General features: G+C 45.3%; 93 protein-coding genes, 1 pseudogene and 1 riboswitch (2 of these 95 cut by a window edge). Of the genes and pseudogenes, 62 read left to right on the forward strand and 32 right to left on the reverse strand.

The annotated features are described in order from the left end of the window. Together MKX35_RS29295 and MKX35_RS29300 are read left to right on the forward strand one after the other, a co-directional pair. Nucleotides 1-15, forward strand: a pseudogene (locus tag MKX35_RS29295) (MFS transporter); its annotated part reaches 285 nt to the left of the window's first position; the annotation flags it as partial. 547 nt (nucleotides 16-562) lie between these two features. Further along, nucleotides 563-1,744 carry a sensor histidine kinase gene (locus MKX35_RS29300; RefSeq protein WP_076298177.1) on the forward strand — a complete coding sequence of 394 codons (1,182 nt, stop codon included), beginning with the start codon at nucleotides 563-565 and terminating at the stop codon, nucleotides 1,742-1,744. 203 nt (nucleotides 1,745-1,947) lie between these two features. Here the strand turns inward: MKX35_RS29300 and MKX35_RS29305 are convergent, their stop codons facing one another. Then, nucleotides 1,948-3,879 carry an ATP-dependent DNA helicase gene (locus MKX35_RS29305; protein WP_256716198.1) on the reverse strand — a complete coding sequence of 644 codons (1,932 nt, stop codon included), beginning with the start codon at nucleotides 3,877-3,879 and terminating at the stop codon, nucleotides 1,948-1,950. A gap of 334 nt (nucleotides 3,880-4,213) precedes the next feature. Between MKX35_RS29305 and MKX35_RS29310 the strand changes: the two genes are divergently transcribed. After that, on the forward strand, nucleotides 4,214-4,660 hold the full coding sequence (locus tag MKX35_RS29310) for a V4R domain-containing protein (RefSeq protein WP_076298175.1): 447 nt from the start codon (nucleotides 4,214-4,216) through the stop codon (nucleotides 4,658-4,660). A 117-nt stretch (nucleotides 4,661-4,777) separates the two neighbouring features. Here the strand turns inward: MKX35_RS29310 and MKX35_RS29315 are convergent, their stop codons facing one another. Then, a complete protein-coding gene (locus MKX35_RS29315) occupies nucleotides 4,778-7,432 on the reverse strand; it encodes a cation-translocating P-type ATPase (RefSeq protein ID WP_076298174.1) in 2,655 nt (884 codons plus the stop codon). A 556-nt stretch (nucleotides 7,433-7,988) separates the two neighbouring features. On the opposite strand from MKX35_RS29315, the gene MKX35_RS29320 reads away from it, so the two are divergent. Then, nucleotides 7,989-12,434, forward strand: a complete 4,446-nt coding sequence (locus tag MKX35_RS29320) for an endo-1,4-beta-xylanase (RefSeq protein ID WP_076298173.1) — start codon at nucleotides 7,989-7,991, stop codon at nucleotides 12,432-12,434. A gap of 715 nt (nucleotides 12,435-13,149) precedes the next feature. Here the strand turns inward: MKX35_RS29320 and MKX35_RS29325 are convergent. The 3 genes from MKX35_RS29325 to MKX35_RS29335 form a co-directional block, all read right to left on the reverse strand. After that, a complete protein-coding gene (locus MKX35_RS29325) occupies nucleotides 13,150-15,519 on the reverse strand; it encodes an MMPL family transporter (RefSeq protein ID WP_076298172.1) in 2,370 nt (789 codons plus the stop codon). 28 nt (nucleotides 15,520-15,547) lie between these two features. Beyond that, nucleotides 15,548-16,165, reverse strand: a complete 618-nt coding sequence (locus MKX35_RS29330) for a TetR/AcrR family transcriptional regulator (protein WP_076298171.1) — start codon at nucleotides 16,163-16,165, stop codon at nucleotides 15,548-15,550. A gap of 257 nt (nucleotides 16,166-16,422) precedes the next feature. Next, on the reverse strand, nucleotides 16,423-17,865 hold the full coding sequence (locus MKX35_RS29335; RefSeq protein ID WP_256716212.1) for a DHA2 family efflux MFS transporter permease subunit: 1,443 nt from the start codon (nucleotides 17,863-17,865) through the stop codon (nucleotides 16,423-16,425). A gap of 294 nt (nucleotides 17,866-18,159) precedes the next feature. Here MKX35_RS29335 and MKX35_RS29340 point away from each other — a divergent pair, with 294 nt between their 5' ends. Continuing rightward, entirely contained in the window at nucleotides 18,160-18,741 is a 582-nt protein-coding gene (locus MKX35_RS29340) for a TetR/AcrR family transcriptional regulator (RefSeq protein ID WP_042185894.1), read from the forward strand. A 70-nt stretch (nucleotides 18,742-18,811) separates the two neighbouring features. Here MKX35_RS29340 and MKX35_RS29345 read toward each other — a convergent pair whose 3' ends face one another. The 3 genes from MKX35_RS29345 to MKX35_RS29355 are packed head-to-tail and all read right to left on the reverse strand — an operon-like array spanning nucleotide 18,812 to nucleotide 21,836. After that, nucleotides 18,812-20,077 carry an ABC transporter substrate-binding protein gene (locus MKX35_RS29345; RefSeq protein ID WP_076298169.1) on the reverse strand — a complete coding sequence of 422 codons (1,266 nt, stop codon included), beginning with the start codon at nucleotides 20,075-20,077 and terminating at the stop codon, nucleotides 18,812-18,814. Between the two features lie 38 nt (nucleotides 20,078-20,115). Continuing rightward, nucleotides 20,116-20,955, reverse strand: coding sequence for a carbohydrate ABC transporter permease (locus MKX35_RS29350; RefSeq protein WP_076298168.1), 840 nt, complete (start codon nucleotides 20,953-20,955; stop codon nucleotides 20,116-20,118). Continuing rightward, on the reverse strand, nucleotides 20,955-21,836 hold the full coding sequence (locus MKX35_RS29355; RefSeq protein ID WP_042185900.1) for a carbohydrate ABC transporter permease: 882 nt from the start codon (nucleotides 21,834-21,836) through the stop codon (nucleotides 20,955-20,957). The genes MKX35_RS29350 and MKX35_RS29355 overlap by 1 nt, the downstream gene beginning before the upstream one ends. Before the next feature lie 175 nt (nucleotides 21,837-22,011). Between MKX35_RS29355 and MKX35_RS29360 the strand changes: the two genes are divergently transcribed. Both MKX35_RS29360 and MKX35_RS29365 read left to right on the forward strand, forming a co-directional pair. Then, nucleotides 22,012-22,476, forward strand: a complete 465-nt coding sequence (locus MKX35_RS29360; RefSeq protein ID WP_076284345.1) for a VOC family protein — start codon at nucleotides 22,012-22,014, stop codon at nucleotides 22,474-22,476. Between the two features lie 2 nt (nucleotides 22,477-22,478). Further along, nucleotides 22,479-23,177 carry an SDR family oxidoreductase gene (locus MKX35_RS29365; RefSeq protein WP_076284344.1) on the forward strand — a complete coding sequence of 233 codons (699 nt, stop codon included), beginning with the start codon at nucleotides 22,479-22,481 and terminating at the stop codon, nucleotides 23,175-23,177. 192 nt (nucleotides 23,178-23,369) lie between these two features. On the opposite strand, the gene MKX35_RS29370 is transcribed toward MKX35_RS29365, so the two are convergent. The 4 genes from MKX35_RS29370 to MKX35_RS29385 all read right to left on the reverse strand — a co-directional run bounded on the left by MKX35_RS29370 (nucleotide 23,370) and on the right by MKX35_RS29385 (nucleotide 28,162). Next, the gene (locus MKX35_RS29370; protein ID WP_042185906.1) at nucleotides 23,370-24,377 is read right to left on the reverse strand and encodes a FecCD family ABC transporter permease; all 1,008 of its coding nucleotides are present in this window, start codon (nucleotides 24,375-24,377) and stop codon (nucleotides 23,370-23,372) included. Next, the gene (locus tag MKX35_RS29375; RefSeq protein WP_076284343.1) at nucleotides 24,374-25,381 is read right to left on the reverse strand and encodes a FecCD family ABC transporter permease; all 1,008 of its coding nucleotides are present in this window, start codon (nucleotides 25,379-25,381) and stop codon (nucleotides 24,374-24,376) included. The genes MKX35_RS29370 and MKX35_RS29375 overlap by 4 nt, the downstream gene beginning before the upstream one ends. Nucleotides 25,382-25,386: 5 nt before the next feature. Next, a complete protein-coding gene (locus MKX35_RS29380; RefSeq protein ID WP_076298167.1) occupies nucleotides 25,387-26,334 on the reverse strand; it encodes an iron-hydroxamate ABC transporter substrate-binding protein in 948 nt (315 codons plus the stop codon). Between the two features lie 175 nt (nucleotides 26,335-26,509). After that, a complete protein-coding gene (locus tag MKX35_RS29385) occupies nucleotides 26,510-28,162 on the reverse strand; it encodes a helix-turn-helix domain-containing protein (protein WP_076298166.1) in 1,653 nt (550 codons plus the stop codon). A gap of 227 nt (nucleotides 28,163-28,389) precedes the next feature. Between MKX35_RS29385 and MKX35_RS29390 the strand changes: the two genes are divergently transcribed. Continuing rightward, the gene (locus MKX35_RS29390) at nucleotides 28,390-29,223 is read left to right on the forward strand and encodes a metallophosphoesterase family protein (protein WP_076298165.1); all 834 of its coding nucleotides are present in this window, start codon (nucleotides 28,390-28,392) and stop codon (nucleotides 29,221-29,223) included. Nucleotides 29,224-29,412: 189 nt separating this feature from the next. Continuing rightward, entirely contained in the window at nucleotides 29,413-30,573 is a 1,161-nt protein-coding gene (locus MKX35_RS29395; protein WP_076298164.1) for a serine hydrolase domain-containing protein, read from the forward strand. Between the two features lie 35 nt (nucleotides 30,574-30,608). Here the strand turns inward: MKX35_RS29395 and MKX35_RS29400 are convergent, their stop codons facing one another. Then, nucleotides 30,609-31,886, reverse strand: a complete 1,278-nt coding sequence (locus tag MKX35_RS29400; RefSeq protein WP_076298163.1) for an AraC family transcriptional regulator — start codon at nucleotides 31,884-31,886, stop codon at nucleotides 30,609-30,611. Nucleotides 31,887-31,997: 111 nt separating this feature from the next. Between MKX35_RS29400 and MKX35_RS29405 the strand changes: the two genes are divergently transcribed. After that, on the forward strand, nucleotides 31,998-34,262 hold the full coding sequence (locus MKX35_RS29405; RefSeq protein ID WP_076298162.1) for a beta-glucosidase family protein: 2,265 nt from the start codon (nucleotides 31,998-32,000) through the stop codon (nucleotides 34,260-34,262). A gap of 181 nt (nucleotides 34,263-34,443) precedes the next feature. Here the strand turns inward: MKX35_RS29405 and MKX35_RS29410 are convergent, their stop codons facing one another. Both MKX35_RS29410 and MKX35_RS29415 read right to left on the reverse strand, forming a co-directional pair. After that, complete coding sequence (locus MKX35_RS29410; RefSeq protein ID WP_076298161.1) at nucleotides 34,444-35,652, reverse strand: MFS transporter; 1,209 nt, start codon at nucleotides 35,650-35,652, stop codon at nucleotides 34,444-34,446. A 118-nt stretch (nucleotides 35,653-35,770) separates the two neighbouring features. After that, nucleotides 35,771-36,949, reverse strand: a complete 1,179-nt coding sequence (locus MKX35_RS29415) for a serine hydrolase domain-containing protein (RefSeq protein ID WP_076284336.1) — start codon at nucleotides 36,947-36,949, stop codon at nucleotides 35,771-35,773. A 169-nt stretch (nucleotides 36,950-37,118) separates the two neighbouring features. Here MKX35_RS29415 and MKX35_RS29420 point away from each other — a divergent pair, with 169 nt between their 5' ends. Further along, nucleotides 37,119-37,577 (forward strand): Lrp/AsnC family transcriptional regulator, encoded by a 459-nt coding sequence (locus tag MKX35_RS29420; protein ID WP_076298160.1) that lies wholly within the window; start codon nucleotides 37,119-37,121, stop codon nucleotides 37,575-37,577. A 158-nt stretch (nucleotides 37,578-37,735) separates the two neighbouring features. Here the strand turns inward: MKX35_RS29420 and MKX35_RS29425 are convergent, their stop codons facing one another. The 6 genes from MKX35_RS29425 to MKX35_RS29450 form a co-directional block, all read right to left on the reverse strand. Next, nucleotides 37,736-38,662: a sensor histidine kinase gene (locus MKX35_RS29425; RefSeq protein WP_256716197.1), complete on the reverse strand. Its 927-nt coding sequence runs from the start codon at nucleotides 38,660-38,662 to the stop codon at nucleotides 37,736-37,738. A 20-nt stretch (nucleotides 38,663-38,682) separates the two neighbouring features. Next, nucleotides 38,683-39,444, reverse strand: a complete 762-nt coding sequence (locus MKX35_RS29430; protein ID WP_076298159.1) for an ABC transporter permease — start codon at nucleotides 39,442-39,444, stop codon at nucleotides 38,683-38,685. Continuing rightward, nucleotides 39,437-40,360 carry an ABC transporter ATP-binding protein gene (locus MKX35_RS29435; protein WP_036675740.1) on the reverse strand — a complete coding sequence of 308 codons (924 nt, stop codon included), beginning with the start codon at nucleotides 40,358-40,360 and terminating at the stop codon, nucleotides 39,437-39,439. The genes MKX35_RS29430 and MKX35_RS29435 overlap by 8 nt, the downstream gene beginning before the upstream one ends. A gap of 82 nt (nucleotides 40,361-40,442) precedes the next feature. After that, nucleotides 40,443-41,135 carry a response regulator transcription factor gene (locus MKX35_RS29440; RefSeq protein WP_076298158.1) on the reverse strand — a complete coding sequence of 231 codons (693 nt, stop codon included), beginning with the start codon at nucleotides 41,133-41,135 and terminating at the stop codon, nucleotides 40,443-40,445. Nucleotides 41,136-41,344: 209 nt separating this feature from the next. Continuing rightward, nucleotides 41,345-43,915, reverse strand: coding sequence for an FAD-dependent oxidoreductase (locus tag MKX35_RS29445; protein WP_076298157.1), 2,571 nt, complete (start codon nucleotides 43,913-43,915; stop codon nucleotides 41,345-41,347). Between the two features lie 6 nt (nucleotides 43,916-43,921). Next, a complete protein-coding gene (locus tag MKX35_RS29450) occupies nucleotides 43,922-44,206 on the reverse strand; it encodes an ArsR/SmtB family transcription factor (RefSeq protein ID WP_042185935.1) in 285 nt (94 codons plus the stop codon). A gap of 102 nt (nucleotides 44,207-44,308) precedes the next feature. On the opposite strand from MKX35_RS29450, the gene MKX35_RS29455 reads away from it, so the two are divergent. From MKX35_RS29455 to MKX35_RS29480, 6 genes are all read left to right on the forward strand, one after another. Continuing rightward, the gene (locus MKX35_RS29455) at nucleotides 44,309-44,629 is read left to right on the forward strand and encodes a rhodanese-like domain-containing protein (protein ID WP_076298156.1); all 321 of its coding nucleotides are present in this window, start codon (nucleotides 44,309-44,311) and stop codon (nucleotides 44,627-44,629) included. Between the two features lie 9 nt (nucleotides 44,630-44,638). Continuing rightward, nucleotides 44,639-45,052, forward strand: coding sequence for a rhodanese-like domain-containing protein (locus MKX35_RS29460; protein WP_179086632.1), 414 nt, complete (start codon nucleotides 44,639-44,641; stop codon nucleotides 45,050-45,052). Beyond that, nucleotides 45,052-45,414, forward strand: coding sequence for a rhodanese-like domain-containing protein (locus tag MKX35_RS29465; protein ID WP_076298154.1), 363 nt, complete (start codon nucleotides 45,052-45,054; stop codon nucleotides 45,412-45,414). Before MKX35_RS29460 ends, MKX35_RS29465 begins: the two co-directional genes overlap by 1 nt. Before the next feature lie 261 nt (nucleotides 45,415-45,675). Further along, complete coding sequence (locus MKX35_RS29470; protein WP_076298153.1) at nucleotides 45,676-46,353, forward strand: hypothetical protein; 678 nt, start codon at nucleotides 45,676-45,678, stop codon at nucleotides 46,351-46,353. A 470-nt stretch (nucleotides 46,354-46,823) separates the two neighbouring features. Then, entirely contained in the window at nucleotides 46,824-49,655 is a 2,832-nt protein-coding gene (locus tag MKX35_RS29475) for a glycoside hydrolase family 3 protein (RefSeq protein WP_076298152.1), read from the forward strand. Nucleotides 49,656-49,692: 37 nt separating this feature from the next. Then, nucleotides 49,693-50,106 carry an HIT family protein gene (locus MKX35_RS29480; RefSeq protein ID WP_076298151.1) on the forward strand — a complete coding sequence of 138 codons (414 nt, stop codon included), beginning with the start codon at nucleotides 49,693-49,695 and terminating at the stop codon, nucleotides 50,104-50,106. A gap of 69 nt (nucleotides 50,107-50,175) precedes the next feature. Here the strand turns inward: MKX35_RS29480 and MKX35_RS29485 are convergent, their stop codons facing one another. Continuing rightward, nucleotides 50,176-50,511, reverse strand: coding sequence for a hypothetical protein (locus MKX35_RS29485; RefSeq protein WP_076298150.1), 336 nt, complete (start codon nucleotides 50,509-50,511; stop codon nucleotides 50,176-50,178). A gap of 273 nt (nucleotides 50,512-50,784) precedes the next feature. Between MKX35_RS29485 and MKX35_RS29490 the strand changes: the two genes are divergently transcribed. The 4 genes from MKX35_RS29490 (at nucleotide 50,785) to MKX35_RS29505 (ending at nucleotide 56,904) form a co-directional block, all read left to right on the forward strand. Next, a complete protein-coding gene (locus MKX35_RS29490; protein WP_076298149.1) occupies nucleotides 50,785-54,894 on the forward strand; it encodes an S-layer homology domain-containing protein in 4,110 nt (1,369 codons plus the stop codon). Between the two features lie 121 nt (nucleotides 54,895-55,015). After that, nucleotides 55,016-55,124: riboswitch (guanidine-I (ykkC/yxkD leader) on the forward strand. Nucleotides 55,125-55,210: 86 nt separating this feature from the next. Further along, nucleotides 55,211-55,555 carry a DMT family transporter gene (locus tag MKX35_RS29495; RefSeq protein WP_042125357.1) on the forward strand — a complete coding sequence of 115 codons (345 nt, stop codon included), beginning with the start codon at nucleotides 55,211-55,213 and terminating at the stop codon, nucleotides 55,553-55,555. Next, complete coding sequence (locus tag MKX35_RS29500; protein ID WP_042125359.1) at nucleotides 55,556-55,870, forward strand: DMT family transporter; 315 nt, start codon at nucleotides 55,556-55,558, stop codon at nucleotides 55,868-55,870. Nucleotides 55,871-56,004: 134 nt separating this feature from the next. Then, nucleotides 56,005-56,904 (forward strand): aldo/keto reductase, encoded by a 900-nt coding sequence (locus MKX35_RS29505; protein ID WP_076298148.1) that lies wholly within the window; start codon nucleotides 56,005-56,007, stop codon nucleotides 56,902-56,904. 79 nt (nucleotides 56,905-56,983) lie between these two features. Here the strand turns inward: MKX35_RS29505 and MKX35_RS29510 are convergent, their stop codons facing one another. Continuing rightward, nucleotides 56,984-58,057: a M42 family metallopeptidase gene (locus tag MKX35_RS29510; RefSeq protein WP_076284321.1), complete on the reverse strand. Its 1,074-nt coding sequence runs from the start codon at nucleotides 58,055-58,057 to the stop codon at nucleotides 56,984-56,986. 548 nt (nucleotides 58,058-58,605) lie between these two features. On the opposite strand from MKX35_RS29510, the gene spoVAC reads away from it, so the two are divergent. From spoVAC to MKX35_RS29585, 15 genes are all read left to right on the forward strand, one after another. Further along, nucleotides 58,606-59,109 carry a stage V sporulation protein AC gene (gene spoVAC / locus MKX35_RS29515; protein WP_076284320.1) on the forward strand — a complete coding sequence of 168 codons (504 nt, stop codon included), beginning with the start codon at nucleotides 58,606-58,608 and terminating at the stop codon, nucleotides 59,107-59,109. Next, nucleotides 59,106-60,137 carry a stage V sporulation protein AD gene (spoVAD, locus tag MKX35_RS29520; protein ID WP_076284319.1) on the forward strand — a complete coding sequence of 344 codons (1,032 nt, stop codon included), beginning with the start codon at nucleotides 59,106-59,108 and terminating at the stop codon, nucleotides 60,135-60,137. The genes spoVAC and spoVAD overlap by 4 nt, the downstream gene beginning before the upstream one ends. 2 nt (nucleotides 60,138-60,139) lie before the next feature. After that, nucleotides 60,140-60,490, forward strand: coding sequence for a stage V sporulation protein AE (spoVAE, locus tag MKX35_RS29525; RefSeq protein ID WP_036675923.1), 351 nt, complete (start codon nucleotides 60,140-60,142; stop codon nucleotides 60,488-60,490). Nucleotides 60,491-60,681: 191 nt separating this feature from the next. After that, a complete protein-coding gene (locus MKX35_RS29530) occupies nucleotides 60,682-61,638 on the forward strand; it encodes an AAA family ATPase (RefSeq protein WP_076284318.1) in 957 nt (318 codons plus the stop codon). A 1-nt stretch (nucleotide 61,639) separates the two neighbouring features. Next, on the forward strand, nucleotides 61,640-62,884 hold the full coding sequence (locus MKX35_RS29535) for a DUF58 domain-containing protein (RefSeq protein ID WP_076298147.1): 1,245 nt from the start codon (nucleotides 61,640-61,642) through the stop codon (nucleotides 62,882-62,884). A gap of 1 nt (nucleotide 62,885) precedes the next feature. Then, the gene (locus MKX35_RS29540) at nucleotides 62,886-65,123 is read left to right on the forward strand and encodes a DUF4129 domain-containing transglutaminase family protein (RefSeq protein ID WP_076298146.1); all 2,238 of its coding nucleotides are present in this window, start codon (nucleotides 62,886-62,888) and stop codon (nucleotides 65,121-65,123) included. 88 nt (nucleotides 65,124-65,211) lie between these two features. Then, nucleotides 65,212-65,733 carry a YqeG family HAD IIIA-type phosphatase gene (locus MKX35_RS29545; RefSeq protein WP_042193454.1) on the forward strand — a complete coding sequence of 174 codons (522 nt, stop codon included), beginning with the start codon at nucleotides 65,212-65,214 and terminating at the stop codon, nucleotides 65,731-65,733. Between the two features lie 2 nt (nucleotides 65,734-65,735). After that, nucleotides 65,736-66,863: a ribosome biogenesis GTPase YqeH gene (gene yqeH / locus MKX35_RS29550; protein ID WP_042185965.1), complete on the forward strand. Its 1,128-nt coding sequence runs from the start codon at nucleotides 65,736-65,738 to the stop codon at nucleotides 66,861-66,863. Between the two features lie 16 nt (nucleotides 66,864-66,879). Further along, nucleotides 66,880-67,755, forward strand: a complete 876-nt coding sequence (aroE, locus tag MKX35_RS29555) for a shikimate dehydrogenase (protein ID WP_256716196.1) — start codon at nucleotides 66,880-66,882, stop codon at nucleotides 67,753-67,755. Between the two features lie 57 nt (nucleotides 67,756-67,812). Beyond that, a complete protein-coding gene (gene yhbY / locus MKX35_RS29560) occupies nucleotides 67,813-68,106 on the forward strand; it encodes a ribosome assembly RNA-binding protein YhbY (protein WP_076284314.1) in 294 nt (97 codons plus the stop codon). Nucleotides 68,107-68,140: 34 nt separating this feature from the next. Further along, nucleotides 68,141-68,743 (forward strand): nicotinate-nucleotide adenylyltransferase, encoded by a 603-nt coding sequence (locus MKX35_RS29565; protein WP_076298145.1) that lies wholly within the window; start codon nucleotides 68,141-68,143, stop codon nucleotides 68,741-68,743. Next, a complete protein-coding gene (yqeK, locus tag MKX35_RS29570) occupies nucleotides 68,715-69,293 on the forward strand; it encodes a bis(5'-nucleosyl)-tetraphosphatase (symmetrical) YqeK (RefSeq protein ID WP_042185970.1) in 579 nt (192 codons plus the stop codon). Before MKX35_RS29565 ends, yqeK begins: the two co-directional genes overlap by 29 nt. Beyond that, entirely contained in the window at nucleotides 69,290-69,637 is a 348-nt protein-coding gene (gene rsfS / locus MKX35_RS29575; protein ID WP_042185972.1) for a ribosome silencing factor, read from the forward strand. The genes yqeK and rsfS overlap by 4 nt, the downstream gene beginning before the upstream one ends. Then, entirely contained in the window at nucleotides 69,634-70,554 is a 921-nt protein-coding gene (locus MKX35_RS29580) for a CvfB family protein (RefSeq protein ID WP_042185974.1), read from the forward strand. Before rsfS ends, MKX35_RS29580 begins: the two co-directional genes overlap by 4 nt. A gap of 100 nt (nucleotides 70,555-70,654) precedes the next feature. Further along, nucleotides 70,655-71,425 (forward strand): class I SAM-dependent DNA methyltransferase, encoded by a 771-nt coding sequence (locus MKX35_RS29585; RefSeq protein WP_042185976.1) that lies wholly within the window; start codon nucleotides 70,655-70,657, stop codon nucleotides 71,423-71,425. Between the two features lie 263 nt (nucleotides 71,426-71,688). On the opposite strand, the gene MKX35_RS29590 is transcribed toward MKX35_RS29585, so the two are convergent. Further along, a complete protein-coding gene (locus MKX35_RS29590; protein ID WP_036675694.1) occupies nucleotides 71,689-71,847 on the reverse strand; it encodes a hypothetical protein in 159 nt (52 codons plus the stop codon). Nucleotides 71,848-71,977: 130 nt separating this feature from the next. After that, nucleotides 71,978-72,934: an ArsR/SmtB family transcription factor gene (locus MKX35_RS29595; RefSeq protein WP_042131966.1), complete on the reverse strand. Its 957-nt coding sequence runs from the start codon at nucleotides 72,932-72,934 to the stop codon at nucleotides 71,978-71,980. A gap of 326 nt (nucleotides 72,935-73,260) precedes the next feature. Here MKX35_RS29595 and MKX35_RS29600 point away from each other — a divergent pair, with 326 nt between their 5' ends. Together MKX35_RS29600 and MKX35_RS29605 are read left to right on the forward strand one after the other, a co-directional pair. Beyond that, nucleotides 73,261-74,526: a glycoside hydrolase family 27 protein gene (locus tag MKX35_RS29600; RefSeq protein ID WP_371916454.1), complete on the forward strand. Its 1,266-nt coding sequence runs from the start codon at nucleotides 73,261-73,263 to the stop codon at nucleotides 74,524-74,526. Nucleotides 74,527-74,538: 12 nt separating this feature from the next. After that, complete coding sequence (locus MKX35_RS29605) at nucleotides 74,539-75,498, forward strand: glycoside hydrolase family 43 protein (RefSeq protein ID WP_076298144.1); 960 nt, start codon at nucleotides 74,539-74,541, stop codon at nucleotides 75,496-75,498. A gap of 92 nt (nucleotides 75,499-75,590) precedes the next feature. On the opposite strand, the gene MKX35_RS29610 is transcribed toward MKX35_RS29605, so the two are convergent. Continuing rightward, the gene (locus tag MKX35_RS29610; protein ID WP_042185981.1) at nucleotides 75,591-76,118 is read right to left on the reverse strand and encodes a hypothetical protein; all 528 of its coding nucleotides are present in this window, start codon (nucleotides 76,116-76,118) and stop codon (nucleotides 75,591-75,593) included. 235 nt (nucleotides 76,119-76,353) lie between these two features. On the opposite strand from MKX35_RS29610, the gene MKX35_RS29615 reads away from it, so the two are divergent. Next, on the forward strand, nucleotides 76,354-79,023 hold the full coding sequence (locus MKX35_RS29615) for a YhgE/Pip domain-containing protein (RefSeq protein WP_076298143.1): 2,670 nt from the start codon (nucleotides 76,354-76,356) through the stop codon (nucleotides 79,021-79,023). A 58-nt stretch (nucleotides 79,024-79,081) separates the two neighbouring features. Here the strand turns inward: MKX35_RS29615 and MKX35_RS29620 are convergent, their stop codons facing one another. Beyond that, nucleotides 79,082-80,056 carry an aldo/keto reductase family protein gene (locus MKX35_RS29620; protein WP_076298142.1) on the reverse strand — a complete coding sequence of 325 codons (975 nt, stop codon included), beginning with the start codon at nucleotides 80,054-80,056 and terminating at the stop codon, nucleotides 79,082-79,084. Nucleotides 80,057-80,165: 109 nt separating this feature from the next. Here MKX35_RS29620 and MKX35_RS29625 point away from each other — a divergent pair, with 109 nt between their 5' ends. Next, a complete protein-coding gene (locus MKX35_RS29625; RefSeq protein ID WP_076298141.1) occupies nucleotides 80,166-80,834 on the forward strand; it encodes an SGNH/GDSL hydrolase family protein in 669 nt (222 codons plus the stop codon). 43 nt (nucleotides 80,835-80,877) lie between these two features. Here the strand turns inward: MKX35_RS29625 and MKX35_RS29630 are convergent, their stop codons facing one another. Then, nucleotides 80,878-81,648, reverse strand: coding sequence for a DeoR/GlpR family DNA-binding transcription regulator (locus tag MKX35_RS29630; RefSeq protein WP_042193458.1), 771 nt, complete (start codon nucleotides 81,646-81,648; stop codon nucleotides 80,878-80,880). A gap of 238 nt (nucleotides 81,649-81,886) precedes the next feature. Here MKX35_RS29630 and MKX35_RS29635 point away from each other — a divergent pair, with 238 nt between their 5' ends. Genes MKX35_RS29635 through fucU form a run of 4 tightly spaced genes read left to right on the forward strand, consistent with a single transcriptional unit; the run spans nucleotide 81,887 to nucleotide 86,239 of the window. Continuing rightward, the gene (locus MKX35_RS29635) at nucleotides 81,887-83,653 is read left to right on the forward strand and encodes an L-fucose isomerase (RefSeq protein ID WP_076298140.1); all 1,767 of its coding nucleotides are present in this window, start codon (nucleotides 81,887-81,889) and stop codon (nucleotides 83,651-83,653) included. A gap of 30 nt (nucleotides 83,654-83,683) precedes the next feature. Then, on the forward strand, nucleotides 83,684-85,129 hold the full coding sequence (locus MKX35_RS29640) for a rhamnulokinase (protein ID WP_076298139.1): 1,446 nt from the start codon (nucleotides 83,684-83,686) through the stop codon (nucleotides 85,127-85,129). A gap of 18 nt (nucleotides 85,130-85,147) precedes the next feature. Continuing rightward, nucleotides 85,148-85,798, forward strand: coding sequence for a class II aldolase/adducin family protein (locus tag MKX35_RS29645; RefSeq protein ID WP_076298138.1), 651 nt, complete (start codon nucleotides 85,148-85,150; stop codon nucleotides 85,796-85,798). A gap of 12 nt (nucleotides 85,799-85,810) precedes the next feature. Beyond that, the gene (gene fucU, locus MKX35_RS29650) at nucleotides 85,811-86,239 is read left to right on the forward strand and encodes an L-fucose mutarotase (RefSeq protein WP_076284304.1); all 429 of its coding nucleotides are present in this window, start codon (nucleotides 85,811-85,813) and stop codon (nucleotides 86,237-86,239) included. 3 nt (nucleotides 86,240-86,242) lie between these two features. On the opposite strand, the gene MKX35_RS29655 is transcribed toward fucU, so the two are convergent. Beyond that, the gene (locus MKX35_RS29655) at nucleotides 86,243-87,070 is read right to left on the reverse strand and encodes a helix-turn-helix transcriptional regulator (RefSeq protein WP_076298137.1); all 828 of its coding nucleotides are present in this window, start codon (nucleotides 87,068-87,070) and stop codon (nucleotides 86,243-86,245) included. A gap of 146 nt (nucleotides 87,071-87,216) precedes the next feature. Here MKX35_RS29655 and MKX35_RS29660 point away from each other — a divergent pair, with 146 nt between their 5' ends. Continuing rightward, nucleotides 87,217-88,503 carry a Gfo/Idh/MocA family protein gene (locus tag MKX35_RS29660; RefSeq protein ID WP_076298136.1) on the forward strand — a complete coding sequence of 429 codons (1,287 nt, stop codon included), beginning with the start codon at nucleotides 87,217-87,219 and terminating at the stop codon, nucleotides 88,501-88,503. A 319-nt stretch (nucleotides 88,504-88,822) separates the two neighbouring features. Then, a protein-coding gene (locus MKX35_RS29665; RefSeq protein WP_143759361.1) for an IS3 family transposase occupies nucleotides 88,823-90,381 on the forward strand; the annotation gives its coding sequence in 2 pieces (ribosomal slippage) (nucleotides 88,823-89,456 and nucleotides 89,456-90,381; 1,560 coding nt in all). Between the two features lie 96 nt (nucleotides 90,382-90,477). On the opposite strand, the gene MKX35_RS29670 is transcribed toward MKX35_RS29665, so the two are convergent. Beyond that, a complete protein-coding gene (locus MKX35_RS29670; RefSeq protein ID WP_076300070.1) occupies nucleotides 90,478-91,740 on the reverse strand; it encodes a TraB/GumN family protein in 1,263 nt (420 codons plus the stop codon). A gap of 208 nt (nucleotides 91,741-91,948) precedes the next feature. Here MKX35_RS29670 and MKX35_RS29675 point away from each other — a divergent pair, with 208 nt between their 5' ends. The 16 genes from MKX35_RS29675 to MKX35_RS29750 all read left to right on the forward strand — a co-directional run bounded on the left by MKX35_RS29675 (nucleotide 91,949) and on the right by MKX35_RS29750 (nucleotide 112,909). Then, nucleotides 91,949-93,070 (forward strand): glycoside hydrolase family 88 protein, encoded by a 1,122-nt coding sequence (locus tag MKX35_RS29675; protein ID WP_076300069.1) that lies wholly within the window; start codon nucleotides 91,949-91,951, stop codon nucleotides 93,068-93,070. After that, a complete protein-coding gene (locus MKX35_RS29680) occupies nucleotides 93,060-95,222 on the forward strand; it encodes an alginate lyase family protein (RefSeq protein WP_076300068.1) in 2,163 nt (720 codons plus the stop codon). The genes MKX35_RS29675 and MKX35_RS29680 overlap by 11 nt, the downstream gene beginning before the upstream one ends. A 67-nt stretch (nucleotides 95,223-95,289) precedes the next feature. Further along, complete coding sequence (locus MKX35_RS29685; protein WP_042186009.1) at nucleotides 95,290-97,011, forward strand: sensor histidine kinase; 1,722 nt, start codon at nucleotides 95,290-95,292, stop codon at nucleotides 97,009-97,011. Further along, on the forward strand, nucleotides 97,011-98,594 hold the full coding sequence (locus MKX35_RS29690; protein ID WP_042186011.1) for a response regulator transcription factor: 1,584 nt from the start codon (nucleotides 97,011-97,013) through the stop codon (nucleotides 98,592-98,594). The genes MKX35_RS29685 and MKX35_RS29690 overlap by 1 nt, the downstream gene beginning before the upstream one ends. Nucleotides 98,595-98,764: 170 nt before the next feature. Then, the gene (locus MKX35_RS29695) at nucleotides 98,765-99,694 is read left to right on the forward strand and encodes a carbohydrate ABC transporter permease (RefSeq protein ID WP_042125419.1); all 930 of its coding nucleotides are present in this window, start codon (nucleotides 98,765-98,767) and stop codon (nucleotides 99,692-99,694) included. Nucleotides 99,695-99,709: 15 nt separating this feature from the next. After that, complete coding sequence (locus MKX35_RS29700) at nucleotides 99,710-100,546, forward strand: carbohydrate ABC transporter permease (protein ID WP_042186014.1); 837 nt, start codon at nucleotides 99,710-99,712, stop codon at nucleotides 100,544-100,546. Between the two features lie 141 nt (nucleotides 100,547-100,687). Beyond that, complete coding sequence (locus tag MKX35_RS29705) at nucleotides 100,688-102,085, forward strand: ABC transporter substrate-binding protein (protein WP_076300067.1); 1,398 nt, start codon at nucleotides 100,688-100,690, stop codon at nucleotides 102,083-102,085. Nucleotides 102,086-102,202: 117 nt separating this feature from the next. Next, nucleotides 102,203-103,480 (forward strand): alpha-L-fucosidase, encoded by a 1,278-nt coding sequence (locus tag MKX35_RS29710; protein WP_256716351.1) that lies wholly within the window; start codon nucleotides 102,203-102,205, stop codon nucleotides 103,478-103,480. A 25-nt stretch (nucleotides 103,481-103,505) separates the two neighbouring features. Continuing rightward, entirely contained in the window at nucleotides 103,506-105,338 is a 1,833-nt protein-coding gene (locus MKX35_RS29715) for a glycoside hydrolase family 35 protein (protein ID WP_076300066.1), read from the forward strand. A gap of 253 nt (nucleotides 105,339-105,591) precedes the next feature. Next, a complete protein-coding gene (gene lspA / locus MKX35_RS29720) occupies nucleotides 105,592-106,035 on the forward strand; it encodes a signal peptidase II (RefSeq protein WP_256716350.1) in 444 nt (147 codons plus the stop codon). A gap of 108 nt (nucleotides 106,036-106,143) precedes the next feature. Then, nucleotides 106,144-107,499 carry an erythromycin esterase family protein gene (locus MKX35_RS29725; protein WP_076300064.1) on the forward strand — a complete coding sequence of 452 codons (1,356 nt, stop codon included), beginning with the start codon at nucleotides 106,144-106,146 and terminating at the stop codon, nucleotides 107,497-107,499. A 138-nt stretch (nucleotides 107,500-107,637) separates the two neighbouring features. Then, nucleotides 107,638-108,324 (forward strand): response regulator transcription factor, encoded by a 687-nt coding sequence (locus tag MKX35_RS29730; protein ID WP_076284294.1) that lies wholly within the window; start codon nucleotides 107,638-107,640, stop codon nucleotides 108,322-108,324. After that, a complete protein-coding gene (locus MKX35_RS29735) occupies nucleotides 108,291-109,772 on the forward strand; it encodes a sensor histidine kinase (RefSeq protein ID WP_341044524.1) in 1,482 nt (493 codons plus the stop codon). Before MKX35_RS29730 ends, MKX35_RS29735 begins: the two co-directional genes overlap by 34 nt. 525 nt (nucleotides 109,773-110,297) lie before the next feature. Then, nucleotides 110,298-111,005, forward strand: coding sequence for a DUF421 domain-containing protein (locus MKX35_RS29740; protein ID WP_076300062.1), 708 nt, complete (start codon nucleotides 110,298-110,300; stop codon nucleotides 111,003-111,005). A 107-nt stretch (nucleotides 111,006-111,112) separates the two neighbouring features. Beyond that, entirely contained in the window at nucleotides 111,113-112,609 is a 1,497-nt protein-coding gene (locus MKX35_RS29745; protein ID WP_076300061.1) for an alpha-N-arabinofuranosidase, read from the forward strand. A gap of 12 nt (nucleotides 112,610-112,621) precedes the next feature. Beyond that, nucleotides 112,622-112,909, forward strand: a complete 288-nt coding sequence (locus MKX35_RS29750; protein ID WP_042186032.1) for a hypothetical protein — start codon at nucleotides 112,622-112,624, stop codon at nucleotides 112,907-112,909. 44 nt (nucleotides 112,910-112,953) lie between these two features. On the opposite strand, the gene MKX35_RS29755 is transcribed toward MKX35_RS29750, so the two are convergent. Next, complete coding sequence (locus MKX35_RS29755) at nucleotides 112,954-113,868, reverse strand: ArsR/SmtB family transcription factor (protein ID WP_042186033.1); 915 nt, start codon at nucleotides 113,866-113,868, stop codon at nucleotides 112,954-112,956. A 172-nt stretch (nucleotides 113,869-114,040) separates the two neighbouring features. After that, a protein-coding gene (locus tag MKX35_RS29760; protein WP_076300060.1) for a LamG-like jellyroll fold domain-containing protein crosses the window boundary here: on the reverse strand, nucleotides 114,041-115,343 show its end. Its footprint extends 3,446 nt past the window's final position; 1,303 of the gene's 4,749 nt are visible here — the last part of the coding sequence; the start codon falls outside the window, past its right edge — the gene reads right to left on this strand; it ends in the stop codon at nucleotides 114,041-114,043.

Consider the following 115,343-nt stretch of genomic DNA (forward strand, 5'->3'; position numbering starts at 1 on the left):
ATAGTATTTGCCCTACTAACATTGATGTTTTTGAGTACAGAGACGATTAATAGATTGCTGATAAAACCCACGCAAGGGAGGGGATAAAGAGATGGTTTATATCATTTTATGCGCAATCATCTGGGTAGGAGTGTATTTGAATCTAGCCGCATCGAAGGAATCGATGGATGTGAAGCCTATTCGTTCCGTGAATGATCTGTTTGAATAATCAAGGAGCAACGTAAAAAGCATTTGATCCTAGATCAAATGCTTTTTTGATAGTACAAAGACATTATCGTTTCAATTGCATAGTTATACTAGAATGAGGAAGGTTAGCCTTTTGAAGGTAAGTAGGGGCTAACAAGCTCCCCTTGGTTATATAGATTTATCATACAAGTAATCAACACCCCAAATCATTCCGTTACAGGCGGAATAGCTTGGGGTGTTTCATTTTTTATAGCGCTTATAATTATTAATTAAGTAAAACTATTGGTTTTGTGAAATATAGTGACTTACTGTTACTTTTGAAGCAGGAAAATATACATATATATTGAATACAAAACAACAAAGAGGGAGGATGAAAATGTCATACAGAGCAAATGCATTACGTTCGTCATTAACCCTAGCTGTTCCAATTATTTTAGATAGGCATTATCATTCTATAACTATGAAAAATATCGAATCCGCCTGGTTTATAGAGACGCATAAGGAATTGTTAGATTCAACATTCAGCACGATATTAATGAGTATGATAGAGGCACTGTTCTTGGATTCCTTTGGTTACGACCAATACCTAAACCTACTAGAAAAAGAGGGGGTGGAGCGAGGGATTTATACTGCAGAAATATTCGGTGATCATTTTGATATCTTACTTGAAATGAGCAAGGATTTAAACTTAATCGCTCAGAATATGATGTTTAAGATCATTGAAGAGATGGAAGATGATTCTACGACTCGATTGTTTTTTTATAATCGTTTAATGGAAAGCAACTGGACCGGTTTTACGGGCTTTGCAAAGGGGTATTTATCTAATAAAAATCAACAGATTGACAATTTGCATGAACAAAAAATTGCTGTTATGGGACAAATGGCAGCTGGTATGGCACATGAAATACGGAATCCGCTTGCTTCGATTAAAGGATTTGCCCAGCTTGTAAATAACAGGCTATATGAACCGGTGATCAAGGCGGATGAATTGCGTGCGTATCTGGATATAACCATCAAAGAGATTGATGCTCTGAACGGATTAGTAACGGACTTCCTAGTACTGGCTCGAAAAGGAGATAGTTCGAAAAATACCGGCGTAGTATATAACGTTATCGAGGTTATACATAGAGTTAATAACATCGTGAATCAACTCATACTTAGTGATGATATTATTCTTTCCGTGGAGTATTCTCTAGAGAAAGTAATGACGTATGGAAACGCCTCTCAACTAGAACAGGTAATCCTTAACATTTTAAAAAATAGTATCGATTCATTCACAGCGTTTAGAGGCAGAATAGACATTACAGTTAGCACCGCTAATGAGACTAACGAAATTATCCTTATTTTTAAAGACAATGGAGAAGGAATTCCACTGGATAAACTAAATCGAATATTTGATCCCTTCTTTACAACCAAGCAAAAAGGGACAGGAATTGGATTATCAATTTGTAAACAATTAATAGAAATGTATGGGGGACAAATTAAGGTGGATTCAGAAGTTCAGGTAGGTACTAGCGTGATGGTTATTTTGCCTTGGGTAAATGATTATCACATTTGAGGCTACGAACAATTTGAATGATTGAATGAAGGATGATAAATGGATCATCAGCTTCGGAGAGCTGATACAGCAAAAATAAACAAGCCTGGCACAGAAGCTCTTCAGGCTTGTTTGTTTTTTTTCATGCTGAAAAGGATCATCCAAACGATACACAGTATCGCTATTCAAAAATACGCGTTCCTTAGAGGACGGTACAGCCTATTCTACTTAACGCTAAGTTGTATCTCTTTTTCTTTTACAAACTTCTCCAGCACTCTAAAATCCTCGGTAACCTTTTTAAATGGTAAAGATTCCAGCGCCTTATCCCGGTAATCCTTTTTCGCAGCAGCAGACAGACGGGAATCAAGTATGCTGAGTACACCAAGGTCAGTCTCACTACGGATCAGTCGCCCGGTTCCTTGTCTTAACCGAAGCAGCATGTCCGGTACAAAAACGTCATTTAAGGGATCCTTCGTCAAAGATGCTTTATATTCATAGACAGGATCGGAAGGAACAGGGAAGGGCAGACGGAAAATAATTAACTGAGACAAATCAGAACCTTCGATGTTCACGCCTTCCCAGAATACACCGGTACTAAGAAGGACGCCTTTACTGCCACGGAATTCAGCGATCACCCCGTCCTGAGACGATCCTTCTCTTTGAACATGCACCGCCCATGCTAGCTTCTCGGATTTTAACTTATTATGAATGTACTTCATATCTTCCTTCGCTGAAAAAAGAACCAATGTCCGTCCGTCCGTTAAATTACAGAGCCTCAGCATTTCCTTGTATGCCGCTTCAAGATAACCTACCTTGTTCTGATGGTTGTAGTAAGGGATGTCCTTAGCAATATACAGCATGGTGTGGTTGTCATAATCAAACGGCGAAGCCTGGCGCTCCATATAATCTCCCTTGTAACCGAGCGACTGCGTCAGATATGCATATTGTTCCTCTAGTGTTTCTCCGGTTTGGCACATGGTTGCTGACGTTAAAATAACAGATGTTTTCCCGTTAAATAAGCTATATCTTAGGAACTGGCTTATGCCTTTAGGACAGATACTAATAGTGGCCTCACGCTGGGTATTGCTTCCCCAAATCAGGTAGTTATCCTGGACTCCGGCGAGTACATCAAAGAGATCTATAAGTCCGTTCATGGCTTCAAAAAGATTATCGATCTCTCGCTCATGCTTGGAAGTTAAGACGGATAAGCTGAGATTAAACTCTTTCAAAACCTGAGCCCCCCGCTTTAACGGAATCCCTGTGATCTCCGACACTTTTATCCGGTCATTATCCTGCTTGGCTGTTTGCAGCAAATCCGTTTCTACCTGTTTGAAAATATGACCCATGCATCTTTTCAAAAATTTAAATTGCGGCAAAAGGCCGTTATCTGCGGATTGCTTGAAGAGAATCTGTAAGGTGTCATCCAGAATACGGCAGGTTCCCCGGTATGTAAACTCGAGCGTTCTAGCATCTCTAACCTTTGCTTCCAGATTATGAGCTTCATCAATTACGATCAGAGCTGGCCGTTCAGTGATTAATCCCTTCGTTCCTTCTTTTTTCTTGATCAAATCACGGATGAGCAGGTCCTGGTTGACGATAATAAAATCCATGTCGCTGGCGTCGGCGTTAATCTTCGCTCTCATCTCGTAAAATGAACATGTGCTTTTATAATGGCATCGTTCAAATTTACAATCATTCACACAAACATTAGACCATACTGCATCACTAACCCCGCCCTTAATGTCTGCTCTCTCATCAATGTCATAATTCACAATACGCTGGGCAAGTGTAGATAGAGGAGAGCTTGAATCATCAGGTTGTAACAGGTCTGCTGCCCTGTATCGGCAAGCATATTGCCCCATGCCTTTTCCGACTACGGAGCGAACCGATGTAAATCCGAGCCGGCTTCCGATGAATCTCAGATCTTTATGGATCTGTTCTGAAAGTTGTATGGAGGATGTTGCAATAATGATCGGTTGTCTTGAGACTTGGTTAATGAGCAGGCTGGGTATGAGGTATGCAAAGGACTTACCGATGCCGACTCCAGCTTCAATCATTGCGTTTCTACCATTAATATAAGCATCAGCGATATCCAGAGACATATCTTGCTGGCCGATCCGCTCTTTAAGTCCAATCCTGGGAAATCTATCATACATCCGAAAGATGGCATTGACTAAAGAGGGTTCGATGTCCTTTTTTAGCTCCTGCTTCTGTAATTTATATAGATCACTTAACCAGCTAATAACGACCGCCTCTTTTCAAAATCAATTTTCTTCCAGTCCCAGTTTTTTGGGTGAGGTTGTAATTATCATAGATGAAGCGCTAACAGTCAAGTGTCAGAATATAAAATAATGATTTTTAACCCTTGTTCTTCCAATCATTAGGGATAGGAAGTGCGTAGGATCACAAAGCATTTATTGGATACGTTTATACTCAATATATTAATTAAATTTGAAATATAAATTACATAAGAATTTGGAGGCTACGGGCATGGATCATTTTACTTTTACAGATATGAAAAAAATAAAGAGAGAAAATTTGGGTGATGCTGTACCCTTAGAGCTTTTCAGAACGATTAGACTTATTGGATTATACCAAGCGTTACCCATGAATGGTAAGGGCACAACGTTGACGATAGGAAGAAAAATTGGGGAAGAGTTTGGTGTTACCTCCGTTAATGAACTATTCGGGTTATTCGAACGAATGAAGATAGGGATCCCTATAATAACCCATGAAGATGACAAGGGAATGTCAATTGCAGTACACGATTGTTTCTGCGAAGGGTTACCTATTATGGAAGGGAAAATGGTATGTGACCTAGAGGGGGCCATTATCGAAGGAGCACTTAGCAAAATACGTGGGAAACGAGTTTCCGTCCGGGAAGTGAAATGTAATGTTCATGGGGATGAATGTTGTGAATACATAGTCAAATATTAAAGTTTACGTGATATTTTGATCATAATACGGATGTTTGAATCAGATCTGAAAATGACAGAAGAACAGCGATTCTCCATCCTTGGAGAATCGCTGTTTTGATTTTTTGTTCAATTGTGATTAAGAAACTGATTTAGGAGTAAACGCTCTACGAATAACCTTCGTCAATTCCATTAGGATGACGGCGCCGAGTGCCAGACCGCTTGCAATCAGCCAATCGGACATTCCGAATGAAGCTGGAATCGAGAAGATTTCTCTAACCCCTGGCAGAACCGCAATCCCGTAAAAGGCAAAGCAGACCAAAACGGCTCCGATGACGTATTTGTTGCTGAAAAACCCAGCTTCAATAGCTGTTTGACTGTTCGAGCGAGCGGCAAAGGTCTGAAGTGTACGAGACAGGATCAGGGTTGTAAATGCCATAGCCACGCCCATATCAGGGGAATGCTGGAGTCCGATATACAGGGATATAATTACGGCTATACCTATAAGTAGACCACGGGTAATAATAGCCTGCATCATTCCTCCGGCAAATATACCTTCCTTCAGTTCTCTTGGATTTCTGTTCATCACGTTAGGTTCAGGTTTCTCCATACCAAGGGCAATGGCGGGCAGTGAATCATTCGCCAGATTGATAAATAGAAGCTGAATCGCTGTGAAGGGATTAATCCAGTCGAAGATCAGGGCAAACAGAATGGCGATAATCGCACCCAGGTTGCCTGAAAATAAATAGGCAATCGCTTTTTTGATATTGTCGAATACCGTTCTGCCTACAGACACAGCATTCACAATGGATACAAAATTATCATCAGTCAAAATCATGGCAGCCGCATCTTTAGCAACATCGGTTCCACTGCCCATAGCAACACCGATATCTGCTTGCTTCAAGGCAGGCGCGTCATTTACACCATCACCGGTCATAGCAGTGATTTTGCCTTTTCGCTGCCACGCCCGGACAATTCTGATCTTATTCTCCGGAGAGACTCGTGCGTACACACCAATCTGCTCAAGCTTATTATCCAGTTCTTCATCGGACATGGCATCAAGCTCTTGACCGGTTACGGCAATTTCTTTTTCGGTCATAAGGCCGATATCGCGTCCGATCGCTTGTGCGGTTGTCTTATGATCACCAGTAATCATGATAGTCCGAATTCCAGCCTTCTTGGATTCTGCGATCGCGCCATAGACAGCTTCCCGAGGGGGATCAATCATAGCTGTCAAGCCTACGAGCACCAGATTTTGTTCATCCTCAAGACCCACTTCAGTGACCGTATTTGGTACAGTTTTGTAAGCATAGGCAAGTACACGTAGTGCTCTGCTGGAGAATTCCTCATTGGCTTCAATGAAACGATCAAGAACTTCCGGTGTCATCGGCACTTCTTGTCCACTTAGTAGTACATGCGTACAAAGACTAAAGAGTACATCTGGTCCGCCTTTAGTGATCATTGCTTTTTGTCCGTTAAAAGTGTGTAAGGTCGTCATTAGCTTGCGATCAGAGTCAAAAGGAAGTTCGGCTTCACGAGGGAAATTGTCGCGTATTTCCTTGTAATCTTTATTCATGCTGTTACTGAAGGCAATAAGTGCCACCTCAGTTGGATCGCCTAGTTCTTTACCATCTTCATTAATGTTAGAGTCGTTACAAAGCACGGCAATGTGTAGGAGGCGCCGGGCTTCCTCAGACCATTCTTCGGGCTCTTGATTGAATTGATCACGTTCACCTTCCGGTAAAAAGTAATCTACAACCGTCATTTTATTTTGGGTCAGAGTACCGGTTTTGTCCGTACAGATGACACTGGTTGATCCAAGTGCTTCGACGGCTGGCAGCTTACGAATAATCGCATGTTGCTTAGCCATTTTATTCGTACCTACGGATAAGACAATCGTTACAATCGAGGATAGAGCTTCAGGAATAGCGGCGACTGCCACAGCGACTGCAAACATTAGGGCATTCAGAATGGCTTCCGTGGTATCCACTGTATCATTCGACAGCCAAACACGTCCGGCTTGGATGGCAAAGATCAAAACGGACAGCACGATAATCGCTACACCCAACTGCTTGCTAAAGGTTTCGAGCTTACGCTGTAGTGGCGTCTGCTTGGCTTCGGCGCTCTCAATGAGTTCAGCGATTTTGCCGATTTCGGTTGTCAGTGCAGTTCCTGTTACTACAAGAGTTCCACGGCCATATACAACCAAAGAACCGCTAAACGCCATATTACGACGGTCCCCGAGTGGAGATTCCTTTGCGATGGTATCCGTATGCTTCTCTACAGCTTCGGATTCTCCGGTCAGCATGCCTTCATTGATCTTCAAGCTTCCCGATTCTATGATACGGCCGTCGGCAGGTACAAAATCTCCAGCCTCCAGTAATACGATATCACCGCGAACAAGCTCTCTGGCAGGGACGGTTTTTAAGGCTCCATCCCGCAACACTTTAGCCTCGGGTGCCGACATCTGCTGCAGGGCATCAAGTGAACTCTCCGCTTTACGAGTTTGGATGACACTTATAACTGCATTGAGAATCAACACGAGGAAAATGATAAGCGACTCCATAACTTGACCCATAACAATCTGGACAATGGCCGCAATAAGCAGTACGACCACCATAGGGTCCTTGAAATTTTCAAGAAAAAGCTTCCAGAGGGGATCTTTTTTCTTTCCTTTTAATTCATTGTAACCATCACGTTCCAGTCGTTTGTCGACTTCTGCCGACGTAAGCCCGTTAGTTGTACTCTGCACTTCCTGTAAACTGTCTGTTACATTCTTGCGGTAATACTCCACTAATGATAGCTCCTCTCCGCTGTGCTGTGTCTTTTTTTAGGTCTCATAAGCTTCGATTTACTGCATAAGTGCACATAACTGCGTGTTCTACACAAGTATGGTATATCAGTTCGTCAAATCAGTAGACTTCAGGACCTATCTTCAAACTTACGATTCAACTTGGCGCAAGTTTCAAAATATGGAGCTTAGTATGCGCATATCTAAAAAAAGATCATTCGTAATCGTCCATATTGTGAAAACTTTTTAATGAATAGTATTGGATTACCTATGAAGAAGTCTTAATACGTGGGAAGACATAGGGAATTCCTGGATCTTTCGTGTGTTTTCCTATGATTATGGGGGGTAACACCTTTAGTATTAGTATAGTTGTGGATTGTGTCGGAGTTGTAAAATGGTGTAAGCACATATGTAAGCGGTTACAAATGGGGGTGGATCTTTAAGAAAAAATCTGGCTATGTCTAAGTTACCAATGCTGTTATCTCATTTTAAAGGGCTGGTTCTAGAAAATTTAGGTGAGTACCTAATTTCCAAAATCACTGGAGGAGGAATGCAACAAATGAGTAGAATGTTTAAACAAGTCATCTCGATCTTACTCGCAGCTGCTTTGCTTATTCCGTCTAGCTGGCTGGCTCCGATTACGGAAGCTGCAGCACCCGATGCGACAGTACCATCAGACTCAGTAATGGTATATCACGAAACCTTTGCGAATGGCAAAGGCATCGCAGGCCAATCGGGCAGTGCTAGTCTTACTCCTGTCACCGATAAAGCATTTGCTGGCAATGCTGACGGAGCGGCTTTATATGTAAGCAACAGAACAAATAACTATGACGCGGTTGATTTCAAATTTAGTGACATGGGCCTAGAAAACGGTAAAACCTACATGGTGACCGCATCCGTTTATGTTGACGCTGATGTGACTGTACCTAGCGGCGCACAAGCTTATCTCCAAACCATAAACAGTTATAGTCTTTTGGCAAGTGTAAATTATGAAGCAGGTAAAGCGATCACCTTGACTAAAGAATTCACTGTGGATACGAGTAAAGATACGACGCTACGTATTCTGTCGGACGAGATTGGTAAAACCGTTCCGTTTTACATTGGGGACGTCCTCATCACGGCAAAAAAAGCGGTAACAGAAACGGATAAAGAAATTTACCACGAATCTTTTGTGAGTGGCAAGGGTTTAGCTACACAATCAGGTAGTGCTAATCTAACAGCTGTCACCGGTAAGGTTTTTGCTGGTAATGCTGATGGTGCCGCTTTATATGTTAGCGATAGAACAAATGACTGGGACGCGGCTGATTTTACTTTTAGCGACATAGGCCTGAAAAATGGTAAAACCTACACGGTGACCGCAACAGTGTACGTTGATCCTGATGTGACTGTACCTAGCGGTGCACAAGCTTATATACAAGCGATAGGCAGTTATGCCCTTTTGGCAAGTGGGGATTATGAAGCTGGCAAAGGGATCGCTTTGACGAAAGAATTCATCGTAGATACGAGTAAAGATACGAAACTTCGCGTCCAATCGAACGCGATAGGGAAAATAGTTCCGTTCTATATCGGCGATGTGTTGGTTACAGAAAAGGTGACAGCAGAGCCGACACCAATACCAACACCAGAACCACCTAGAGATCCAGCGTTGCCTTTTACCACGGTTACTTTTGAGGATCAAAAAGCAGGTGGTTTTGAAGGCAGAGCAGGTAGCGAGACGCTTACTATTACCGATGAAGCGAATCATACGAATAACGGTTCATATGCTTTAAAGGTAGAGGGCAGAACGAGCACCTGGCATGGGCCTTCATTACGTGTGGAGAAATATGTGGACAAGGGCTACGAATATAAAATTTCGTTATGGGTCAAGCTGATCCAGCCTGCAAGCTCCCAGCTTCAGCTGTCTACCCAGGTTGGCAATGGAAGCAGCGCCAATTATGTACAACTCTCACCTAAAACCATCAGCGCAAACGATGGCTGGGTTCAGTTCGAAGGCACATACCGCTATAACAATGTAAGCAGCGAGTATTTGACCATTTATGTGGAAAGCTCAAGTAACAGTACTGCATCTTTTTATATCGACGACATCAGCTTTGAAAAAACAGGATCGGGTCCGGTTGGTATTCAAAAGGATCTGATTCCCATTAAAGATGCTTATGAAGATCATTTTTTGATCGGAAACGCAATATCTGCGGAGGATTTGGAAGGCGTAAGACTTGAACTTCTGAAAATGCATCATAATGTCGCTACGGCAGGTAATGCCATGAAGCCGGATGCGTTGCAGCCTACAAAGGGCAACTTCACGTTCACTGGTGCGGATGAGCTTGTAGATAAAGTGTTGGATGAGGGAATGCAGATGCATGGCCATGTATTGGTATGGCATCAGCAATCACCAGCATGGATGAATACAACATCAGATGCAGACAACAACACGATCCCCTTGGGACGGGATGAGGCTCTAGATAATTTGAGGGCTCATATCAAAACCGTTATGGAGCATTTTGGCGATAAGGTGATCTCCTGGGATGTTGTCAATGAGGCGATGAGTGATAACCCGTCTAACCCAACGGATTGGAAAACTGCACTGCGATCCGCCCCATGGAAGAGTGCTATCGGCGCAGACTACGTAGAGCAGGCATTCCTGGCGGCAAGAGAAGTTCTAGATGCGAATCCTGACTGGAATATTAAACTCTATTACAATGATTATAATGAAGATAATCAGAATAAAGCGCAGGCCATTTACAGTATGGTCAAAGAAATTAATGATAAATATGCGCTCACTCACCCTGGTAAATTGCTTATTGATGGTGTCGGCATGCAAGCACATTACAGCATCAATACAAACCCGGAAAATGTGGAGCGGTCCTTGGAGAAGTTTATTTCCTTGGGAGTTGAAGTTAGCATTACCGAGCTGGACATTCAGGCTGGAAGCAACTATCAGCTTTCTGAGAAGCTCGCTAATGCGCAAGGTTACCTGTATGCGCAGTTGTTAAATATCTTCAGAGCTAACGATGAGCATATCAAACGTGTTACCTTCTGGGGTATGGATGATAACACGAGCTGGAGAGCTTCTTCCAATCCACTGTTGTTTGATAAAAACTTGCAAGCCAAGCCATCATATTATGGTGTTATCGATCCTGATACGTTCATTGAAGAGCATGAGCCTGAAACGGTTGAAGCCAATCATTCGACCGCCAAATTCGCTGCACCTGTCATTGATGGAACGGTTGACGAGATCTGGAGCCAGACCGCTGAAATGCCGATCAACCGTTATCAAACAGCTTGGCAGGGTGCGAGCGGAGTGGCAAAAGCACTCTGGGATGATCAAAATCTTTATGTCCTGATCCAGGTTAGCGATACGCAGCTTGATAAGAGCAGTGTGAACGCACATGAACAGGATTCGGTTGAAATCTTCGTGGACCAAAACAATGGGAAAACAACGTTCTATCAAGAGGATGATGGGCAGTACAGAATCAATTTTGACAATGAGACTTCATTTAATCCCACAAGCATCGCAGCTGGTTTCGAGTCGGCGACTCACATTTCCGGAACAAACTACACGGTTGAAGTGAAGATTCCGCTTCATGGGGTAACTCCGGATGACGATACAAAGCTTGGTTTCGATGTACAGATCAATGATGCTAAAGACGGCTCACGTCAAAGTGTTGCGGCTTGGAACGATACAACCGGTACTGGATATATGGACACATCTGTTTATGGTGTACTTACCCTCAAGGGGAAATCTACCGGTTCGGAACCGACGCCAACACCAACGCCAACACCAACTGGTAGTAGCAACACTGGTAGTGCAGTAACAACTCCACAGCCTGTAGCCATTGCAAACAAAGATGGTGTTGTTACGATTACACTGGAGGTGAAATCCGATAACGGGCGTGCCGTAGGCACGATCTCCAGCGACAATTTGAAAAAAGCGCTTGAACAAGCTACAGCAGCGGCAAACGGCAAGAAACAAATCGTGATCGAAGTACCAAAGCAAACGGATGCGAAAGTGTATGATATACAATTGCCAACCCAAAGCTTGATGGGGAAAGAAAACTTTGAACTACTGCTTAAGACGGAAAATGCTACAATCCAAATTCCAAGCAATATCCTGCCCGACTTAACAGACCATGCTGAGCAAGTGTCCATACGCATAAGTAAAGTCTCAGCGGACAGCCTGAGTGCAGCTACCCACAATTTGATCGGCAACCATCCGGTTATTGATCTAAGCGTAGTATCAGGCGATAAAGTCATTCCATGGAATAACCCTAACGCTCCTGTCACGGTATCCATTCCGTATACACCGACAGCGGAGGAGCTAAGTAATCCGGATTTAATCGTTGTTTGGTACATCGATGATAAAGGCAACGTAGCTCCGGTTCCGAACGGCCGATATGATGCTGCAACCCAAACGGTTGTATTTCAAACGACCCACTTCAGCATTTATGCAGTAACCATTGTAAAGAAAAACTTCGGAGACCTGCAGAACGTATCTTGGGCAAAACAAGCCATAGATGTTATGGCTGCTCGCGATGTCATCCAAGGAACGAGCGTGAATAGCTTCTCACCTGCAGATTCTATGAAGCGAGCGGATTTCATTGCTCTTCTCGTGAGAGCGCTTGAACTGAAGGGAACGGGCAAAAGTGCAGCATTGTTCAGCGATGTCCAAAAGACGGACTATTATTATGATGAACTGGTCATCGCGAAGGAACTGGGAATTGCTACAGGGTTTGAAGATGATACGTACAGACCAAACAGCGGTATCTCCCGTCAAGATATGATGGTGCTGACAGCACGCGCGCTGGCGGCATCAGGCAAGCAAGTCAAGGCGAGTGGAGCTTTGAGTGCTTATCTGGATGAAGCAAGCATCTCCAGCTATGCGAAAGACAGCGCATTATTGTTGGTCAAATTCGGAGTTGTGAACGGAAAGAACGATAGAATTGCGCCTAACGACACGCTTACCCGTGCTGAAGCAGCAGTTATCTTGTACCGCATCTGGAAGCTGTAGGCTAGCTTTGAGAGAAAGTCTTTATAGGCGGTTACAAGAAATATCAAAAAAAACGTAACGACAGAAAACAGCGATTCTCCCATCCATGGAGAATCGCTGTTCTTGTTTTTGTATAGAACACAACGGATATGGGCTATGCCAGAAATGAGTTCAAGGGGTGCACGAAAGGAGTACCGGAGCCCGTGTTTATTGGCTTCTTTATAGGAGTTGCTTTTTGTTCCTCGCTTCAGGGTCAAACCTATAGAATTATGGGGAAATCCTCCCTATAATTCTACATTAAAAGCTCATGTGGAGAGATTATAGGGAAATCATCCCTATAATTCAGCTGAACTCGGTGTGTTTTATTGAAATTGACCAATATATAGGGAGAAATTCCGTATAATATGCTCTTATAACAGCTGTCAGCTAATTTAAAGGGAAGATTTCCCTATAACACGTTCCACCTAAGCAAAATGCTCCTCTACATTGGAGTTTTACTCGCCAAACCACCGAAAATCTGTGGAAAATACAACAAGATGTGCTCCGTAAGCTACAAATTTAAACTAACAGAAGCCAACTCACCCAACAGGGTAATTTGTTCGTCGATCAATATAGAGAAGATTTCTCTGACACAGGAGAACTGCAATGCCTTAAAAAGTAAAGCAGACCCTGCAGGTAGTTCGCAGGGTCATGCTCTTCAAAATTTTGGGAGGACAGTTCAAAGGCTATCCTCTTCTTATTTCTTACCTTCTCCCTTGGCATTAAGCATGGCGATCAGCTTATCGCCCTCGACGTCGAGGTTCGGAAGCAGACGGTCTAGCCATTTCGGAAGCCACCAGGCTTTGTCGCCGAAGAAGGCCATTACCGCCGGAACGAGCGTCATGCGGATGATGAAAGCATCGATCAGGATGCCGAAGGCCAGTGCGAATCCGATCTGCTTGATCATCGCATCAGGTGCGAAGATGAAGCCAGCGAAGACGGAAACCATGATTACGCCTGCGGCAAGTACGACGCGGCTGGCGAGATCGTAGCCGTGAACGACACTGTCGTTGCCACGACGTCCGTGGACGTAAGCCTCACGCATGGAGCTGACGAGGAATACCTGATAATCCATCGCCAGTCCGTACAGAATGCCGGTGACCAGAATTGGCATAAAGCTGAGCAGTGGGCCTCCTGTGTCAAAACCAAACAGGGAGTGCAGCCATCCCCACTGGTATACGGCCGTGGTTAGACCGAAAGTAGCGAGCACACTGAGAATGAAGCCTACCGTCGCCTTGATCGGAACGATGACCGACCGGAAAACAAGCAGCAGTATAATTAGGGATAGAATTACGATGATGCCGATATACACGGGAAACGCATCGGATAGCTTGGAGGACATATCGATGTTGATCGCAGTGAAGCCGGTCACACCAAGTGTTACATCATTTGATGATGCGAGGCTGGAATCGGGATCGCGCAGATCCTGTACCAGATCTCTCGTTTTTGTATCTGTAGGGCCGGTTTTAGGGATTAGACTGATAATAGCAATATCTCCGGTCGCGTTGACACCCATCGGGGACACCAGCGTGACGTTATCATGCATTTGCAGCTCTTGAACCAGCTTACCAAGCGTCTGCATTGAAATCTTGTCGGACGGTTTGTTTGGTTGGGCCACCAGTAGTAGCGGACCGTTGAACCCTTCGCCGAAGCCCTTGGAGATGATGTCATAGCTCTGGCGTGCTGGAGTGTCCAGATTTGCCGAGGCGCCAGACGGAATACCTAGCTCCATTTTGGTTACTGGAATCGCCGCTGTACCAAGAACCAAGACCACTAGAACAATGATAGCCCAGCGGTATTTTACCGTTGCGTTCGCCCAGCGGTGTGAGAACCCGTGACGGGCTTTGTTCGCGGAAGCTACGTTCTTTGAACGTGCCTTGGCGGTGCAGATCCGTTCACCGACCAGACCCAGTAGCGCAGGCAGCAGGGTAAGCGCCAACAGAACAGTGATCAGCACGCTGACAGCAGCAACGAGAGCCATGGTTGACAAGAAGCCGATGCCGATGACCAACATGCCGCAAAGGGCGATGATGACGGTCAGTCCGGCGAAGAATACTGCACTGCCGGCGGTGCCGACCGCTCGGCTTGCTGCTTCCTTGGCACTTAAATTCTCATCGAGAATTAACCGTCGCTGCCGGTTCACGATAAATAAGGAGTAGTCGATACCAACAGCCAGACCGATCATGACTGCGAGAATGGGTGTAATGTCATTCATGTGCACAATATTCGAAAGAGCAAAAGCACCGCCGACGCTAATCGCGACGCCAAGGAGCGCGGTGATCAGCGGCAGTCCGGCTGCAACAATCGAACCGAGTGTAATAAACAGCACAACTGCTGCGACGGCTACGCCGATCGCTTCCGTAGATCCGATGGACGGTGTGCTTTTGAGCGAATCACTCGGAATGGCTGTGATCCCGGAGCCTGCCTGCTCGACTTCGGTTACAGCCTTAATCACGTTATCTGGTACAGAAGAGGGGAGTGATGTCTGCTGAACAGTGAACTGGAATTGGAACAGGGCGATGCTGCCGTCGGCAGACAGCATGACGCCGGGAACCGGAGCACCATCAACGATTAGTGGCCCGTAAGGAACGGCCTGAACCGCAGCAGTAGCTTGACCCGCAGCGTCTGTCTGACTCGCAGCCGCCGAAGGGTCCGCAGTGGCAGTTTGGCCACCGGCAGCTGCTGATGGGTCTGCTCCTGCAGCTTGACCCGCAGCCGCCGCGGCTTGCGCGGCCAGTTCAGCAGGATTGATGATATAGTCCATGCTGTAGACATCATTTATAGCCTTCAGAATCAGTGCTGATCTCTCCGGCGTATCTAGCCGTTCTCCATCAGGCGCGGTGAAGGCAACGCTCGCCTGACCGCCAGCAGCTGCTGGAAGTTCCTTGACCAGCATATCCAGTACTTTTTGCGATTCAGTGCCCTCAATTTTCATTTCCGAGCTGGATTGGATGCCATTGACACCAAGCAGGGCGCCTATAACACCGAGAATCAGAATCCAGACGGTAAGGAAATACCAGGGCTTGGTATATGCAGATTTGCCCAATCGGTATAGAAATGTAGACATATTATGGTTTCTCCTTTGTATCTCTAAATTAAAAGCCTTTGCGTAAATAAGTAAACATGGAATTTAGATATTGATCGAACGATATGGCATCGGAGTGTTCATCCTGCGCTTCACCTGGTAGCATGACGTTCAGACGTCCATCCAGAATCGGCACGAACGCTCCGTAAACGGCACCAGCGAGAAGATGTGTATACCCGTCGGCATAACGTCCATGAGTGAACTGTTCGAGCACTTCCTGCGCGGCAATCTGCAGGCGGCGGAATACGCTGAGGATATAAGGCTCCAGCGACTGATACTGATTAGCCAGCGATACAAACTGCCGCAATTGATACAGAAACTCGGAAGTAAACTGCAGCTTGAACAATTTGTATAAGGCATCCAGCGGTGTTGCATCTGGGGGCAGATTCTCGAATAACATGCTCTTATCTTCTCTTGAAGAGTTGCTGATAAAATATGCTGCTACCGCCTCTTCTTTGCACGAGAAGTAGTTGGCAAAGGTCCGCCGGGAGTAGCCAGCCTTCTGGACAACGTCGTCGACGATGAAGCCGTCCATCCCTAGTTCAAGCGCAAGCTCGAAGGCGGATTTGGCTAATGCATAGGCCGTGGCTTCTTTTTTTTTGTCGCGCAATGTCGGTTTTGGGTTCAAATTCGATGAGATCTCCTTTCTTAAGTACAGAGAATTCGCTGTGCTCTATTTTCCATTTTTATATTATTGCCCAAAGGGCAAAATTGCGCAATGGGCAATTTTTTAGAAGCGAGTGGAGGTTACATTCAGGATACAGGGTAGTGAACCGCCCGAGCTTGTAAGCAGGGTAGTTGTCAGACTAAAAAGAGATCAGCGATGATTTACATCGCTGATCTCTTTTGCAGGTTACTTAAAATAGTACTAATTGCTTCTATATATTAAGCTTCTTTAGCAATAATTTTTTTGAGCTTCACTTCGGGTTCTTGCTCCGGAGCAGGCGCTTGCCCAACACGTTTAATGAAGAAAGAGAGCAGCAGACCGAGAACACCGATGCCCACAATAACTAGATAGGAATCATTGATACCTTGGATAGAGGCTTCCATGAGCATATGTTCCTTTGTTCCGGTCTGTGTGCTGCCTGCAGCCATCATATCCTTCATATGCGTTGTAGTACGGCTTGTCATTACGGTGACGAGTAAGGAAGTTCCCACTGCGCCAGCCACTTGTCGAATGGTATTCGAAATTGCTGTACCGTGCGCACTAAGCTTGGAGGGCAATTGATTTAACCCTAAAGTTTGTATTGGCATAAGGAGCAGAGCCATACCGATCCGGCGGCCTGTTGACATATATACCAGATACATGTAACTGGTTGAGTCCGTTAAATTAACAAAGCTTAGCGTAGTTGCAATTGTAATCAGTAGACCGATAATAGCGAGCCACTTTGCCCCGAACCGGTCGAACAGCTTTCCGGTTACCGGCATCAATAAACCCATAATGAGCGCACCAGGAAGCAGCAGTAAGCCGGATTCCATCGCTGTAAAGCCACGGGCATTTTGCAGATACAGAGGCAGCAGCATCATATCTGCATACATCACAATTGTAACTGCGATACTGATGACAGTTGTTAAGGAGAACATACTGTATTTGAAGGCCCGAAGATCAAGCAGCGGGTTTTGGGAAGCTAGTTGCTTCCAAGCGAATAAGCCAAGGGAAAGGACACCCAATCCAAGAGACAACAGTACTTCCGCGCTTGACCAGCCTGCGCTGGCAGCACGGCTGAAGCCATACAGCAAGGTGCCAAAACCGATAGTAGAAAGAACTACGCCAACAATATCCAGCTTAGGATAGATGCGCTCCGATACATTTCTCAAATAAATAAATCCACATATGATTACAATGACGGTCAAAGGAATCATGCCATAGAACATAGTCTCCCAAGAATAATGCTCCAAAATATATCCGGCCAGAGTAGGTCCAATCGCAGGTGCGAAAATAATGGCTAACCCTACCATCCCCATGGCAGCCCCTCTTTTTTCAGGAGGGAACAGGGTCAAAATAACATTTGTGAGCAGTGGCATGATAATTCCAGCACCAGCTGCCTGAATCATACGCCCGATCAGCAGAATAGGGAAGTTAGTTGCGAGAGCCGAGACGATCGTTCCAGCTAAAAATATAAACATGGAAGCTTGAAAAAGCTCTCGCGTCGTAAACCGTTGCATCAAATAAGCTGTAATTGGGATTAGAACACCATTAACCAGCATATAGCCTGTTGTCAGCCACTGAGCGGTAGCAGCCGAGATATTAAAATCATGCATTAACTCGGGAACGGCAACGCTCATTACTGTCTGATTCAGTGTCGCAAGAAAGGCGCCCAAAATCATAATGAATAAGATGGGTCCCTTTTTTACGGAACTGCTTGTTACTTCTGTCTTTGTACTCACTCCACTCCATCCTTTCAAATCGTTGATCATGGACTAAATTTACAGTGTGTTGTATAGTTTACAATGCATGAATTAGATTATAAATGAAATTTTCATGTAATCAAGCAACGATTTGCGAAAAAATGTAAAATAGTTTACATTCGTTTTAAATTTGTAGTGTTTTCTCATTAAAAAACAACAATTATTTAAAAATTGTAGTTTACGATATGAAAGTTAAAGATTGGAGAGAGTAAGATGAATAACACAACGCAACGTACAGATCCCCGGGTACTTCGTACACGTCAATTGCTTAGAGATGCTGTGATTGAATTGCTTGAGGAAATGGATATTGAGAAAATATCAGTAAACCGTATTGCAGAGCGGGCTAAAATCAATCGTGTTACTTTTTATCTGCATTATCGGGATCTCCCGGATATGTTGGAAAAGATGGCGGATGAAATGGTGGAGGACATTTTACAAGTGGTCAACAACGATGACAACGATCACGAATCGGTTGAAGAAGAGAATTTGAGGATACTAGAGAGTCTGCTTAAGCATATTGCGGAAAATGCCAAATTCTATAAAGTGATACTCACATCGAAAAGAAGCCCTATTTTTACAGACCGTCTGTTCAACTTGATGGCGGAAATCATCTCTGCACACCAGGAGAAAAAGGAGGGTGCTGCTGAGCATTCCAAGATGCCCATACAGAAGGACATTGCCGTTTGGTACGGTTCAGCAGCCCTAATTGGCACGGTTATTTCTTGGCTTCGAGATGACATGCCCTATACGCCAGTGTATCTTGCCAGACAAATTAGTATGCTGCGTGCGAACTAGTCAAATGAATACGATCGTACATCAAAAGCCGTGCATCGCTGCGCGGCTTTTGATGTACAGAGCGGGTAACTCACTGCACACTGAGATTATCCCAGTTGACTTGGAATTCCTTCAGCATGCCTTCTTTGGTCAGCTTGCCACCGAGATACCCTTGGATGCTGCTGGATAATTCCTGCGGCATCCCGTTCGGCAGACGGGTCCAGTTCCAGGTCAGCGCTTGATCCTTATCGGTATAAGCCAGCACCTCGGCGCCCAGCGCTCCAAGATCTTCTTCGGTGCCCTTAATGCTGTCGAGCGCAGGGATGAACTGGAATTCCTTAGTGATATACTTTTTCCCGGTCTCGGAGGTGACCAGCCAATCCAAGAAGACCTTGGCTTCCTCCTTAACGGGGGAGTTTTTATTGATCACCCAATTGCTTGGCACGCCTACATACAGCTTGTCATTGTCTTCGGGGGTGTCGTCAATGGGCATCGGTAGGATACCCAGATTTAGATTAGGATCGATGCCGTCGATCTGTCCTTGCGTCCAGTTGCCCTGCTGCATCATCGCGGCTTCTCCGCTCGCTACCATTGTGACTTGGGTATTATAGTCGGTGGAGAGTGGATTTTTGTTGCCGTACTCTACAGTAAGGTCCAGCAGGTCGATCCATTTGGAGAAAACCGGGTCTCCGGCGAAAGTTTTGGTGCCGTCCGTAAGCCCGGCGATAAATGCTTCGGGATCTGGCTGCTGGGCGAAAGCTACGTTCACATTATGATTGCCGAGCACGAACCATTCCTGATATCCATTTGCAAAAGGTGTGATGCCCGCTGCCTTTAACTTCTCGGAGGCTTCGCGCAGAGCGGTTAAAGTTAGGGGTTTCTCGGTGATGCCTGCTTTCTTAAACAGGTCCTTATTATAGATGAAGCCGTATCCTTCGAGATTCATCGGCATGCCATAGAGCTTGCCATCTGCGGTCATCTGTTCTGCTGCTAGGGGCTTTACATCCTTGGCCCAAGCTTCACCGCTTAAATCCTCCAGATATTCCATCCACATATCACGTTCATTGTTGCCGCCAATGGTGAAGATATCAGGTTCATCTCCTGATGAGAACTTGGCGCGTAGGGAGGCGCCATAATCGGTCCCGCCACCCACGCTTTGCACCTCCAGCTTAATATCGGGGTGTTCCTTTTCAAATTCAGTCTTAAGCGAAGCTAGTGCTTCAGATATTTCAACCTTGAACTGGTAGATATGCACGGTTTTAACTCCATTCGCATTGTCGCTATTATCTCCGCAACCGGCTGTCAGAGCAGCCAGCAGCAGGGAGCATGCGAGGAGAATTCCACGTTTGGTTCTCATATTCATTCATCCTCTCTGGCTGAAAATAACATGTATCGTTAGCCCTTTACAGAGCCTTGGGCAATGCCTTCAATAATATATTTTTGCATCGCTAGGAAAAAGATGACCACGGGCGTAATCCCGAGCACAAGTCCCGGAAGTGCCAAATCCCATTGCTTCGTATATTGTCCGAAGAAGCTATAAGTGGCGATGGGAATGGTGCGAAGCACCGGGTCCTGCAGAATAAGCGAAGGCATCAGGTAATCGTTCCAGATCCACAGGGTATTCAGAATAATGACAGTGACAATAATCGGCTGCATGAGCGGAAGCACAATCCGGAAAAAGGTACCATAAGGACTGTTGCCGTCTACTCTCGAAGCCTCCTCAATATCAAGAGGTACCGATTTGACGAAGCCATGGAATAGAAACACAGTCATCGGGGCGCCAAATCCAAGATACGCTAAAATCAAACCTGCGGTTGAATCCATGACGCCCAGACCGCTAACCACTTGCACCAGCGGGATCATGATCGCCTGAAACGGAATAACCATAGCGGCCACTAAAGCAATATAAAGTATGCGGTTATATAAGCTGTTATTGCGGACCATTTTGTAAGCGCACATAGAGCAGAGGAACGCTAGCAGAATATTACTAATCACCGTGATAATAAAAGAGTTCATAAAGGCACGAGGAAAATTGATAGCTTTCCAAGCTTCGGCGTAGTTGCTCCACTGGAATACAGAGGGCAGCGCAGCGGAATCCGAAAGAATCTCACTATAGCTTTTAACCGAGTTAGCTAGCAGAAAGTAAAACGGTACTAGGAATAGAAGGCCCAGCAGGATCACAATTACTTCGACGAGAAGCAATGGCACATTGAATTTCTTGGCGGTAGTCTCCATTACAGCTCCACCTCTCTTTTCTTGGTTGCTCTAACCTGTAGCAGGGAGATTACGGCCACAATGACGAAGAAAATCATCGCTTTCGCGGAGCCCATCCCGAATCGGCTAATAGTATAGGCCTCATTGTAAATATTCAACGCTACAGATTCAGTAGCTTTGAAGGGACCACCCTTGGTCAGCGACAGGTTAAGGTCGAACAGCTTAAACGACCAAGAGATAGAAAGGAACAGACAAACGGTTACAGCTGGCATAACCAGCGGAATGGTGACATGGCGTAAAGCCTGAAAGCGTCCGGCACCATCCACTTTTGAGGCTTCAATCAGGCTTTTGGGAACGTTGTTGATTGCAGAAATGTAGATGACCATTAGGTACCCTGCATTTTGCCAGACAAATACGATTACAATCGCCCAGAAGGCTGTCCCTCCGGTGCCCAGCCACGGAAGATTAAAGAAGGACCAGCCCGTAGCCTGTCCAATCGAGGAGAACCCTCTGACAAAAATAAACTGCCAAATGAACCCGAGCAAAAGTCCACCGATAACATGAGGTACAAAAAATACCGTTCTCAGGACATTGCGCGTGAATAGCTTGCGGGTCAGTACATAAGCGAGTGCGAAGCCGAGCAGATTGGTCAGTATCAGACCGAAGAAAGTGAACTTCGCCGTGAACCAGAATGAATGAAGAAAGGAAGGGTCCTTTGTGAAGATATGTAGATAATTCCGGAGTCCGGTCCACTCCACATCACGTGAGATTCCGTTCCAACTGGTAAAAGAATAATAGAGTCCTAAAAAGAAAGGAATCAGCACAATCATAAAGAAAAACAAGGAAGTAGGCCCGACAAAAACAAACTGCTGCATCAGGCGTGATCTTTTTCTATGGTCCATCGTTCCTCACCCCTTTTTGTTAATGTAAACTTTTCATTCTATAACCGGATTGGTGATTAAGCGAAACAAACATACTTGAAATTATCGTTGCTCAGAATGATTTCAACACAGGCTTGACAGCCCTTTCAAAGAATCGGTATGGTGGACTTGTCAGACTAATAGGAGGTTGATGCGCATGTCAGGATTGCTTGGTAATTTTGTTACGCAGATTGGAATATTGGTGAATGATGTGGAGAAGGTAAGTACGGCATATGCGGAGTTTTTTGGACTCGAAAAGCCGGAAATTATCGTTACAGATACAGAAGATATTGCGCAGACCCGGCATAATGGCGTGGCTACGCAGGCGCGGGCTAAGCTAGCTTTTTTTGATATGGGCTCTTTACAGCTGGAATTGATTGAACCGGATCATGAGCCGAGTACGTGGCGGGATTACTTGAATGAACATGGTGAGGGGCCTCATCATATTGCTTTTGTAGTTGAAGGAATGAAAGAAAAGATAATGCTGCTAGAAGGCAAAGGCTTCCCACTCCAGCAAAAGGGTGAGTATACCGGGGGGCGTTATGCTTATATGGACACTTTCAAGGAGTTAAAAGTAATTGTGGAGCTGCTAGAGAACGATAAGGATAACGGGGAGGAATAACTATGAATATTATCATTACAGGTGCTGGACGTGGACTGGGTTATGAACTGGCGGCCGAAGCGCTGAAGCGGGGCTATGGAGTTATTGCTGGGGTTCGCCGGCCCGATCAGGAACAAACAGCGCTATCGAAGCTTGCTGAAACCTATGGAGAGAAGCTAACCATCGCTGCGCTGGACGTGACGGACGAGGCAGGAATCGCGGCACTGGCTGCGAGTCTACAAGAACAAGGTCGGACCCTCGGTGCCATTATTAATAATGCGGCGGTACTCAACGCTCGGGATACATCGATTGAAGCGTTGGATTTCCAAGATATGCTTATAACGATGGATATTAATCTGTATGGACCGATACGAGTGGTTAAGCATTTCCTGCCGCTACTTACGGAACCCGAATGCTCGATCATCAATATATCGTCGGAAGCAGGAAGTATCACCAATGCTTATCCGAACGACTATCCTTATGGCATTTCCAAAGCGGCGCTCAATATGTTCACACAGCAGCTGCATGTCTATGTAAAAGAACGTGGGATTCAAGTGCTCAGCGTGCATCCGGGGTGGATGCAAACCGATATGGGCGGGGCAGAGGCACCGACAAATCCAAATCATAGTGCCGAGGGGATCCTAGACCTGATCGAGAAGCGAACTACACCGGAAGGTCATTTCATGTTTGTAGATTATACGGGTAAGGATATGAAGATTTAGGTGATATATAGGCTGAACTAAATTTGCGAACAAAAAGCTCAGTAGTCACTGCGGTGAATCATTGGACTTCCGGCCGTTGTTGTCCCCAGATTTCTTGATTGAACCGCTCGTCGCGGTGGAAATCTGGGGACAAAGCGGTCAGTAGAAAGAACCTCGGTAATTGTGCCGAGGTTCTTTTGTCTAAACAACTGCTTATTTCTTAAGTAATAAATAAGCGAAATAAGGTACGCCGATTAGCGACACCATGATCCCTGCCGGAATGCCGTCAGGATCGACGAGATTGCGGCCAACGGTGTCCGCGATCAGAAGTAGCCAGCCGCCCAGCAATACAGCGACGGGAATAAACATCTGATTACGCGGGCCGACTAGCGATTTGGCAATATGTGGAGCCATCAGTCCGATGAAGGCGATCCCGCCTGTGACAGAAACCGCGGAGGCGGAAGCTGCAACTGCCGTGAGAATCAGAACGATACGTTCACGTTCGAGATTCAGCCCGACACCAATGGCAGAGACTTCACTTAGGCTGAGCAGGTTGAGTCGCTGTGATTTGTACAGGGTAAAGGGAACTAGTAAGATCAACCAAGGCAGTAAAGCCCAAATGAATGGCCAATCTGTACCCCATATATTCCCTGCGATCCATTTTGCAATAAAATCTACCTTGGCACGATCCGCGGACGAAATGATCACGATCATAACGCCAGACAACGCTAGGGAGAACCCTACCCCAACGAGCACCAATCGAACAGGATCAAGCCCCTTAGTCCGACTATATGAAAATAGATAGATTAATGCTGCCGTAAGTAATGCCCCTATAAAAGCAACCAGCGGCAGCGCATAAATGAATGATCCAGCGCTAACCGGGAAAAAAAGAAAGAAAACAGCGACAGCCACACCCGCACCAGAGTTGATACCAATAATACCGGGGTCGGCTAGATCGTTTCGTGTAACGCTTTGCAGAATGGAACCGGATAACGCCAAGGCCATGCCTGCCAGCAGTGTAATCAGAATCCGCGGCAATCTTACAGAGAATAATACAAAGTCCTCTTTAAAGGTTCCATGCCCGAACAGAACCGGAAGCAGTCTGTCAAAAGATAGGGAAGAGTATCCGATTCCCATGCTGACGATAGCTGTTAGCAGAATCAAACCGGTGCATACACATAGGATAATACGTTGCTTTCGCACGGGTGCAGAGGAAATCATGAGAGTGTTTTACCTCCTTTCCGAACAACAAACAAGAAGAAAGGTAGCCCAAGCATAGCTACGACGGCGACCACTGGCGTCTCATAAGGTGCATGGATTGTCCGTCCAATTGTATCCGCGAGAAGCATGAACGATGCACCCGTAAAGATCGATATCGGCAAAATATACCGGTAATCGGTACCGACAATCTTACGGACAATATGCGGAATCATCAGCCCTACAAAAGCCATATCCCCAATTAGAGCGACCGATGCTCCAGTCAGCAGAATAATAAGAGTGAATAGAATCCCTTTAACCACAGCAAGATTTTGTCCTAATCCGATGGCTACCTCGTCACTTAAGCTAAGAATGGTTAACTGGTTTGAAAATATTAATGCCACCACGATGCCGATGATGATCACAGGTGCAATAGCCTGAAGCTGGCCCCAGGTTGTGCCGATCAATCCACCCGCTGTCCACATGGATACATCCTTGGATATTTTGAAGGCAATGCTTACACCACTTGCGATAGCATACAGAAAGGCAGATACCGCTGCACCGGCGAGTACGATTCGAATCGGAGAGAAGCCACCTTGGCGCACAGAACCTAGAACAAGCACTAGCACGGCTCCTAGGGCAGCGCCAAAAAAACAAGCAATCATGGTACCAAAATAATTCAGTCCCGGCAGAAATACAAACGTAAGAGCCAGCGCCATATTCGCGCCCGAGGTCAGACCGAGCAGGCCTGGGTCGGCTAATGGATTGCGTGTAACCCCCTGCATGATAGCACCGGATACGGCAAAGGCAGCACCGATCAGCATGGCGGCGAGTTCGCGAGGCAGCCGGATCTCACGCAGAATAAGGACATTGTCTGCCTTTGAATTAGAGGTGATGGCAAGCCACAGATCATTGAAAGTGGTTTCTTTAGCCCCGAATAGCATAGCAATCACGAGGCATATAACCATTACCAGCACGCTACCAAGCAGCTTATATAAAAATGGAATGGAAGTTTGCTTCGTAGTCATTATCTTTATTTTCCAAGAAATTGTTGTTCAAAGAATTCCAACTGGTACTCAAGGCTAAGCGGATCGTTAAAATAGAATGCTTTTGCATCAGCCTCGAAAACACGATTGTTTTTGACGGCAGGGATGCTCTTGTATATTTCTGTATTCTGGAAGGAATTATCTTCATCCGCATTTTTACTGAAAATAACGTAATCGCCCAGATAATCCTTCAGCACTTCTGTCGAGACAGCAAAGAATCCATCCGTTTTGGTGCTTTCTTTTACTGTTTCTGGCATGCCAAGCTTGAAGTCCCCATAGAGGAGTTCAGTTCCGCGGCCAAAGTTATACCCGTATACATACAATTGCTTATTAAAGGTCTCAATAACAGAGACAGTTGCATTATCACCGATCTTCGCTCTGATTTCTTCACCCGCTTTTTTGGTGCGGGCACTAAAATCATCGACCCAAGCTTGAGCTTCTTTTTCTTTGTTCACCAATTTGCCGACTTCCAGCTGTTGGGTTAAGTAATCCACTTTATTATAAGTATAAGTAACGGTTGGTGCGATTTGCTTGAATTTATCGATATTTTTAATATCGGAGAGCCCAATGATCAGATCCGGCTGCAGTTCAATGATTTTCTCCAGACTTTCATCGCTAACCGCTTCTACGTCTTTTAGTTGCTCTTCAAAGCGTGGGTTAGTTTTGGACATTTCATCTACGCCCACAACAGGTATACCCAGTGCCATGACATTACCTGTTAAAAAACGGGTGAGTACAACAACACGCTGAGGATGTGTTGGAACCTCAACAGGTCCATCTTCGGATTGATAAGTAAAAGTCGCACTTTCTGACTCCGCAGCAGGAGTGGAAGATGGGCTGTTTGTAGGACTAGCATCATTCTTCGCCTGATTTCCCCCACAAGCACTAAGTGCAATCCCCATAATAAGTACAAACGGAATAAATATCTTTTTCATTAAATAATTCTCCCCTTTTTTGTATGACAGTGTTACTTTGAACAATTCAAACAGTGTAAATCAATCTTCAGCCTATGCCTTAGAGTGATTATGAGAATCATTCGCATTTGTAATCATTATAGGGATCACTTATGTGCCTAACCATGCCTTTTTGTTGGAAAAAAGACTTGGACTATTATTTGCCTCCGAATAAAGCTACCGCTCGTCCTAGTTGTAAGCGAATCGAAGCCGGGTTATAAGGCACCCAATCATCCAGATCAAGAATATGGACTTTCTTCTGCTGCACTGCGGGAAGCTGGCTCCAATAAGGGGATTGAAAGATCGCTTCAGTATGCGCAGTAGAGCCTTTGGCATCGGGAAATACAATGACTAAAATTCGGTCTCCTGCATAATCTGCAAGATCTGAAACCCCGATCGAAATCGAATGGAACTGATCTCCCAATCTTTTTATCTCGTTGTCAATCAAGGTCGGTGCTCTAAGTCCAAGGGATTGGTACATCACATAACCTACATTCCTTGCTCCGTAAACGAGTAGCTCCTCAGGCTTGATTACCAGAATGGTGATGATATCGTTAGCTACTGTGCTGTGCTGTACTATTTCTCGGGCTTCTAGCTCTTCTTGTTCAAAATCCTTCAGCCACTGCTCCGCCCGTTCACTCCGCTGAATGGCTCGGCCGATTAGGCGTAACTGATCTTTCCAGCCGATTTCGTTCCAAGAGATCTCCATAATAGGTGCTACAGCTCGCAGCTGCCCGGACTTCAATCCGTATTCCTCCAGATGTTCTTTGGCCGCAATAATCAGTTCAACGTTGGCATCAAGTAATAGCGATCTGATCTGTTCAGCCGAGCTGTTTGTATTGATAAACTTCATCGACTGCGGTGGCTCTTGATCCGAAAGATTCAAATATTCACTACTTTCAGAGATGGTAACCGCAGGTTCTAAGCCAAGTAACAGCAAATGGCTTGCATAAGGGGTAAGCATTACTGCAACTCGCTGGAAAGAGCTTCGGCTGTAACCAGACGGAGATGCGCCTGTCTGCAGCTTAAAACGACGACTGAGATAAAATTCATCCTTGTAGCCTACCTTTAGCGCAATTTCCCTAAGTGTGCCTGAACCGTTAAGCAAAAGCTCCTTGGCACTATGAACCCGTAGCCGCGACAGATATTCGCTCTGGCTGAAGCCTGTCACCTGCTTGAACAGCGTTGAATAATGCGAGCTGCTTACACCCGCAATGGCGGCTAAGTGCTCACGTGTTATTTTTTCGCTAAAGTGATTCTCCAGGTATGAAATGCTCCGTTCCATCGATGGTTGCTCGTTAACTGTATATCTGGCTTCCTGCTGTTCGAGCAATTGTAGAATAATCTGATGAAAGAGCATTTGATTCTGTACATGGCGTGTTTCTCGATCTGGCAGTCGGTGAAGATACAATTCCTTGACACTGGATACAATGGTAGGCTCATAAGGAAACAACAGTATATTTGAACTCGAAGCCATTTCGCTTTTCCGTATCATCGCACCGCCAGGTATAGCCTGAGTCTGCTCTTGAATCCAGATGGTGAGCTTATAGGCATGAAGCGGCTGCTGGAGATTTGTAATTAATGAGGCATGAGTATTAGCGGGGAGAAGGATTACGCTTCCTTCCGTAAGCTCATAAGTCAGATTATTGACCTCAAGGCTCCCTTTACCAGCGGCAACGGCCAGTAATACGGTTAGATTCTCATGAATCTGAACTCTTGGTAGATTTGAGGTCCCATACATCGATTGAATGCTGCCAGCGCTATATAAAGGAAAATGAGATTCGGCCCATTCCGGGATAACGTTATTCAAAATAAGGCCTCCGTTACTTGAATATATTTTCAAACTATAATGCTATGGATTGAACTGTATTATTGACGTCTGTGGAACTAATTATAACATCTTACCTTTTTAGATAAGCCTGTTAATTATCTGCCCTATTATTCTTTTTAAAGGATACGTCTGTCCAAGAGAAAGCATATTGGATCGAATATACATACTACCAGGTATTCTTTATCCATTATAAAGAGGTGATTAAGATGAAAAAGCAGATAACCTCCACTAAGAAGCGAGAGCTTCTCGCCAGTCCTAAGCCCAAACGTAATCTGAATCCTAAAGCAAAAGCCCAGACTATCAACTTCGCGGTAATTGGGGATAGTCATGTGGGATATGGGAATAGCGCAAGCATTTTTAGAAATCTTTTGCCAAAGGCTGTAGGGAGCGGGAATAAGAGATTTGTTATTTTTGGAGGAGATAACACGCAAGCGGGAGCGAATCATGGAAATAATGCAAATGCCTATTACAAGGACTTCAAGGATACAGTAACTAGCACGCTCGGAAGTATCCCCTATAAAGCATCGATAGGAAATTGGGAAGCAAGTACCCAGTCCTTATTCACGCAATATTTAGGTGCAGTAGAAGGGCAAATGAATTTCCCTGGGACACAGGGTAAGGTGAAGTACGTGTGGCTTAATTGTGCTCTGGGTCTGTTCACTCCGGGTAGTATAAATATATTGAAAAATTTAGATGATCAGCATTTTTATATTATTGATTTTCATTGGCCTTTAAAAGTGAGCGGGATCACGGTCGATCCTAGCCATGTATTAAGCGCGGCGGAGACTGCTAAGTTTTTTGCAGCTATTCCTACGAAAGTGAGAGATAAAGTGCTAGCTATTTTCACACATCATGGACATTTGTTTTATCGAAAGCTTACTAATATATATCCAGGTTATACAAATACAAAATTCTTTGTGTGCGGATGTTCGGGTGATTATAAATGTAAGCCGAGTGGTGATCGCGGTTATTACAACGCCACATTAACCATCAATGGGACGGCATTAAATGTCGATGCTTTTAAGGTAGCGGTCACTTAGTGAAGAAGTGGATGCGGTTAAAATAAAACGCTAATTTTCGGGAGATAACCGAGATTAGCGTTTTTCTTTTATTAAGAATAGCCCATTAACCATGGAGTCACAGGTAAATAGTAAGTAAGCAGGATTATTTAACATATTTGTATAATAGTTTATATATGTATTGAATAAATTTATTTAGGAGGGCTACCCATGAAAGAACTATTATTTCATTCTTTAGAACAGGCGGGTGTGTCGGCTTACGGTGTAGAGCGCATACGTATAGCAGCTGCACAAATGGTTGAAGACAACATCACGCCGGCACAAGTTATTGTTGCTGCGAGAAAGGGGACGCTACTGGTCCATCAAGCGAACGGGAAATTCGGTCCGGAGCTAGGCGCAGCGGAATTAACTGTAGATGCTATTTATCCACTGTGTTCCATAACAAAACTGTTTACGGCAACCGCTATAATGATGTTAATGGAACAAGGGAAGATTGGTCTAAACAGACCTGTTTCCGATTACATCCCCGAATTTACAGGTGAAGGCAAAACTAAGGTATGCGTACATCACTTATTGACACATACCTCTGGCCTGGAAGGTGAGGTGATTTGGCAGAACGGACAGTTGAAAAAGGAACAAGGAGAGTACCCTCCACATGAACCTAATCAAGATCCAGATCAGCATAAGTACTTATATGGCGGTTATGATGCACCGCTTAGTAACGAACCTGGTACGGTCATGTCTTATTGCGGGTATGGCTATGAGCTGTTGGGTGAAATCATCCGGCGCGTTAGCGGACAAGCTTATGATGTATTCGTAAAGGAAACTATTTTTCAACCGCTTGGCATGGAAAATACATATTATCGTGTACCCATGGACGTGCGGGACAAAGTAGTAAGACGTGCACCAGAAGCAGCGTGCGCGGAATGGGTGGACAGCGAGTATAATTTGAATTCCGTATCTGCGGGGGGCGGCGCTTACTCCACGGCTATGGATTTGGCTGTCTTTGGCCAGATGTTTCTTAACGGCGGGATATATAACGGAGTACGATTCCTTAGTCCGGTAACCGTAAAAGAAATGACCCGCAATCAAATTCCAGGCGTATCCTCACAATATAGAGACGAGGTTTTTCCAGAAGCGTATTGGGGGTACGGATGGGCGATTAACGGTTCGAAGCGTGACGGTGGAGATTTGTTCTCGCCAGAAGCCTATTCACACTGGGGCGCGGCAGGTCCTTTCCTCTGCGTTGATCCGATTTATCAGACAGTTACGGTGCATTTATCCGTAGAGCTAGATCACCAGAAGCCATTTAAAAATATGTATGTGGATTACTTCAATAATACTGTTCTGGCAGCCATCACTGATCTTTAATCCTCTTTTTAGTTTTTTTGTCGTGTCATCTATACTTAAAGCGTGCTTTCCCAGTTTCTTCTAAATTGTTTAGGGGTGGTGCCAGTATATTTCTTAAACACTTTGGTAAAATAGCTCTGGTCATTGAAATGTAGCCTCGTAGCGATATCAGATAAGCTAATGCCCGGTAATTCGATTAATCGTTTGGCTTCTACAATCCGCTCGAATTGAATAAAATCACTGATGGTGAATCCTGTTTCCTTCTTAAATAATAGGGAGAGATAGCTTCTGTTCAATCCAGCGACTTCAGCCAGCTTATCTAAGGAGAGTTCCTCATATAAGTGATTAAAAATATAGTTCTGACAGAGGGCCACGGTGCGCGAAAGTTTCGCCATCCGGCTCTCTTTGACATGGTCGGCGAAATCGCAAAGCGCATTAAGAATAGCATGATCTACAGCCGGAACATCCTTTAGTTCTTCGATATGCTGGATATGAAAGTCGCTGAGGGTATAAGAAATCTCCCAATACAGTCCTCCATCTATAGCTGCACGAGTAGCGAGCGTAATACAGGAGATCGCCAGATTTTTTTTGTTGCGTAAATGGCTCTTCTTGGAGAGAACTCCATAATTGTCTTCAGAGAAGGTTGCTTGGACACGAAGTAGCTCTGCTTTATTTCCATTTTTGATATGGTGAAATAGAGCTTTTTCCAGCATGGGTTCGTGGTGCAGCCATGTATTCTCACGTCGATAGGAAACATCCAAGTCCAGACTGCCTGCGGGAGGCTGTTTATGCTCAAGAGTTCGGGTGTCGAGTAGCAGTTCGCTAAGAGATAACGTCTTTCCGGTGACGAGCGAGTACATCAGCATAGCGGTATGGTAGAGTCTCATTTTATTTAGCACGGTCAAGCTGCGGTAGTATTTCATCCATTGCTCTTGAAGCTTTAATGGAACTTCATGGTCACGCATCAGACTTGTCATATTGTCCTCTGAAAGGTGAGTATAAAGTGTAGGACCGATCACAATGCTTCCCCCGTTACTGCTGCCTGAGGGCAGATGGAGAAGGATGTAATTCTCTAGGAAGTTAGTGGTGCGAATGATCGGTATAGAGGCATTTGAGCTATCGTGGTCAGAGTTGTTCTCGCTTTTAGTAGAGTCTGCAATTTCTGAAAGAAGCTCATTGAGGTTATGAACCCACGGAGCGCTCTCTGAAGAGGATGGCAGCGCTAGCTCGATTCTCCGATTGGCGTCTAGCAGAAACACAGGAATCTGCAGCGATTCATACAACACTTTACAAATATATTGAGCTCCTTCATGACCATCCAAATGATTCAACATTCTTTCAACCTCCTCGCCCAACCAGAATACCAAAAATACAATGATAATGCCATAAATCTAACATGAAGTAGATTAAAATGGGGATAGTATACATTCAGAGGAGGTATTTTTATGAAAACCAACATTCATGAACTCATATCACAAATGACCCTTGAGGAGAAAGCAGGACTCTGCTCAGGGCTTGATTTCTGGAATACAAAGGGCATTGAACGACTCGGAATCCCCTCTTTAATGGTAACGGACGGACCGCATGGTTTACGCAAGCAAAAAGAGAGCGCCGATCACCTCGGACTCCATAACAGTGTACCCGCGACTTGTTTTCCTTCGGCAGCAGGGATGGCTTCTTCCTGGGATCGGGAGTTAATCGGTCGTGTAGGTAAAGCACTCGGGAAAGAGTGTCAAGCAGAGAACGTTGCTGTTCTGCTCGGACCGGGAACAAATATTAAGCGCTCTCCACTGAACGGCCGTAACTTTGAATATTTTTCGGAAGACCCTTATCTTTCCTCGGAGATGGGTGGGAATCATATCAAAGGTGTGCAAAGTGAAGGGGTAGGCACCTCGCTTAAGCATTTTGCCGCTAATAATCAGGAACACCGGAGAATGTCTGTAGATGCTGTTATTGATGAGCGGACGCTACGGGAGATTTATCTGGCTAGCTTTGAAGGCGCAGTTAAGCAGAGTCAGCCATGGAGCGTGATGTGCTCTTACAACCGGCTAAATGGTGAATATGCCTCTGAGAGTGAGTTTCTCCTGACAAAGATTCTTAGAGAGGAATGGGGCTACGAGGGATTCGTCGTTTCCGACTGGGGAGCGGTTAATGAACGGGTGAAGGCTCTACAAGCAGGACTGGAGCTGGAAATGCCGTCAACCGGAGGCATTGGTGATGCCAAGATTGTCGCAGCGGTGCAAAGTGGGGAGTTGGCGGAAGAAACGTTAAATCTTGCAGTGGAACGGTTGCTTACCTTTGTTTTTAAAGCGGTGGAGAACCGTAAAGATAATGCTTCATTTAATGCTGATGAGCATCACCGTCTGGCTCGTGAAGTGGCGCGGGAGAGCATGGTTCTCCTTAGAAATGAGGAAGGCATTCTGCCGCTGTCAAAGCAAGGAACGATTGCGGTCATTGGCGAGTTTGCTAGAAATCCGCGTTATCAGGGCGGGGGCAGCTCACATGTGAATCCGACGAAATTGGACGATGCTTTCGAAGAGATGAAGGCCCTTGCAGGTTCTGCCGAACTGCTATATGCGCAAGGATATGAACTGAATCATGACGGGATTAATGAAGCTTTGTTACAAGAGGCACGGGATACAGCGGCAAAAGGGGATGTAGCCGTATTGTTCCTTGGACTTCCGGATAACTATGAATCAGAAGGTTATGATCGCAGTCATTTGTCGCTTCCAGAGAGCCATAAAGCGCTGATCGAAGCAGTGTCTGAGGTGCAAAGCAATATCGTTGTCGTACTCAGCAATGGTTCACCCATAGAAATGCCTTGGATTCATAAAACGAAGGGTATTCTTGAAGGTTATCTAGGCGGTCAGGCTTTTGGCGGTGCAGTGGCAGATTTACTGTTTGGAGAGGTTAGTCCAAGTGGCAAACTGGCAGAGACCTTTCCGATGAAGCTGAGCGATAATCCATCCTTTCTTAATTTCCCAGGTGAAGGGGATACGGTTGAGTACAAAGAAGGCTTGTTTGTTGGCTATCGTTATTATGATAAAAAAGAGCTTGAACCGCTGTTTCCTTTCGGCTTCGGACTAAGCTACACAGCGTTTCAATACAGCAATTTGAGAATCTCCAAGAGCAGCATAAAAGATACCGAGAACGTACAAGTTACGGCCACCGTCAAAAACACGGGTACTCGCGCAGGAAAAGAAATCGTTCAGCTCTATGTTAGCGATGTGAAGAGCAGCGTGATCCGTCCACTTAAGGAGCTTAAGGGCTTCCAGAAGATAGAGCTTCAGCCTAGGGAAGAGCAAGAGGTTTCTTTTGAACTGGATAAACGCTCCTTTGCTTATTACAACGTTAACATTGGTGATTGGCATGTGGAAAGTGGAGTCTTTGAGATTGCTATCGGTTCATCTTCGCGGGATATTCGTCTGACTGCTTCTAGTGAAGTGGAATCGACTGCTCCGCTTGCATTAAGTTATCATCGCAACAGTACCGTTGGTGATTTGCTGGACAATCCACGCACGGCAGATAAAGTGAAGAAGTTCAGCAGTATTTTTGGCATGGAAGGTGCGATGGATGATAATCCGGAAATGTTCATGGCGATGATGAAATATATGCCGCTACGGGCGCTGGTTGGGTTCGGTCAAGGGAAATACACAGAAGAAGATTTAGCCAAGGATCTGCAAGAATTTAATGCTTTGGCTGTAGAGTAGGAGATCAGAAAAGGCCAAGTCTGGTCCGAGAACTATAATTTATGGGAATTTAATATAAGTAAGCTAGTGGTACATATTAGTCAAATATAATATGCACCACTGGCTTTTTTTGAAAAAATTTCTTGTTCGGCTACCGTGATTCGTAAACTTGATGATTGTCGCATGATTTCATAGGTGTGCCTCAACGCTTCCTTGAAGGAAATCCGTATTCTTTAGCGCGCCACGCTACTAGTAGCGCAAGAATCAATAGAATAAACAGTACCCACGGGAAGGAGCGGACACCAACTGTTGTAATAAGAATCCCACCCATCACGCCGCCACCGCCGATAGCTAGGTTCCATGCCGTCACTAACATCGACTGGGCCACATCTGCACTTTCGCCAGCTGCTTCAGCAACTGCTGTTTGTAGCAAAGTAGCCGCTCCTCCGAACGTCAACCCCCACACAGCAACCACTAGATAGATCACTACGGGTTGGCTGCTACTAATGCCTAGTGCAATGGATGACAAGGCGAAAGCAGCGAGGCTGATTAGAAGCAATGGACGTAGTTTTCGGTCGATCAAAATACCGATGAACCAGATGCCAATAAGCGCAGTAATGCCGAAAATAAGCAGTACCAAGTCAACGCGCTGGGTAAGCCCAGCCTGAGTAAGATAGGGTGCAATGTAGGTATACAGGATGTTATGTGCTAGCACCCATGCCAGAACGACAAACAGTATCGGCCGTACCCCCGGAATAACAAAAACCTTGTAGAGAGGGAGCTGCTTATCAGGAGCCTCCCCTGGATAGTCCGGTAGCTTCCAAAGTACCCAGCCGACCAGCATCAGAGCCAGCAGCGACATGATCCCGAAGATGGAGCGCCAGCCCACAAGAGTGCCAAGAAGTGTTCCAGCAGGGACTCCGAGTGCCAGAGCTAGAGGCGTGCCAACCATCGCTACCGCCATTGCTCGTCCCTTGAGTGACTCCGGCACCATGCGCCGGGCATAACCTGCTATCATGCCCCATAAGACTCCAGCGGATACGCCTGCGAAGAACCGAGCTGCCAGCGTAAGTATATAATTGGAAGAAAAAGTGGTGACGGTGTTGAATACGAGAAAACCAAGGATGCACATTAGTAGCAGTGGTCGCCGCCGCCATCCACGCGTCATGGTGGTTAAGGGAATCGCGGCCAACAGTGAACCAAGGGCGTACAAAGTGACAAGTTGACCCGCAAGGGCCTCGGAGACACCAAGCCCATCACCTATTTGGAGCAACAAGCCGGCCGGAATCGTTTCGGTAAGAATACAGATAAACCCCGTCATAGCAAGGGCGAGTAATCCTGCCCATGGTAAATGTTCAGAAGAGGGAGTACTGGAGGCACTTTGTGTGGCAGAAGTTGTGTTTTGGGTCATTGGAGAAGCACCTCTCTTTTAAATTGTAAAAAACTCAATGATACACACTCGAATAGGGTTTACTAGACAGAGAGCCTAGACCGGTTCATTCCGGACCAAGGCTCTTTGTGTTCGTTCTTTATTTATTACGTCTATCATAAATGGCATCACAAAGGTCAACAGTAAACTGACCCGACATGCCTTCTAGTGCAGTATTAGTAAATGCCACGACACTGAGCCGTTGCTCGGGGTCGACGAACCACGAATGACCATAGGTGCCACCCATACGCCATGTACCCGGGGATTCCGAAGTGTCTGCGGCGACAGGATCCTTCAGTACCGTAATGCCTAGGCCAAAGCCTCGTCCTGGCCAAAAGGCCATTGGCAGATCACCGATCTGATTGGTCGTCATATCGTGAACCAGAGACTCCGGTACCAGTGGTGCTCCACCCTTGCGTAATGTTTCTAGCAGTTGCAAAAAATCACCGGCGCTGCCGACCATGCCAGCTCCTCCAGAATGATAGGCAGCATCGTCAAGTGCTCGACCAGGGGCAAGCAGGAATCCAGCCGTTCCCTCCACAAAGGCAATACTGTCGGGATCAAGTAAAGGTCGTGGCTCTGGAGTATCATTGGCATAGGAAGTGGCCAGTCGTTCTCGATCGACTGCAATAAAACCCGTGTCGCTCATGCCAAGCGGCTTTGTCACGAGTGAATGTACGGCCTCACTGAGCGGTGTTTCTGTGACCTTTGCAATTACTGCTCCTAGCACGTCTGTCGCGATGGAGTATTTCCACTCGGTACCTGGCGTATAGAGGAGGGGGACAGAGGCAAGACGACGCAAGTTCTCTTCCAATGTGATGCCGGACTGATCCATACCATCTGATACCCCTGCTGACTGATAGGAACCATTCTCTTCTTGAAAAAATCGGTAAGACAGGCCTGCGGTGTGCGTCATCAAATGACGAATCGTCAATGTCGCGAACTCGCCATTTTGCAAACGTGGCCGAAACTCTGGAAGCCAACGATCAACGCGGTCGTCGAGCTGTAGGCGACCTTGAGCAACTAATACTAGGGCTGCCGTTGAAACGATAGGTTTGCTAACCGAGGCGAGCCTGAATAAGGCGTCTTCCCGCATAAGTCGGTTCATCTCGCGGTCGGCAAGACCGGCAGCGCGGCTATAAACCAGTTCCCCATCTATCGCCACTTTAATGACAGCACCGACCAGGCGCTTGTCAGCAAGGGTTCGATCAATTACTTCATCGATGCGACCTGATAACCATTCTGTATTTATTTTGTTTGAATCCAATATACTCAACATTCTTCATCCCTTCGGAATAGTTAAAGCCAGGAACACTTTACTATTGTAGGGTTATTATATATAACAAGTTATCTTGATTACATAAGGCAACTAAGTTAAATTAGCCTTATAACGGTTAATTACAAGCTAGTTTATAGGGGGAACCTTAAATTTAAAGGATGTGATTTTGATGGACCATATTGATAAGCAAATTCTTTTTCATCTTCAAAATCAAGCGAGAATTTCTATGACAGAGCTGGGAAAATGTGTCGGTTTATCGCAACCTGCAGTTACGGAAAGAGTTAGGCGTATGGAGGAGAAAGGCATCATCAGCGAGTATCGCACCATCATTTCCCCTGAAAAGATTGGAAAACATGCTGCTGCCTACATGTTATTTCATTCTAGGGATTGTAACGCATTTCTTGATTTCTGCCGCTCCAGTCCTGATGTCGTCGAATGTTACCGTATAAGTGGGGAACACAACTACTTATTGAAAGTAGTAACCGACTCTACACGAGCCCTCGAGGATTTCGGTAATCAATGTGACAAATACGGTACCTATACGATTCTAATCGTGATGTCATCCCCAATCGATCATAAATTTCTTATACCATCGCTTGAAGAAGCAAGCATCAACTTGCTGAGTTAGAATTGAACATTACTCTGCTAGCTCTTAACGACCAAAAAGACTCTTCTATATGAATAGAAGAGTCTTTTTGGAACCTGCAGGCCATTGGCTATAGAGGATGGGCTACATTCCATAAACGGGTTAGAACAATGGTTAGTCTAGACCAAATATAAAGTGAATTAAGTAGCCAAGCTAATGCCAGCATCGCCTAGTTTCCAACGGCAAGTCATTATCAGCTTCTCACCCTCCAGTTCGGCTGTTAGCGTGCCACCCATTTTATTCATCAGACTTTTGGCGATGGAGAGACCCAGCCCGGAGGCTTGAGAAGATCGGGTACGGTCTGCGGTATAGAATCGGTCGAATAAGAGGTTAACATCGCTTCCGGCTAATTCCTTCGCATCGTTTACTATCGTTAAATCAGCTGTTTCCTGCTGTCGTTCGAAACGGATTTTCACATACCCGGTCGCATGTTTGACCGTATTGACAAGTAAATTCTCGACAACTCTCCGCACAGCGGATTCATCGGCGTATACGGATACATTTTCCTCAGGCAGCCGTATATCCGGTGTAATATTGCGATCGTTGAAGGAATCGTAAAATCCGACCAGAATTTCCGAGAGTAGGGCCGTCATCCCAAGCTTTTCTGTATGTAGAGGATAATCTAGCGATTCGATTAAGGAAAGCTCAAAAAAATCATTCAGCAGTGCCTGCAGCCGTTTCGTCCGATTTTTAACGATGGCAACATATTCAAGCTTTTCATCAGGGGTAATTGACTCATCCTCCAACAGTTGAATATAACCGAAGATGGAGGTGAGGGGTGTACGGATATCATGTGAAATATTCGCTACAGCCTGACGGAATTCTTGTTCGACACGTTTTCGCTGGGCTTCCGCTTCGACGATTAAATCAGATTGACGATTGATTTGTCCCGCAAGCGCCTCAAGCTTCTGGTCGAATAGAGCCACATCAATTTTTTTGCCGGTTGCTCGCTCGTTGTAGGTATGCAATTGCTCTGTTATCCGCCCTAGCTCTCGCCTTAACATCAACAAACGGAAAAGCAGGAGAGCTCCTGCCGCAAACAATATGATTGTCAGAATAAGCAACACTCTCCTGCACCTCCTATTTGTTATTTGATTTCTTTTCTGTGGAATACGAGAATACCGAGTACCCCGGAAACGGCTATTGTCAACAACGGTACAAGTAAAAGCGTTGGCCAATCTCCACTGTCGATACTGGGCTTACCGATATCGCTCACCAGTTTGAAGATGGAATAATCGTACAAATTACTAAAGAAAGAGATCTTCGAACCTATACCAGCCAAAACCGTATCGATCATAAGGAAGAAAATCATTGAGAAGCCGATAGTTTTGCCGCTGTCGGTTAGGATTACGGTGAACAGCGCCCCGATGGCTGCGTAACCAGCTGTGTACAACAACGTTAGCCCGAGGGCTCGCGGTATAAAAAGTGTAGTGCTTCCTTCCGGCAGATGACCGAAGCCCGAAAGCAGCGTGACTTCGACTGTGCTGACAATAGGAAAGACGAGCGAAATCGCCATGGCCCCAACTGCGAATACGATTAGTTTTGCCGCGAACAGCCGGCCTCTGGTGTTGCCCGAAGATGCGATCGTCTTCATGACTCCTGTGGAATATTCGTTAGAGATAAAGAATCCAGCCAGAATGGCTACGCCGAATTTAATAATGTAGGCATTGCTTGAAATAAAGAGAGTCAGAAATTCAGCGCCGGTGATCTGAGGTTCCCCATTGGACCGATGATCAAAATAATATAGCAATGGGTAAGCAAGCGAGAGGACGGAAAGTGCCAATAGAAAAGTCCAAAATGATCTATTCTTACGGAGCTTGAAAAACTCCACTCTGATCAGATTATACATTTGGATTCCCCCCAATTCGCTTCGTAAAATAACTTTCCAAGTCTTCACCCATAGGCATAAACTTCTCGATCTCTAGGCCTGCAGAGAATAACGCTGTTGATACTTTGCCTGGCTGCTCAATGCGGCTATACAACTTGATGGTTCCATCCTGCATCACTTCGAAATCGGCCGTACCCAGCTCGTTCTGAATGACGGCTGTTGCCTTGCCCGGATCATCCACTTTGATAAACAAATACTGCTGACATTTCTCGTTTAATTCCTCCGCAGTGAGTTGTTCAAGCAACTGACCGCGATGAATAATGCCATAATGACTTGCCATTAAATGCAACTCACTTAGAATATGACTTGAGATCATTATCGTAATGCCAAGCTCACGGTTTAGTCGCTTGAGCAGTTCGCGCATTTCGACGACACCCATCGGATCTAACCCATTGGTCGGCTCGTCCAGAATCAGAAATTCTGGATCTCCCAGCAAGGCGATGGCAAGACCTAACCGCTGCTTCATTCCAAGTGAGAAATTTTTGGCTTTCTTCTTGCCGGCGCCCTGCAGTCCAACTTGCTCTAGCATTCTAGGAACGCAATCTTTCCCGGGAATACCACGTAGAATCCGGTTTGCTTCTAAATTTTCGCTCGCAGTCATATGGGGGAACAAAGCGGGACTCTCGATAATCGAGCCGATTCGCTTACGAGCCTGGATCAAGGCCTGCTCTTCACTGGCTCCGAACAGCTCGATCGTCCCCTGAGTCGGAAAAGCAAGTCCGGTCACAATCCGGATTAATGTTGATTTTCCAGCTCCGTTTTGCCCAATAAAACCATAAATAGAGCCTTTACGGATTGACAAATTGACTTTGTCCAGCGCTGTATGGCCCTTGAACTTTTTGGATAGTTGATTTGTTTTTAATACATACTCGTACATCTCGTCTTGGCCTCCTTTTCGTGATAGACCAAGTATAGAATTGAAAACATAAGAAGAGCTAAAGCCAAATCTTAAGAATGTCTTAAGGCTTGAGCCGATAACCTATGCCCCATACTGTCTCGATAAATTCGCTTTCTGGTGCGGCCTTGGTTAGCTTGCTGCGCAAATTGCTCATATGGACATTGACCGTATTGTCATCCCCGTAATATGGCTCGTGCCAGACCCTTTCGTACAAATTCGCTTTCGTGAACACCTTCTTAGGGGCCGACAAAAGCAACGAGAGAATCTCAAACTCTAGAGCTGTGAGCGTCAGTTCCGCTCCATTTGCCGTAACCGACATCGCATTTCGATGAAGTACAAGGCCCTGATGCTGGAGCACGTTAGGCAAAGCCGATTGCGCAATCCGCGAATACAAACGTAGATGAGAATCGATCCGTGCAGAGACTTCCTCAACGTCGAAAGGCTTCGTAATGAAATCATCCGCCCCCGCCCGCAGGGCAGATACCTTGGTCTGGGGCTCACCCTTGGCTGAAATGATAATTACCGACATATCGTCCCGCCCGGCAATCTTCTCAAGTAGTTCCTCTCCCGACATGCCAGGCAGCATCAGATCCAGTAGCAGCATGCTCCATTGACGTTGCTCCAGATAGAGAAGTGCCTCCGTTCCCGAGTAAGCAGGTTGGGGGATGTAGCCGCTTTTCTTAATAATGTTGCACAGCAATCGGTTGATGTCGCTGTCGTCCTCAGCAACGAGAATATGTATCGGGTTATTCATTTAATCTCCTTATTCCACCTAAAATAGGTCATTATTCGGATGAATGCCTATTAAATAGGATAGCAGGTTTTAGATTCTGTATCCAGATCCAGCCAATTTCTGCATTTTGGTTATTCAAATCTATATCACCGATTCTGGTGAGTTCATTTTTATATAACAAAGAGACTCTTCTATATAAATAGAGGAGTCTCTTTGCGGTGTTAAGGTATTTAGATAAATAGATTATGACTAGATTGATCGGCTTGACCGAGGTAATAACCTACGCCGCCGATCCCCACGCCGTCGATCAGTTCTTCACGGGTGATGCCCATAAGATCCATGGACATTTGGCAGGCAACGATCTCGACGCCTTGGTCGACAGCCATTTGAATCAATTCTTCCAAAGAAGAGACATTATTGTTCTTCATTACAGAGCGGATCATTTTGGAGCCCATGCCCATCATGTTCATATTCGAAAGCGTTAGCTTCCGACTGCCGCGGGGCATCATCGCTCCGAACATTTTACCGATAATATTCTTGTTCACAGGCACTTTCTCATCCTTGCGGATAATATTGAGACCCCAGAAGGTAAAGAACATCGTCACTTTTTTGCCGCTGGAGGCTGCTCCGTTGGCAATGATGAAGGAAGCGATCGCTTTATCCAGATCACCGCTGAATACCACCATCGTACTTGCATTACTAGTTTGGACAGGCTGTGCTCCTGCTGGTACGGAATCCGCGGTAATGCCTTTGCGCAGATAAGCTTCAATCATACCACTAGGCAGCTTCGTTAATTGAAAAAGCGTGTGCTTAGACATGCGAGCCCATGCCTTAATATCTTCATAGAATCCCGGATCGGAAGCCGTTACCTTTAAGACTTGCCCGTCCAAGAGCGGGTCCATGCTCATCTTGACTTGGATCAGCGGCCCAGGGCAGCATAGTCCGCAAGCATCAAGCACGGAATCAGGTGTTAGATCCGACTCTTGTTTGGCAGGGGCGGATACAGATGCGCTGGAGTTGGCTGCGAAAGCTGTAGCGTTGGTATTGGCTGCAGCTGAAGTAGTGTAAGTTCCCGCCGGTGCTCCCGTTGCTGCGATTTCTTTACGGGCTGCTGCTGAAATACCTGCGTTTGACTTCAGGCTATCTTTTTTTTTAGGCGAGTATTTACTCAGTTGATATGTCTTATAGCCTCCGGTCAGATTCTTCACACGGAAACCTTTTTGCTGCAAAATCCGGGAAGCTGTGTAGCCTCTAAGTCCAACTTGGCAATACACCCAAATTTCTTTACTAGGGTCAAGCTCGCTTAGCCGACCACGCAGATCATCCACAGGGATATTAATGGACCCTTCAATATGACCGTTGGCATGCTCGATTTCCGAACGTACGTCAACTAAAATGGTATTGTTGTTGTCACGACCTTCTAAATCCTTAGGAACGAATACTGTAGTCATGCCTTTCAAAATATTTTCAGCAGCAAAGCCGGCCATGTTCACCGGATCTTTAGCGGAAGAATAAGGAGGGGCATAAGATAGCTCCAACTCCGTCAAATCAGTGACCGTACCTCTAAAACGAATAACTGTAGCGATATCGTCGATACGTTTATCTACACCACTATACCCCACGGCTTGTGCACCGAGCACCGTACCTTTTGGATCAAAGATCAGCTTCATTGATATTGGAGTTGCCCCCGGATAATAAGTTGCATGAGAGCTTGGATGAACATAAATCACGTGATAGGGTAAGCCCAAACGCTGTAATGTTTTTTCGTTATTGCCGGTAGAAGCACCAGTCACACCAAATACTTTAATGATAGAAGTCCCTTGGGAACCTTTGTAGGTAGTGCCTAGACCACTGACGTTGTCCGCAGCAATCCGTCCTTGCTTATTGGCAGGACCAGCTAGTGGAATAGCAGTTTTAGTTCCGTTCACGAAATCAACCACCTCGACCGCGTCACCTACTGCATAGACCTGATCCAAATTTGTTTCCATGCGCTCGTTGACCAAGATATGGCCGCGTGGACCGAACTCTAAACCACTATCCTTCAGGAAAGAGGTATCCGGCGAAACGCCTATAGCCAGTAGAACCATATCACTTTGAAGCACCGTACCACTTGCCAACTGAACCTCTATTTGTTCACCAACTTCTGCAAACCCTTGGACCATATCGGAAAAAATAAGATTAACGCCATGCTCGTCGAGCTCTTTTGCCAGAATAGAAGACATTTCAGTATCGAACGGAGCTAAGATTTGTGGACCCGCCTCGATCAAGCTTACTTCTAGACCTGCTTCTCTGAGGTTCTCCGCCATCTCAACACCGATAAACCCACCACCGATCACAACGGCGGAACGAGTGCCTTCGGCTGCGACTTTGGTTTTGATTTTGTCGGTGTCGGGAATGTTGCGCAGCATGTGAATTTTGGAACTCTCGATACCAGGTAGATTCGGACGAATTGGTTTAGCGCCGGGTGATAAAATAAGCGCATCATAGCTCTCTTCATAGGAGCCTTTTTCTATACTTTCTACTCTTACTTTCTTGTTCACAGGGTCGATAGACACCACTTCACTTTGAATCCGAACATCGATGTTAAAACGTTTATGCATCGCCTCTGGTGTCTGAACCAGCAGCTTGGAGCGATCCTGAATGGAACCTCCGATATAATAAGGCAGTCCGCAATTGGCAAAAGAAATGTACGGATCACGCTCAAACATGATGATATGAGCCTCTTCATCTAATCTCCGAAGCCTGGCGGCCGCTGATGCGCCTCCTGCAACTCCTCCGACAATCAGTACTTTTTTACTCATGATGTTTTATTCCTCCCCTAAAAATAGCTGAATTAGATGTTTGATTTTCTCGTCTTTAACAGAATAGTTAATTTCCAGCCCATTACGTTCGGTTTCGACAATGCCTAGAGCTCTAAGCTTCTGCAAATGCTGGGATACCGTAGATTGTGGAAGGTCGAGACAGTCCTGCATGAAGCTAACGTTGCAGCTGCCTTTTTCAAGCAGACCTTTAATGATGCACAAGCGAACGGGATGAGCGATAGCCTTTAAGGTTTCGGCGGTTTGATTATAGGCTTTGAAATTTTTGTCCATGGTTATGAACTCCTCGCTTTACAATATCCTTATATCGTAATATTATGATATAGTGATATTAAAATCAAGTTATTTTTAAAAAAAGAGAAGGAGAGATGCTCGATGTCTTTTAAAATTTCAAAGGAAATTACCCCTCAGCAAGTGGCGGAACGTCTGAAGAATGGAGAGGCTCCTACGCTGCTGGATGTACGCGAACCCGCCGAATGGGTGGAGGGACATGTGATCGGTGCGAAGCATATTCCGCTTGGGCAGCTGTTAATGCGTATAGATGAACTAGATCCTAATGGAGAGATGATTGTAATGTGCTTAAGTGGTGGTCGAAGCGGATTGGCTTGTGAGCTGCTGAGCGAAAAGGGTTATAACGTTGTGAACATGACGGGTGGATTAAGCGCTTGGACGGATGATTTTTTGGTACGGGGGTAATAGATGAACATGATGTTTAGGATCCTACTGAGTATAGTAATTGCTTTTAGTATAGTAAGGTTCTTACGTTCCGCTTGGCCAGTCCGTTCACTCTCCTATGTAGAAGCCCGTGACGTTCGCGAATTAGCAGATCAATCACTGGACATGAAAATGCTCGATGTTAGAGATGCCGTAGATTATGAGAAGGATAGTATCCGTGGCTCGATAAATATATCGATCGGGCGGTTAGCCTATGTCTGGCAACATTGTCTATCTACTGACGATTCGGTTCTAATTCTTGCTGATAGTTACTATAAAAGAAACAAAGCTGCGAGAATTCTTTATAAGCAGGGCTTTCGAAAGTTATATGCGGTAAATGGTGATTTGTTAGGGAATAAAAGAACGCTCTCCGACATTTCGGTGAAAGGTTGTTGTGAAGGATAATGGATTTAAGCTCATGGATGTCCCGTCTTGGATTTGGGAAAAGCGCAAGTGTAAGTGTAAGAACATTGAAGGTGGCAGAGTTTCGGAGCGAAATGGAGCAATCCAAAAATAGGCTGCTGATCGATGTCCGCGAACCGGATGAATACAAGAGTGGATTTATTCCGGGGGCGAAAAACATCCCGCTGTCTCAGTTGGAAAAGCGGCTCGGTGAAATCCCTAAGGATCGGGATGTGTTGCTCTACTGCCGCAGCGGTATGCGAAGCAAAAGTGCAGTGCGGATTCTGAGTAAGCAGGGGTATGCTCGGCTTGCACATTTGCAGGGCGGGGTAAGTAGCTGGAATGGGAAGTTGAGTCGACGGTAACTGAACTAATTCCTCTGAACAAACTCTATTAGAGCTAACTCCAAATGAGCTTACTTAAGCTGGCCTTGCTTTAACGCAACGTACTTAAACCAACTAGCTTTTTTGATGGATTAGTTAAATTTTGCTGGATCTAGCATTGAATGTAGAGTGTTTATTGACAGCATCAGAAAGCGAACACTATACTTTTGAGTAATAGGACGAAGCACGTCCCGTACCCATATTGGGTGCGGGATTTTTTTATGCCAAGAAGGAGGGTGACGTATGGGATTTACGGAGGAGCATCGTAAGTGGGTAGAGGATCATATTAGTAGAAGAACGGGAGAACGGCGGGGGAGATTGGAGCGTGGACATGGCCATGGTGAGCGGATGTTTTTGGAGAAGGTATGGTGGCCTATGATGGGGCATTTCAATGACCTTCATCCTGAATATGAAGTATTGGATTGGCGTAGCAAGCCCTACTTTGTTGATTTTGTGTGGAAGCCTGGCCAGGTTAAGTTTGCGTTTGAAGTTAAAGGCTACGGTCCACATGTGCAAAATACAGACCGAACACGCTACAGGCAGGAGCTGAATCGAGAGACCTATCTGCAAATCGCGGGTTATCGGGTAGTGGCGATTCCTTATGATGATCTGGATGCGAGTCCTGATCTTACGATTACTTTGCTTAGACCATTGCTGATGCCTTACCTCGCTGTGAAGATGGAGGAGCAGGGGGAGTTTAGCCGACTGGAGCGTGATATTTTGCGGATTGCGGTTCGCACGAATGAGTGCATTCGACCGGTTGATTTGGTGAGGGAGCTTGGGATTGATCTTAGGACGGCTAGAAAGTATATGAAGTCTCTCTCTGAAAAAGGAAGGTTCAATCCGGTAGTTTCCCAGGCAAGCGGTAGAGTTTGTCGTTATGAATATGTTCATTCTTTTAGTGATTTTCATATGTGGTGAATGAACGGTATAAATCCCGTAGAATGGTGTCGTGAGACGGAAAATGGGCAAAAGAACGGTATAAATCCCTTAGAATGGTGTCGTGAGACGGAAAATGGGCAAAAGAACGGTATAAGTCCCTTAGAATGGTGTCGTGAGACGGAAAATGGGCAAAAGAACGGTATAAATCCCTTAGAATGGTGTCGTGGGGCGGAAATTGAGCAAAAGAGGGGTAAACATACCCCAGATCAGCCCTCTCCAATCCACCTCGCACCGTTATCATCCGCATCTCACTTCACCAAGGGAGAAGGGCGAGCGATGCACCTCATAAATCTCTAATTTTGACCTGATTTTCACTTAGATTGTTTAGGTGTTACTTATCAAGCTAATCTTCTATGATTAAGTTGATAGACCAGATTTGTGTTAGACACAGACAACTACCTCGAGAACATATGAAACCGCTATCAACTTGAATCGAAGGAGCGATTATGATGGAAACAGTGACATCTAAATATCCATTTCAACAGATTGATTTACCCTTAAATGACCGAGTGCAGGATTTGATCTCCAGATTAACGCTTGATGAAAAAGTAAGTCTGATCCCTCAGTATCAAGCGGCTATAGAGCGTTTAGGCGTTGGAGCCTATAAGCATGGTACAGAAGCGGCGCACGGAATTTCCTGGCTTGGAAAAGCGACCTCTTTTCCTCAGCCAAGCGGACTGGCTTGTACTTGGAATCCAGAGCTAATGAAGGAAATCGGCTCGGCCATTGGAGATGAAGCAAGAGCATTTTACAAAAAGAATCCAACGGTGAATGGCCTGACGTTATGGGCACCAACGGTGGATATGGAGCGTGACCCACGATGGGGTAGAACGGAAGAAGCCTACGGTGAAGATCCAGAGTTAACTGGACAACTGAGCACATCACTTGTGCAAGGAATCCAAGGCGATCACCCGGTGTATTTGAAAGCGGTCGCAACGCTTAAACACTTCCTAGGGAACAACAACGAGATCGAACGCGGAAATTGTTCCGCCAGCATCGATCCGAGAAATATGCGTGAGTATTATCTGGAAGCATTCAAGCCTGCTTTTCAAGAAGGTGGCGCACAGTCTATGATGACCGCCTATAACTCGGTGAATGGCGTGCCTGTTATTCTTCATCCGGCAGTCATGGATGTTGTCAAAGGCGAATGGGACATGGACGGTTTTATCGTTAGTGATGCTGGTGATTTATTCGGGATTGTGAAGGATCATAAGTATTATGAATCTTTTGCACAGTCGATGGCGGAATCTATCAAAAACGGTATTGACAGCGTAACAGAAGAAACTGAAGAGACGATCAAGGTTCTTCATGAAGTACTAGACCAAGGCCTACTGGCAGAGGAAGATCTGGATCGTGCACTAACTAACACATTTAGAGTTCGTTTCCGTCTGGGAGAGTTTGATCCCGCTGAAGGTAATCCATACACAGCAATCGACGATTCCGTAATTCTTAGTAAAAAACATGCCGCACTTTCCTTGGAAGCTGCCAAACAATCCATTGTGCTGCTGAAGAATGATCAGGCAACATTGCCACTGAGCAAGACTGAATTAAACAAAGTGGCGATTATTGGTCCACTTGGCGATGAAGCTTTCAGAGACTGGTATTCCGGCACATTACCTTATGGAGTGACTCCACTGCAGGGTGTTAGTAAGAAACTGCATGGTAAACAAGTTACTTTTGAGAGCGGCGCAGATCAAATCATTCTTACCTCAGCTGCAAACGGCCAAGCCATTGGAATTACGGGGGAGGACGGAAGACTGGCTGTACAACATGACATAGCAGAGCACGGAGAATTGTTCCAACATACCGCTTGGGGCTGGACTAGCAATACTCTGAAGGCGACAAGTCGTGGACAGTATGTAACTTTAAGCGAAGCGGAGACACTTACAGCATCTGCTGATGAAATCTACGGGTGGTTTGTAAAAGAATCCTTGAACATCGTCCCGGAAGCTGAGGGTAAAGTCTCTTTGCGGACTTGGAATGACAAATTGATCTCTGTGAATGCTGAGGATGGCACGCTGCAGGTTGCTGATCAGGCCGCAAGTGCGGACGCTCGTCTTTTCAAAAAGAACATCGTTACAAACGGACTGGACGCTGCGGTAGAAGCAGCCAAAGCAGCTGAGGTAGCAGTGGTTTTTGTCGGTAATCATCCACTACTTAACGGAAAAGAAGAAATTGACAGACCTGATATTGTACTTCCGGAAGAGCAGGAATGTTTGGTCAAAGCAGTCTATGAAGCGAATCCGAATACAGTGGTAGTTATTGTCGGCAGTTATCCGATTTCTTCCACTTGGATTGACGAGAATATCCCGGCAGTTTTGTATACATCCCACAGTGGACAAGAGCTTGGCAATGCGGTTGCAGAAGTGTTGTTCGGAGATTACAGTCCTTCTGGCAAGCTGAATATGACTTGGTTCCGTTCTGTGGAGCAGCTGCCTGAGCTGATGGATTATGATATTATCAAAGGTAAAAGAACCTATATGTACTTTGACGGTAAGCCATTGTATCCTTTTGGTCACGGCCTAAGTTATGCTGAAGTGAATTACAAGAATCTAAATTTGAGCACAAAGGAACTGCAGCAAGACGATACGCTTAACATTTCCGTTCAAGTGGATAATATTGGGGCAGTCGATGGGGACGAGGTTGTTCAGTTATATGTGCAAGCTTTGAATTCCCGGGTCAAACGTCCGATTAAACAGCTGAAGGGCTTTGAAAAAGTGAGCATCGCCGCAGGTCAATCGAATACTATAGAGTTTGCATTACCAGTTACAGAGTTAGCATTCTGGGATGTTACACGCGAACAATATTGCGTCGAAAATGGAGAATACGCAATTCTGATCGGCCGTTCTTCTGCTGATATTAAATTATCTTCAGTAGTAACGGTGAAAGGGGACATCATTCCTTCCCGTAATTTATATAACAACACCAAAGCAGAGAACTATGATGACTACGAAGGCGTATATCTGGACGAATGCAAAGCAGGCGGGGCTTCGGTACATCCGGTAAAAGAGGGCGCTTGGATCGCTTTTAATGACGTATTGTTCGATCATGGAGCAGTAGCAATTGAAGCTCTGGTCTCCTCTGCAAAAGGTGGCAGCATTGAGATCAGAACCGGAAGCGCAGCTGGGAAACTGGTTGGAACCGTGAACATCCCTTCTGGTGGAGTTCTGCAACAGTGGAGCACATTGAAAGGCGAAGTATCCGTGGAGACGGGTACTAGCGATGTTTATGTAGTTTTTAACGGTGAGGTGCTTCTCAGCCGGTTTCAATTTAATCAATAATAGAGATGACCTTTGATTATGGGATGGAGTGTGCTATATGGAGTGTTTGGGGTGTCGGATTGCTAACGGAATTGAGCCTAACGTAAAAGTAGTATATGAGAATGAATTTATTACTTGTGTGCTAGATATCGCTCCGTTTAACGAAGGACATCTCCTGATCCTTCCTAAAAAGCATTATTGGGATCTCGAAGAAATCGATTCAGAGACTTCCTATGCGATAATGGACGGGGCGAAGAGGTTGTCAGTTGTTCTGAAGACTTTGTTCGAACCAGATGGTATAAGCATTTGCCAAAATGGAGGGAAGTTTAACGACCTGACCCATTACCATATGCACCTCATCCCTAGATACGAAGGAGACGGATTTGTTTGGAGTGAACCACTACACCCGCACGGTGCTGAGAATTTTTTAAGTCACACGCAAGCAAAGATTATTGGTGTTTTAAAAAAGTAACAATCATAAAAAGGGCATTCCTGAAGCAATATCAGGGATGCCCTTTTCCTTTTGTTATAGAGTAACGCTCTAATCACATCCGCCACCGCCACCAGCATCTCCGCCACCGAAATCTCCCCCGCTGCTGTGCCCGCTATCCCCGCCCCAGCTATGACCGTTGTCATGTCCAGAATGGTGATGGGAGTCGCTCCCGTGATGGTGTTGATGGTGATGTTGGTGATTAGAATGATTCGGGTTATTTGGATCCCGCAGATCTGGATGGCTAGCTGCCATAAAAGACATGCTGGCGGCGTCATCTCGTCTATTTCTCTCAAATCTGTTACTGTTCGAGTTTGAACCATTACGAACTATGGACTGTATGATTATAAATACAACGACTCCAATAAACAGTATCCCAAAGACCATTAGATCGCCCTCCTAGTTGTTCATTATAAGCTGTATTCTCTTAAATTGTACCATAATATTGAATAAATGGATTGTGAAAAAGAATATAAGCGGCTAGCTGTTTTGAACAGAAACTTGGTTTCTTTGCAGTTCAATCCTTGAACACGAATTGTGCTGTCTATGTGTAGCGTTGTGTCGAGAGGGCAGTAGCTTTAAATCCAAGTAGAAAATATTGGTATTCTATAGTATGATCAAAATTGCTAGAATTACAAAAAAATACAAGGGGCGCCGCACATGAAAAAGGGGAAGAATTATTTCATTTTACTTTTATTATTTATTTTACTGTTTAACTCACTGGGGGTTGGGGTTCCCACAGCCAGTGCAGATTCCTCAGCGGTGCCTTTAGAACTTTCGCTTCCGGCTAATTTGACAGACTGGGTAATGGATGAAGAAGCTGGCTATATTTATGCCATCTCCAGCGCGGACAATAATCTTTATTTTATTCGGCTTAGTGATCTTAAGATTGAGAAGACGCTCAATGTGGGCTCGAACCCGTCTTATCTTGCAAGGGATGGGCAATCTCTGCAGATCGCGCTTTCCGGAGCGACGATGATCAAGACAGTAGACCTGTCCACTCAACAAATCTCGAACACGATAATCACAACTGGAATCCCCAACTCAGTCGCTGCTACTTCCAAATATCTTTTCTATGGTACTAGTAATGGGGTTTATAAATATGACAAGTCCAATCAGACGAACAGTCTATTATTCCGAAACTTTTTATATAACGGTGTGGCTCTGGCAGTTGATGAGTCCTCCAATATGCTGTTTGTCGGTGAAATATCCTCGTATGCCGGAATAACGGCTGTAGATATTAAGACCGGTGCCGTGCTGAGCCAGGATATTGACGACGATATGGAGATTGGAGGAAATTCCATATCGCTTCAGCATATTTTTGTGGATGATCAATCCGTATATTTTGGTGGGCATCAGTTCAATAAAAGGAATTTGCTAGAGACCACGGGTACCTACTCGAGAACGAATGGCGATTACACCTATCTCGAAGCTGTTATATTGGATGTATCAGATACATATGTTCTTACTACGCAAGGGGTATACGATAAGGAGACCTATACTCCATTGGCGTTATTCCCTTCCGACAAAAGATTTGCTTTGCTCGACTCGAACGGTCAAGCTTATCTGGCAGGTGAATCGAACTGGTTCGATAATGCCAAAAGTATTACCCGAATTGGACTTACCATCCCGTCTAGACCCACTTCGCTGTTAACGACAGATGCTTATTCCATTCGAAGCAATCAAGCGATTACGGATTGGACTACTACGGATAATTCTCCTTATATCTATGCTATTATGGCAAGCACTAATGAGCTTGTCACTATCAGTAAGGCAGATATGAGAGATGTAAAGAAGATGTTCATTGGTTCCAACCCGAGTAAGATCAAAATACTTAATAATAAGCTCTATATCCTCTTTAAAGGTGAAAACAATATCAATATTATGGATCTGCAAAATGGTATTCCATCAGATGCTGCTGTCAGCAAAATTACCACTAAGCACTATCCGCTTGATGTCTATCCTGATAACAATAATCGAATTTTATATTACGGCGGGACATTTGGAGGCGGTATCAGTGTAACCTCGGCAGTCTATACCTCGGTTACAGATACGGTATATGAAAAGGAAACTGGGATCAATCGCTCCAGCACCTATTTGCTTCTCCCGGATCAACATATTTTGTATGGTGGAGATACCTTCTCCCTCTATAAATACAACTCTGATAATTTTGATGTGATAGAGAGAAAAGACGTACAAAGTGGTTCTTATGATGCAAAGCTCTTTCTCGATGAAGGTAGTCTGTACTTTGGGAACCGTAGAATGGATGCGAATCAAACGTCTACCCTGTACGGGACCTATGCGGAGCAAATTATTTACGCGCGCGGCAGCCTCGTATTCAGTAACAGCGCCGTCTACGACAGAGACAGCTTTACCAAACTGTATGATTTGTTAATGTTCAACCAGCACACATATGTTGATGCGGATCATACTATTTTTGTATCCGATGCAGGTAGGTTATATAAATTTAATAACCTTCAAGAGATGCAGGCGATAATGAATGAGGGGCGTCAGCCTTCTAATGCCATCTTCGTGGACGAAAACTTGACACTTGGCGCGATTGACGGTTATTTATCTTTTGAATCTCCTGCTAACCAAGATGGTATTACGAATTATACAGCCTATTATCTTGATCAGAATGGAAATAAACTTAAGCAGATTGGTATCTATAAGAAGACAGAATTATCGACAGATTCACTCCTTGTTTATGAAATATCCCATTCGACTCTGCCCGCAGGAGCGGTAAGTATTGGGGTATATCCGGTTGTTCGTTTTGTAGATTATGGAAGTGAAAGAACACTTGATGTTCATACAACGGCTCCAATCTATGATGCGCCGAGTTATCTGCCTGTGGACTTTTCAGTCACAGATACGAATCCGGACATCAATAAATTTTCGGGTACAGTGACATGGAAATCTGGAATCGCTGAATTACCAGGTGTCCGCTATTCCTTATACTTTATCAATGAAGAAGGTGAGCTTGGAGATGCCATCGCAGTAGTAAATGGTGGGCAAAAGAGTTACTCCCTTACTATTTCTGAAAGAAATGTGCCGGTGGAAGCTTTAGCAATCGGTATTTTCATGGAAAATGATGATTTCATATCACCATTCTATAGCAGATCAATTCTTGAAGATAAAGTCACACCAGATATCTTGGTATCGTCCATTACTATACACAAATACCAGGTGCAAGCGGATAATATCGTTGTGAATAACCTGGTCGCCGGAGATATTGTTCGTGTTTACAATGAGCGACTAACCCGTTTACTTGGTTACGGGGTCGTTGATCCAAACAAAACCGCAATTACGATTACTATAAGTAACGTTGGAAATCCGGGGGAGAAACTCCTTATAACCCGGCAATCAGCCAAGAAAATTGAAAGTATGGGGACTTTAGTCGTTGTACCTCCTATTACAAATGATAGCGGCGGCAATGGAACCGGCGGCGGTGGAACTGGTGGTGGCGGAGCTGGCGGCGGTGGAGCTGGTGGTGGCGGAACTGGTGGTGGCGGAACTGGTGGCGGTGGCAGCACGGGTGCTGTCCCTAATGACAGTGCCAAGGTAGTAACCACAATCAAAGAAAACACAGATGGAACCAAGTCATCTATGACAGAAGTGGCAACAGCGTTTATTTCGAAGACAATAAATGATCCTGAATTCAAGAAAAATCCAGTAATCATTATCAAGGCTGATGAAAAAACGCCAACTCAAAGCAGTCAATTTCAGATAGATTTAAGTTTATTAACAAGTATTAATAATAACTCTAAGGATGCTGTACTTATTCTGGAATCATCATCGGGCAAGATTCAGCTCCCTGTAAATTCCTTGTTCTTGGCAGTTTCCGGGAACAGTGGTTCGGGGCAGAGTGTTATCATTACGATTGCGCAAGCAGCAAGTGACTACAAGGCCAAATTGACTACTCAACTGAGTGGCTCTACCAGTGTTACGCTGGGAGGACCTGTGGAGTATGAAGTTAAATTGATTGGAAGTGGTCAGGATCGTATTCTTTCCAATTTCTCAAGTTATGTCGGTCATGTGATGAATTTTAACGTAGCCCAAGATGCTAACGCTGTTTATACTGGCCTGACCTATGATTCGGTCACACAGACTTACGTTCCGGTTCCGACCATCTGGGAATGGAAGGATGGAGTTTTGCAGGTCACAATCAAACGTAAAGGGAACTCTGTATATACTGTAGTTCAAAACCATACACAATTTAATGATCTGAATAACAGCAATCCGTTTAAAAACAGTATCTTAGCCTTAGCGAACCGAAGCGTGATCAATGGCTATTCTGATGGAAGTTTTAAGGCGGAATCTGTTGTCACGCGTGCTGAGTTTGCCACCATGCTAAATCGTGCTTTAGGTATTTTACCGAAGCTGGAGGCTTCTAGAAGTTTTAAGGATGTTAAGGAAGGTGCTTGGTATGTATCGCAGGTCAATGCTGCCATCGATGCTGGTCTGATAAACGGTTTTACAGATGGAACATTCCGTCCGAATCAAGAAATTACGCATCAAGAGATGATTGTTATGCTTGTCAACGCCTTGAAATATGGCGAAATGAACACAACTATTAATAAAACCTCTTCGACAGCACTTCCTATTAAGTTGCCGGATTGGGTAAAACCTTATTATGTTATTGCCTTGGATAATGGAATTCTGCCGACGGACGGTCCGTTCCAATTCCAGTTGGGTAAAAAAACTGAGCGCCAAGAGAGTGCAATGCTATTGTTCCAATTGATGAAGATCCTTAAACTTACAAACGCTTAGTAAGATGCAGGGGAATTGTGGATCGACTGGTTCACGCCTATTTCAGAATTGTTGTCAAACTTTTATTTAGAAAAGGTTGATTTTATCACCCCGATTTGCTACCATACGATGTAACTTAATAGTTATTGTTTTCTAGGGTTCCGCAGCTGGTGCACAGCTGGTCTGGTCCGAGGGAAAACGCACGAACAGCATCGTTCGTGTCTACACGGAGGGATAAAAGCCCGGGAGGTATCGTTATAAATGACGATGACCTTCCGGGCTTATTTGTTTGTTTCGTGGGCAATTATAAAGTTAGTGAATTGAAGGAGGGCTTGGAATGAAGAACAATTCAGAGTGGTTAAAGGTAGTTGGTGCAGCTGTTTTCGAGGTCATGTGGGTCATCGGCTTAAAACATGCCTCCACGATGTGGGAGTGGCTGATAACTGTGGTAGCTATAATAATAAGCTTCTATGTGATGATTTCAGCGAGTACCAAATTGCCGGTCGGCACGGTATATTCCGTGTTTGTTGGTCTAGGAACTGCAGGTACAGTAGTTGCAGACATGGTTTTATTCGGAGAACCGTTCAAGTTGATGAAGCTGGTTCTAGTGGTTATTTTGCTGGCAGGCGTTATAGGATTGAAAATGGTGACCAAAGAAGCCGAAGTAAAGGGGGAGTCTTAAATGGCATGGGTATTTCTGGTCGTTGCTGGTTTATTTGAAATGTTTGGAGTAGCTATGATTAATAGGTTGAATAAACACCGGAATTTCCTGTCGTTCGCGCTGCTCTTTCTTGGTTTCGGAGCAAGCTTTCTGTTCCTGTCTTTAGCTATGAAGAGTCTGCCGATGGGAACAGCTTATGCTGTATGGACGGGGATAGGCGCATCCGGCGGAGCGATTCTGGGGATGATATTGTATGGAGAGGCCAAAGACTGGCGCCGGATAGTCTGTATTATTATGATTCTGGGGGCCGCTGTGGGACTAAAGCTGATAGCTTAGTTAGGTATTCATTCTTTACTTTTTCTCTTCAAAAGAGAGATTAGTTATAAATTGGACACGATTCAGATGTTTAGAAAGGTTCTTATAGGTCGTATAAAGTAAGTATACAATACTTCAATAAGGGGATTTTTAATATGACTAAGGATTCAATCGAACATTTGGCTGAAATCGCAAGAATGAACCAATCTAACCGCATGCTGCTTCCAGATGGAACGTCACTTCCCAGAATTGGGCAGGGAACTTGGAATATGGGTGACGACAATTCCCGTAGGGAGGAAGAGATTGCTGCCCTGCGATTAGGCGTGGAGCTAGGCATGGATTTAATAGATACGGCTGAGATGTATGGGGACGGACGCTCGGAGCTTTTAGTAGGTGAGGCTATTCAAGGTATTCGGGATCAAGTTTTCTTGGTGTCAAAAGTCTATCCACATAATGCCGGGAATGAGCACCTTATCCGCAGCTGTGAAGAAAGCTTGAAACGCTTGAATACGGATCATCTGGATCTTTATTTGCTGCATTGGCGGGGAGATATTCCACTAGAAGAGACTGTTGTCGGTATGGAGAAACTAGTCTCACAAGGAAAAATAGCAAGATGGGGTGTATCCAATTTCGATGTCGACGATATGAAAGAACTGCTTGGTATTGCTGGAGGAACTCATTGTGCAACCAATCAGATTCTATATCATTTAGGGTCCAGAGGAATTGAAACTGAACTGCTGCCATGGCAGAGAAGTCACAAGATCCCGGTAATGGCTTACTCACCGCTTGCTCAAGCTGGTTCACTCCGAAAAGGCGTAATCGAGAGTGAAGTCGTTCAGGAAATCGCCAGTGCACATCAGGCAACTCCGCTTCAGATTATGTTAGCTTGGACGATGCGTGAAGAGGATGTTATTTCTATCCCAAAAGCTTCTTCTCGTAAGCACGTCATTGAGAATGCTGCTGCAGGCTTGATTACGCTAAGTAACGATGAAATTTGGAAGCTGGACGAAGCTTTCCCAATACCTTCTTGGAAAGTACCGCTAGATATGATTTAAATCCGTTCTATTCACATAAAGAGAAGCCCTCAATCACTGTAAAAGTGTTTGAGGGCTTCTTCTTTCATTTCTTATACGATTAGCTGTTCTCAATAATTGTCTGTAGTGTAGTCCGGTCAAGGCCTTCTACTAGCTTGATCAGAAGCTCTTTAGCAGCATCGTAGTCATCACTGTGAATCACTGATGAAGCGGTGTGTATGTAGCGGGAGCATATTCCGATGACTGCGGAAGGAACGCCAATTCCACTAACATGAACCTGACCTGCATCTGTTCCGCCTTGGGATACAAAATACTGATATTTGATCCGGTGGGTATCCGCTGTATCTTGTACATATTCAATCAGACCGCGATGTGTAACCATCGTAGGATCAAAAATACGTAAGAGAGCTCCTTTGCCCAGATGGCCAAATGCCTGACTGTCACCAGTCATATCGGCAGCAGCGCTCGCGTCCAGACCGAAGAAGATGTCTGGTGACAGGAGATTAGCCGCAGTACGCGCACCCCGAAGACCTACTTCCTCTTGTACAGTGGCACCAGCGAAAACGGTATTCGGCAGCTTTTTACCGTGCAATGCTTTAACTAGTTCAATGGCGAGACCTACGCCGTAACGGTTGTCCCAAGCTTTCGCCAAGATTTTTTTGGGATTAGCAAGGGGAGTAAAAGGACAAATCGGCAGAACTTGTTGGCCTGGTCTAACGCCAAAGCTTTCTGCTTCTTCACGGCTGTCTGCACCGATATCAATATACATTTTGCTGATTTCGCCAGTCTTACCACGTTCTTCGTTGCTTAGCAAATGGATCGGCGTACTGCCAACAACTCCGGTCAGCGTTCCTTTAGGTGTAATGATATGTAGGCGCTGGGATGCAACAGCAGAGGGAAGCCAGCCGCCAAGTGGTTGAAAACGGATCATACCGGTGTTAGTAATTCCAGTTACCATGAAACCTACTTCGTCAAAATGCCCAGCGACCATAATCTTTGGCCCGTTCTCTTCGCCGCGCAGTACGCCGAACAAACTACCGAGACGATCCTGTACGAACTCTTCAGTATAAGGAGTCATAGCATCCTTGACGTAAGCGCGGAGTTCGCGCTCAAATCCTGGGGCTGAGGGAAATTCGGTAAGTGTTTTGAACATGTCCAATGTTTCTTGATTCATATGAATTCACTCCTTTATTAAAATATAAGAACTCATTTATACATCATTCTTATATTTCTACGAGAAACGGATGTTATCCATAATGGACCACATCGTTATTTCTTCCTGCAACCTAGTATGAACATTTTGGGCTCACTTGTCCATGACAAGAGACAATGAACACCGGGCACGAGCTCCACGAATACTATGCATTAGAGGCTTTGGTGGCAGGAGCCTTAGAAAGGATGCGAAGACGAATGAGGGTTGCGGGCAGCGTACCCAAAAGAAGGGTGCAGGGAGGATTGTCAAGTAGGAGCCTACAAGTAAACGGAACGCGCAGACGATACTGGCGCCACAATCCAAGGGAAAGAGAAGCAGTACTTATTTTTGTTCTCTTCTTACTGTTGATTGTTGTGTTACTGTATTTTTCCTGAACTGGAGGGACATAACGAAGCGGAGGATGGCAAACAATAAGGAAAACTTCTAAGCGAAGAACAACTTAAGGGGCTTAAAAGTGAGTACTATGATGCTTGTCAGCCCCCTTCGCCTAACTTTCAGGAGGTGCCTCAATGCCGGCGAAAACTAAGAAATCGGGTGTCAAGCTGAAGCTTGACACCCTGACTCCACAAGATTACGAGAAATTGTCCAAGCCCTTTGTTCCTGCCAGGCCCGTATTCAAAAACTGCATACGAGCGTTTATTGCTGGCGGCATAATCTGTGTTATTGGACAAGGTGTTCAGGAGGCTTTTATGGCAATTTTCGATATGAGCTCCAAGGAAGCCGCCAGTCCGACAGTCGCGGTGATGATCCTACTCTCTGTAATTCTGACCAGCTTTGGCGTGTACGACAAAATGGCTCAATGGGCTGGTGCAGGAACTGCAGTCCCAGTGACCGGGTTCGCAAACAGTATGTGCTCTGCAGCTCTAGAGCACCGCGCTGAGGGCCTTGTACTTGGTGTAGGCGGCAATATGTTTAAGCTTGCAGGTTCGGTTATCGTATTTGGTGCCGTAGCTGCTTTCATTATTGGTATCGTCTATCTCTTTTTGGGCGTAGACGGGGGTGCACATACATGAAACAGCTTGGTAGTCAGACCTGGGAGTTCACGAACCGTCCCGTTATTTTGGGTTCTTCCGCTGTAGTAGGGCCAGAAGAGGGAGAAGGTCCTTTAGCTTCAGACTTTGATTTTATATTTGATTCGCTGGAAATGGACGAGAAGACATGGGAGAAGGCTGAGCGTGCTCTTTTCGAGAAAGCCTCCCTGCTGGCTCTGATTAATGCAAATATCGATAAAGAAAAGCTGGAGTTTTTTGTCGGCGGAGATTTGATGAACCAGATTATCAGCAGCTCCTTCGCGGCAAGAAAATTAGGTGTGCCTTATCTCGGAGTCTTTGGTGCTTGCTCTACTTCTATGGAGAGCCTTGCGATTGCCTCAATGATCGTTGATTCTGGAGGCGGTAAGTATGCGCTAGCGGGAACATCAAGTCATAACTGTACGGTGGAGAAGCAGTTTCGTTATCCAACGGAATATGGTTCGCAGAAACCCCCAACGGCGCAATATACAGTTACAGGTTCGGGTTGTGCTGTAGTGGGTCAGAATGACGGTTCGGGTAACTATCCAGTCGTGGTTTCGGCCACGCTTGGACGTATTATGGATCTTGGTTTGACAGATCCTTTTAATATGGGGACGGCTATGGCACCTGCGGCGGCGGATACCATTACTGCGCATTTTCGGGATACAGGTCTATCGCCCGGGCACTATGATTTAATTGTTACCGGCGACCTGGCATCCGTAGGGTTACCTATAGCCAAGACCCTATTGGCTAAAGAAGGAATTCCTATGGAGCAAACAACCTTTGACGATTGTGGTTTGCTTATCTACGACTTGGAGAAACAGAAATATGTGATTGCTGGAGGAAGCGGCTGCGGGTGCTCAGCGGTTGTAACCTATGGTCATATCCTTAAGCGGTTAAAAAAAGGTGAACTTAAACGGGTGCTTATAGTGGCAACGGGTGCACTTTTATCACCTTTGTCTTATCAGCAGGGAGAGAGTATTCCATGTGTTGCTCATGCCGTAGCCATAGAGAGTGGAGGTGAAGCATAATGATGATTTACTTATGGGCTTTTCTGATTGGAGGAGCCATTTGCGTTATAGGGCAGCTGATGTTCGATGTATTGAAGCTGACACCTGCACATACGATGAGTACCTTAGTTGTAGCCGGAGCGATTGCTGATGCTTTTGGTATCTACGACCCGCTTGTGAAATTTGCGGGTGCTGGTGCAACCATTCCGATCACAAGTTTTGGGAACTCCTTGGTTCACGGGGCATTAACGGAGCTGGAGCGGGATGGCTGGATCGGTGTAGTTACGGGTATTTTTGATATTACAAGTGCCGGCATCTCGTCAGCTATTGTGTTCTCCTTTTTGGCAGCTTTAGTTGTACGGCCGAAGGGGTAAAGTTGATGCTATATGAAAAGGTTGTCGTCAGAAAAAGACGGCAATCTTTTTTTGTTATTTTTAAATTGTAGGATGTTTCATCTTATGGTTTTTTTTGTATCCTCACTTCGTGATCTTCAACAATGTACTTTGGGTCCTCTAATCATGTAAAATATAAATAATACTGCTTATTCTGGCTAGGAGGATTATATATGCCCGTACGTCAAGAATCGATGCACACCATGAATGCTGTACGCACTAATTTGGAATCCTGCATACTTGGAAAATCATTTGAAATACAATTATTGTTAACCGCTCTGCTTGCTGGTGGTCATGTATTGATCGAGGATGTACCGGGAACAGGAAAAACCCAGCTAATTCGCGCACTATCAAGATCAATGTCCGGTGAATATCGCCGTATTCAGTGTAATCCAGATATACTTCCGAGTGATATTACAGGTGTTTCTGTCTATCATCCTAGGGATGAGATGTTTCATTTCCGGCCTGGTCCGGTGATGACGAATATTTTACTAGCCGATGAAATTAACCGTGCTACTACGAAGACACAATCTGCACTTCTGGAAGTGATGGAGGAACGAAACGTTACCGTAGATGGAGAGACGTATCCACTTCCTCATCCTTTCATGTTATGCGCTACCCAGAATCCGATAGACTTTGAGGGAACCTATACACTGCCTGAAGCCCAATTAGATCGATTCATGCTGAGAATTAGCCTTGGATATCCTGATGCAGCGACGGAGAAAAATTTATTGCTGAGCCATCAGGAAGGCCAACCGGTGGACAGGCTTTCGCCCGTAACAAGCATGGAACAAATTGCAGGGATTCAGGAAGAAATTCGCGACATCTTCATGAGTGATCCTGTGCTGAATTACTTGTTAGATATTGTGCGGCAGACAAGAGAACATCCACTTGTAATGCTGGGTGCAAGTCCACGTGCCTCACTATCCTTTATGATGGCTTGTAAAGCTTATGCCTTTTTGCAAGGACGAGATTACGTTCTGCCTGATGACGTGAAGATCCTTACTCCATTTGCCTTGGGTCATCGAATATTGCTGCGTCCAGAGTCGCGCCTAGATAATATTAGCGTAGAATCTTTGCTTCAAAAGCTTCTGCAGAGCATTCATGTGCCTGTTACGATGAGGCAATGATATGAGACGTTATTTGTCGTCGGTGGCAGCCATCATTCAGCCCTCTAAGCTTGCAAGCATCCTTGTAATTTGGAGTATTACACTCTTATATGTACTTTTTCAGGGCGGGAAAACAGCATTTATGTTGTTTATCATGGTCTCTGTACTTATTGCATATTTGATTGCTGGAGGTTTAGGAGGCGTTCGGCGAGCGAAGGGCACTCGCAGTCTTTATTCTGAACAAGACAAGGGAGATTTGCTCTCTGCTGGAGGGCATCTTCGTGTAAAACTAAAGGTTACAATCCCCGGGATTTTGCCCTTGCCTTACGTTGTTGTAAGGGAAGTTCTTAAGCGGCATAATGGAGAATCGTGGGTATTTGAAGAAAGTGTGATCCCAAGCCTCAGAGGCATTGGGGAACTAAAGTTTCAGACACCAGCCTTAGAGCGTGGAACATACACATTCGCTAATACGGATATTATCAGCCAAGATATATTTGGGCTTGTCGAGCATAAGGGAACATTTTTATCGGAAGGACAATTTCAGGTTTTGCCTCGTGCGATCTACGTTCCGCGCTGGCAGTTATATGAGAGAAAATCTCGGCTATCTGGACCGCAGACATCCGTTGTTCAATCTCGGCGTGAAACCACACAGATTAATGGCGTCCGTGACTATGTATATGGTGATCGCTTGACGCGAATTCACTGGAACGCTACTGCTAAGACAGGCTCTTGGAAATCCAAAGAGTTTGAGCATGAGTCGATTCCCAAAACCATTATAGTCCTTGATGGAAGCACATCAGCTTATATGAATACGAATCAATTCGAACTAGCAGTTTCGGTGACGGCATCATTACTCGGCTTCGGCATTCGGGAGAGAATTGGAATTGGACTGTGTTGTTTGGATAAGACGACGAAGGTGTTCGCACCAGTTGAAGGTGCTGCTGAGCGTCAGAAGATGATTCAATATTTAATCGATCTAAACGCTGAGGGACGCGGTCCGCTTATCTCCCGATTGGAAAAAGGATACCGTATGTTTCCTAAAGGCTCTTACTTCGTGTTAATTAGTCCACAGCGTGGACAGCCAGTACTTGATGCACTACGTTGGGCTGACAGCAGAGGAATGACTGCTTCTCATATTCATGTGCGAAATTCGGCAGAGGTAAATAGAGGTAACGATTGGATAGACGTCCTTAGATCTCGTGGAATAACCGGTTATGGTATTAGCTCGCTTCAAGAGCTTCCCTCAGTGTTAGGAGGGGAAGGATGATATGAGAACCTGGTGGAATCAGATAAAATTCTCCTGGCACCGTTCCGTCGGCCTATTTTGGCTATTGATTATTGCACAGCAGTGGATTTCTTATACGGAACCCATCTGGTTAAATCAAACCACTGCTTCTGTATGGGCTGCCCTATTAACGATCACCGTCATTGAGATTTTTATCCCTGTTAAAGTTCAATTCAGACTGATTATGGAAGCAGTAGCTATTATCTATATCGTTTATCGCATCATTTCTAATTACGGAATTTATGTTCCTGATCCATGGGCTACAACCCTTGTGGATAAGCTCCAAGATATTAGTGTGTATATGGTGCCGTATATCTGGTTTGCTCTTGGTGCCTCTGCCTTGCTGTTGCTGTCGTCTTGGTGGGTATCCTCTAAGAAGCGTATCTTATGGTTTATAGGAATGAACATTGTAGCGCTGGCTGCGCTTGATTCCTTTACATCTATTGTATTGTGGCAGGAAGTGGCTTGGACGGTATTTGCGGGTATGGGATGGCTTGTCAGCCAGCACCTGAGAAGTTTTCAGCTACATTATCCGCGTGGATGGGTACATTTGCTGGAATATCCCTCGAAAATAGTCATGAATATCGCAATCGTCTTCTCTCTGGTTATTTTAATCGGTGTGAATATGCCGGATGTAAGGCCTACTTTGACGGATCCTTATACAGCGTGGCAAGAGTGGAATGGAATTGGGAAATCTTCTGGTAAGAGCACAACTGGAACAACGAATTCCAATACGGGCTCAGGTTCCTCTGTTAACAATACTTCGTCTGGCTATAGTCTCAATGATGACAACCTGGGCGGGGGCTTTAACTTCGATTATACCCCGGTGATGACAGTGGTTTCAGATTTGCGTGTTTATATGCGAGGAGAAACACGCAGAATCTATTCTGGAAGTGGATGGTCGGATAAGGATCGATTGAAGCGAGGACCTATAGAAGAGGTGGAGACGGGGAAATCCTTGGAGCAAAGTGTGGCTTCTAAGGTCACTACCCGCACACTGAAACAGACGGTTAAAGTGCTTAACAATAATGAATTTCCGGTGTTATTCGGTGCTTATTCTGTAACTTCGGTGGATTCATTAAATGGTGAGGCAGCCGGGAAAGGTCTTTTCTGGAGAGACCGTGATAGTGAGCTTCTATGGGATATGGATAAGAAGAAACTAGACTATCCTTCGACCTTCGAGCTGACTTCTGAAGTTCCCGTCATTCCTGTTCAGGAATTGACAGCAAAGACCTATGAGGAGCTATACAAAGGTAATGATCTGGAGGAAAGCTTCCTTCAGCTGCCTGATGACTTCCCTCAACGGGTTAAAGATCTAGCCGAGGAAATTACAGCCCAAGGAACAACTCCGTATGAAAAAACAGCACTTTTGCAACAATACTTACAACAAACCTTTCCATATACCAACAAGCCGGATATAACACGTGTTTCAAGTGAGGATTTTGTAGATGGATTTTTGTTCGAGCTGAAGGAAGGTTACTGTGATTATTATTCTACGGCACTAGTCACTATGGCACGTTCCCTAAACATCCCTGCAAGATGGGTTAAGGGTTATGCACCTGGAGAACAGCCAGAAATGCCTATGAATCTGGCGCAGCAGGTGGGTGCGGCAAATAATAATTACACGATTACCAATGCAGATGCCCATTCCTGGGCTGAGGTCTATTTTGGTGAGTATGGTTGGATTCCTGTTGAAGCTACACCGGGATTTAATGCTCCTCTCCTGACTAAGAATGAGCAAATACCTGAGACAGACCCGGAAGATCAAGATGAAATGGCAGAACCAACACCTGCACCTGTGACTAATGCACAAGCAGATCAAGGCTTCCATGTGGGTTTATGGGTGATTTTGGCGGCAGTGGTTGTATTATTATCCTGGACTATTTTTAAAGTTTGGCATATTCGCTTTAAGCTTCGCTTCTTCGTTCAACAGATGCGAATGGGCCGACCTTTAACGCCTGATCAGAAAGTTGTGGCTGAAACTGAGCGTTGGGTAAGGTATTTGCATCGTAAGGGAATGATGAAGGAAGAGCATGAAACATTGCGTGAAGCCGTAGTCCGCTGGAGTCAGGAACGACCTGCTGTGGCCAATCATCTTTCTTCACTGCTAACGATGTTTGAACAAGCGAAGTATAGCCCTGATGTTATTGAAGACAAAGACTGGCAGAGCGTGTATACTGAAGCTTTGCGGCTGCGGAGAACGATAAGATCCAAGAAATAGCGTTTATGCAGTAAATCATTGCTATAGATTTATTTGCGTAGCGCATGGAGTATGTTATAGTTTTTTGTATGAAATCGAGGTGAACGTATTGTTTGAAATGTTAGTTCCCAAACTCCGGGTGAATACGGTATTCGATATTTCTCTAGAAGAGCTGTATCGGCAGGGATACCGTGGAATCATTACGGATCTGGATAACACACTGGTCGGTGCCAAAGCGCCTGTGGCTACTCCGGAGCTGTTGTTATGGTTTGAGAAGGTGAAGGAAGTGGGCTTTAAGCTCATCATCGTATCCAATAACAACATGGAACGGGTGTCACGCTTTGCTACACCGCTTAATATTGAATTTGTGCATCAGGCTCGTAAACCGAGTAATGCTCCTTTTCTCAAAGCGATGAAGCAGATGGAGTTGCCACCGGAGCAGACGATTGTGGTGGGAGACCAAATGCTTACAGATGTATACGGCGGCAATCGGCTTGGCCTGTATACCGTATTGGTGCTGCCAATCTCCGTTAAGGATGAAGGGTTCGGCACAAGATTTAATCGTCGGGTAGAGCGAGTTGCTCTGACACGGCTTCGTAAAAAAGGATTGTGGCACGAGGAGGAAAAATAGTAATGAACGAACAAAGTGAAACACAGCGTACTGAGAAGTGTAGCGGTTGTGGTATCAAGCTTCAGACGGAGCATAAGGATCAACCAGGATACCTTCCGGAAGTCGCACTAGATCGGGACCCTGTGATTTGCCAACGCTGTTTCCGGATTAAGAATTATAACGAGGCTTCATCTGTTTCTGTGAACCAGGATGAATTTCTTCGCTTGCTGAGTGGAGTAGGGGAGAAGAATGCACTTGTTATTCATATTGTTGACATTTTCGATTTTGAAGGCAGTTTGATTTCCGGCCTTCAGCGGTTTGTCGGTAATAACCCAGTTATTCTTGCAGTGAATAAATGTGATCTGCTGCCTAAGGTTACGAACTGGAATAAACTGCGTAACTGGATGCAACAACGCTGTAAAGAAGAAGGATTGCGGACAGCTGAAATCGTACTTTGTAGTGCGAAACGTAATCAAGGCTTTGACCGTTTACTGGAAGCAGTAACAGAACTGCGTGGTGGGCGTGATGTTTATGTAGTGGGTGCTACGAATGTAGGGAAATCCACGCTTATCAACCGTTTGATTTCGGACTATAGTGATTTGGAGCAGGAGTTAACCACCTCGCGTTACCCTGGTACAACACTCGATACGGTCAAAATCCCGCTAGATGATGGCCACTATATTATAGATACGCCAGGGATCGTGTATCCATGGCGTTATAGTGAACTAGTTGAGCGTCAGGATCTGGATGCAGTTATGCCGGCCAATCCGTTGAAGCCTGCTGTCTATCAGTTGAATGAAGGACAGACGCTATTCTTCGGTGGACTGGGACGTTTTGATTTCGTGCAAGGTCCGCATCAATCGTTCACTTGCTTTATTAGTGGTACTTTAAAAATCCATCGCACCAAACTGGAACGTGCAGATTCCCTTTATGCGGACCATCGTGGTGAGATGTTGTCTCCTCCAGGAAGTGACCGGATGGACAAGCTGCCACCATGGCAACGGCATGAGTTCCGAATTAATAAAGGCAGTCGGAGCGATCTATATATTTCAGGTTTGGGCTGGATTAAGGTCAACGGGACAGAAGGCGCAGTCGTGGCTATCCACGTTCCGCGTGGTGTGAAGGTGCTTACCCGCCCTTCGATGATCTAACGGGGAGGCTATTACAGTGTCTTTGATAACTGCAACCGAGGGCTACAATACCGGGAATATTTTACTGGGCGTAATGGGAGATCCTATTATTCAATCCAAATCTCCTATTATGCATGAAGCAGCACTGCAAGCACTGGGAATTCCGGGTGCTTACGTGCCGCTTCATATCCTTCCAGAGAATCTGGAGGATGCGGTGCAAGCGATTCGCACGCTTGGATTCCGTGGCGTAAATGTGACGATTCCGCATAAGGTTGCGGTGATGGCTTATGTGGATCTATTAGATGAAAGTGCGGTAGCCGTTGGTGCAGTCAATACGATTGTTAATAATAACGGGGTACTCACTGGATATAATACGGATGGAATCGGTTATGTACGTTCGCTTAAAGCGGAAGCTATTTCTGATTTGTCAGGTACGAAGATTATGGTGATTGGAGCCGGTGGAGCAGCTAGAGGAATTGTTGCCGCACTGCTTCAGGAGAAGCCTTCTTCTATCCTTATCGCTAATCGCAGTGTTGATAAGGCACAGGACTTGGCTGCAGAGTGCCAGAGCAAAGGGAATGTGGTCGGGATTAGCATGAACGAAGTAGCGGAAATGCTAGATGGCGTTGATGTACTGATCAATACAACCTCCGTGGGAATGTATCCTCATATGGATGAGACACCTATAGATCCTGAACTGCTTCGTGCAGGGATGGTCGTAAGTGATCTGATTTATAATCCACTGCGCACGCGTCTATTGTTAGAAGGACTTGAACGAGGCTGTAAGATTCATGGAGGCCTCGGGATGTTTGTCTATCAGGGGGCTTATGCATTGGAGTATTGGACAGGGCAGCCTGCTCCTACGGAAACCATGCGACAGACCATACTCCATTGTCTGGGTGGAAAAGAGTAAGAAATGGATTCATCAATTTAGGGTAATAATATATGTTAATTAAGGAGTTATTCATTTATGTTAACTGGTAAACAAACACGGTATCTTCGTTCATTGGCGCATCACCTAGATCCTATTTTTCAAGTGGGCAAAGGTGGAGTAAACGATCACCTCGTACGCCACATTGAAGAAGCTATTGAGAAGCGTGAACTTATGAAGATTAGTATACTGAGCAACAATATTGAGAATCCCAAGGAAATCGGTGCGCAACTTGCCGAACAATCGGGTTCTGAGCTTGTACAAGTGATCGGAAAGACAATTGTCTTGTACAAAGAATCGCGTGATAACAAAACCATTGAGCTGCCCCGCTAATACCTGAAAGCATACTACCAAGGAGGTCGTCCTCTTGAAAGTTGGAATTATGGGAGGTACCTTTGATCCTCTTCATATTGGTCATATGATGGCAGCGGAAGCAGCTAGAGAAACTTATGGACTTCAAGAAGTATGGTTTATGCCTTCACATATTCCGCCTCATAAACATGAGGCAGGGGTATCTGGAGCAGATCGGCTGGCAATGGTGCAGGAAGCGATACACAATCATGAAGCTTTTCGCACATTAGATTGGGAAGTTGTCAGAGGTGGCGTTTCCTATACGTTTGAGACCATAAGACGGCTGCAAGAGGCGTATCCGCATTTCGATCTTTATTTCATCATCGGAGCGGATATGGTCCAGTATTTACCGAAATGGAACGAGATTGAAGAGCTTGTGCAGCGGCTTACATTTATCGGCGTAGGTCGTCCGGGAACACCTCTTGATCTAGATGCATTGCCAACTTATATAGCAGAAAAGGTACTGCTAGCAGATATGCCTCTGGTTGATATTTCGTCAACGATGTTAAGAGAACGGGCTGCAACTGGAAAATCCATTCGTTATATGGTACCTGAGGCAGTGTTCGAATATGTTCAAAGGAGTGGATTGTATGGCATACAGCCGCGAAGCTCTGATTGAGGCGGTCTCGACACAAATGCCTGCAAAGCGCTGGAAGCATACACTGGGCGTCATGGAGTCATCCATTCAACTAGCTGAGCAATATGGCGCTGATCCTGAGCGTGCGGAGACAGCAGCAATTCTGCATGATGTGGCCAAGTATTGGCCTGTGGAGAGAATGAAGGAGATTATCGAGCAGAATCATCTGAACTTGAATCTTCTGAAGCATGACAAGCAGCTGTGGCATTCAGAAGTAGGTGCCTTTGTAGCAGAGCAAGATTATGGGATCACAGATCCAGATATTCTTAATGCGATCCGTTTTCACACCTCAGGTCGTGAAGACATGAGTTTACTTGAGAAAATTGTCTGTCTCGCCGACTATATCGAGCCAGGCCGCGATTTTCCAGGCGTTGATAAGATACGTAAGCTGGCTAAAGTAAGTTTGGAAGAAGGACTAGTCGCTGGATTTGATTCTACGATTAGTTTGCTACTGGAAAAACGCCGAGTGATCTTTCCGTTAACGGTACTGGCGCGTAATGATTTAGTTAGAATATTGGAGGATAAAATATGAGTGTACAACCAAGCAAGCTGTTAGAACTGGCCCTTAAGGCTGTGGAAGATAAAAAAGCAATGAACGTAGTGGCATTAGATCTGCGTACTGTTTCACCGATTAGTGATTACTTTGTTGTATGTCACGGTAATTCGGATACCCAAGTTCAGTCCATCGCCACCGAAGTCCGCAAAGTGGTCCATGAAGCAGGCGGAGTAATTAAGGGGATCGAAGGAATGGATTCAGCACGCTGGGTGCTGATGGATCTTGGAGATGTTATTGTTCATATTTTCCACCGCGATGAACGTGAATACTACAATATTGAGCGTCTGTGGTCGGATGCGAAGGTAGTGGAGACTGTATGAGCCTGATTGCAGGAACTACAGTTACACTTAATGTAGTAAGAGAGGTATCCCCATACGGATTTTTCCTGAATGCAGGAGATCAGGATGTTATGCTGCATTATACTGAGCTTACCGAGAAGGTTAAGACAGGCGATAAAGTTGAAGTCTTTATCTTCTTCGATACCGAGGACCGCCTAGCGGCAACGATGAAGAAACCGTTTCTGACATTGGGCGAAATGGCCTTATTGGAAGTGGCTGATATCCATCCGCGTCTAGGTTGCTTCTTGGAAATGGGTCTCGGACGGCAGCTGCTGCTGCCCATTCGTGAGCTTCCAGAGCTTCCAGAGTTGCGCCCTCAGATCGGCGACTATGTGTATGCGATTATGGAGCATGATAAACAGGGGCGCCTTCGTGCTAAATTAGCTGGAGAACAGGAACTAGCTCCGCTAGCTCTTCCTGCGCCTGAATCCTGGATGGGACAGACTGTGACAGCCCGGGTGTACAAACCGCTGCAGATGGGGACTTTTGTTCTTGTAGATGCTGGGGTTTTAGGCTTTGGTATTATCGGTATGGTCCACTCTTCTGAACGGAGTCGTCTACTACGTCTTGGGGAGCAGTTTGAAGCACGTGTCTCCCATATCCGCGAGGATGGACGTGTTAACCTTTCTATGGGTCTCCGTAAAGAAGTAGGCATGGATGTAGACTCTGCCACGATTTTGGAATTCTTGCATGCCCGTCCGGGTGGAGCGATGCCTTATTCGGATGCTACACCACCGGATATTATCAAGCAGCGTTTCGGAATTAGCAAATCAGCCTTTAAGCGTGCGCTTGGAAAGCTGATGAAGGAAGGCCATATTACCCAAAAAGAGAATTGGACGTATCTTGCTCCTAAGGAAGAGGAAGGTTCAACCGAGGGAAATGAAGAAACAACCGAATAATTTGAAATATAAGAGATCTTGTGGGGACGCCTAGAGCGTTTATGCTTGATGGGTCAATAATAGAATCATATTAAATGTTGTAATAGAAAGCGGTGTACTAGTGTCTTCCTATGGGAAATTTGCTTATGTATACGATGAGCTCATGGCAGATATGCCGTATCCTGATTGGATCTCCTTTGCTGAAACCGCATGGAGCAAATACGGTAAGCCTGTAACCGTGGCTGAGCTTGGCTGCGGCACCGGGAGTATCACTATTCCTTTGGCGGGTTCAGGGTATCATATGACCGGAATCGATCTATCTTCAGATATGCTCTCAGTGGCACAGCGCAAAATGGAAGAGCATCCCCAGGGACGGCGTTTCTTGCGCGAAGGTAGTGTTCGTTGGATTAGACAAAACATGAAGGAATGGGAGCTTCCAGAGCTTGTGGATTCTGTGATTTCTTTCTGTGATTGTCTGAATTATGTGCTGGAAGAAGACGATATCAGAGCTGTCTTTGCTAGTACCTTTGCAGGACTAAAGCAAGGCGGCACCTTTCTGTTCGATGTGCATCACCCAAACACACTGATCCGTTATGAAGAAGAGCAGCCCTTTATTCTGGACGAACCATCGGTGTCTTATATTTGGACTTGTGAGATGGATGTTCCTCGCCGCGAAATAGAACATCATCTGTCCATTTTCGCTCGCGAAGAGGGACGGAGTGATGTATATCGCCGTTTCGAAGAGACACATATTCAGCGTGCCTACGATCCCCAGTGGATGAAGGATGAACTGCTTAAGGCTGGATTTAGTGATGTGAAGACTTACGCCGATTTCGAGTGGATAGAGGCGGATGATGATGCGGAACGTTTATTTTATATTGCTATAAAATAAATATTCAACATACTAAGAGGGGCTGTCCCAAAAGCTATGAAAATAGCTGATGGGACAGCCCTTCTTTTTATGAGTTTGGTGTGGTTCCTGCTATTGAAAACGAGAGGCTAAAAATAAGCAAATAACGTCATCTGAGTCCGTATGCTTCATGGAATGTTGGATTCATGATTCATGATTCGTGTATGAAGAAGTAGCTGTAATTGCGCCAATATGTATATCAAAAAAACCGGGCAGTGTTTATGCCACCCGGCATCTTCCAATCCTTACCGATGCTCAAACAGATCAATGGCACCCAATACGACATGAGCCAGACCAAATCCAAGTACGCCTGTTGCTGCCATCTTATACTTGCTTCCAAGAAAAGCGGCGCTAGAAGCGGTTACGACGGTTCCAAGAACAGCGGGAATTAGACCTTCACGCATTCGAAACACTCCTTCTCGGTGGTTTGGGAGACAAGGTTATTATGAGTCAAACTCAAAAAAATATACAAATAAAAAGAAGACCTTAGACCAGTTATTGCTGGTTCTAAGGTCTTTTTGTTTAGGGAATGTTTTACTCTGATAAGGTAACGGCAGTACGAGAAGCGCCAATTTCAACTTCATGAACATCATATAGTACACGCGCCAGTAAGTCCTGGCTATAGTTGCCGAAATGTTTGCCGTAAATGGTGAGCCCGCGTTTGTTTACAGGCTTGTCCGTTACGGCTATCCGGAAAGTAAGCTCGCTCTTGTAATCAAGCTGAATATCATCCAGGGTCACGTCAGAAATCCGGCAACCGTCAATAAAGCTACCTTCATTATTAATACGGATCAGTTTGAGCATACCATATTGGTTTAAATGTGGAGGCCACCAGTCTGGATTAAACGTTCCACGCGTGTCTCCGAAATCTCCAGGACTAGTCCAGTAGCCGATTTCAATTCCATTTAAGTAGAAATAAAGATCGGAGGGATAGTTATCGTTAGATCCAGGGGCCTCAGAGCCAATCTCCATCGAGAATTGGATTTCGCGGAACGTTTGATTTGCTTTAAGATAGTTCGGAATTCTATATTCGAGAAAGCCTTCAGCCATCCAAATGATCTCGGATTCAATCCGCTGAGGATCAGCGAAATAACGGGGTTCGTCGAAGTCGCCGATAATGCTGTCTTTGGTAGCAAGTCCGCAGGTCGGAACAGCCTGATAGTTGCTATAATGTCCTACTTGGATTTCTACTTCGTAGAGATTATCAACATCCTTGCTGCGAAGATCAACAATAAGCTTATCCTTATTTAAATAGCAGACCTTCTGAATACCGTGTTTACCCACGGATGTGTTTATCTCGATGAGACCGCTTTCTTCTAACTTTTTAATATGCATCGTGATTGCGCCATTGCTGAGGTTCAGCTTCTTGGCAATTTCATTCAGATTCAGTGCTTGATTGGTAGCTAAAAGTTCGAGTATGAGGATTCTGATTTCAGAACTAAGCGCCTTGAATATTTCAAGACCACTCATTAAATCTTTAATATAGATCATTTTATCAATACCTTCTTCCAAATGGTCATAAATGAATACTGTTTTATGAAATTATAAACTAATATAGCATATAAATAAAGCATCCTTCCTTATTTTGTAGAATGATAAAAATAAGGGAGTTTTTTTCCTTTTTTTTCATTTAATCTAATTTAATTTAAAAATCAATGAAACTAATTCACGAAATAAGATGGTTTTACAGCAGAATCATGTTACTTTCACTATTTATTTTATAAAAGTATTAAAAGGTTTAAATAAATATGTTTACAAGTCTTTTTGTCTATGCTATTTTTAAACTGAAAGTCTTAGAAAAGGACGTGAAAATCATTATGTTAGCTGCAACGCCCCCGATGGGCTGGAATAGCTGGGACTGTTACGGAGCTAGTGTTAATGAAGAAGAGGTAAGAGGCAACGCTGAATATATGGCTGCTCATTTGAAGGGTTTTGGCTGGGAATATGTTGTTGTAGATATTCAGTGGTATGAGCCTGGAGCGAACTCTTCGCAATATCGTAACTTTGTACCGCTGGTCATGGACGAGTATTCCAGACTTCAACCGGCAGAAAATCGGTTTCCTTCCGCAAAGGGAGGCAAAGGTTTTGCCCCACTCGCTGAATATGTGCATGGATTAGGGTTGAAATTCGGCATCCATATTATGCGTGGAATCCCTCGACAGGCCGTTCATGCGGCAAGTTCCATTCTAGGATCTGAGCAAACCGCACGTGATATCGCACATCCCAACTCTATATGTCCGTGGAATACAGATATGTATGGAGTAGATGCTTTTAAAGAAGGCAGTCAGGCTTACTATGATTCTCTCTTCCAGCTGTACGCCAGTTGGGGTGTAGATTATGTGAAGGTGGATGATATTGCCGCTTCACGTATTTATGGATACCACAAAGACGAAGTTGCCATGATCCGTAAGGCTATCGACCGCTGTGGTCGTGAAATGGTGCTTAGTCTTTCACCTGGACCTGCTCCGGTAGAAGAGGCTGAACACTTAGCTGAACATGCTAACCTATGGAGAATGACCGACGATTATTGGGATCATTGGCATTTGCTGCGTGGAATGTTCGAGCGCTGCGAAAAATGGGCTCCTTACGTTCAGCCTGGACATTGGCCAGACTGCGATATGCTGCCGCTAGGTCATCTTGGGATTCGTTCCGTTGATGGCGGGGGAGACCGATTTACAAGGTTTACTCCTGACGAACAGGTTACCATGATGACGCTCTGGACTATTTTTCGTTCGCCTTTAATGTTCGGGGGAGAGCTTAGAGACAATGATGAGTGGACATTATCTTTGTTAACCAATAGGGAAGTGCTTCATCTGCATCATTTTGGTAAGGGTGGTAGACAAGTAGAGTGGAACGAAGAGTATGCAATCTGGACTTCTGAGGATGAACAGGGTAACCACTATGTAGCGTTGTTTAATCTCAGTGACAAAGAGTCGACACTTCAGGTATCGTTCCAAAAGCTAAATGTTTCAGTTCCAAAAACGATACGTAATCTGTGGAAAAGCCACGACCTGGAAGTTACTAATGAAGGGGTTACGCAGGTTCTTCCACCGCATGGTTCTGCATTGTTAAAGCTTTTTTAGAGGAGAGAGATTATGGATACGAGTAGAGAGTATAACAACCCATTGGTGGAGCAACGTGCTGATCCATGGGTATATAAACATACGGATGGATATTATTATTTCACAGCTTCTGTTCCAGAATACGACCGGATCGAAGTAAGAAGATCGACAACCATCGAAGGATTAACTACTGCAGAACCAGTTGTAGCATGGCGCAAGTATGAGACGGGGCCGCTTAGTGCTAACATTTGGGCGCCGGAAATTCATTACATAGACGGAAAATGGTACATTTACTTTGCTGCAGCACGGACTACGGAGACGACGGATGGTTTGTTCGATCACCGTATGTTTGCGCTCGAGAATGCATCTGCTGATCCCTTAGAAGGAACATGGGTAGAAAAAGGTCAAGTGAAGACTGCTTGGGAATCGTTCGCTTTGGATGCGACAACGTTTCAGCATAAAGGAGAACTGTACTACGTATGGGCTCAGAAGGACCTGAATATTGAGGGTAATTCTAATCTGTATATTTCTGAAATGAGCAATCCGTGGACACTCACAGGTCCTCAGACTATGATTGCTACTCCAGAGCATGACTGGGAAATTATTGGGTACAAAGTAAACGAAGGCGCAGCAGTACTGAAACGAAATGGTCGTATCTTTATCAGCTTCTCGGCGAGTGCTACAGACTTCAATTATTGCATGGGACTATTAGTAGCGGATGAAGACAGCGAACTTCTGGAGGCAGCTTCATGGACTAAACTACCAAATCCAGTATTCCAAACAAATGAAGAAAATGGACAATTCGGTCCAGGCCATAATAGCTTCACGGTCAATGAAAATGGGGAAGATGTGCTCATCTACCACTGCCGCAATTATAAAGAAATTACTGGCGATCCTCTTTACGATCCAAACCGTCATACTCGTGCTCAGATCTTCCATTGGAATGAAGATGGCACGCCGAATTTTGGAGTTCCTGTTAGGGATGCGCAATAAAAATAATCCATTTTGCAAAAAAAGAGGGTTACCCCTAAGCCACGTAAATGGTCGCTGGGTAACCCTCTTTTTCATATGTTACGTGTTGCTGCTTAAGGTATATATTGTTGCACGATGGAAGTGATTACGCCGTCCTGAATCGTAAGGTGATAAGGGAACTGGCTTAGATCGAAAATATCCGTTTTATTAAATTGATCGATAAATTGCTGTAAGGTGATAGCTTCGTTCCACTGAATGTCTAAGTCCTCAATGTTACCAGTGTGATCAAAGATCTGCATGGTGACTTTTGCGTTATCCGCGATCGGATAGGTTGTCAGTGTATCAACATCATTAACAACATAATATCCGTCTGGAGCTCCGCCAATTTCTGCTGCACCTTCTGGGTCTCTCTCAGCAAAGATTCGGTCAGCATCAGCACCCTGATACCAGTTTATTTCATCGGCTGTAATGGAAAGCTTGCCATTCTCGGATTGAATAGTATGGATATATACCGTCTGTTGCTGAGTCTTGCCACTATCTTGCGCATCTACTCGTGTTCCAACGGTACTAGCAGTAGTAATTAGGGAAAGAAACAATAGAACAACAACCGGTAACACATACGCTGACTTTTTCTTAAACATTAGAAATCTCCCCCTTGAGATATGTAAAAAGGTTGTATATATCTTATTACCCGCTACGTTTTTTCCTAAACGGGCTATATACTTCTATTACGTTAAACGAACAGGTTTTGTTGCAATTTTTTAAAAATATTTCTGAAAAACGATGCCGGTCATGAATACACTAAAAATGATAGTAAAAGTTTGTCTCCTCGGGCATATTAAAATGTCAAAACATACAGATTAGGGGGAGCAACGAATGGGTGGAATACTACGGATTTATAGGAACGACTGGCGCAACGTATTTAAGGTTCCTGTGGCCGTGTTCCTGATCGCTGCTTTGGTGGTGTTACCTTCTGTGTATGATTGGTTTAACGTTGCGGCGGTGTGGGATCCCTACAGTAATACCTCTGGCATTAAGATTGCTGTAACCAGTTTGGATGAAGGGACCACTGTGAAGGATAAGAGCTTCAATATCGGCAATGATGTCATGGAAAGTCTTCGGAATAATAAAAGCTTAGGCTGGACCTTCGTAGATGCAGAAGCTGCGCACAACGGTGTGAAGCGTGGAGATTATTATGCGAGTATTGTTATCCCTGCTGATTTCTCCACAAGAATGACAGGAATCCTCGAAGGCAGGATCGTGAAACCAGAGATTGAATATACCGTCAATGAGAAGATAAATGCGATTGCCCCTAAAATCACAGATAAAGGTGCCTCTTCAATTACAACACAGATCAGTGAGAATTTTACGGAAACCATTAGCGAAACCGTATTTACGGCTTTAAAGCAAATTGATTCAAAATTCCAATCTGAATTGCCTATTATACGCAAGGTTGAAAAAGGGTTGTTTAAGTTAGAGGCAAGTCTCCCCGAGATTGAAACGGCAGGCCAACATGTATTGAAAATTGAGGAGCAGTGGCCGCAAATTCATGCATCGGCAACGCGCATCTCTAAGCTGGAGAATAAGCTGCCTGAGGTGGAAAAGGCGGGATTGGCTTTAGAAAAAATAGCTGAACATTGGCCTCAAATTGCCAATGTTGCAGATCATTTAGGGGAGCTGCAGGATAAGCTACCCAAAATTGAACAAGCAGCACAGCTAATCGTTCAACTTGATAATCATTTTGGTGAAGTTGAACAAATCATGGACAAGGCGTCGGAAGGTCTTGCGGAAGCAAATAAAGTTGTTAACACTGCTCTAACTGCGCTACCTAAGGCCGACAAAATTGTAACTGCTGGAAATGATTTTGTTCTAGAGCTTCAACAGTTCTTAGAGAAGAGTAATGCTGCATTTGAAGCGGTACCTGCCGCCCTCAAACAAAATATATACCTGCTGCAAAATACGGAGAACGCAGTAGTTCAGCTTGCTGAACTGCTGCAGGGAGAAGATATTGACCCGCAAGCGGTACGCGAGCAACTTGAGTCAGTTTCCGCTCAGCTGGTGTCGGGAAGTAACGTGATGGATCATACGCTTTCTTTGTTATCGGCACTGAATACATTCTCACCGGGAACAGTAACTAATGCTGAGATTGGCAAGGCTGTAAACAATGCCTTGAGCAGACAGACTTCTTTGGTAAACTCACTGGCGACGGATCTACAAAATGAGGGTCAGCCTGATCCGAGTAATGTTAAGCAATTGGGTCTTAAATCTGGCGAAGGGAACGTAGCCATTTCGAAGCTTATTTCCGAATATGAAGCGGCAACTATCCCTGCTATAAAAAATACATTAGAGCAAATATCCACTGCTGCTGAGACTACAGCCACTGCCCTGGATCAAGTTCCGGATCGTCTATCGGCGCTGGGTACCCTTCTTGAGGAGACTATGGCAGCGATTGAGTTCGGACAATCAAGCTTGGCTAGTCTACAGCAAGACTTACCAGCTATTCGTGAAGCGGTACATACAGCAGCTAGCGGTGTCGCAGATAAGACACAGAGCTTTGGTACTTTTGTTCGTGATACACTTCCGCTAATTCAGAGCAGCTTGCCTGTTGCAGGAGAAAAAATACAACAAGCTGCAAATTTCGTCCGTCAGGATCTGCCGGCTGTCGAGGAACGGGTGCACCAGATTTCTGATCTGATACGTACAGGTCTCCCCCGTGCGGATAAGGGAGTGGCGGTCGCAGCGGATATGGTGCGAAATGATCTTCCGATACTGGAAGATTCGATTCGTAAAGCAGCAGCCACCATCCGTCAGATCAAAGATGAGGTGGATCTGGGTGAGATTGCTGAGCTGCTCGGAGGGGATATTAAGAGCAAAAGTGATTTTTTAGCCAATCCGGTAGTATTAAAAGAGAATAAGTTATATCCTATTCCGAATTATGGTTCGGCTATGACTCCTTTTTATGTTGTACTTTCCTTATGGGTAGGTGGCACACTCCTAATCTCACTTCTCCGTACGGGAGTGGACACTGAGGGAATTGTGTACAAGCGGTATCAATTGTATTTTGGACGTTTGCTGACGTTTCTTACGGTTGGGATTCTGCAAGCGTTGGTGGCTGTACTTGGTAATATCTTTATACTGAAATGTTATGTGGTGGACAAGGTGTGGTTTGTCCTTTTTGCAGTATTAATTAGTATCGTATTCGTGACGATTGTATTTACGCTTGTCTCGGTATTCGGCAATGTTGGGAAGGGGATAGCAATCGTATTCATGGTGCTTCAATTCTCAAGCTCTGGCGGTACGTTTCCAATCAGTACAACAGGCCATTTCTTTCAAATGTTGAATCCGTTTATGCCATTTACTTATGCGATTAGTTTGATGCGGGAGGCGGTAGGGGGGATTCTGCCGGAAGTGGCGATTCGCGATTGTCTTTATTTGATCCTATTCGGTGTAATAGCACTCTTACTGGCGCTAACGCTCAAAAAGCCGCTGGAGCGTTATATCGAAAAGGCGGCTGAACAAGCCGAAGAATCCAAATTGATCTCTTAAGAAAAAAGAGGTTGTACCTAAGCCAATTGCTGTGGCTTTTGGTACAACCTCTTTTAGATTATCTCGCTGGAGCGAAATCGGCTACTGGCTTTAGAATCTCTTCAATTCTCTCCAAAGTATCTAGAGATAGAACGGCATCAACAGCTTTGGCGTTCTCTTCCACCTGCGCTGGCTTACTGGCCCCAATAATTGCAGAACTTACACCAGGTTGCCGTAGGGTCCAAGCTAACGCTAGTTGCGACAGCTTCAAATCAAGACTGCTAGCTAGTTCATCCAGCTGTCCGACAACAGTCAGTACATCATCGCGGAAGTAGCTACGAATGACGCCATTTACCGAATCATCAGCTGCGCGTGTTCCTGCCGGAGGCTGTTGTCCAGGTTTGTATTTACCTGTCAGAACACCTTGGGCGAGTGGGGAAAAGACCACTTGTCCGAGACCCTCACGCTGAGATACCTCAAGTACCTCATCTTCAATGTAACGTTCGAACATGTTATAGATAGGCTGATTGGAAATAAGCGGACGCAGATTTAGTCTGCGTGAAATGCCGGTGGCGTCAGAAATTTGAGCTGCGCTCCATTCGCTCACTGCCGAATACAGAATTTTACCTTGTGCAGTTAGGTCGTCCAGCGCGCGCAAAGTTTCCTCCACAGGCGTCTCTCTGTCAAAGCGATGACAAAAATAAACATCAATATAATCGGTTCCTAAACGGCGAAGGCTAGCTTCGCATTGCTCCATGATGTGCTTACGTGACAAACCGCGATTATTCACATCATCCCCCATGGGGAAGAATACCTTTGTACTCAGCACATAAGATGATCTTTCATAGGCGCGAAGAGCAGCGCCCATTGCTTTTTCGCCTTCACCACGGTTATAAGCATTAGCTGTATCAAAGAAATTGATACCGCATTCAAAAGCTTTGCTGATGCAGGCGTCTGCTGCCTTTTGCTCTGCTGCTGTTCCATATGTAAGCCAGCTGCCTAAGCCGATTTCACTGACTTTTAGTCCTGATTTACCTAGTCTTCTGTATTTCATTATTTTCTTCCCTCCTTGAGTTGTATATGTTAACTTTACTTGTATCCTATGGAACATTCAACTTGAATGTTTCATGTAAAAGACGAGATCAAGGAGATGAATCGTAGTAATGACTATTCCAACTTCTAAAGCTAAAAAAGTGATTTTGTTTCAGGGTGATTCTATTACGGATGGAAACCGTGGTCGTGATGAAGATCCCAATCATATTCTAGGACATAGCTATGCATATATCATTGGCGGTAAGCTAGGCAACGAACGGGCTGAGCAGAATCTCGTGTTCTATAACCGTGGAATTAGTGGGGATCGGATCTCCGATTTATATGCACGCTGGAATGAGGATGCGATTTACCTTCAGCCGAATATCATCAGTATTTTAATTGGTGTTAATGATCTTTGGAGAACAATGAAAGGGGAACCCAGTGGTATAACGGACCGTTTTGAACGTGCGTACCGTCATGTGCTTGAAGAAACTAGGGAAGTACTTCCGCAAACGAAGCTGGTCTTGTGTGAGCCTTTTATTCTAAATACCGGAGCTCCGGCAGAACAATGGGACGAATGGAAAGAGCGGATTACTCATTATCAGGGTGTTGTTAAGCAGCTTGCAGAGGAATTTAATGCGGTGTTTGTTCCTTTACAGGAAGCATTTGACGCAGCTACTAGTAGAATAGATCCAGCCTACTGGCTGTGGGACGGCGTTCACCCGACAGCGGCTGGGCATGATCTGATTGCTGGGGAGTGGCTGAAGATCGTAGAGAAAAGCGGTCTTTTAAACGACTAGTGAAATAAAGATTCCCCCTTATCTTTATTTATGCACCTACTGATTACTCAGCGGGTGCATAGATAAGAGATATATGATAGTTATTCAGAAACTCGATCCATTCCTCAGAAGGCTTCTCGTCTGTAACGATATAATCCACTCGATCGAAACTAAATAATTTAATGAACGCAGTCCTATCGAACTTAGAGTGATCTGCGAGCAAAACTACTTTATTCGCCTGCTGTTGCATCAGAATCTTTAGTTCACTTTCTTCTTCATTCGAATCGCTGAGCCCACCAGTCATAGACAACGCTTTACAGCTGAATATGGCTACGTCCACATTATATTTTTGAATAGTCTGTGAGGCGGTATGTCCAACGAAGGAGCTAGTCTCGGGGCCTAGTATTCCACCAGTGGAAATTAGCTTTTGCCCAGAATGTTGAAATTCGGATAATACAACCAAAGAATTCGTAATAATCGTAAGATTGTTTTTCTCCTCTATAATTCTCCGTAAAGCCTCAAAAACTGTTGAACTCGTATCCGTCACCAAACTGTCCCCATCATTAATTAATTGGAGAACATGATCAGCTATCGTACGTTTGGCCTCTATATTTACCTGATGTCTACTCACATAGGGAGGGTCCTCATTCGTGTGGGCATTAAGGATTGCACCGCCATAATTTTTCTTGGCAAGTCCTTCCTTGTCCAATTTATCCAGATCCCGCCGAATGGTCTCTTCCGAGACATTGAATTTTTGCGCCAGCTGAGCGACATGGACTTTCTTTTGTCTATACAGCTCATTAATGATTAGATCCCGCCGTTCAAATGCTTTCATCCGTTCACTCACCTCAATCATCATCTACTTCCTAGTTTACTACATTGTTGTATAAATCAAAAAAATAACCTCATATTCACATAATACCACAGTATAATAGTATTAATACCACATAAAACCACATAATTTATCTATAAATATGTTGTTTTATGTTGACTAAAGCGTTTCCATATTTTATGATGAAGGAGAAATAGGTCCATTACCGATGATACTAAGATGATCTTGAGGAGGAACAGCAGTGATAGAAAACTATCCGAAAATTGGCATCCGCCCGACCATTGATGGCAGAAGAAGAGGGGTTCGCGAATCGTTAGAAGCTCAAACCATGGGTATGGCTCAGCGGGTAGCTAAGTTTATTGAAGAGAACTTATTTTATCCGGATGGCCGCCCCGTAGAGTGCATCATTGCCGATTCTACGATTGGTGGTGTTAAAGAAGCTGCTGCTGCGGCTCAGAAATTTGCTGGGGCTAATGTTGGCGTATCGATTACTGTGACCCCTTGCTGGTGTTATGGTTCTGAAACGATGGATATGGATGCCTCGATCCCACATGCGGTTTGGGGATTTAACGGAACGGAACGCCCAGGTGCGGTATATCTAGCTGCTGTTCTCTCTGCTTATGCACAAAAAGGAATTCCGGCGTTTGGTATCTATGGTGAGGATGTTCAGGAGTCTAGCAGTGAGGAGATTCCAGCGGATGTGCAGACTAAATTGCTGCAGTTCGCCAAAGCTGGGTTGGCTGTCGCTCAAATGAGAGGGAAATCCTACTTATCAATGGGTTCTGTTTCGATGGGGATTGCTGGATCGATTGTGAATGAACAGTTCTTCCAAGAGTATCTGGGAATGCGTAATGAATATATAGATATGTCAGAATATGTACGCCGCTTTGAAGAGGAGATTTATGATAAAGAGGAATATAAGCGAGCACTCGCGTGGACCAAAGAAAACTGCCAAGTTGGTGCCGATAATAATCCGAAGCATCTGCAAATAAGTGATGATGAGAAAGAGAAGCAGTGGGAGACTTGTGTGAAAATGACATTGATCGCCCGTGATCTGATGATCGGCAATCCTGTTCTCGCTGAGCTGGGCTTTGAGGAAGAGGCCAACGGTCATAATGCGATTGTGGGTGGCTTCCAAGGGCAGCGCCAATGGACGGATCATTTTCCTAACGGAGATTTCATGGAGACGATAATGAACTCCTCTTTTGACTGGAACGGCAAACGTACACCTTATATCGTAGCGACAGAGAATGATAGCCTGAACGGAGTAACGATGCTGTTCAATTATTTGCTTACGAATACTGCACAAATTTTTGCGGATGTCCGAACCTTTTGGAGTCCGGATGCAGTTAAGCGAGTAACGGGTCATCAATTGGAAGGTGAGGCAGCACACGGAATACTTCACTTGATCAACTCGGGTTCGGCTGCTCTTGATGGCACGGGTGAGCAGACGATAGACGGTAAACCTGCGATTAAACCTTTTTGGGAAATTTCGGAGGATGAGGTAGAAGCATGTTTGAGCCATACCCAATTCCGCCCGGCTTCTCAAGAATATTTCCGTGGGGGCGGTTTCTCTACGGATTATTTAACTAAAGGCGGGATGCCAGTTACTATGGCACGGATGAACTTGGTTAAAGGGCTTGGACCTGTTCTTCAGCTTGTAGAGGGTCACACGGTTGAGCTGCCTGAAGATGTTCATCATACACTGGATCAAAGAACAGATCCGACTTGGCCAACTACCTGGTTTGCGCCTAAGTTAACCAATAGTGGTTCTTTCCAATCAGTGTATGATGTCATGAATAATTGGGGCGCAAATCATGGAGCGATCAGTTATGGGCATATTGGAGCGGATTTGATTACGCTGGCGTCTATTCTGCGCATTCCGGTCAGCATGCATAACGTTGAGGAATCACGTATTTTTAGACCTCGGGTATGGTCGTTATTTGGTACCGAAGATCTGGAGGGAGCAGATTACAGAGCATGTCAGAACTTTGGACCCCTCTATTAAAATCTTCCTGTGAAGCAGGTGTGGTGAACAATGGATGATACGATTAAGCTTCTAGCCATAGATCTCGGCGCCAGTTCCGGAAGAGTTATGCTGGGGATATATGATGGCGATAAGCTGCAAATGGAAGAAATTCATCGGTTTGAGAATACGCCGGTACAGGTCAACGGGCATTTATATTGGGATACTCTAAGGCTCTTCCATGAAATGAAGCAAGGGGTTCAAAAAGCCTTTAGGCAACATGGAGAACTGACGTCCTTAAGTGTGGATACATGGGGAGTCGACTACGGGTTTATTGATAAAAAAGGAATGATGCTCTATTCCCCCCATCATTACAGGGATCGGAGGATGGATGTTCACCGGCTCAAATTGGAAGCGTTACTGTCACCGGCAGAGCAATTCCGTATGACCGGTCTTCAGCCAAGTGTGATTAATACACTTTATCAGCTGTTCTCTGATTTTCAGGATAATGATTCTCTTATGGAGAACGCGGATACGATTTTAATGATGCCAGATCTATTTCATTACCTGTTTTCTGGTATAAAAGCAGCAGAAAGCACGATCTGGAGTACAAGCGGCTTAGTGGATGCTGCCACGGGAGAGCTCTCCTCTGAATTATTTAACAGACTTGGGATTCCGAGTAGTCTAGTTCCACAACAGGTTCATGCGGGAACGGTTATTGGATCTATCATACCGATTATTCAAGAGGAGCTTAATATAGGCCCGATGAAAGTGATAGCCGGCGCTTCACATGACACGGCTTCAGCGGTAGCTTCGATCCCTTATACTCGTAAGGATGAAGCAGCATTTTTAAGCTGTGGTACGTGGTCGTTGGTTGGTATGGAGACGCCTGAGCCGGTCATTTCAGAGAAAAGCTATGAATATGGTTTCACAAATGAACGTTGCTACGGTAATTCTAATCGTTTGCTAAAAAACACAACGGGACTATGGATTCTACAGGAGCTCCAGAGGAATTGGGCGAAAGCAGGAGAGAATTTTAGTCAAAGTGAAATGGTTGAATTAGCCCAAACGATTAATGGGGCGCCAGCGATCATTGACCCGAATGACCAGCTTTTCAGCACACCTGGTGTGATGATGCAGCGGATTCAGGAATATTGTGAGCGAACGGGGCAACAGCCGCCTAATACGAAAGCTGAGTTTATACGCGTTATCCTTGAGAGCCTTGCGCAATCATACTGTAGAACGATTGAAGAAATGGAAGAGATCACCGGCAAGACAATCACTATCATTCATATGGTTGGCGGTGGGATTCAAAATGAGCTATTATGCCAGCTCACCGCTGATGCTACGGGTAGAGAAGTCGTTGCAGGGCCAGTGGAGGCCAGCGGAATTGGCAATATCATTGTCCAGCTGGCTGCCCTGGGGAAATTGGAAGTTTCTAAGGCGAAAGAGTTCGTGGCACGATCTTTTACCTTTAAGACATACCAGCCTTCTTTGGTGAAAAACTCTAAAAAATAGGATACGAGGAGAGAACTTATGGATAACTTGGAACAAAAACTACGTTCGCAGATTTGTGATATTGGCAGGAATTTGTTTAATAAAGATTTCATTGCCGCAAATGATGGGAATATTTCAGCACGGTTATCAGAGAATGAAATTCTCACTACCCCCAGAGCGGTAAGCAAGGGATATTTAGAGCCACATATGATTGTAAAAGTAAACTTGCAAGGTGAAGTTCTTGAAGCGGCGGAAGGATACAGACCTTCAACGGAAACCAAAATGCATTTGAGAATTTATAATGAGCTACCTGAGATGAATGGTGTGGTTCATGCACATCCCCCGTATGCTACCGCTTTTGCCATTAAAGGTGAGGCTCTCGATAAAATGATGATGCCAGAGTCGGTTATCATGATCGGGGATATTCCTTTGGCGGAATACGGAACACCTTCAACAGAAGAAATCCCGGACTCACTGATGCCTTTTCTTGGCAAAAAAACAGCAGTCCTGCTCGAAAATCACGGAGCACTTACTTGGGGAACGGATGTTATGGAGGCTTATCTGAATATGGAGAGACTCGAATATACAGCCAAGATTACCTTTATTACACGTATGATTGATGGGGAGAGAGAGCTGCCACAGCATCGGATTGATGAGCTGGTTGCTTTGAGATCTTTTTATGGGAAGTAATGAGGTGCTTGGATGTTGAAAAAAATTCCTAAGCTACTATCTCCGGAACTGGTACGTGTGATGATGGAAATGGGTCATGGTGATGAGCTTGTACTGGCAGATGCTAATTATCCAGGACACTCCTTAAACTCAAAAGTACTAAGATATGATGGTATTGGGATACCTGATCTTTTGGATGCAATATTGGAACTGCTGCCCCTAGATCATTATGTGGAACATCAGGTGGCGTTTATGGCTGTGGTTGAGGGAGATCCTACGGTGCCGGTGATCTGGTCCACGTACGAGTCGATAATCGCCAAACATGACGCTGAAGCGACGATTAAATATGAGGAGCGGTTTGATTTCTACAATCGTTCTAAGCAAAGTTATGCTGTTGTAGTCACAGGTGAAGAAGCACTTTATGGAAATATTATTATCAAAAAAGGTGTAATCAAGGCCTGATGATCAGCGATTCTGCTTGCGGTATTGCAGAGGTGAGCATTTCGCGATTTGCTTAAACACCCGCCCAAAGTGGGCGATGCTGTCAAAGCCTGTATTCTCTGCAATGGTAGTGACTTTAGTGTTAGTGCTCTGCAAGAGTCGTTGGGCTTCCTTGATCCGAATGTAGTTTAGATATTCAACAATGGTGAAGCCAGTGGTCTGTTTGAATAAACGGCAAAGATAGGTACTGCTGATGAAAAAAGTTTCGGATAGCTGCTCTAATGTAAGCTTTTCAACATAATGTGCCTGTAAATAATCGATCATTTCGTAGACTTTAAGCTGCTTCTCACTGCTCTCAGGAGCGATGGGCTCGCGGCTTATTTCTTGTACTCTGTTCATTTCAATAAATAACTGGATGAGCAGTGTCTGAAGATAGGGGATTTGCTGTGATCGATGTTCTTCTTGTTCTTTTAGCATGGAGAAGAGGATAGATTCGATGGCTCCTTGTTCATGTACTCCGGGACGCAGAAGTAAGCTTTGTGTAGTTAAAAAAGGAATACTTAGGTCGTAGTTCGCCAACGTTTTTTGCAGAAAGTCCTCCTCAAAGTTAATCAATATTCGCTCATGGCGTACTGAGCCCTTAGAAGTGGTGCGATGGAGTTCATTTTTGTTAATAAATATCAGATCACCTTTGCGTAAGGTATAAATCAGATTGTTGATATAATAGCTGCGCTCACCTGCGAGTAAATAATAAATTTCATATGTATCGTGATAATGGTCGGAATCCATGCTGAATGGGCCGGCTCTTTTGATTTGTTCAATGATAAATGGAGGTTCTAGCTCCTGTTCCATTGTAGATTTGCCCCTTTCAGATAATGAAGCTAATATATGCAAAGTTTTCGCTATTTTTGCTAATAATCGCTTAGATTTGAATGTATTTTATACTATAAACTATAAGAAGAAACGGCATCAAAATCAATAGCGATGGAGTGATCCTTGTGTCGAAGAAGAAATATGTATTCGTAGGTACCGGTGGCCGAGCGGAGTTCTTCTATGGTGAGATAACTACGAATTATCGTGAAACTTCAGAAATTGTAGGCTTTTGCGATGTGAATGGGGCAAGAATGGATTATGCGAATCGATTACTGAAAGGGAAATATCAGTATCATGCGGTTCCTACTTATAAAGCTCATGAGTTTGATCGTATGATTGAAGAGACTAAGCCGGATGTAGTTATCGTTACGAGTATTGACCGCACACATCACCATTATATTATCCGGGCGATGGAGCTTGGCTGTGATGTGATTTCGGAGAAACCAATGACGGTGGATGAAGAGAAATGTCAGGAAATTCTTGAAGCGATTGAGCGGACGGGGAAAAAACTGCGTGTTACGTTCAATTACCGCTATGCCCCGCACAATACCAAAATCCGTGAATTGATCATGGATGGGGCGATTGGAGAAGTGTTATCCGTCAATTTTGAGTGGCTGCTAAATACGCAGCATGGGGCGGATTACTTCCGCAGATGGCATCGGGATAAACGGAACAGCGGAGGGCTGTTGGTTCATAAATCAACACATCATTTCGATTTGATGAATTTCTGGTTGGGCTCTCGTCCGGATACGATCTATGCCATGGGAGATTTAAGGTTCTATGGCAGAGAGAATGCGGAGAAGCGCGGGGTGACAGAGTTTTATCAGCGTGCCCATGGTAGTAGTGCAGCGGAAAATGATCCCTTTGCGCTTCATCTAAAAGACAACGAGCAGCTTAAGCAAATGTATCTGGATGCCGAGCATGAAGATGGGTACCTGCGAGATCAAAGTGTATTCGGTGATAATATCAGCATTGAGGATACGATGGCAGTCATGGTCAAATACAAAAACAAGACGATTATGAACTATTCACTTAATGCTTATTTGCCTTGGGAAGGCTTCATTGTAGTATTTAATGGGACGAAGGGGCGGATGGAAGTTAAGGTTGTTGAACAGTCCTATGTAAACGCTGGGGGGAAGAAAGAAGATGAAGGGGCACTAAAGGACAAGCAAATCACTGTATTCCCTCATTTTGCGCCGCCTTATGAAGTTGAAATTGAAGAAGGCGTTGGGGGACATGGGGGCGGAGATCCGGTCATGCTCCGTGATATTTTTGAACGACCTGTGGAGGATCGGTTTAATCGTGCAGCTTCCCATGTGGATGGGGCGTTGTCTATTATGACCGGAATTGCGGCTAATCGTTCGATCGCTACTGGACTTCCGGTGAAGGTGGATCAGTTAATCAAGTGGTAGAAGGAAAAAGCTCAAAACCAAAAATAGTAGTAGCCTGTTTGTGAATAAACCGCTGCGGAGTGGAGGGTTCTTACGATCGCTGTTAAAGCCCAATTTCTGAATAGTAGAAAGATTAGCAGTTGAAATGGGTCTTTAAAGGCGAACACTGGCGTTTCTCCAGAATCCCTCCACCCCTCCGCTCTGTCTTCACGTCAAGTTAACTACTATTTTTAGATTGAGCTAAAAAAGTAAAAATAAAAGGCTGCCTCAAAGTGATATGCTCCCCATATAGTAGACAGGCGAAATAATAAAAACCTGCTGCTGTATGGGGAGTATTTTTATGGAACAAAAGAAGTATACGGCACTCGAAAAATTAACGATTCTCCAAGAAATTGAACGGGGCGACATTGGTTTGAAAGCTGCGGCCCGAAAATATGGATTATCCAAAACCTCTGTAGTGAAGTGGCGGCAACGTTATCAATTGTATGGGTACGAAGGGCTGGAAGTTCGAATCCACAACCGTACGTATTCCGCAGAACTTAAACTCCATGCCGTTAAGGATTATCTCGAGGGAGGATTGTCACAAAACCAAATCATCTGCAAGTATAAGATTGCAAGTTCAACCCAACTTGCCAACTGGATTAGGAAGTATAATGGTCATAGCAACAGCTTAACAGCTCATTCAGGAGGATCTAAAGCTATGACCAAAGGACGCGTAACCACTTGGCAGGAACGGATAGATATCGTGCTGTACTGCCTTTCGAACGGAGAAGACTACACGAAGGCGGCAAGCCATTTTCACGTGTCTTACCAACAAGTATATAGCTGGGTAAAGAAGTACGAAGCAGGCGGTGAAGAGGCGTTACGAGACGGCAGAGGACGTACTAAAGCGCCCGAAGAACTTACGGAAGCAGATCGCCACAAACTCGCGATGCAAAAGCTGGAGTACGAGAATGCACGCCTGCGTGCGGAGAATGCTTTTCTAAAAAAGTTAGAGGAACTCGAAAGGAGGAGACGTTAAGAACCATTCGCCAGGAGATCATCTATCTGGCCATTCAAGCCGTTCAGCAGGAACAGTCTTGCTCCATTCGACTTATGTGTGAAATCGTAGGGATTTCACGGTCAAGTTACTATAAATGGTTGAATCGCAAACCCAGTTCCCGAGAGACCGAAAACGAGAAACTGACAGAGGCTATGCTTCTCTTGTATGAGAAGGTGGAACGAACCTTTGGGTATCGTCAATTGACCCTGCATTTGCGCAGACAAATGAACAAATCTATTAACGCAAAACGAGTATACCGGCTCATGAGACGCCAAGGTATCCAGTCTGTCATCCGCAGAAAAAGAAAGAAGTATGTAGGCTCCACGCCTCAGCAGGTCGCGGAGAATGTGCTGAACCGTAATTTTGAGGCGGAAGCTCCAAACCAAAAATGGGTAACGGATGTAACAGAATTCAAATACGGCAAGGGTAAGAAGGCGTATTTAAGTGCAATAAAAGATCTGTATGACAATTCCATTGTTGCTTACGTTCTGGGCCATTCCAATAATAATTCGCTAGTTTTTAACACGCTGGAATTAGCATTGCAGGCAGCGTCGGAGAGCCGAACCTTACTCCATAGCGACCGCGGTTTCCAGTATACCTCTCTGCATTTTAAGAAGATGCTGGACGATGCAGAACTGAAGCAAAGCATGTCCCGAGTAGGCTGCTGCATTGACAATGGGCCGATGGAATCCTTCTGGGGAACATTGAAATGTGAGAAGTACTACTTACATACCTACCAGACCTTTGAAGAACTCCAAACAGATATTGATACCTACATTCACTTTTACAATAACGAACGGTTACAGGCAAAATTAAACGGCCTCAGTCCCATTGAATTTAGGACTAAGGCCGCTTAAACTACTTTTATTTTTTGTACTGTCTACTTGACGGGGTGCAGTTCAAAGTCATTGTAGATGACTAAGAGACAGCCTTATTTATTTTGACACTAGTATTTATTGTTTGACGACGTTAAAGCCGTCTTTTTGCAATTGAGTCACAATGCCATCATCACCCAGCATGTGTAGTGCACCAACAACGACAAGATAAGTCGCTTTTTTATCACTATTCAAATACTCTTTTACATGCTTCACCATGTTGGCATTCCGATCCGAAACGAGACCCTTATAGTATTCTGGCTCCTTAGCGACCGCTTGTGTCATAGCTACGAGTGATTGTTCATCCCCCTGCATCCACATTTGGGATAATGCATCCAGCGAAGCCGTTGCTGCAGCTTTGTCCGTTTGCTTGAGGCTATCGAGTGTATCAAGGAGAAGCTTTTCTTGCAATCCATCTGAGAATTGATTGAACATGTTCAGCTGCAATTGCATATTTTCCAATTCAATGATAGGTTTATTCAGTTTGCCTGCCTTCTGTGTGAAATATAGGTCGATACCCGTATCCGGTGTATAATCTGTTGTTTGCATTTGTAGGCTTGAGATACCTTGAGTAACGACCCATGGCTTATAGGAATCGAATGCATTTCCTGCAAGACCATTCGCTTTCAGAAGCGCAACAACTTTGTTATAGGTATCAGCGGATACGTGATCCTTGAGCTTGGTCCCATCTGTATAAGAACCTTTCTCCGTAAGGAACTTTTGCATCTCCGTTTGATCAACCTTTGTTAAGTCAACTTCGACCCCGAGATATTGAGACGCTTCAAAAGCAGCTTCAATTTCCGTGCGTAGCGGGTACATTTTGTCGTTAGCCACATGGATAGAGCCAAGTAGATAGACGGTATTACCGTTGTTCTCCACTTTCCATAAGAATCCGGTGCTCCCTGCAGCCTCGTTATTAGCTACAAAGGTGATGGTGCGCTGCGCCGCGTTCCATTCTACTTTATAGCCGATCGTTTCACTGATAAAGCGGACAGGAACATAGGTGACATTGTTGATGGTTTTAGGAGCCACCTCTAGTTTTTTCTTCTCCCCGTTTACCGTTGCTGTGGTACTGCCGATAGTCAGAGAGAGGGCTAGTCCATTTTTGGTCCCCGTTACGGTTTGGGTCTTTTTATTCCAATTCATATTTACATTAAGCTTCTCTAGGAGTGGACGCATAGGAACCAAGGTAGTTCCTTTTTCTACAACAGGGTTAGAATTGCCTAACTTTACTTCTGTTCCATCAATCCACACACCGACAGGCTTTTCAGCCGCATGGGCAGTGGTAAAGACAGACATAACCATGAAAATGGATAAAAATAATGCACCTAGCTTTTTCATTAATAGGACACTCCGTTTCTAAAAAAATGAAAGTTGTAAGTCACTTTCTGATTCTAACGTATTTTTCCATAAATAGTTATACGTTTTGTTACTTCGTACAAAAGTCAAAATAATGCACATCAAAGCAAAAATCGCCCCTATTAGAACCTGTTCACTCTCCTTATCATGAAACATAAGAAACGAAGAGCCCGAAGGGAGCAAGGAACTTATGTGGAGCAATGCGATTGAAGATGCGATAGAGAAGGTACGTAAAAATATAGACCGATTCGGGGGGAGATTCCCTCATGTCAGCATGAATGGAACTTACCAGCTCAATAACAATGACGACTGGACCAATGGATTCTGGAGCGGCATGTTGTGGTTGTGCTATGAATATACGCAGGATGACAGCTTTCGTATCGCGGCATCTCATACCGTAGAGGATTTCCGCCGGCGTTTCGCGGCAAAAACGGTGCTTGATCATCACGACATCGGATTTTTGTATTCGTTATCCTCCAAGGCCCAGTGGATTATAGATAAAGACGAATCCGCGCGTCAGTTGACACTGCAGGCGGCAGACTTATTACTGAAGCGCTGGCGCACAGGCGGTGGTTATATTCAGGCTTGGGGACCTGTGGGAGATGCCCAGGAAGGTGGGCGCATCATTATTGATTGTCTGTTAAATCTCCCTCTTCTGTATTGGGCGGAACAACAGACCGGTGATTCCCTATATCGGCAGGTGGCGGTCATGCAGGCGGATAAAACGAAACGTTATCTGGTGCGGGGAGATGACAGCTCCTACCATACGTTTTTCTTCGACCAGAAGACAGGAGAGCCGATTGGCGGCGCTACACACCAAGGTTATACTAACGGATCGACTTGGACGCGCGGGCAGGCCTGGGGCGTCTACGGTTTTGCATTATCTTACCGCTATACTAAGGATCCGTTGTATTTGGAAACGTCCAAGCGGATGGCCCGCTATTTTCTGGACCATTTGCCACAGGATCATGTCGCTTACTGGGACTTTAATGCTCCAGTGTCTGCGGATACGTACCGGGATAGCTCGGCCTCTGCAATTGTTGCGGCTGGACTACAGGAACTGTTGGAGCTAATGGAAGAGGGAGATCCCGAACGGGCTTATTTTCAGCAGGGATTAATACAGTCGATGACTTCACTTGTGCAGAACTATTCCACGATTGGTGAAGATGCGGAGGGGTTGCTGAAGCACGGCTCTTACCATGTACGCGGCGGTCTGTCTCCGGATGATTTCATGATCTGGGGAGATTATTTCTACCTCGAAGCGTTGCTGCGGCTGCAAAAAGGCACCAGGGGGTACTGGTATGAATGCTGATGTCCGATCAACCTCTCCCTATGCTGTCTTTACGCTACTCGACCTTGAGTTACCTGCTCTAGCGCCCGTGAAGGATGCGCTCAGCCAAGCACGGCAGGACGATGCGCTGACTGAATTGCATCGGTATTTGACTAGTCGGAGCACGCCGGGCTGGCGGGCAGAGGACAGTCGGAAACAGCAGCATATCGATTATATACAGCAATATTGCGCAGATGAGCTGGAAGTCGTAATGAAGACGGCGGATGAAGTTATGGAGCAGACGTTTCTTTTTCGGTTTCCCTGGGATATGGAGCGCAGCCGCATTCCGGTTTCCTTTGAGGAAGAAATTGACTGGCGTTATATTCCGGATAAGGATGTAGAATGGGCTTATATGCTGAATCGCCACCGCTACTGGGTGGCATTAGGACAAGCGTATGCGATAACAGGTAATGAGGAGTATGCGAGAACATTTTGCTGTCAGCTTGAAGATTGGATGGACCGTAATCCTGTTCCAGACATGCCTACGAATGATACGTTGACTTGGCGCACCATTGAAGCGGGTCTTCGCTGTGCGAACTGGATCAAAGCGTTGTCCTATATACAGGATAGTCCGCTGCTCACACCGACGCTTCTGGCGAAAGTGATGATATCCCTTCATGAACACAGCGAATATTTAGCTTTATCGTTTACGGGTTGGAAGAATATCAGCAATTGGGGCGTTCTGGAGACTTGTGGTTTATTCCAAACCGCGCTCTACTTACCTGAGTTCACTAGGGCTAAGATTTGGCGACGGCTCGGTGAGGAGAGATTAGGGGAGACGGCTAGAATCCAGGTCATGGCGGACGGTATCCATTGGGAGCAATCGCCCACCTATCACCATGAGGTTCTGGTATGTTTTCTCGACTGCATCCGCTTGGCTCGGATGAATGGACTGGAGCTACAGGATGAACTTCAGCAAAAAGTTCATCAAATGGCCGTCGCTTCCTTGTATTGGTCCAAACCGAATCATCGGCAGCCAATGCTCGGGGATAGCGATGACAGCGATGTCCGTTCGATTTTGACTTATGCAGGTTGGTTGTTCCAGGATTCTGTGCTCCGCTTTGGCGGATACGATCATATGGATTATGACAATGCCTGGTTGTTCGGAACGAGTGGAGTTGAAGGCTACGAGCAGCTGATTGCGGAGGAACCGCCTTACTTGTCGCGCTCTTTCACACATTCCGGTCATTATGTGATGCGAACGGGTTGGGACGAGCAGGACTTGTACCTATATTTCCACTGCGGACCGCTTGGTGGTGGACATGGTCACGCGGATTTGCTACATTTCGATCTGTATGCCTTTGGGCGGGATATGCTTACCGATCTGGGCAGATACAACTATAGTGATCACACACCACTTAGAAAAGCGTTAAAAGAAAGCGCTGCCCATAATACGACTACTGTTGACGGAATTGGATTCACTGAAATCACGGATACATGGTCCTTCTCCCAAATTGCGAAGCCGGCAGGCAGCAAATGGATCAGCAATCCGGACTTTGATTATGTTGAGGGCAGCCATGATGGCTACTGTCATTTGGATGATCCGGTACACCTGCTAAGGAGGATCATATTCATCAAGCCTTATTACTGGCTTCTGGTCGACAGCTTTAGCTGCCGTCAGGAGCATACGTTTTCCCAGCATTTTCATTTTGCACCCGGAGCGGTTCAGATGGAAGACGAGACATTCATTTGCCGTACAAACAATGAGCAGGAAGCCAATCTTTGCATCATTCCCGTTAATGTTAAAGGACTTCAGGGCAAGATTGATGACGGGGTAATCTCCCGCGAATACAATCTGCTGGAACCCAATCAACATGCCGTTTACTCCCGAACGGGAAAAGGAACGGTATCGATGATGCAGATGCTGTACCCGCAGCCTTCCGGTGAGCCGTTCTGTCCACTGGTTGAACAGGTGCCGATTTACCGACATACGGGTGAACCTGTGGATGCTGTGCAGGCGGAGGCATGCCGCATCAGCTTCCCTGAAAGGAATGAGGAGCATATTATCGTGATCAGCCACGAGGTTCCATCCAGTCACTTGGATTCCTATGTAGTGGAAGGTATACAAATATTTGGTGAAGTAGTGCTTATTGTTTTCGCAAACGGTCAAAAGAAAGTCACGGTAATCAAATAATGCATGTATACTGGATAACGGGCTGATAGAATAAAAGAAAAGAGCATGAGAGAGGCGCGGAGAAAACATGTTCAAATTCACTTACTATAGACGTATCCAGGTTTCATTTCTTTTGCTGATTTTTATTCCGCTGATTGCAGTATCGATCATCTCCTTTGTGCTTATTCGGGATACGATGGTAGAAAAGCTGCAGCTCAGCAACGATAACTTTCTGAACGTTATGATTGACGAACTAAACAAGACCATTGATGATGTGACATTTGCATCGCATTTTATTGTAAACGATACCAATTTTCGCGCCAATCTGAAGGTCTTTGCAGATACCGAGCGATTGAACACCTATCAGGATTACGTACATTTTACGCAAATTCAGGATGTGTTTTCGCTCATCAACTCTAAGCCGCTAAATAATAACATTCGCATGTATTTGGTTAACCGGAAACACTTTGTGATCTCCTCTGGGACTGAGAATTTATCCGTGATTAATGCCAACATGGACAAGCTGATGGGACGTGTCAATATTCACGAACCGGAGACCTTGCAATGGCTTGGGATGGCTGACAGCGGTTCCGGTAAAAGCAGTAGCTACTATATTGCCAGAGTAATCTATGATAGCCGGGAGAAACAGCAGGTGTCCGTGCTTCTCATCTCGATTCCCGATGCCTATTTCAACAAATTGCTCGGGCCGGTCGAGTTTGGCAAGCTGGCGTTGTTTGATTCCAGAGGAGGTCTGATCGCCGGGAACTCAGAGCTAGCCCCAGAAGGCAAGGAAGCTAGAGGGAGCGTGCGTACGGCCAGAGCCATCGACAAATCCAATTGGGAGCTGGTCTATGAAGCTTCAGAGAAAGAATGGTCGGGCCAGATTTCGCGAACTTTTTATAGTGGTATTGGTTTAGTGCTTCTCTTGTTTATTGTCTTTTCGGCTACTTCCATGCTGATTGCCAAAAGATTGCATAGTCCGATCATGAAGCTGCAGCGCGTTGTGCGCCAGTTCGGGATGGGGAATCTTGATGTCAGGCTGGAGGTCAAGGGCAAGGATGAAATCGCTGAGCTGGGGCAGACATTGAATACTATGCTGGATCAACTGCAAGGATTGATTCACGACATCGAGCTGGAGCAAGAACAGAAGCGAGTGATGGAACTTGAGGCGCTGTTTATGCAGATTCGTCCCCACTTTTTGATCAACACGTTGAATTCGATCAAATGTAGCCTTATTTTGGCTAAAGATAAGCTGCACAGCGGGATCATTGATTCGCTAATGAGTCTTCTCCGTGCCTATCTGAAGGTCAATGAACCGGCTACCTTACGGGAAGAATGCAGACTGCTTAGCCATTATATCGACATCATGAAGATCCGCAACGAAATCCCTCTTGAACTGGAGGTCGATCTGGAAGCGGATACAGAGAAGCTCATCGTTCCTAAACTTATTCTGCAGCCTCTCGTAGAGAATGCCATCGTTCACGGTCTAGTTGACCACCCGGCACCGCGTATTGTCGTCCGTGCCCGAACGATCCCTGATGGGATTATGATTGAAGTCGAAGACAATGGCTGTGGTGCAGGGGCAGAAATTCTGGCAGGACTGAACCGCAGATTGCTCTACAAGGACGATGAACAGGATGGAACTTATCAAAGGGTCGGTTTAATTAACGTGGTTCAAAGGCTGAGGCTGACCTATGGTCAGGATACCCGCTTGTCGCTGCATAATTTGCCGCAAGGTGGGGTGTCCGTTTCTCTGTATTTGCCGCAAGGCAATCATCAGGTTAATCTGTCGGAGAGAGAGGGATATTGATGTATAAAGTGATGCTCATAGATGATGATGTTCCTATGCTCAAGGTGCTTCAGCAGATGATTGACTGGGAAGCACATAGCTTGCAGATTGTCGGCAGCACCTATTCCAGTGCCAAGGCGTTATTAATGTTTGAGGAAGTACAACCCGATATCGTGATCACAGATATTGGCTTGCCGCAAAAGAACGGGATTGAGCTGGCCGATTACTTTACCCGGATGAAGCCGGAGGTCAGAATTATTTTCCTGACCTGTCATGAGGATTTCCATTATGCTCAGCAAGCGGTAAAGCTGAAGGTGGATGATTATTTAATTAAGGACCAGCTTACGGACGAGCAACTGGAGAAAAGCCTTGCCAAGTCTGTACGCTTGCTTAAATCGAAGATCGGGCTAATCAAGCATGGGGAAACGGGATACAATAGCCAGTTATTCCGGCAAAATCTGCTGCAAAGGGTGATTGGCGGCGCTCCGCCCGAAACCACGCTAGCCTATGCGACGCAAATCGGCATATCCTGGACGTATCCGTGGTTCATGCTGGGCACGGTCAGCATTCACTTTTCCAGTTTCGAGAAGAGGTACAAGCAGAGCGAGTATCCACTTATTTTATATGCCATCTACAATATAGCCCTAGAGCTGTCCGAAGCGTGTGAGGGGATTACGCCTTTTTTGGAGCAGAAGAATATTGTGATTCTGTATAATTACCGTGTGAATCTGGCGCAGAATGCCAGTCTTTATTTTCATGATTATTTACAGCGATTGTGTTCCGAGTGCTCCCATCTCCTTAAGATTCAACCGGGCATCATCGCAGTCACTGAGAAAATAGAGCTGCAGGCGATCGGACAGATTCATCGGCAAATTGTCCAGGATAAGTGCGAGTTCTATGCGAGTGCGGAATACACAGTTCTGGATACTCTGCAAATCGCTACCCCTCGCTTCCAGCCTGCTCCTCAAGGATTTCTGGATAGTTATATCCCGCAGATGGAACGGGCCGTGATTAAAAATGATCTTGAAGCCATCCGTGGCACTCTTCAGGAAATCGCTAGGACTGCAAAAGTTATGGCTATCCATCCGGGCGATTTCGTCCGGGATTTATCCTTTATGCTCCGAGGTATCGAGCTGATGTTCACTAGCCTAACATTCGATGAGGATCTGTTCGTCTATCTCGTGCAAACCCGCACACTGGAGGATACGATGGAACTGGTGGAAAGAAAGCTTGTGCAGATTACAGGCAACAAACAGCAGGTGGCGGGAACTCCCCCGCAGGAGCCCAAGCTGCAGCTTATCCAGCAATTTATCGATCAGCATCTTGGCGATAACATCACTTCAATTGATATGGCACGTTATCTCTTTCTGGACCCGAGCTATTTCTCGCGTTATTTCAAACGCATGACAGGTCTGACTTTTACGGACTATGTACATCAGCACAAGATGAAGGTTGCGACCAAAATGCTGAAAATCTCCAGCCAGAACCTGGAATCGCTAGCCGTTGGTTTGGGATATTCGGACAGAACCTATTTTTCAAAAGTGTTTAAAAAATATGTGGGAACAACACCGAGTGAATATAAATCCAAACACTCGGTACGCTGAGAAGCGCAATTCTCAACCTACCGAATAGACCAGCCGCCCATCTAGGGCGGTTTTTTTGATGTCGAAAGACAAAGGTCAAAATCTTGCACATCTCGGGTCATAATCACTCCTTCATGCGGGAGGCGGATATATTACTATAATGACAAATCAAATTGTCGAGGTGATACAACGTGGAGGCTGCAAAACAACCTGTGCCAAAAATTCTGCAGGAGAAGCGGAAGTTCTGGACTCCGCAGCGGAAAGAGGCTTTGACCGGGTGGCTGTTTCTAGCTCCGGAAATTGTCGGAATGCTTTTTCTTAATGTATTTGCACTTGGATTCTCACTTTATTTAAGCTTCTCGAAATGGGATCTATTGTCGGGGGTTCAAGGGATCGAGTTTATCGGATTGGATAACTATATCAAAATGTTCCATGATCCGAGCATCATTCAAGCTTTGAAGAACAATGCTATTTATATGATTATGACCGTGCCGATACCGATTGCGATTGCTTTGGTGCTGGCGGCATTGATTCAAAATAGTGTATTTCTTAAAAATTATTTCAAAGTTGCCTTCTTTATCCCTTATATTTCTTCGATTATTGCAATTGCCGCAGTATGGAGCGCATTGTTCCATCCATCCCTTGGACCGATCAATCAGTTCTTGATGGAGCTTGGAATTTCCAGTCCTCCAAAATGGCTGGTGGATCCAAAGACCTCGCTGTTATCGATTGCCATTATCAGTTCTTGGGCGAGTCTGGGTTACACCATTATTATCTATATGGCCGGCTTGACGAATATTTCCGATGAAATTTACGAAGCCGCCGAAATAGATGGAGCCAGCGCACTGAAGAAATTCTTTGCCATCACGGTTCCGATGCTGCGTCCAACTACGTTCTTCTTACTTATAACCATGCTGATTGGCTCGTTTAAGGTGTTCGACATCATCGCGTTTTTGACCGAAGGTGGCCCGAACAATTCTTCTACCGTGCTTGTGTTCAGGATCTATGAGGAAGGGTTCAAATACTACAACATGGGCTATGCTTCTGCAATTTCCTGGCTGCTATTCGCCGTCATAGGCTTGATCACCGCAGCTACTTGGAAAATGAGAAATGAAGAATAAAGGGGGGAGATTAACATGCAACTGATTAGAAAAAATATGTCCAGAGTGATCACTACCTGCATCATGGGGGCTTTGTCCATTGTATTTCTTATTCCTCTGATCTGGATGATTTCCGCAGCCTTTAAATATGAGAAAGATGTTATGCGCTTCCCGATCCAATGGATTCCCGAGAAGATCAATGTAGCGTATAATTTCAAGATGGTTTGGATGGGACGAGTACCTTTTTCTCATTTCTATTTAAATTCCTTTAAAGTTGCGATTATTACAACCTTAATTACACTTATCATTTCATCTATGTCGGCGTACGCCTTGACCAAAATCAAGTTCAAAGGACGAAATATGGTATTTCTGGCGCTGCTGTCGTTCATGATTATACCTGACCAGGCCACACTGATTCCGCGCTTTCTGCTGATTCGCTGGTTCGGTCTTTATGATACTCATGCTGCAATTATTTTAATGAGTATGTTCTCCATCTACTTCACGTTCCTGCTGCGGCAATTTATGATTGGTGTCAGCGACGAATACATTGAAGCGGCGCGAATTGACGGTGCAGGCCATTTACGGATATTCTGGTCTATCATTATTCCGCTCTGCAAGCCGGTGCTCGCTACGGTGGCGATCATCAAATTTATCTGGACCTGGAATGATTACCAGAATCCGCTGATCTTCTTACTAAATAAGAATTTGTACACTATCCCACTCGGTATGACACTGTTCCGGGATGATTATTCGAACAACTATGCGATTATGATGACGGCAGCTGTTTCGGCGATCATCCCGCTCGTCATCGTGTTCATTGCCCTGCAAAAGCAAGTCATTAACGGAATCTCCCTTGGCGGCGTAAAGGGCTGACCTGCGGGTGAGCGATAGATAGTAAAAGTCAAAAATGTGATCCTACAACAGCAAAATTGTGCACTTGGCCAGTAAAGCGGATGCCTATAATAAGAAATGAACAAGGCACTATACTTAAAATTCAGTGCGGGGGGAAGTAAAATGAAAACAAAGAGCAAAAAAAGATTATCCGTTGTACTGGGCTCCATGCTGGCGGTTTCCTTAACGCTAAGCGCCTGTGGAAATTCCGGAAACTCGGAAAAGAATGGGAATGCTGAAGCTAGTACGAATGCCGGGAACACCAAGGTGGACAAGCAAGTGGCCATCAAGTATTACAACTGGGATAATGAAGCCCAGTCGGCTGGTACCGATGCTATGCTGCAGGAATTTATGGATCAGAACCCAGGCATCAAGGTAGAGCATGTGACACTCGTTCCCGGTGATTCTGTGGAGATGCTGAAGAAACTCGACTTCCTGATTTCTTCCGGCGAAGCGATTGATGTTGTTCAGGTGCCAAGCTTGGGAGGCGTGCTTGAACGGGCAACTCGGGGAGCACTTGCCCCGCTGAATGAATTCTATGAGAAAGATAACCTCGTTCCTGAGGATGAATATTATGTGAATGCTAAGGTCGACAACAACTATTATGGGTTGCAATATACGAAGAGCAGCAACTACGTGATGCTGAACAAAGATGCACTGGATGAAGCGGGTCTGCCTGTACCTACTTTTGGCTGGACATGGGATGACTACCGCGACTATGCCAAAAAACTGACCAAAGGCGAAGGCGTGGACAAACGTTACGGCACATATTTCCACACCTGGGAATTGTACATGAACGCTCCAGCTCAAACGATGATGAAAGACCCGTTCGTATATGATGACGGGACGACAATCTTCGCGGATCCGACTTATAAGTATTTCTTCCAGCTGCGTAAAGATATGGAGTCTGCTGATAAATCTGCGAAATCTTATGCAGATGCTCTTGCCGCTAAGCTTAACTATCGTACCGAATTCTTCAATGAAGAAGCTGCTATGATCTTGGCTGGCAACTGGACGATTGCTGATCCAGGTAACACCGAGCAGTATCCGCATGAATTCAAGACAGCCTTTGCTCCGGTACCGGTGCCTCCTGCAGGATCGGAACCGAAAGACTATGAAGGCAAATACTTCACCAGCGGCAACATGCTGGCGATGGGCGCAACTTCAAAGAACAAAGAGGCTTCCTTCAAATTGATGAGATTTATGTCGACGGCTGTTAGTGATAACAGACTGGAATTCTCCGGATATAAAAAAGCTGACAATGAGACCTTGCTGACTAAATTGGTCGCTGGCAAAGAAGATATGTATGATATGGATTCACTCAAATACACACTTTTCGATAAAGAAATTCAGTTCCTTGACGGTGCGCAGGTGATGACGACGGCAACTTCCGAATTGACCAAAATTATCGATGACGGCTTCAGCAGATTCATGCTTGGAAATGAATCGATTGATAAGGTGCAGCAATGGATGGTTGATGAAGCAACGAAAATTATCAACGAAAAAGGTGTCATCAAGTAAATAGGCAATAAGCGAGGTATCCCAAGTTGGGGACGGGGCTTTGGAAGGTCATCAACCGGCTTTCCAAAGCCCTTATTTATACATTGGGCTTACACAAATATACGGGAGAGTATAAAAATGATGGAAAGCATTTCTTCAAAGAACAAGTCCGAAGAGCAAGTAGCTTTGCCTTCTAAGGAACAGATGGAGTGGCAGGATCTGGAGCTGGGGATGTTCTGCCATTTTGGAATGAACACGTTTTGCGATCAGGAGTGGGGAGAAGGTAGCGATTCACCTACGGTCTTTAACCCAGTTCATCTGGATGCCCGCCAATGGGTTAGTGCAGCTAAAGAAGCTGGATTCCGTTATTTTATACTGACCGCTAAGCATCATGACGGCTTCTGCCTGTGGCCGACTGCAACGAGTACTTATTCTGTTGCCTCCAGCCCATGGAAAGAAGGGCGAGGCGATGTTGTCAAGGAGTGCGAGGAGGCTTGCCGTGAATTTGGACTAGGCTTCGGCATTTATTTGTCTCCATGGGACAGACATGAGCCATGTTATGCGGATCCGCAAGCGTATGATGATTTCTATTGTCTGCAATTGCAGGAGCTACTTACGGGCTATGGCCCACTTACGGAGATTTGGTTCGACGGTGCAGGATCTGAGGGCCGTAATTACGATTGGCGGCGAATTATGGATCTGATCAAACAATATCAGCCAAGTGCTATGGTGTTTAATATGGGGGCACCAACGATTCGCTGGGTTGGCAATGAGGATGGCCTTGCTCCTTATCCATGCTGGAACACTGCGGATTCCGCTCGGGGTAGCATGTTCAGTGAAGCTTCATTGAACTGGCTTCCCGGAACACCGAGCTGGGTGCCTGCGGAATGTGATGTGCCCATCCGTAAAGACCGCTGGTTCTGGCATCCTCAGGAAGAGCATCTGCTGCTGTCTCTGGAGCAGCTAATGGATATTTATTATCGTTCGGTCGGACATGGGGCGACTTTGCTGCTCAATGTGGCCCCTGACAACCGCGGGCTGCTTCCGGAGGCCGATGTGCAGCGACTGCTGGAATTTGGCAAGGAAATAGGGCGTAGATTCGGCAAGGCACTAGCCGTAACGGCAGGCACTGGAGATCTTATTGAGCTGGAATTGCCTGCTGCAGCTACTGTGATTGACCACGCTGAGATAATGGAAGACATCGCTTATGGCGAGAGAGTGAGCGAATATGTACTGGAAGCATTCAGTGACGGAGCGTGGATGGAGTTGAAACGTGGCAGCGCGATTGGCCATAAGAAAATCGACGCCTTCCCTCCGATTTGCACAGAAAAAATACGACTGCGGGTGCTCTTAACTACTGCAAGCCCCAAGATCAGACGGCTTGCCGTCTTTCACAGCGGGGAATCGTTAGAATAGATGTAAAAAAAGGAGGTTGTAGAGTATGAGCCTACTCACTTGGAACGACGGACACTATTTGCTGGACGGACAGCCTTACCGGATCGTATCGGGAGCTATTCATTATTTTCGGGTTGTGCCTGAATACTGGAAAGACCGGCTACTGAAATTGAAAGCCTGCGGATTCAATACCGTGGAGACCTATATCGCCTGGAATATGCATGAGCCCAAGGAAGGGGAGTTCGTATTTGATGGCATGGCCGATGTGGTCTCTTTTATTGAACTGGCCGGAGAGCTTGGGCTTCATGTTATTGTCAGACCGAGTCCATTCATCTGTGCAGAATGGGAATTCGGTGGTCTGCCGGCCTGGCTGCTGGCTTACAGTGAACTTCAGCTTCGCTGCTGTGATCCTCTTTATTTAAGCAAGGTGGACCGGTATTACGATGAGCTGATTCCTCGGCTGGTTCCGCTACTGTCCACACATGGCGGGCCGATTCTGGCCGTCCAGGTAGAGAACGAATATGGCAGCTATGGCAATGACAATAGTTACCTGAGATATATGCGTAATGGACTTCTCAGCAGAGGGGTCGATGTATTGCTCTTTACCTCCGACGGACCAACCGATGAAATGTTGCTCGGCGGAACACTGGAAGATGTGCATGCTACAGTTAATTTTGGCTCCTGTGCAGACGAATCCTTCCGCAAATACCGGGAGTACCGATCTGAAGAGCCGCTGATGGTGATGGAATATTGGAACGGCTGGTTCGATCATTGGATGGAGGATCATCATGTACGCGATGCCGAAGATGTAGCTGGCGTTCTCGATGATATCCTGACGCACGGCTCCTCACTCAATATGTACATGTTCCACGGCGGGACCAATTTTGGCTTCTATAATGGGGCGAATCATATCGTCGCCTACGAGCCGACGACTACAAGCTATGATTATGATGCCCCGCTCACGGAATGGGGAGATACGACGGCGAAATTTGAAGCTGTTCGGTCGGTACTGGGCAAACATGGATTTGCACCGACTTGTCCGCTCCCTGAGCCGATTCCGAAGATCTCCTATGGGAAAGTTGCCTTGATGGAAAGAGCGGAACTATTCACAGCTTCCAATTTGGAGAAGTTATCCGAGCCGGTGAACAGTGTGTGTGTGCAGCCGATGGAAAAGCTGGGACAATCCTATGGTTTTATATTGTACAGCACTTATGTGCAGGGACCACGGTCCAGGCAGAAGCTTTACATCGAAGGTGTGCGTGATCGGGCGCAGGTTTTCCTGGATGGACAGGTACTTGGGGTCATTGAACGCTGGAATCCGCAGCCACTTGAACTTTCCATTCCTGCCGGAGGAGCGCAGCTGGATATTCTCGTCGAGAATATGGGTCGGATTAATTATGGGCCGCTCATTCGTGATCCGAAAGGAATTCTGGACGGGGTTCGAATCGATAACCAGCTGCAATATAACTGGACGATCCGTACACTTCCGTTAGAACCGGGAACGCTGGCTTCACTTGAGTACAAGGAGCAGACGGTGGAGAAGCAAGAAGCTGCGGCACTTTCGGGTTTGCCCGGATTCTACCGGGGCTGCTTTGAGGCGGAGAAAATTGGCGATACTTTTCTACGGTTCGATGGATGGAATAAAGGGGTTGCCTGGATCAACGGATTTAATCTGGGCCGCTACTGGAACGCAGGACCGCAAAGGGCCCTATATATCCCCGGTCCATTGCTGCGCAAAGGTCGTAATGAACTGGTTCTTTTGGAACTGCACGGCTGTGCGGAGACTTGCGAAATTGAGCTTGTAAATTGCCCTGATCTGGGAAGAACTTCGGCCGTCGATGATGCCGTGCTGAATTTTGTGCAGGAAGATAACTTGTAGACATTTTTAGCGTTGCCGTCATAGAAATCATTCCCCTATCCTCTCAGCCATTAGACACAAGAAACCTGCGTTTTCTTTCATTATTTTACAAAAAAATGAAGACGAGCAGTCAATATAAGGATACCTGAAAGGCACTCCTTCGGGCGTGCCTTTATTTTTCGATGCCACATGGTTTTGTAGTATGATGAGCACAAGGGAGTTACATGGTTGTTCATAGGCTGAGAAGAAAGTGGGTGTCGCTATGTGGTTTTGTATGATCGCGATGGTCGTGATCTTGATCGATCAGGTCTCGAAAATTTGGATTCGGATGAACCTGGATATCGGAGATAGCTTGTTCTTCGGACGATGGGAGATTACACATTATGAGAATAGCGGGATGGCTTTCAGTTTATTCCAAGGTTATGCGTGGTTATTCGGGGTGATCGCCATCTTGTTCGTCATCGGTGTGTTCTATTATCGCAGCATGGGTGCCTGGAAAGGCCGATTGGCGGATATGATCGCTGGTTTCTTGATCGGCGGTGCGGTTGGCAACGGGATTGATCGACTGGTGTTCGGGCAGGTCACGGATTTTATCATGTCTCGATCGGGGAGAGGCATTCTCAATTTAGCGGATTATGCGATCAACATCGGGATGATCATGCTCGTCTTAAATATGGCAGTGAGATTCGTGAAGAAGCGGGTCTGGCACGCGAATTGAGGATTTATTCTTTTATCTTTATAGATTCCTTAGAAGTTCCTGTTACGATGTCTCTGCATGGTAAGAGAACGACGTAATAACAGATTTCGAAGGAGGAGAACATTCAACATGCAAGCAACGAAACGATTAACAGGTATCATTTCCCTGGGCCTAGCATTTTCACTATTACTATCGCCAGTGAGCGCCTCGGCGACCGCGCAGAAAATTACGGGGTCGAAGGAGAATATTCAAGAGATTAAATCTTTGACGTCATCGGACTATAAAGATTTAGCGTTTCTGAAGCCGATCTTGAAAGATAAGACGGTCATTAGCCTTGGCGAGAACTTTCACCGTGTCGCAGAATACAGCAGCATGAAGACAAGGTTGATCAAATATTTACACGAAGAGCTGGATTTTGACGTGATTGCATTTGAGTCGGGCCTTGGGGATTCCTTCATGACGTATGATCATGCAGGAACATGGACATCGCAACAAATGATGGAACGTTCAATTTTTCCCATCTGGCATTCCAAGGAGACTCTGAATTTATTCGATTACATCAAGAAGAAGCAAGGGACGAACGATCCCTTATATCTAGCAGGTTATGACATGCAGTTCACATCAGGGTACTTAACGCAATTTATTGCCGGTTGGATTGCCAAGGTAGACAAGGATCACGGCGAGAATTATTTCAACTTCGAAATGCAAGCGATGACGGATTTCTATAAGGTGCTCAACCAATATGGCATGGACGATAGTCATCCGGAGGCGAAAGCAGAAATCAAGAAGGTGAAGAATGCGTACGAACCGAAATACAAGGCGTTGATCCAATTCATCCAAGAGAACAAAGAACAACTTGCAGCCGCCTACCCTGCGAACCCGCGGATGGTGGATATCGCTGTCAAGACGTTGGAGGATCGGGTCAAATTCATCGAGATGGGGATGTACGATACGAAGGAAAGCTATGAATTCCGTGATCGAATCATGGCTGACAATGTGGAGTGGTTAATGAAGGTGATGTATCCCGGCAAGAAAGTGATTTTATGGGCGCATAACGATCATCTGGCGAAGAATACGTCCAAAATCGAAACGAAAGAACAAGGGAAATGGATTAACAGCTTTACAAGTATGGGAGAATTGCTACATAAGAAGCTAAAGGATAAGGTCTACGTGTTGGGTCTGTACATGAACAGCGGTAAGGCGAGCACGATTACGACACAGAAGATCTTCGATATTCAGCCGATGCCGAAGGGGAGTCTGGAACAACTGATGATGCAGAGCGGTTATAAGATTGCGTTTGCGGATCTATCCAAGCACAAGTCTCCGAACAAAAATAATGCTTGGATGTTCAAACCGATCTATGCAGCCGAGGATGGCATGACGTCCGAGATCATTATGCCGATGTCGATGCGATTCATTCCAAAAGAGCAATATGACGGGATCATCGTCTTCGATAAAGTCAAAGAACCGACAACGAAGCTCTAACTCGGTTATACCTGAAAATTTAATTGTTCCCCTGTCGTGAACACCGTGTGTGCCGCTGCAGGGGATTTTTGGCGCAGAAGAAGGTACAATGAGGGGATAAAGCTGCTAGATTGATAGACGCGAAAGGAAATTCAAGAGATGAGAGAAAAGATATTAATCGCCGATGATGAGCGAGAAATCGTCGGATTTATGCGCGATGCGCTTCAGGATGATGGGTATGAGGTATCAGTGGCTTATGACGGCAAGGAAGTGTTCGATCGACTGGGAGAGACGCCCGACTTAATCATCCTGGATATTATGATGCCGCATCTCGATGGGCTCGAAGTATGCCAAGCGATACGTGACCGGGTCTCGTGTCCGATTCTGTTCTTAAGCGCGCGCTCCAATGAAGCGGATCGGATCCAAGGACTCGCCGTCGGTGGCGATGACTATATCGTGAAGCCTTTTAGCATGCAAGAATTGAAGGCGAGAATAAGAGCGCATCTTCGTCGGGAGCAGCGGAGCCATCTTGATCATCAACCGAAGCTGCTGCACCATGGTGATCTCACGATGGATCTGGACAGCCATCAGGTATTCTACCAGAACCTTCCGATTCCGCTGACCAGCCGGGAGTTCGAATTGTTCCGGCTTCTCTTCATGCATCCGAATCAAGTATTCTCGCGGGAACAAATCTATGAGAAGATCTGGGGATTCGATGCGGAGGGAGAAGCAGCCACAATTACCGAACATATCAAAAATATCCGGGCGAAGCTGGCGTGCGCAGCACCGGAGAAGACCTTTGTTACAACGGTATGGGGGGTAGGGTACAGATTCGAAAGGAAGTAAAGGCAAGTCGAAAACCGCTGCGCAGACAGTTTATGGGCGCATTTACACTCGTTCTTTTCTATAGCTTCATCGGCTCGATGCTGGTTTGGGGCAGTACGCTTTATGTTTTGATTAATCAAACGGACAAGAGCATTCTACCAGCCAACTATTATGAGCAGCAAATTCCCCAGATTCTAGGTTATGTAGATCAGCAAAAAGACGCCTTATTATCTCCTTCAAAGCAGAATGCGTTGGAACATGTTATTCTGACGAAAGGCATGCAGTATCAAATCGTGAATCTGAAGGGGCAAATCGTCTACGGCTGGAAGGGGCAGACTTTCGTCAACAGCCCGGAGGATGTGCTAAGCAAGCTGAACCGTAGCGAGAAACAGGGCGGGAAATATATCAATTACCACCCGATCCTGGATTCGCAGAAAAATTTAAAGGGGATGCTGGTGCTACGATACAGTTTAAGTGTATCCTCCAACAACCCTGGAAACGGGCTGCTCGTTATGCTTATTTTGTGCAGTTTGATCGCACCGTTCTTCTTCATCGTCTTGTTCTCTTTTATTTTCGCGAGAAAATTGGGTAAACGGCTCGAACCGTCGATCGCACGGATCATCGGGGGAGCTAGACGAATCCAGCAGAATGACCTGAATTTCTCCGTCGCAGGAGCAGGTGGGTCGAAGGAGCTGATCGAGCTCTCCGATGCTTTCGAAGAGATGCGGATCGCGCTGGAGCAATCCTTGAAGTGGGAGTGGAAGCTGGAGCAGGAGAGACGCGACATGATCTCTGCGATTGCCCATGATTTGCGGACGCCGCTGACGATCATTCAAGGTCATGTAGACAATTTAATCGAGAGCGGTGCACGCCGTCCCGAACGGCTGGAGAAGTACTTGTTAACCATTCAGAACAGTACGCAGCGTGCGGATAAAATGCTGACGGAATTGCTGTTCATGAATAAAATCGACACGCCTGATTTTGTCCTCCAGTATACGAGAGCGGATCTACTCGCCTTCTGTGAGCGGAAAAAAGATGAATACGCATTGTTATGCCGTGAGAAGTGGATTGCTTTTGACTTCTCTTATGTGAATAGGCGATGCGACCAAGAACAGCAGTTTCTTGTGGATACATCACGGTTGGAGCAAGTATTCGATAACGTGATTACCAATAGCCTGCGATTTACGCCAGTGGAGGGAAGGATCGAGTGGACGGTCATCGTAGAGGAGACGCAGATTACCTTTGACATGAAGGATACGGGGAAGGGGTTCAGCGCTCTTGATTTGCGGCGGATGTTCGATAAATTCTACACGGGGGATCCGTCTAGATCTCTAGACAAAGGTCATTCCGGGCTTGGATTGTATACAGCACAGTTGCTCATTACAAAGCACGGAGGGCATATCGAAGCAGGAAACCGTGTCGAAGGCGGCGCACAGGTGATCATAACGGTGCCATGTAAAAAAGCCTGAAGAAACTCATCATACGAGTCTTCAGGGTTTTTGCTGCAATAATTCGATAAATTTATGGAACGCGCTTGTCTTGAAATGATCCCGTCGATAGATGAACTGTACGGTCACATGGCGGTAATGATTGGGATGGTACTGCACCGAGCCTTCCGATTCGGAACCAGACGAAGCTGTATGTTTCTGAAGATGCGTATGTCAATGGAGAATCGAAAGCTGCAGTCAATTATAGTTCGGTCAATCTCAAGCCCTTGGACTTATCCCGGGTCGAAGTGACAGGCAATTCGACCCGGGAGGCTCAGCAACTCGAGCTGAAAGCGCAATGATTCTGCACAATCTGCTTGCAATCAAGACTGAAAAATAAGCATTCGTAGCTAGGGCTTTGGGACGGTTCAGTAGAACCATTCCAGAGCCCTTTTGACGTTTATAGAAGTCTCCGGATGACCTCTTAAAATTAAACCAATTGTAATGACGTTTCATTTCACCTTGGTTTGTGAATAATAGGGGATTGAATAGAAAGGAGCATTAGAGATGCAGGCGCATATGGATGTTGTGCTTCGTACTGTGGTCGCTATGATCATGCTGCTAGTGATAGCTAAGATATTGGGTAAAACAACGATTTCTAATTTGACGTTTCATGATTTCGTGACAGGCATTATATTAGGATCGCTTGCGGCAAACCTGGCTTTTAATAAAGACCTGAAGTCGTCATATATGATCGTGGCGCTCATTGTTATCACTGCTACGTCTTTTCTACTATCTATCATCGCTATAAAGAGTCGTAGAATGAGAAGCTGGATCTCAGGATCACCTACGGTACTTATTGAAAACGGGAAAATTCTTGAAGGGAATATGAAAAAGGTAAGGTATTCGCTAGACTCCTTGGATCAGGCACTGAGGGAAAAAGAAATTTTTAATCTAGAGGTAGTAGAGTATGCCGTATTAGAAGATAACGGAATGGTATCCGTCTTAAAGAAACAAGAATATCAATATGTTACTCGAAAAGATTTGAAGCTTCTTTCCGTCCCTCAGAGCTTTCCCGTTGAGTTAATTATGGATGGCGTCCTCATTGAAGAGAATCTTGAGAATAATGGACTGACCAAAGAATGGCTGGAGAGCGAATTAAGACGGAAGGGGAAACGGATCTCCGACGTATTTTACGGGGTAAGAGGAACGCAGCGGCAGCTCGTTTTTGATTATTATGAAGACGGGATAAACAAACCGATTGATAAAGAATAGATTCATTCATATTGGAGATTGACGGATCGCTGAGGACCGCTCTATAATGTTTGTATAATTATTAATTAGTTAATAAAAATATAAATGTTGAAGGGCGGAGTTTATTCATGGCAGATCGCGCAATCCTTAACACAGACATTCGCAAAGGTACGATAAACAAAAATATTTATGGACACTTCTCTGAGCATCTAGGACGTTGTATTTATGAAGGCATTTGGGTCGGAGAAGATTCACCGATTCCTAACACTAACGGTATTCGTAATGATGTTGTGAAAGCGCTTAAAGAAATACAAATTCCAGTACTTCGCTGGCCGGGTGGATGTTTTGCAGATGAATATCATTGGAAAGATGGTATTGGTGATCGCGAAGCTCGTAAACGTATGATCAATACGCATTGGGGCGGCACGGTTGAGAACAACCATTTTGGTACACATGAATTTATGGAATTATGTGAGATGCTGGAATGTGAACCTTATATCAATGGTAATGTGGGAAGTGGTACGGTTCAAGAGATGTCCGAATGGGTAGAGTATTTAACCTTTGGCGGTGTCTCACCGATGTCTGAGCTTCGCCAGCAGAACGGTCATCAAGAGCCTTGGACTGTCACTTATTTTGGCGTTGGTAATGAGAATTGGGGCTGCGGCGGGAATATGCGTCCAGAATATTATGCAGATCTTTATCGCCAATATCAGACGTATGTACGTAATTACGGGGAGAATCGTATTCATCGGATCGCTTGTGGTCCTAACGTGGATGATTATCACTGGATGGAAGTTTTAATGCGTGAAGCTACACGCTTTATGGACTCGATTACTCTTCATTATTATACGATTCCTGGTCCAGCATGGGAGAATAAAGGGGCAGCAACAGGCTTTGAAACTAGTGAATGGTTTAGTACTTTAGAGAAGGCCATTCGCATGGATGAGCTGATTACTAAACATGGTTTTATTATGGACAAATATGACCCAGATAAAAGAGTAGGCCTTATCGTTGACGAATGGGGAACTTGGTATGATGTTGAGCCGGGTACGAATCCAGGATTCCTATATCAACAAAATACAATTCGGGATGCCCTTGTAGCTGGCGTAACCCTGAATATTTTCCATAAACACAGTGACCGGGTACGGATGGCAAATATTGCGCAGACCATTAACGTGCTTCAAGCAGTGATTTTAACCGAAGGAGAAAAAATGCTGCTAACGCCTACCTATCATGTATTCAATATGTTTAAAGTCCATCAGGATGCTGAGTTGTTGGATTTAACAATCGATAGTGGGACTTACAGCTTTGAGGGCAGCGAGATTCCTGAAGTATCTGCTTCAGCTTCCGTAACAGACGCTGGCATCATCCATGTCAGTCTTTGCAACTTGAATCACGCAGCATCAGCTACTGTGCCTCTCGAGCTTCGTGGTCTATCCGGGCAGAAGGTTGAAGTGACTGGCACTACGCTCACAGGTAACAAGATAGATGCTCATAATACATTTAGTCAGCCAGACGCTGTCGTACCGCAAGCTTTTACAGCCTTTACACTTGAAGGTGATCTTCTTAATGTAGAGCTGGCTCCAATGTCAGTGACTGTGCTGGAGATTACGCCGAAGGCATAAGGTGGTGTTATCATGTCAACAACATCTGCATGCAAGGGGTGTCGCGACGATTATAAGGTTACCGATGCACAGATAGAGCGTATCCTGTCATCATCCATGTTTAAGACAGAGCTTTGTGTTCCAGATGAGGTTTATGCTGAACGGATTTCTCTTTGCGGGACTTGTCCTAAGCTGCATGAGAGTGTGACTTGCGTAGCTTGTGGATGCATTATTCCTGTTGTAGCTAAGCTTAAGGAACGTGGCTGTCCACTGCCTGGTGGCGGATTATGGGGACCCTTCATTGAACATGAAATAAGGTAAAATAAGAGCCGCATTCGACTCTCCAATGGGAGATGAATGCGGCTTTATTCATGGGTATCTGTGTAGAACAGCTCAACGATTAGATCATCATTATAGTTGCCAAAGCCTTTGCCAAAAAGGGTAATGCCGCCAATATGCTCGGCCTCTTCATCGACGGAAAGCTTGAAAGTCCATTGCTTGTTGCGAATGTTCACTTGATCCAGCGTAACGTCGGACAGTTTCAGGCCGTCCATAAACGTGCCTTTAGATGTAATGCGTAGCTGCTTAAGAAGGCCGTATTGATTCGTGAGTGCTGGCCACCAAGCTGGCGTGTATTTACCACGTCTATCTCCGTAGTCACCAGGACTTGTCCAGAATCCAAGCTGTACTCCGTTCAGTGTGAAAGTGATGTCGGAGGGCCAATTATTATTAATGGAAGGCGCTTCGGAGGCAATCTCCATCGTAATGATTAGCTCCTCGGGCTGTTGACTGGAGAGAAGGAAGTTAGGAATTTTATATTCGATATATCCTTTGCCGAACCAGAGAATACCAGCATTCATACGCTCGAGATCCCAGAAATAACGGGGATCATCAAAGCTGCCAATCACTTGCTCTGTAGTGGCAAGACCGCAGGTAGGCTCAATCATGAAGTCAGAATAATGCCCAACAGGAATCTCCTTGCGGTAGCTTTTGCGCTCATTAATTTGTCTGCCTGGAAAGGTGATCTCGGCGCTTTCAGCAGCCAGCGTACAGATCTTTTGCAGACCACTTCGTCCAGGTGCCATATGTGTCTGGATAAGTCCTGCAGCTTCTAACTTACGCACATGCATTGTCATAATGGCGCTGCTCAAATTTACCGCTGCGGCCAATTCCTTGACATTCATTGGGTTCTCGGCAAGCAAGCGCAGCAGGTGCAGACGAACTGAACTGGCTAAAGCTTCGTAGACGGGAAGAGATTCTTCCGACAGGTCAAGTTTCATAGATGGCCTCCAATTTAGTTCAAGACGTATAGTTAATGATTATATTATTTAAATGCTTGTTTTACAATACGAAGGTGAGAAATTTTATGGGCGCTCATTCACTTTGATCGCGTGACTTAAGATAAAAAGAACGGAGCCTGAGGCTCCGCTCTCTTTCCAAATGATGATTCTCTTAATTTACATTTGAGTTATATTCGGTCAGTATTTCGTCTGATTTGAGTGCTCTGCTATAAATATTCAGTTCATCAATCATTCCCTTATAAGGTACGTCCCAATAGTTTACGCCAAGTGCGAATACACCATTCTTGTTCATAAACACATTCGGGAAGCCCTCACCGGAGAATTGCTCAACTCCGTCGAGGTATACCTTCACGGTACCGTTGTTGACCGTAAATGCTACATGCGTCCATTTATTCTCTGGAATCTTCATAGCGGAAACAGCATCATACCATGCCTCGCCAGACCATAGCAGTGTTTTACCTCCGCCGTTCTGTGGAACGAAGCTAATCCAGTTGTTGATCGAAGCAGCACCGAAGAAGGTTGTTGTTGCATCAGTAAGCTTCTCAGGGTTTAACCACATAGATACGGTATAGGTATTGCTGTCAATTAATCCATTAGGTAACCGGATCCCGGAAACACCGTCAAATACTGCTGCTTGATTAGTGATACCGTTACCGTAAGTGATGTTACCTACAGTTGGAGCCTCGATTTTTATTCCCGTAACCTGTCCAGTACCGACCAATTGGAGGGAGTCATCAAGGTTTCCATCAAAAGCATAATAGGCTACTTTTCCATCCGTAACGTTTACCTTATAGTCTGCTGAGACACCACTGCCATCAGCCGCAGTGGCTGTAATCACTGCTTCGCCACCTACCGTTAGTGCGGTTACGGTTCCGGTTGTAGCATCAACTGTAACGGCGCTAGGATCACTAGAACTCCAAGTAAGTTTCTTATTTCCGGCATTGGTAGGTAGTACTTTTACTTGAGGGGTAAAGGTATTCCCCACAGCCACATCCATTTCAGCATCACGGATGGTTATCGTACTTACTTTAATATTACTGTCAGGCTCACCGTTTACCAGCAAGTCTACAGCTTCAGCGGAAAGTGCACTTTCGTAGATACGCAGGTTATCAATCAAACCTTTGTATGGGATATCCCAATAGTTTACACCCAGGGCGAATACTGCATCTGCACTGTTAAATACATCCGTAAATCCTTTTCCAGTGTACTTCAATACTCCGTTCACATACAGCTTCACAGTCCCGGCATCGTAAGTGAAAGCTATATGCGACCATTGGTTAACTGGAATCTGCATGCCTGCTTCTGCATCGTGGAAGGTTTGGCTACCAAACCACATCCGGGTAGTAGCTCCACCGTTTCCATAAGGCAAGAGACTAATCCAATTCGTATCTGTTGTAGCGCCAAAGAAGGCTGTAGTGAATTGAGTCAGTTCTTGTGGGTTAAGCCACATGCCT

This window comes from Paenibacillus sp. FSL R5-0923 (assembly GCF_038009145.1).
Lineage (GTDB): Bacteria > Bacillota > Bacilli > Paenibacillales > Paenibacillaceae > Paenibacillus_AQ.

Excerpts from the sequence above, each read along its gene's own strand:
- MKX35_RS29300 (WP_076298177.1), top strand. The coding sequence starts at position 563 with ATGTCATACAGAGCAAATGCATTACGTTCGTCATTAACCCTAGCTGTT.
- MKX35_RS29305 (WP_256716198.1), bottom strand. The coding sequence starts at position 3,879 with ATGTATGATAGATTTCCCAGGATTGGACTTAAAGAGCGGATCGGCCAG.
- MKX35_RS29310 (WP_076298175.1), top strand. The coding sequence starts at position 4,214 with ATGGATCATTTTACTTTTACAGATATGAAAAAAATAAAGAGAGAAAAT.
- MKX35_RS29320 (WP_076298173.1), top strand. The coding sequence starts at position 7,989 with ATGAGTAGAATGTTTAAACAAGTCATCTCGATCTTACTCGCAGCTGCT.
- MKX35_RS29325 (WP_076298172.1), bottom strand. The coding sequence starts at position 15,519 with ATGTCTACATTTCTATACCGATTGGGCAAATCTGCATATACCAAGCCC.
- MKX35_RS29335 (WP_256716212.1), bottom strand. The coding sequence starts at position 17,865 with ATGATTTTGGGCGCCTTTCTTGCGACACTGAATCAGACAGTAATGAGC.
- MKX35_RS29340 (WP_042185894.1), top strand. The coding sequence starts at position 18,160 with ATGAATAACACAACGCAACGTACAGATCCCCGGGTACTTCGTACACGT.
- MKX35_RS29345 (WP_076298169.1), bottom strand. The coding sequence starts at position 20,077 with ATGAGAACCAAACGTGGAATTCTCCTCGCATGCTCCCTGCTGCTGGCT.
- MKX35_RS29350 (WP_076298168.1), bottom strand. The coding sequence starts at position 20,955 with ATGGAGACTACCGCCAAGAAATTCAATGTGCCATTGCTTCTCGTCGAA.
- MKX35_RS29355 (WP_042185900.1), bottom strand. The coding sequence starts at position 21,836 with ATGGACCATAGAAAAAGATCACGCCTGATGCAGCAGTTTGTTTTTGTC.
- MKX35_RS29360 (WP_076284345.1), top strand. The coding sequence starts at position 22,012 with ATGTCAGGATTGCTTGGTAATTTTGTTACGCAGATTGGAATATTGGTG.
- MKX35_RS29365 (WP_076284344.1), top strand. The coding sequence starts at position 22,479 with ATGAATATTATCATTACAGGTGCTGGACGTGGACTGGGTTATGAACTG.
- MKX35_RS29370 (WP_042185906.1), bottom strand. The coding sequence starts at position 24,377 with ATGATTTCCTCTGCACCCGTGCGAAAGCAACGTATTATCCTATGTGTA.
- MKX35_RS29375 (WP_076284343.1), bottom strand. The coding sequence starts at position 25,381 with ATGACTACGAAGCAAACTTCCATTCCATTTTTATATAAGCTGCTTGGT.
- MKX35_RS29380 (WP_076298167.1), bottom strand. The coding sequence starts at position 26,334 with ATGAAAAAGATATTTATTCCGTTTGTACTTATTATGGGGATTGCACTT.
- MKX35_RS29390 (WP_076298165.1), top strand. The coding sequence starts at position 28,390 with ATGAAAAAGCAGATAACCTCCACTAAGAAGCGAGAGCTTCTCGCCAGT.
- MKX35_RS29395 (WP_076298164.1), top strand. The coding sequence starts at position 29,413 with ATGAAAGAACTATTATTTCATTCTTTAGAACAGGCGGGTGTGTCGGCT.
- MKX35_RS29400 (WP_076298163.1), bottom strand. The coding sequence starts at position 31,886 with ATGTTGAATCATTTGGATGGTCATGAAGGAGCTCAATATATTTGTAAA.
- MKX35_RS29405 (WP_076298162.1), top strand. The coding sequence starts at position 31,998 with ATGAAAACCAACATTCATGAACTCATATCACAAATGACCCTTGAGGAG.
- MKX35_RS29410 (WP_076298161.1), bottom strand. The coding sequence starts at position 35,652 with ATGACCCAAAACACAACTTCTGCCACACAAAGTGCCTCCAGTACTCCC.
- MKX35_RS29415 (WP_076284336.1), bottom strand. The coding sequence starts at position 36,949 with ATGTTGAGTATATTGGATTCAAACAAAATAAATACAGAATGGTTATCA.
- MKX35_RS29420 (WP_076298160.1), top strand. The coding sequence starts at position 37,119 with ATGGACCATATTGATAAGCAAATTCTTTTTCATCTTCAAAATCAAGCG.
- MKX35_RS29430 (WP_076298159.1), bottom strand. The coding sequence starts at position 39,444 with ATGTATAATCTGATCAGAGTGGAGTTTTTCAAGCTCCGTAAGAATAGA.
- MKX35_RS29435 (WP_036675740.1), bottom strand. The coding sequence starts at position 40,360 with ATGTACGAGTATGTATTAAAAACAAATCAACTATCCAAAAAGTTCAAG.
- MKX35_RS29440 (WP_076298158.1), bottom strand. The coding sequence starts at position 41,135 with ATGAATAACCCGATACATATTCTCGTTGCTGAGGACGACAGCGACATC.
- MKX35_RS29445 (WP_076298157.1), bottom strand. The coding sequence starts at position 43,915 with ATGAGTAAAAAAGTACTGATTGTCGGAGGAGTTGCAGGAGGCGCATCA.
- MKX35_RS29450 (WP_042185935.1), bottom strand. The coding sequence starts at position 44,206 with ATGGACAAAAATTTCAAAGCCTATAATCAAACCGCCGAAACCTTAAAG.
- MKX35_RS29455 (WP_076298156.1), top strand. The coding sequence starts at position 44,309 with ATGTCTTTTAAAATTTCAAAGGAAATTACCCCTCAGCAAGTGGCGGAA.
- MKX35_RS29460 (WP_179086632.1), top strand. The coding sequence starts at position 44,639 with ATGATGTTTAGGATCCTACTGAGTATAGTAATTGCTTTTAGTATAGTA.
- MKX35_RS29465 (WP_076298154.1), top strand. The coding sequence starts at position 45,052 with ATGGATTTAAGCTCATGGATGTCCCGTCTTGGATTTGGGAAAAGCGCA.
- MKX35_RS29470 (WP_076298153.1), top strand. The coding sequence starts at position 45,676 with ATGGGATTTACGGAGGAGCATCGTAAGTGGGTAGAGGATCATATTAGT.
- MKX35_RS29475 (WP_076298152.1), top strand. The coding sequence starts at position 46,824 with ATGGAAACAGTGACATCTAAATATCCATTTCAACAGATTGATTTACCC.
- MKX35_RS29480 (WP_076298151.1), top strand. The coding sequence starts at position 49,693 with ATGGAGTGTTTGGGGTGTCGGATTGCTAACGGAATTGAGCCTAACGTA.
- MKX35_RS29485 (WP_076298150.1), bottom strand. The coding sequence starts at position 50,511 with ATGGTCTTTGGGATACTGTTTATTGGAGTCGTTGTATTTATAATCATA.
- MKX35_RS29490 (WP_076298149.1), top strand. The coding sequence starts at position 50,785 with ATGAAAAAGGGGAAGAATTATTTCATTTTACTTTTATTATTTATTTTA.
- MKX35_RS29495 (WP_042125357.1), top strand. The coding sequence starts at position 55,211 with ATGAAGAACAATTCAGAGTGGTTAAAGGTAGTTGGTGCAGCTGTTTTC.
- MKX35_RS29500 (WP_042125359.1), top strand. The coding sequence starts at position 55,556 with ATGGCATGGGTATTTCTGGTCGTTGCTGGTTTATTTGAAATGTTTGGA.
- MKX35_RS29505 (WP_076298148.1), top strand. The coding sequence starts at position 56,005 with ATGACTAAGGATTCAATCGAACATTTGGCTGAAATCGCAAGAATGAAC.
- MKX35_RS29510 (WP_076284321.1), bottom strand. The coding sequence starts at position 58,057 with ATGAATCAAGAAACATTGGACATGTTCAAAACACTTACCGAATTTCCC.
- spoVAC (WP_076284320.1), top strand. The coding sequence starts at position 58,606 with ATGCCGGCGAAAACTAAGAAATCGGGTGTCAAGCTGAAGCTTGACACC.
- spoVAD (WP_076284319.1), top strand. The coding sequence starts at position 59,106 with ATGAAACAGCTTGGTAGTCAGACCTGGGAGTTCACGAACCGTCCCGTT.
- spoVAE (WP_036675923.1), top strand. The coding sequence starts at position 60,140 with ATGATTTACTTATGGGCTTTTCTGATTGGAGGAGCCATTTGCGTTATA.
- MKX35_RS29530 (WP_076284318.1), top strand. The coding sequence starts at position 60,682 with ATGCCCGTACGTCAAGAATCGATGCACACCATGAATGCTGTACGCACT.
- MKX35_RS29535 (WP_076298147.1), top strand. The coding sequence starts at position 61,640 with ATGAGACGTTATTTGTCGTCGGTGGCAGCCATCATTCAGCCCTCTAAG.
- MKX35_RS29540 (WP_076298146.1), top strand. The coding sequence starts at position 62,886 with ATGAGAACCTGGTGGAATCAGATAAAATTCTCCTGGCACCGTTCCGTC.
- yqeH (WP_042185965.1), top strand. The coding sequence starts at position 65,736 with ATGAACGAACAAAGTGAAACACAGCGTACTGAGAAGTGTAGCGGTTGT.
- yhbY (WP_076284314.1), top strand. The coding sequence starts at position 67,813 with ATGTTAACTGGTAAACAAACACGGTATCTTCGTTCATTGGCGCATCAC.
- yqeK (WP_042185970.1), top strand. The coding sequence starts at position 68,715 with ATGGCATACAGCCGCGAAGCTCTGATTGAGGCGGTCTCGACACAAATG.
- rsfS (WP_042185972.1), top strand. The coding sequence starts at position 69,290 with ATGAGTGTACAACCAAGCAAGCTGTTAGAACTGGCCCTTAAGGCTGTG.
- MKX35_RS29580 (WP_042185974.1), top strand. The coding sequence starts at position 69,634 with ATGAGCCTGATTGCAGGAACTACAGTTACACTTAATGTAGTAAGAGAG.
- MKX35_RS29590 (WP_036675694.1), bottom strand. The coding sequence starts at position 71,847 with ATGCGTGAAGGTCTAATTCCCGCTGTTCTTGGAACCGTCGTAACCGCT.
- MKX35_RS29595 (WP_042131966.1), bottom strand. The coding sequence starts at position 72,934 with ATGATCTATATTAAAGATTTAATGAGTGGTCTTGAAATATTCAAGGCG.
- MKX35_RS29600 (WP_371916454.1), top strand. The coding sequence starts at position 73,261 with ATGTTAGCTGCAACGCCCCCGATGGGCTGGAATAGCTGGGACTGTTAC.
- MKX35_RS29605 (WP_076298144.1), top strand. The coding sequence starts at position 74,539 with ATGGATACGAGTAGAGAGTATAACAACCCATTGGTGGAGCAACGTGCT.
- MKX35_RS29610 (WP_042185981.1), bottom strand. The coding sequence starts at position 76,118 with ATGTTTAAGAAAAAGTCAGCGTATGTGTTACCGGTTGTTGTTCTATTG.
- MKX35_RS29615 (WP_076298143.1), top strand. The coding sequence starts at position 76,354 with ATGGGTGGAATACTACGGATTTATAGGAACGACTGGCGCAACGTATTT.
- MKX35_RS29620 (WP_076298142.1), bottom strand. The coding sequence starts at position 80,056 with ATGAAATACAGAAGACTAGGTAAATCAGGACTAAAAGTCAGTGAAATC.
- MKX35_RS29625 (WP_076298141.1), top strand. The coding sequence starts at position 80,166 with ATGACTATTCCAACTTCTAAAGCTAAAAAAGTGATTTTGTTTCAGGGT.
- MKX35_RS29630 (WP_042193458.1), bottom strand. The coding sequence starts at position 81,648 with ATGAAAGCATTTGAACGGCGGGATCTAATCATTAATGAGCTGTATAGA.
- MKX35_RS29640 (WP_076298139.1), top strand. The coding sequence starts at position 83,684 with ATGGATGATACGATTAAGCTTCTAGCCATAGATCTCGGCGCCAGTTCC.
- MKX35_RS29645 (WP_076298138.1), top strand. The coding sequence starts at position 85,148 with ATGGATAACTTGGAACAAAAACTACGTTCGCAGATTTGTGATATTGGC.
- fucU (WP_076284304.1), top strand. The coding sequence starts at position 85,811 with ATGTTGAAAAAAATTCCTAAGCTACTATCTCCGGAACTGGTACGTGTG.
- MKX35_RS29655 (WP_076298137.1), bottom strand. The coding sequence starts at position 87,070 with ATGGAACAGGAGCTAGAACCTCCATTTATCATTGAACAAATCAAAAGA.
- MKX35_RS29670 (WP_076300070.1), bottom strand. The coding sequence starts at position 91,740 with ATGAAAAAGCTAGGTGCATTATTTTTATCCATTTTCATGGTTATGTCT.
- MKX35_RS29675 (WP_076300069.1), top strand. The coding sequence starts at position 91,949 with ATGTGGAGCAATGCGATTGAAGATGCGATAGAGAAGGTACGTAAAAAT.
- MKX35_RS29680 (WP_076300068.1), top strand. The coding sequence starts at position 93,060 with ATGAATGCTGATGTCCGATCAACCTCTCCCTATGCTGTCTTTACGCTA.
- MKX35_RS29685 (WP_042186009.1), top strand. The coding sequence starts at position 95,290 with ATGTTCAAATTCACTTACTATAGACGTATCCAGGTTTCATTTCTTTTG.
- MKX35_RS29690 (WP_042186011.1), top strand. The coding sequence starts at position 97,011 with ATGTATAAAGTGATGCTCATAGATGATGATGTTCCTATGCTCAAGGTG.
- MKX35_RS29700 (WP_042186014.1), top strand. The coding sequence starts at position 99,710 with ATGCAACTGATTAGAAAAAATATGTCCAGAGTGATCACTACCTGCATC.
- MKX35_RS29705 (WP_076300067.1), top strand. The coding sequence starts at position 100,688 with ATGAAAACAAAGAGCAAAAAAAGATTATCCGTTGTACTGGGCTCCATG.
- MKX35_RS29710 (WP_256716351.1), top strand. The coding sequence starts at position 102,203 with ATGATGGAAAGCATTTCTTCAAAGAACAAGTCCGAAGAGCAAGTAGCT.
- MKX35_RS29715 (WP_076300066.1), top strand. The coding sequence starts at position 103,506 with ATGAGCCTACTCACTTGGAACGACGGACACTATTTGCTGGACGGACAG.
- lspA (WP_256716350.1), top strand. The coding sequence starts at position 105,592 with ATGATCGCGATGGTCGTGATCTTGATCGATCAGGTCTCGAAAATTTGG.
- MKX35_RS29725 (WP_076300064.1), top strand. The coding sequence starts at position 106,144 with ATGCAAGCAACGAAACGATTAACAGGTATCATTTCCCTGGGCCTAGCA.
- MKX35_RS29730 (WP_076284294.1), top strand. The coding sequence starts at position 107,638 with ATGAGAGAAAAGATATTAATCGCCGATGATGAGCGAGAAATCGTCGGA.
- MKX35_RS29735 (WP_341044524.1), top strand. The coding sequence starts at position 108,291 with ATGGGGGGTAGGGTACAGATTCGAAAGGAAGTAAAGGCAAGTCGAAAA.
- MKX35_RS29740 (WP_076300062.1), top strand. The coding sequence starts at position 110,298 with ATGCAGGCGCATATGGATGTTGTGCTTCGTACTGTGGTCGCTATGATC.
- MKX35_RS29745 (WP_076300061.1), top strand. The coding sequence starts at position 111,113 with ATGGCAGATCGCGCAATCCTTAACACAGACATTCGCAAAGGTACGATA.
- MKX35_RS29750 (WP_042186032.1), top strand. The coding sequence starts at position 112,622 with ATGTCAACAACATCTGCATGCAAGGGGTGTCGCGACGATTATAAGGTT.
- MKX35_RS29755 (WP_042186033.1), bottom strand. The coding sequence starts at position 113,868 with ATGAAACTTGACCTGTCGGAAGAATCTCTTCCCGTCTACGAAGCTTTA.